Here is a 115,343-nt window from a genome sequence, read left to right on the forward strand (position 1 = left end):
TTCGACAATAACGCCTGTTGTGGCATTAGCAAATGTTCTTGGTAGCGCTGTTAAGGCAGTAAATAATGCAAATTGTGTTGCTGCAAATGCTGGGTTAGTCGCTCTGGCTATAAAGGCGACAAAAGCTGCTGTACCAAGACCAACGCCTAAATACTCAAAGCCCATAGCGAATGCTAAAGCGTAGGTGTTGTGGCCAATTTCTGCCAGTGCTGCAAAGCCCAATATACTGATGATTTGAACAAAACCAAATAACCAAAGCGCACGATTAATACTTAATTTTATCATCACTATACCACCAACAGCCAAACCTATAGTCATAGCGATTAATGACGCTGTTTTAGCCACCACTCCAATTTCAGTATTGGTGAAGCCTAAATCTATGAAAAATGGCGTTTGTAGTGCAGTCGCCATGCTATCGCCGAGTTTATATAAAAATAAAAAAGCGAGAATTTGTAATGCAGATTTTGTGCCTTTTCGGTTGATAAAGTCTTTAAAAGGCAATACAACGGCTTGTTGTAATGTTTTTGGCGCTTGGGCAGAAGTTTTAAGCTCTTTTATTGAAAGGCTCAATAGAATACCGACGAGCATAAATGCAGCGACAACAATGAATACTGCTTGCCAACTGATGTGGTCAGCAAGAATAAACCCCAATGAACCTGGTACTAAGCCAGAAAGTCGATAAGCTTGTACATGAATAGAGTTGCCCAAGCCAAGTTCATGTTCGGGCAATAATTCGCGGCGATAAGCATCCAGTACAATATCTTGGCTAGCACTGAAAAATGCGACTGCAGCCGCTAAATAAGCAACATTCCAGATATTCATTACGGGGTCAACAAAACCAAAACCTGCGATAGAAAACAATAAAAGCACTTGTGTTAGCAACATCCAACTACGACGGCGGCCAAGTACAGGTAAAGAATATCGGTCCATTAATGGCGACCAAATAAACTTCCATACGTAGGGTATACCAATAAGAGAAAATAAGCCTATTTCCGCTAAACTGACGCCTTCGGAGCGCAGCCAGCCAGGTACAAGTTGATAAAGAATAAATAAAGGCAACCCGGAGCTAAAACCGGTGAAGATACAAATTAGCATACGACGATTAAATATTGCTTGCTTAAAGGTTGGAGAATGCATTGCTCAAAGCCTAATGAATGCGAAAAGGTAATGCTGATAGGCTATCAAAATGTATTAGTAAACAGAAGTTTAATCTTTTCAAACAGCTAATTAGTTGTTAAATATTAACTGACATTTATCAGCTTTAGCTGGGTAATGTTAAGGTATCGGGCGCCAACCTATACAATCAATAGGGTAGCTGCCTGTACCAGAGAAAAAGTCTAAACAGGTTGATATTTCACTTTTAAAATATAAATCACGGTCAAGATCATTAGCGCTATGTAAACTAAGTTCATGCATTATATGCCAAAAAACACGTTCTCTAGCATTACTGGGGGTTTCATCACTAACGTGCAGTAAAGTCCATTCTGCCATGGTGTTTTCGACGAATTGATCAAGCTCAGTGTAATGCAAAGAATGATTAATAACAGCGATGATATAGGCCCGGATTTGAGTGATTTTCTCATTGATAAACTGCTCAATTATCATGTTGTTCCTTTTGTACAATTAAGCTAATAAAGGGACTTAGCTAAGGAGAATAATGATGTTAATCGCCTTGTAATCTTGTTTGATACTGTTTAGTTATCGTAGATAAAACTAAAATTGTCAAAGTTCATGGGGTGTGAAATTGTAACTTAAAGACCATTTTGACAAACTATTTAGCAATCAAGTCAGCACTTGAAAGGGGAGGGATGCTAATTTTAAGTGCTTTAAAATTAGGTTTACCCTTAATATTCGATGTATTAAAGTTACAAAGTTATATTGCCGGTAATAAACTAGCCTTGATTAACATGATAGGTTCAATTGGCACATCTTCCCAGCCCATCTCTTCATTATAATCTGTTGCTACTAAGGCCATAGCATCGACGACTTCTTGCCCTTCAACGATGCTACCAAAAACCGCGTAACCCCAACTTCTGCCGGGGTCTAAGCTACTATTGTCTGTAATGTTGAAAAAGAATTGTCTATTCGCAGTATGGGGACGGTTTTCTTTAGCCATGGCAATTGTGCCAATTTCGTTTTTTAAACCATTACCCGATTCATTTATAATGGTTTTATCCACTTTTTTAAGCTCAAAATTTTTGCTATAACCACCGCCTTGGACAATAAAATCAGGCACAATGCGATGAAAAATTGTGTTGTTGTACTCACCCGTAACCACGTAAGTCAAAAAGTTATCGACAGTGAGTGGTGCGCGAACTCTATCAAGCTCAACAATAATAATCCCCATCGAGGTTTCTAATTTAACCTGTGGGAATAAGTTATCAGGGTCAATAGCCAGGTTTTTCGCATTACAGGTGACTGAAAGTAAGAATAATATAATTGAAATAATTTTCATCATGGCGTTCTCTATCTGAATATTAGGACTTAAACTATTGAATGAATTGCTGTAATTCTTCGCTTTGCACTATTTGTGTTAACAACTTTGCCAGTTGTTGGTTAAAATCGCGCTCTAATACCGCAAGATCTGCCTTTAGTGGTCCATTACTTGTGCCGGTTATTTTAAATGCTTTCGTTAAAGTGTTTTTACCATTGTTGATCACAACACGAAAACTCATTTGATTACTGGCGCTGTATTTTAACATTTCTTGTTGAACACTCACTAAAGCGTTGTCGATAATGACATCAACTTGATTGGCTGCTAGTGGTTGAACTGCTAAACCATTTACTTTTAATGCTGAGGTAAGTGACTTTTCAACTGTCTCAACAAGTGGTTGTTGAGGTGAATATAATTGTGCAGCTTCGTCCGTACGTAAAATTTGCACAATATGTGGTGAGGAGCGTAAATCACTAAAACGCAATTGTGCTTGTTTTTGTTGGAAGACATTACTGTTGGAAATATTTAGCTCAGGGCTAACAATAACCTGTTTTATTGGCGAACTACAGGCGAGTAATAACGTTGTAGAACTTAAAAGGATAAACTTTAATATAGTTGATTTCATATAATATTCTTCAGAGTTAAGTGAGTTAATTAACGTTTTATTGCTGAAATAGTGACAAACTTATCATTGCTAGCGATCAGTGTTTCATTGCCAAAAATACGTTTTAATTTTATATGGTAACCGAGCTGACGATTGCCAATAATGCGCAACTCACCGCCTTTTTTCAATACTCGATGACTGTCTTTAAACATCTGCCACGCGATATGATCTGTGGTGGCGGTTTGTTGGTGAAACGGAGGGTTACATAAAACCACATCAACACTGCCACCTTCAACGCTGGTTAAACAATCATTTACTTGAAATTGGCATTGCTCAAGGGCTGATGGTAAGTTTTCAGTCATATTTAGCCTTGCTGATTCAATGGCCATGTATGATTCATCAATGAAATGCACCTGCGCTTCAGGCTGTTTTGATAATACATGTAAGCCAATAACTCCATTACCGCAACCGAGATCGATCACCTGAGTGTTAGCAGCAATAACGGGTAAATTTTCCATAAAATAACGCGCACCAATATCTAGTTTTTCTCTGGCATAGACATTGGCGTGATTATGCAAAGTAAAGTCGGTGTTTTCCAAAGGCCATGAAGTTAGAACGTCAGCCGTTGTAGCTTTTTCATTATTAAGTTCGCAAAATACTAGTCGTGCTTTTTTTACTGCTAATGACGTTTTTGTGGTGCCTAAGTAGTTCTCAAATAACTTTAGTGTTGAGCTGTGAATTTCTTTGGCGCGATCACTGGCAATAAAAATAACATCTTTATTAAGTTGCTGTTTTATTTTACTGAGTTGCTGACAGAGTAAGCTTTTGCCTTTTGGAATTTTATATAGCACGATATTAATATCACTCGGCAAATCATCAAGACTGCTAAGTAAAGTGATGTTTTCGTTTGATAAACCATTCTGCTCTATATTAAGTTCAATACCTTGGTGACTTAAAAAAGAGTCATTAACACAATACAATTGATGACCAGTTAAGTTACAAGCTATAGCGCCAAAGTTATCGTTGAAAATAAGGATTTTTTGTTTTGAGTCACTTAAAGACTCTTGCTCTAAATAACTAATAATATATTCATCAGCTGCATCCCATGCCTGCAAGCTTCTGTTAACTTGTCCAGTTGGAAAACGATCGAGAAAAAGATTTTTGTCGTTAATAATAAAAGGGCTGATCATGGCGATAAATACTTGGTTGGCGTAGCGGATATTGTGACAAAATTTATCTCCTCGAGCTAGTTAATTACATAATTTATCGAGATAATAGCTTTAACTAAGGCAAACTCAACTTTATAGCGCGATAAGGAGGCTATTCGTTTGAAAATAAACTGTTCAGATGCCGATATTGAATATATCGAAAACTTTTACTCTTCAGATGAAGCCCGAGTGCTTTTTAAAGAATTAGGGCAAAACTTAGCCTGGCGACATGATGATATTAAATTGTTTGGTAAGGTGATGAAAATACCAAGACTACAGGCTTGGTATGGTGACAATAACCTGAGTTATCGCTATTCAAATATGACATTGACAGCTGAGCCCTGGGCGGCAAGTTTACGGGCACTAAAAGCGAAAGTTAGCGATTATTGTCAGCATGACTTTAACGCGGTTTTAGCAAATTTATATCGTAACCAACAAGATAGTGTGGGCTGGCACAGTGATGATGAGCCTGAACTAGGTGAAATGCCGACGATTGCGTCGTTATCTTTTGGCGCAGAGCGTGAGTTTCAGCTTAAACACATAGTGACTAAAGAAAAAATAACTATCTCTCTTGCGGCTGGTAGCTTACTGATTATGAAAGGGGAAACACAAGATTGTTGGCAACACTGTTTACCAAAAAGAACAAAGGCAATATCACCACGTATAAACCTTACCTTCAGAAAAATATGCCTTTAAAGCTATTTTAGTGATTTTTAGAAAATAATAATATTAAAAATAACGCTGTCAGCCATCTAGATAGATGGCATAATTATCAGTAACGACTAAAATTAAAAGTGATCCATTAGCCGGTCAACCTTAGGGAAATTATTATGACAATCGAAGCTGTTATCGAATCAAAACTACTTTCTGCTTTCTCACCTATTCATCTCGATGTTATAAATGAAAGTCATCAACATAACGTTGCCCCGGGCAGCGAGTCGCACTTTAAAGTTATTATTGTTTCAGAAGAGTTTGAAGGTGAACGTTTGATTAAACGTCATCGTGCGATTAATTCATTATTAGCGGAAGAGCTAGCAGAAAAAATTCATGCATTAGCTTTACATACTTATACCGAAAAGGAGTGGAACAACTATTATGCTGATAACACACCTTTATCACCTAAGTGCTTAGGTGGTGGCAAAAAAACAGGATAAATTATCCATGTATCTCTAGTCAGTATTTAGTTATTATATTTTGCACCGTTAATGTAATGTTAGCGGTGTTTTTATGTACAGGATGTACGGTCAGTTTTTTTGTTCCAGACAAAAACTAAGTACCACATCCATGTCCGCAATGTTGCGTCACATGAGCACTCTTAGTTAGTAGTCCATTTAAGAAAATAGCACATAATATTAATGTGTCTTTAAATCTTAGCGTCCATGAGCGAATATTTACACTAGGTGGTATTACTTAATTTTTGGCAATTAATTTTCAAATAATAATAAAAATAGATGGAAAACTATGTTGTTAACACTCGCAAATAAATTTGTTCAAACCATAGATATGATAACCGAATTACTGGGTAAAGCGGTTGCTTGGTTGACGCTGTTAATGGTTTTGCTGACCTTTAGTATTGTTGTACTTAGATACGGTTTTAATCTTGGTTGGATCGGCATGCAAGAATCAGTGCTTTACTTTCATGGTCTTGTTTTCATGTTAGGTGCTGCTTACACCTTAAAACATGACGGCCACGTCCGCGTTGATATTTTTTATCAAAAATACTCTCATAAACAAAAAGCCTTACTGAATTTATTTGGCAGCATTATGCTGTTATTACCGGTTTGTATTTTTATATTTTTTATCAGTGTTAATTACGTAATGTCGTCATGGCAAATCATGGAAAGTTCGCCAGAAGCCGGTGGATTACCTTTAGTTTACCTAAACAAATCATTAATTCTTTTATTGGCTATAACGCTTTCTTTACAAGGGCTAGCTGAAATAACGCGAAATTTATTGATACTATTTCAAGACTTACCTAATACCAAAAATACAGCAGGGGCAAAATAATGGAATATCTAGCCTTATTGATGTTTGTTGCTGTGTGTGGCGTATTATTGCTGGGCTACCCTGTTGCCTTATCACTTGCTGGTACTGCCTTATTATTTGCCGGTATAGGGATCAGTTTTGAACTTTTCGAAAGTTCTTTTTTATATGCTCTACCGAATCGACTTTATGGTGTGCTCAACAATCAAACCCTATTAGCCGTGCCGCTGTTTGTTTTTATGGGCGCTATGCTAGAACGCTCAAAAGTAGCTGAAAATTTACTCAACGCCATGGCATTGTTGTTTGGCCGATTTAATGCGGGCTTAGCTATTTCTGTGACCTTAGTCGGTATGTTGTTAGCGGCGAGTACTGGCATTGTTGGCGCAACGGTTGTCACTATGGGCTTATTGTCTTTACCTACGATGTTAAAGCGCGGATATAGCCCTGCATTTTCCTCCGGTATTATTTGTGCAACCGGAACGCTTGGGCAAATAATACCGCCTTCAATTGCTTTGGTGTTACTCGGTGATGTTTTATCTAGTGCTTACCAAAAAGCTCAGTTAAGCATGGGTATTTTTAGCCCTAAAACCGTTTCAGTGGGCGATTTATTCGCAGGTGCGGTTATTCCTGGTTTGATGTTAGTCATATTTTACATTTTGTATTGTATTGCTGTGGCGGTATTTAAACCTGATGCCATCCCTAAACGAGCGCCTGAGGATCAAGCTGACGAGCAAAGTTCGCTTACTATTGTGTTATTTATTTCAGCTTTATTGCCGCCATTGTTATTAATGTTTGCGGTACTGGGTTCAATATTATTAGGTTTTGCTACACCAACAGAAGCTGCTGGCGTTGGCGCTATGGGGGCCTTGTTATTAGCGTTATGGAAAGGACAATTATCGAAAGATAATTTAACCTCAGTAATGCAAACTACGGTTAAAATCACCTCAATGGTGTTTCTCATTTTGATCGGAGCAAGTCTATTTTCGCTAGTTTTTAGAGGTTTTGGCGGTGAAGAGTTAGTGCATGGGTTATTTCAGCAAATGCCGGGTGGGGTGGTTGGCGCTACATTAATTGTTATGTTGGTTATTTTTCTACTTGGCTTTATATTAGACTTTATAGAAATTACTTTTGTTGTAGTGCCAATTGTTGCGCCGGTATTAATGGCTATGGGTTTAGACCCTATTTGGTTGGGGATTATGATCGCCGTTAACTTACAAACATCGTTTTTAACACCGCCATTTGGTTTTGCGCTATTTTATTTACGCGGTGTGGCAGACAAGTCAGTAACCACCGCCGACATTTATAAAGGCGTTATTCCTTTCATTATTATACAGTTAATATTACTGTGTGCTTTAGCTTACTGGCCAAGTTTAGTGACTTGGCTACCCAACGTAATATATGGATAAAATTATGACTAGAAACTTTACTCGTTCGTCGATTTTAATGCTCATGGCTTTATTTACCTTGGCAGCGTGTGGCGATAAACAAAACATGGCTAAAACTGAAAAAGTTGAACAGCCACAAGAAAAATTTACTTGGAAACTCGTGACGTCTTGGCCAAAAAACTTCCCTGGTTTAGGTATGGCACCAGAGAAATTTGCGAACTACGTTAACGCGATGAGTAATGGTCGATTAACGGTGAAAGTTTATGGTGCAGGTGAATTAGTACCGGGTTTTGAAGTTTTTGATGCCGTATCGCAAGGTACGGTTGAAATGGGGCATAGTGGCTCGTATTACTGGAAAGGAAAAATACCAGCATCACCTATTTTTAGTGCTATTCCATTTGGTATGACAGCAACAGAATTCAACGCTTGGTTACATTACGGTGGTGGTATTGAACTTTGGCAAGAACTTTATAAGCCTTTTGGTATTAAACCAATGCCGGGTGGTAACTCTGGAGCTCAATTTGGCGGTTGGTTTAAAAAAGAAATTAATTCCGTTGCCGATCTACAAGGTTTGAAAATGCGTATTCCTGGGCTTGCAGGTGAAGTGCTTAAAAATGCGGGCGCCATTCCGGTAACATTGACCGGTGGTGAAATTTTTTCGGCATTACAAAGTGGTGCTATTGACGCGACAGAGTGGGTGGGTCCATATAATGACTTAGCTTTTGGTTTTTATCAGGCAGCAGATTACTACTATTCTTCGGTATGGCATGAGCCAGGCACCGGCTTAGAATTTTTAGTGAACCAAAAAGCTTTTGATGCTTTACCTGCTGATTTGCAAAGCATTGTTGAAGTGGCGGCGAATGCGGCGAACGAGTCTACACTAGCAGAATACAATGCCCGCAATAATACGGCCTTAAAAACCTTAGTAGAAGAGCACAATGTGCAATTACGTCAATTCCCTGCTGAAGTAATGCAAGCACTTAAACATCACACCGATGCTTTGATTATAGAACAAGTTAAAGCCGATAAAGACTTTGCCCGAATATGGCAGTCGTATAGTGAGTTTTTAGCGTCTATGCGTGAGTATAATAAGTTAACATTGCAGGCTTATTACGAAAATCGCTGATTTTTTTATAAATAATGCCGAATATTGCTACTGGTCACACCTCATGAAAGGCCAAGCCAGAGTAAACTAGTCGGCAAATTGCTTTTAGATAGTATATTAAGCTTAGTTGATTTTAATTAAGCATTTTTCAAACTCAAATTGTTGCTTTGAATAATCCCGTATTACGATACCAGTTTGTGTGGTATGTCAGCGGAATTTTGAAGTTACATTAAGAAGGTATAGTTATGGTTATTAAACCAAAAATTCGTGGTTTTATTTGTACAAATGCTCACCCTGCCGGTTGTGCAGCGCATGTTAATGAGCAAATTGCTTATGTGAAAAGTCAGCCTCAAGCCGATGCTAAACCTAAAAACGTATTAGTTATTGGTGCATCAACCGGTTACGGTTTGGCTTCTCGAATTACTGCTGCTTTTGGTAACGATGCTAAAACATTAGGTATTTTCTTTGAAAAACCACCCACAGAAAGAAAAACTGCATCAGCGGGTTGGTATAACACAGCTGCCTTTCAAACAGCTGCAGACGAAGCGGGTCTATGGTCAAAAAATATTAATGGCGATGCGTTTTCACATGAAATTAAAGCAAAAGCTATTGAAACTATAAAAGCAGAATTAGGTGAAATTGACCTAATTGTTTACAGCTTAGCTTCGCCACGTCGTACTGATCCTGATAGCGGCGAAGTTTATTCATCAGCACTTAAACCTATTGGTAAAAGTGTTACCACGAAAAACTTAAACACCTCGAAACGTATTATTGATTCAGTGTCAGTTGATGCTGCATCAGAAGAAGAAATTCAAGGTACTATCGATGTGATGGGCGGAGCTGATTGGGAGCTTTGGATTAAAGCACTTGGCGATGCTGGTGTGTTGGCCAAGGGTTTTAAAACCGTTGCTTATACCTATATTGGTAAAGAATTGACTTGGCCAATATACGGACATGCCACTATTGGTCGTGCAAAAGAAGATTTAGATCGCGCGTCAACGGCAATAAAAGCAACAACCGCTAATATTAAAGGCGAAGCTTATGTTACGTCACTTAATGCTGTGGTAACACAAGCCAGTTCAGCGATTCCTATTATGCCATTATATATTTCAGCGATGTTTAAAGTGATGAAAGCTGATGGCACGTATGAAGGTTGTATCGAGCAAATTCAAGGTTTATTTAGAGAGAACATTTACGGTAAAAACCCTACTATTGATGACGCTGGCCGCTTACGTCAAAATAATAAAGAGCTTGAAGATAGTGTTCAACAACGTGTTACCGATATTTGGAATACCGTTGATAGTGATACCATTGATGAGTTAACTGATTACGTTGGTTATCATCAAGAGTTTTTGAAATTATTCGGTTTTGATGTTGCGGGTGTTGATTATGAGACAGACGTTAGTCCTGAATTAGCCATCAATAACTTACTATAAATTAGCCGCTGTTAATGAATTAGATGATCATAGCGAGTAGAAAAAGCCGACAATTAGTCGGTTTTTTTATGTCAAAATTTCTTGTGAATAACGAATTTTTATAGCTTTGTAGCTTAGTATGAGTAGTTAAAAGTTAGCTTTTATTTAACTTTTTTCGTCGAAGTTTTTCGCTAAAAAAGAATGTTTTGTTCTATATTTGCGCGAATTATAGATTTTTCGACTAAATTGTTATTTATTGTGGCGCTTAATATAGAATCAAAATGTGGTTTTGTGCTAGAATCGCGCCAGAAATTTTAACTAGAGCCAGTGAACCTTAATTTATCAAAAGTAAATTAGGATTTTGCTGAAATACACTGAAATCGGTCATTTATGTTAGTTGGTTGCTTTACTTATTGCTGTACATTGCAATAGATAAACTCAATTAAATAGCTTGATAATTGATTTTGATTACTCCCATCAAAAGTAGTGCAAGTGTTTATGATTACAATAAAAAAAGGTCTGGATGTTCCTGTAGTAGGTGCACCCCAGCAGGTAATCCATGATGGTCCGTCCATCAAAACTGTTGCAACATTAGGTGAAGAGTTTGTGGGTATGCGCCCAACCATGTTTGTTAAGGTTGGAGATAGCGTTAAAAAAGGTCAGGCACTTTTTGAAGATAAAAAGAATCCTGGCGTTAAATTCACAGCTCAAGCTTCAGGTGTTGTTAAGGAAATCAATCGTGGCGAAAAGCGCGTATTGCAATCGGTTGTCATCGAAATTGGTGGTGACGAGCAAGAAACGTTTACTAGCTATGCTGCTAACGAACTCAGCTCAATTGCGCGCGAAGATGTTGTTGCAAACTTAGTTAACTCAGGTTTGTGGACGGCATTACGTACGCGTCCATTTAGTAAAGTTCCTGCTGTAGATGCTACGCCTGTTGCGATATTTGTTAGCGCTATGGATACTAATCCGCTCGCCGCAGATCCTGCAATAATTATTGCTGAGCAAAGTGAAGCCTTTGTAAATGGCTTAACTGTTCTTGCTCGTTTAACTGACGGTGAAGTTTTTGTTAGTAAAGCACCTGGCAGCGATATTGCGGTTAATTCATCTACTAAAGTAAATGAATTTGCGGGTAAGCATCCTGCTGGCTTAGTTGGCACTCATATGCATTTTTTGAAGCCTGTTAATGCTGATAATGTTGCATGGCATGCGGGCTATCAAGATGTAATTGCGATTGGTAACTTGTTTACTTCTGGTGAGTTAGACAGCCGTCGTGTTATTTCTTTAGCTGGTCCTGCTGCAAAGAACCCGCGCTTAGTTCGTACCTTTTTAGGTGCTAGCGTGGCAGAAATTACTGCAGATGAAAAACTTGATGGAGAGTTACGTGTTGTTTCCGGCTCTTTACTATTAGGCTCAGTTGCTTCAGGTGTTAAGGGTTACTTAGGTCGTTATCACACGCAAATTTCTCTGATCTGTGAAGGCAGAGAGAAAGAGTTTATTGGCTATATGTATCCTGGTCCTAATAAGTTCTCGGTAACGCGTGCGTACATGGGGCACTTCTTCTCTAAGAAGCGGTTCAACATGACCACAACAACTAATGGTAGCGCTCGTGCTATGGTGCCAATTGGTAACTTCGAACGTGTTATGCCGTTAGATATTTTACCAACAATGTTATTGCGTGATTTATGTGCCGGTGATACCGACAGTGCTCAACAATTGGGTGCCTTAGAGCTTGATGAAGAAGATTTAGCCTTGTGTACGTTTGTTTGCCCTGGCAAAACAGATTACGGCGTGATCCTTCGTGATTGCCTAACCACAATTGAGAAGGAAGGTTAGTCATGGGCTTGAAAAAGTTTATTGAAGATATCGAACCGCAATTTGAAAAAGGCGGTAAATTTGAAACTTGGTATGCGCTTTACGAAGCAGTAGCAACGGGGTTATTTACTCCAGGCCAAGTGAACAAAGGTCATACTCACGTTCGTGACAGTATTGATCTTAAACGTATCATGATCACAGTATGGCTAGCGGTTTTCCCTGCCATGTTCTGGGGTATGTACAACATAGGTTTTCAAGCAACTGACGCAATAGCGGCTGGTTATGCTTTACCTGATACGTGGCAAGTAGGTTTGTTTGAAATGTTGGGCGGTAGCTTATCACCTGAATCTGGTTGGTTCAGCATGATGCTTTACGGCGCTATGTTCTTTTTACCTATCTATGCAACGGTATTTGTTGTCGGTGGTTTTTGGGAAGTATTGTTTGCCTCAGTGCGCAAGCATGAAGTTAACGAAGGTTTCTTTGTTAGTTCAATTCTTTTCGCGTTAATCCTGCCTGCAACTATTCCGTTATGGCAAGCTGCTATCGGTATTACCTTTGGTATTGTTATTGCCAAAGAAGTATTTGGTGGTACAGGTAAAAACTTTTTAAACCCTGCGTTAGCAGGTCGTGCGTTTTTATTCTTTGCTTATCCAACTGAAATCTCTGGTGATGCTGTTTGGGTTGCCGTAGATGGTTTTTCAGGTGCAACAGTATTAAGTGCCGCAAACCAAGGCCTTGTAGATTTTTCTATTAATGGTTTAGCTATGAGCGAAGCTTGGTGGAATGCATTCTGGGGTTATATTCCAGGTTCTGTTGGTGAAGTTTCAACGGCGATGATTCTACTTGGTGGTGCTTATATCCTTTATAAAGGTATTGCTTCATGGCGTATCGTTTTAGGTGTGTTTGCCGGTATGGTTATTACGGCCATGCTATTTAATGCTATCGGTAGTGACACTAATGCAATGTTCGCTATGCCTTGGTATTGGCACTTAGTTACCGGTGGTTTTGCCTTTGGTATGATGTTTATGGCAACAGACCCAGTGTCGGCGTCATTTACTAATACGGGTAAATATTGGTTTGGTGCGTTAGTTGGTATCATGGTGGTATTGGTTCGTGTAGTTAACCCTGCATTCCCAGAAGGTATGATGTTAGCTATTTTATTCGCTAACTTGTTTGCACCTCTTTTCGACTATTTTGTTGTTCAAGGGAATATCAAACGGAGGCTTGCTCGCAATGTCTGATACTAAAAAGAAAGAAACTTTCGGCAGAACAGTCGGGTTTGTATTTGTTATTTGTTTAGTTTGTGCTGCCTTAGTCTCTATTTCGGCAGTAGGTTTAAAGCCATTACAAACGGCGAATAAGTTGCTGGATAAGCAAACTAAAATTCTTGAAACTGCCGGTCTTTTAGAACTTGCAGGTGACGATATTGTTGCTACCTATGAAAAGTTTGTAGATGCAAAAATGATTGACTTAGCAACAGGTAAAGTTGTTGAAGGTGATGTGAAAACATTTGAAGAACGTGCTGATGCTCGTGATGTAGCTAAAAGCTCCAAACCTGAAAATGATATCGCTGGTCTAAATCGTCGCGCTGATAAAGCTGTGGTTTATTTAGTTAAAGATGAACAAGGTAAGGTAACAACAATAGTATTACCTATTGTAGGCTCTGGGCTTTGGGATCTTATGTATGGTTTTATCGGCTTAGAATCTGACCTAAATACCGTAAAAAGCGTTATATATTCTGACTTAAAAGAAACTCCAGGTTTAGGTGCTGAAGTGCTTAACCCGAAATGGAAAGCTTTGTGGCCAGGTAAGAAAATGTTTGACGAGCAAGGCAATATAGCGATTGAAATTGTTAAAGGTGGCGCTAAAGCGGGTAATGTTCATGGTGTAGATGCTTTATCTGGTGCGACATTAACCAGTAATGGTGTTGAGCGAACATTGCACTTTTGGTTAGGTGAAGAAGGCTATGGCCCATTTATTACTAACTATCGTGCTGGAGGATTAAACTAATGGCTACTGATACTAAAAAGGTTCTATTTGGACCTGTTATTGATAATAACCCGATTGCCTTGCAAGTACTTGGTGTGTGTTCTGCGCTGGCAGTTACAAGCTCACTTGCCAATGCCTTGGTTATGACCGTTGCGGTAATGCTAGTAACAGGTTTTTCGAATTTGTTTATTTCACTTATTCGTAATCAAATACCATCGAGTGTGCGTATTATTGTACAAATGGTAATTATTGCCTCATTGGTAATTTTAGTTGACCAAGTGTTAAAAGCGTTTTCTTATCAACTATCAAAAGAACTGTCAGTATTTATTGGACTGATTATTACCAACTGTATTGTTATGGGCCGTGCTGAAGCTTTCGCGATGAAAGAAAAACCCGGTGTAAGCTTTTTAGATGGTATTGGCAATGGTTTAGGCTATGGCGCTGTGTTGATGGTTGTTGCTTTTTTCCGTGAACTATTTGGTTTTGGTACATTATTTGGTTTTGAAGTTTTTACTTTGACTCAAAATGGTGGTTGGTATCAAGGTAATGGCTTACTCGTTTTACCATTTAGCTCATTCTTCATTATCGGTTTAATCATCTGGGCAATTCGCCAGTACAAACCAGAACAAGTAGAGAAGGACTAAGCTGTCATGGAACATTATTTAAGTTTATTTGTTAAGACCATATTTATTGAAAATTTGGCATTAACCTTTTTCCTTGGCATGTGTACTTTTTTAGCAGTTTCTAAAAAAGTTAGCACGGCGATAGGTCTAGGTGTTGCCGTTGTTGTGGTATTAGGTATTGCGGTGCCTGTTAACCAAATTATCTATCAAGCGATTTTAGCGCCAGGTGCGTTAGATGGTTTAATGGGTGTTACCGAAGCGAAAGACTCTATTGATTTAAGCTTCTTGTCATTCATTACCTTTATTGGTGTGATTGCAGCATTAGTACAAATTCTTGAAATGGTTTTAGATAAATACTTTCCTGCGCTATACCAAGCGCTTGGTATTTTCCTACCCTTGATCACAGTTAACTGTGCCATCTTCGGTGGCGTTTCATTTATGGTCGCGAAAAACCTTACCTTAGGCGAAAGTGTTGTTTACGGCATTGGCTCTGGTATTGGTTGGATGTTAGCAATCGTATTGATGGCGGGTATTCGTGAAAAGATGAAATACTCAGATGTACCTGATGGCTTAAAAGGCTTAGGTATAACGTTTATTACTGCAGGATTGATGGCATTTGGCTTTCTTTCTTTCGGTGGTATTTCACTTTAGGTTTATGTCGGTTTTAGCGAGTGTTACTCTCGAGTAATTTACCCAGCTAAAACCCTTAGAGAAGATTAAAGGAAAAGTCGATGGAAATTATTGTTCTCGGCGTATCGATGTTTACCGTGATAGTACTTTTATTAGTGATGGTGATATTACTCGCCAAATCTAAGTTAGTGTCTTCAGGTGACGTTACGATTAGCATAAATGGCGATCCAGAAAAAGCAGTAACAACTGCTGCTGGTGGTAAGCTTTTAGGCGCATTGGCTGACCAAGGTATTTTTATACCTTCAGCTTGTGGTGGCGGTGGTACTTGTGGCCAATGTCGTGTCGAAATACATTCAGGTGGTGGTGATATACTTCCGACTGAATCAGGTCATATTAATAAGCGTGAAGCGAAAGAAGGTTGTCGTTTAGCCTGTCAAGTGGCAGTTAAACAAGACATGGATATTGTACTTGAAGATGAAATCTTCGGAGTTCAACAATGGGAATGTGAAGTTATCTCTAACGATAACAAAGCAACCTTCATTAAAGAACTTAAGTTACAAATTCCAAATGGCGAATCTGTACCTTTCCGTGCGGGTGGTTATATTCAAATTGAAGCTCCTGCTCACCATGTTAAATACAGCGATTTTGATATCGATGATCAATACAAAGGTGACTGGAATCATTTTGGTTTCTTCGATGTAGAATCAAAAGTGGATACTGCCACATTACGTGCATATTCAATGGCGAACTACCCTGAAGAAGAAGGCATTATTATGCTGAACGTGCGTATTGCTACGCCGCCTCCAGGACGTTTACATTTACCAGCAGGTAAAATGTCATCTTATATCTTCAGCTTAAAAGCGGGTGATAAAGTGACTATTTCAGGTCCATTTGGTGAGTTCTTCGCAAAAGAATCTGACAATGAAATGGTCTTTATTGGTGGTGGTGCGGGTATGGCGCCAATGCGTTCACACATATTCGATCAACTTAAACGTCTTAATTCAAAGCGTAAAATGTCGTTTTGGTATGGTGCTCGTTCTAAACGTGAAATGTTCTATGAAGATGATTATAACGGCCTTGCGGCTGACAATGACAACTTCGAATGGCATGTTGCGTTATCAGATCCACAACCAGAAGATAACTGGGATGGCATGACAGGTTTTATTCATAATGTACTGCATGAAAACTACTTGAAAGATCATGAAGCACCAGAAGATTGTGAGTACTACATGTGTGGTCCTCCAATGATGAATGCTGCAGTTATTCATATGTTGAAAGATCTAGGTGTTGAAGATGAAAACATCATGTTAGATGATTTCGGTGGCTAATTAAGCTCGCGAACTCATGAAATGAAGAGGCGGCCCTAGGTCGCCTTTTTAATATCTGTTTTTTCAACGTTTACTACTTAAGAGTTTATTTAGCTAAATCATATTGTTTTGAATTTTATAAAACAGTTGTTTTAGTTAAATAAAATTTTATTAAGGATATTGTTATGTCAGCTAGTGTTAACTTCTTTAAGTTCAAACCAACCATTAAGTTGCTTTTACTAACCATCATAGTGGTAATAGTTAGTGGTTGTTTTCCCAGCAAGGATCTCGGTCGGCAAGAGTATTTGGTGCAAGGCAATACTATGGGAACTACTTATAACATTAAAGTGGTTGGGGAGAATATCGATACAGTTAAACTACAACAAGGTATTGATAAAAAACTGAAACAATTGAATCAAGAAATGTCGACTTACATTGGCGACTCCGAACTATCTGCATTCAATAAATCGACCTCACTTTCGGTTGTTACAACATCGCCAGGTTTAGCTAGGGTTCTCAATGAGGCTATTCGTTTAGGAAAGTTAAGTAATGGGGCACTTGATGTAACCGTAGGGCCGTTGGTTAATTTATGGGGTTTTGGCCCTGAATATCGTCCTGAAACTGTGCCAAGTGATGAATTACTAGCGGCGACTAAAGCGCGAGTGGGTTTAGACAAATTAGCTTTTAAAAATGGTATGTTGAGCAAAAGTATTCCAGATCTTTATGTTGATTTATCGACCATTGCCAAAGGTTATGGCGTTGATTTAATTGCTGAGTTTATAGAGGATAAGGGCATCAATAACTACCTAGTTGAAATTGGTGGCGAGATGCGTCTCAAAGGCTTTAAACATACCGGTGAGCTTTGGCATGTTGCGATTGAAAAACCCTTAAGTAATGAACGTGCTGTGCATCAAATTATTGTACCAAAAGATAACGCTGTCGCGACTTCGGGTGACTATCGCATTTATTTTGAGGCTAACGGCCAACGATTTTCGCATATTATAGACCCAAAAACTGGCAAGCCAATTAACCATAAACTGGTCTCTGTTACTGTCATTCATCCTTCTTCAATGACCGCTGACGGTTTATCTACCGCTATGATGGTAATGGGCGAAGAAAAAGCATTAGCGTTTGCTGAAGCTAATGATCTTGCGGTGTACATAATTGCTAAAACTGATCATGGCTTTGTTGAGCAAAGCACGGTAAAATTCATGCAGTACCTCAAGTAGGTTTGCATTCTTTACATAAGCTATTTTAAAATTGTTTTAAGTTATTGAAAGCTGATTTTTAATCAAACTTTTATAATTAAATATTGAAATATTATCAAATAGGTAGGCAGTCATTATGGCTATATTTTTAATCACCTTAGGCTTTTTTCTCGTTATTGTTATGGCAATGGCCGTAGGTTATATTTTTCAAAGAAAAACCCTTGCTGGTAGCTGTGGTGGTTTAGCTAACGTTGGTATCGACAAGTCATGCAATTGTGATAATCCATGTGAAAAACGTCAAGAACGTGACCGGGTAGCAGCGTTACAAATTGGCGATATTAGCGTAAAAAACATTTAAGCTGTTTATATAAAATAGATCTGGCGATTATAAGATTACTGTCAGCATGGTTCTAATAATGAAAAGGTGAGCTGAGCTCACCTTTTTTTATTGTGAAATTTAATGATTTAAATGCTGATTGCGGTTAAGTCAGTAATAAAACTTAATTAGTTAAGTCGTTCAATTAGCCAATACGTTGCGATAATAGTAATGGTTATATTTAGTGCTAGCACCAATTTAGTTTGATACCAGCTTTTATGCCTAAATGGTGATAAACAAATAAAAGCGAGAGCAATAACCGTTAGTTGCCCCAACTCAACGCCAATATTAAATGAAACTAGACTCAAGGCATATTGGCTTTGTGGTAATCCTACATTCCCCAATACCGAGGCAAAACCTAAGCCATGTAATAACCCAAAGGCAAATATTACCGGTATGCGTGTATGGTTTTTGGTATTTTGTTTAGCTCGGTAAATATTCTCTAATCCTATATAGACAATAGAGAGGGCAATCAATGGCTCTACCATGTTGCTAGGTAGAGCTATCATGCCATAAATACCTAAAGCAAGCGTTACGGTATGCGCTAGAGTAAATGCCGATATTTGCCATATTAAGGTCGAGCGGCGTTTAGCAAAAAGTAACAGTGCTAAAACAAAAAGAATGTGATCTAATCCTCGCGGCAGTATATGAACAAAGCCTTGATAAATGTAGTCAGCGGCAATACTTATTTTTGCCGGGATTATAATGCCTTTTTCGGAAGAGTTAGCGTTTGCAAGCTTGAGTAGATAATTATTACTGAGTGTTGCAGCACTGATGATTTCTTGTTGTGGCCGAATGACGTTCAGCACTATGTCGCCAAGTAATGGCGAAAATCTCACGGCAACATCAGTCACTCCTTTTGGAATATCACCAGTTGCGCGAAGTTGGGTTTTATATTCTGCTAAATTTGCTTGTTGGGATAATATTCGTTTTAAATGCTGTAACTGTAAGCCTTTAAGTTGCATATTTTCTGGTAGGCTGTTTTGTTTATTATTCTCATGGGTATTTTTTATCGGACTTTTTTCAGTGCTACTTTTAGTGTGTGAAAAATAGAGCTTTGTTTGCTGACTCAAAATAGCTTCAAGGTTTTCGATGAGTTTTTTTTGTTCAATAAATGACAGTTGATTGAGTACCTCTATCACTTTGGCGTCATCACCAGATATTTCTAAGTGTTTTTTTAGTAAATGAATGAAGTCGACTGTAACAACAAGCTGGAAATGTTCATTGTTCTCTAAAGATAAAGTTGCTTTATTAATATCGTCACTATGGGCAAAGCTAGATAATGAAAAAAGTGTGGTGGTAAATAAAATCACAAAAAAATATAGCGCTGAAAGTGCTCGAATACGCAAAATAAAAGCCTATGTAATAAAAACAGCGTTAACCTATCGAATCTTTTATAAAATTAATAGCACTTTTACAGCCAATAGGATTTTTCAATTAGCGCATCCAATTTTATACTAGATGAATTAAGTCATTCATCTAAGGCTTATTAAGGTATAAATGTTAGTCACTAATACACAACACTTATCATCATCATGGCGAGTGATTTTACTTTGTCGTATATCATGATTTAGTACAAAATATTTGAAAAAAATATAAGCCAAAATGCCATAGCACGGATTATAATACTGCTAATAAAATTTATTCGATGCTTAAGGTTTAGATAAATTATCTAGCGTTGAATTGAGTTTTGTTAATTATGTATTAAGTTCAATAGGAACAAATTGATACATTAAAAAGTGAGCAAATAGCAACATTAACATTGAAAATGCCAGCAACCAAATTAAAGCTAAATTTCAATCATGGTAAACGCTAATAACCATAACAATATCCAGTTCATTAGGTACTTATGTTTAAAAAAATATTACTAACCTTGTTACTTTCTAGTATTTCTGCTGCTTCTTGGGCTGCAGGTGCAGGCAGTATTGATTTAACCAATTCTATATTTGGTTTTACTGCACTTATCTTATTTTCAATTGCCTACCTATTAGTTATCGGCGAAGATTTAATACACTTAAGAAAGTCGAAACCTGTACTGGTTGCCGCGGGTGTTATTTGGCTCATTATCGGTTGGGTATACACCCAACATGGTTTTCCGCTAGAAGCTGAAGAAGCGTTTAATCATAACTTACTTGAATATGCACAATTATTATTATTTCTGCTAGTGGCAATGACCTACATTAATGCCATGGAAGAAAGAGGCATTTTTGATGGCTTGCGTTTGTGGATGGTATCTAAAGGCTTGAGTCTAAGATCGTTATTTTGGTTAACCGGTATTTTAGCCTTTGCTATTTCTTCATTCGCTAACAACTTAACTACCGCGATGTTGATGTGTGCCATTATTTTAAAAGTGGCATCCAATGATAAGAAGTTTATCAATATAGCTTGTATTAATATTGTTGTTGCTGCCAATGCAGGTGGTGTATTTAGTCCATTTGGTGACATAACCACTTTAATGATTTGGCAATCAGGCTTGGTTAAGTTTGAACAATTTATCGTTTTGTTTATACCTTCTTTAGTCAATTTTTTAGTACCAGCAATTATCATGAGCTTTTTCATTTCAAATGAAAAGTCGGCACCGGTAGTCAGTGAAAACTTCCAGATAAAAAGAGGGGCAAAAAGAATTGTCGTACTTTTTGTCCTGACCATTGCAACGGCAGTGCTATGCCATAGTGTTGTTAACATGCCTCCGGTGCTGGGTATGATGTTGGGCTTAGGCTATCTAAAATTCTTTGGTTTTTATTTACGTATGAGCCTGCCGCGCTCATTAGATAAAAAACGCAGTAAAGCTGAAGCTGAAAATGATGCAGAGGCATTAAAAAAATTGGGTAACATTGTTCCGTTTGATATTTTCGATAAAATTGCGCGCGCAGAATGGGACACCTTACTGTTCTTTTACGGTGTTGTTATGTGTGTTGGTGGCCTAGGTTTTATGGGCTACCTAAGTTTAGTGTCAGAAACCTTGTACAGTAGCTGGAGCCCAACGTATGCCAATATTGCTGTTGGTGTATTGTCTGCTATTGTTGATAACATTCCGGTAGTGTTTGCGGTCTTGAGTATGAACCCAGAGATGGATCTTCAGCAATGGTTATTAGTAACTATGACCGCAGGTGTAGGTGGTAGTTTATTATCAATTGGCTCTGCCGCAGGTGTTGCTTTAATGGGGCAAACCAAAGGTGTTTATTCATTTATGGGTCACTTGAAGTGGAGCTGGGTAATTGCGCTAGGCTACGCAGCGAGTATTGGTGTACATTTTTTGATTAATGGTTAAATGCATTCAGCCTTAGTTAACTGAATTCTTACAATGTTTAACCAGCTTAGCGATGCTATACATAAATAGTAACACTCGGCTGGTTTATATCCAAGCTACCTGAAATCAGCATTTTCAAATGCTTTAGCTAAAAATTAACATAATACAGATTAACGCCAATCACTCAGCAGCGGCTTTGCTGCAATCACGCCCTGCATCAATTTGTCAGTTCTGACAACGCATAATGATTAAGATTAGTCTCATTTAAGGTTGTTTGTTTATAAAAGGATACTGCCAATAACACTTTTCTGACAAGACGACTTTTCTATCATAATACCTGAGACTTAATCAGTAATATTTAGGATCACTTTGTGCGCATTGCGGAAGAAAAATTCTGAAATTTTTTAGGTAGGTCGAAGACTGTACACCTGTTAGTTGACTTAAGCAGGTCGACAGTTAACTTAATAACCTTCGGCTTAGCGGACGTTCCATAAATTATTTTCGAGACTAATTTCAAGTTAAAAAAGCAAAATACAGTTATAGAACGTGAGCAATATCTATGACTGTAGCAAGCTCATTGGGGGACATTAGCTTTTCCATAAAGTTCTTGTTGTACTTTTACCTGAGTTAAACGCATAAATCTGTCAATATTTAGGAAACTTGTTACAATGCTATTTTTGATTTTAGGTAGACTATGAATAAAAGTAATGATCCGCTACACGGCGTGAAACTTGAACAGATTCTAACCGAACTGGAGAAGAAAATTGGTTGGGATAAGATGGGTGAGTTACTTAATATTCGTTGTTTCACCAATAAACCGCGTCTTAAATCAAGTTTGAAATTTCTGCGTACAACCCCTTGGGCACGCAGTAGAGTTGAAATTTTATACCTAAAAACATTTTGTAGTAAACATAAAGAAACGGGAAAATTAATCAGGGGGATACTCGCCCAGAATACAGCTGTAGCAGAAATGACTTCCAGCAAGCCCGCTCCCTTTGTTTGGCCAACATCGAAAAACAAATAGACTTAGGCCACACTGAAGACATTTTTATACTGAAAATTTTTGTATGTTTTGATCCACAGCGGACATGACTTAACAATCAAATTTCTCTAGCAGTTTCCCGATAGCTGACGTTCCCAATAGATAAAAACTTTAAGCTTTTGATGGTTTTTTGCCAATAAGTCGTTCAGCCTCTATGTGAACTAAGCCACCATTACCTTCAGTCGCAAAGTTGCATTGGGATGACTTCAAAGTGCGCAACTTGTTAACCCTAAATTCCGCTTCAAGCTCAAAGCCGTCGGTGGTATTTAGTACCTGAACGCTAACATTTGCCACACTGCGGTCAAGTATAATCCTAAAAATGATATAAATTACATGTCAGCTTTGAGATTCTAAAAACTGACAACAGTATTGATTTCATATTTTGTAGCACATAGAAAGACAAGGTCATAATCATTGATAAATTTAATGCCCCTTAATACAGACCTAACACCAAACCAGTATCTAATTGATTTTACTTTTAATCAGTGGATTCTTGAGTTCAAAACTTATTCTGTCAGCTAGATGTAGGCGGCTATATAAATGACCGAAGTGTTGGTCAAACATGGCCTTTAAGCTGCCATTTTTAATGATCAGTTCTAGCCCTGTATTTAGGTGTTTCGCGAGTTCAGGGTTGTTGGGGTTAACATAAAAAACTACAGGAAAATTATAACGGAGCATTAATGTCGGCGCTATAGTTAAATCCAATTTTTCCAAATCAGCTTGTTGATATACTTGTTCAATTTCATTGGCTCCCAGAGCTAAATAGTCAAAGTCATTATTCACTAAATAATGAAAAATAGTTTCAAAATTACCGATTTCAACAGTGTTATATTGATTTGCTTTAAATAAAGTAACATCTGCCCAGCCAGTAGGAATTCCTGAACGCATTTTTTTCATCTCATCGGTCTGCTTTATTGCATCAAAACGTGCTGAATCTGTTTTGCGGATGATTAATAATCGCTGACCAAGCAAGCCCTGCATTATGGGTTTAGCGATTAAAATTTTGTTTTCTGTATTGAGTTTTGGGTTGCCTTGTACAGTGGCAAAAACATCAAATAATTGCTTGCTAAAAACGCTTGCTTCTTCACTAATTGATAGATTACGTTCATCGATATCAATACTTGTCTTCACCCCTGCAGCGCTGAGGGCAGCTTGCAGTACTTGTTGTTCGTAAAGTTGTCTTGAGGGCGTTTTATTGCCGTTCCAGAATGATACTTGATGAGCCTGCGCCGTCAGAGGTACCAGGAGTGTAAGACAAAGCAGATAATGATGAGTCAAACAAAATAAATTTTTCAAAGGCAAACCTCTTAACAATAGATGGAAAAATGAAGGGCGAGTCAAGGTTGGTTTGAACAATGCCCAGTGCAGATTAATCTCTTATATTATAATAAATTATTTTGCTTTCTAAAGACAATATATAAGCTTTAACTTTTAATATTAGGCGAACCTGACAATTTCCTCTTTTTCTTTTTCAGACAGGTAGTTTTATCAAAAATACATGTTGAAAAATGACTGTTTTCTTACTAAATTTCAAGCTTTAGTGGGCTATATTTGACAGTGAATTTTTTAGGCACATTCTATTTTTATTCTTTGTTTGCGCACTTTGAGATCATGCCGTTAAAATATTCTGAACGGCGGAAATGGTGGCCAAGCGGACTATTTATAGTGATAAATTCACGACTAAATTAGGTCAGGTTTGTGGCAAAAGTGATTATTAGAAGTCAATCTCATTTAGTGATTGGTACTCAAGCATCATGTGTAGTCATACAAGCTTTAGATACAAGCTCTTATCACATTGTTAATAGTAATTTTCGCGATTTATTCATTGTTTGAAACAACTGTATTGACGGTAGCTTTTTACGTGGTAAAGTAACTGTGTTTATATACAGCTCGGTGTGATTGCTGACATCGTAAAGTTTATTATTATATGGAATGATAAATGTTTGAAGCTAGCCATTCGCAAAAAAAAATAATTCATATTGATATGGATTGTTTCTACGCTGCTGTTGAAATGCGAGATAACCCCGAGTGGCGAAATGTACCTATTGCTGTTGGTGGCAATGGGCCGCGTAGTGTCTTGTGTACATGTAATTATAAGGCGAGAGAATTTGGTGTGCGCTCTGCGATGCCAAACGCAAGAGCTAAAGCACTTTGTCCTGAGCTGATTATTGTTAATAGCCGCATGCCTGTTTATCAGCAAGTGTCACAACAAATTAGAGCGATATTCTTACGTTATACTAATTTGATAGAACCTTTATCGCTCGATGAAGCGTACCTTGATGTAACAGACTCGCATTTGTTTTTTGGCAGTGCGACCTTAATTGCCGAACAAATTCGAAGTGATATCTATAATGAGCTCAACCTCACCGCCTCTGCCGGTATTGCGCCGAATAAGTTTTTGGCTAAAATTGCGAGCGATGAAAACAAGCCAAATGGCCAGTGTGTAGTGGCTCCTGACAATGTCAGTGCTTTTGTCGCAGATTTACCGTTGAAAAAAATTCCAGGTATTGGTCCGAAAACTAGTGAAAAGTTAAAAGCCTTTGGCTTTGAAAACTGTGCCGATGTGAGGGCGAGTTCAGTCGCTAAACTACACACTATTGTCGGCAAGTTTGCTAATTCGTTATATCAGCGTAGCTTTGGTATCGACGATCGAGCACTAGAAACAAAACGACTTAGAAAATCTTTGGCGATTGAAACCACCATGGCAGAGGACATTGACTCCTTTGAACAATGTCAGGCGATATTAATCAGTTTATTCAGCAAACTTAAACTACGTTTAGCTAAGCATGACGATCGCGAAATTAGTAAACAAACAGTAAAAATCAAGTTTGCTGACTTCCAGCAAACAACGGTTGATATACAGTCAACCGCTTGTCTTGAAAATGTATTTATCGAATTACTACAAAAAGCGATGACTCGATCTAATAATCGAAAAGTTCGTTTGATAGGGTTGTCATTAGGTTTTTCTGAGAAAAAAAATAATGATAAGCAAAGTCAGCTAGTCTTGTTTTAGCTTTTTTAAGTTAGCCTTAATCTAGTATTACTTTGCTTTGATATAAATATTGAAACGCTCTTTCAAATTGTTAAGCTAGTTATTATTGATGTTTGTGTAACTTAGTGGCATTCACTTAGATTGTAAGAGTAAGATTTTGATAACAGATAACAGATAACAGATTGCTTTTGAGTCTGATTCATCTCTATTTCTCAAACTCTTATAACAATACCAAGTGGATCGATTAACAGCTGACTTTTTCTCATGAAAAAGTAGTACACTTAATTAATCAATTTGGACTTATTTCAAAATACAGCCGGGTAATTATGTTTAAAAAATCTTTAGTGGCAATAACAATGCTTTGCAGTGTTGCATTAAGCCTTACAGCAAATGCACAAGGCATGGCTGATGCAGAGATAACGGTGCAATCGGCAGCCGGCGACGTTTATATGTTGCAAGGCCCTGGTGGTAATATTGGTGTATTAGCAACAGACAAAGGTTTATTACTGGTTGATGACAAGTTTGCCCCGCTAGCTGAAAAAATTGAAACAGCAATGAAGGGCATTGAAGATAAAGAACTTAAATATGTTATCAACACTCATTATCATGGCGACCATACCGGCGGTAATCAGTTTTTTTCCCATAAAGCACCAATATTTGCTCACGAAAATGTGCGTAGCCGCTTGAGTAGTGCTGAAGACCATCATGCTGAAAGCTTACCAGTAGTAACCTACAAAGATGGCATTACTATTTATTTAGCCAATGAAGAAATTCAATTAACGCATTTACCGAAAGGCCATACTGACGGTGACACTTATGTTTACTTTAAAAAAGCCAATGTACTACATACCGGTGATTTGTTTTTCGAAGTCGGCTTTCCTTATGTTGATTTAAAAAGTGGTGGCAGCGTAAAAGGTTATTTAGCGAGTGTTAAGCACATGCTAAAACACACACCTGATGATGTGGTGATTATTCCAGGTCACGGTAATTTGACTGATAAAAAGAGTTTATTAGCCTTTGCAGAAATGATGGAGTTTAGTATCAACAAAGTTTCTAGCGCACTTGCTGCAGGTAAATCTGAACAGCAAATACTCAGCGAAGGTATCGGTGAAAAATATCAGCACTTGTCTTGGGCATTTATTACTGAAAAAAAGTGGCTTAAAACCTTAATTACTGATTTAAAATAATCACTTTTGGTTGAATAACTCTAACAAGTTCGATTTGGTAGTTAAATTCAGCGCATTACTTTATTTGATCACTTAGTTCATTATGTTGTGCTAAGTGATTGAAAATATATCGACTATAAATGAAGTGCCATTAAGCAAAATATAATATCTTCGCATAGCTATTTCTGATCTATTCTCACTCAATACTTCTAACTACAATGGCTTAATTATTACTTTAAGTAAGGTGAATCTATGAAGTTAACTTATATGTTAAGTTTATTCGTTATTGTAACAATAATGAATTTATCAAATATCGCTTACGCAAAATCTATCGCAGATTACCCTGCACGTACTATAGAGCTAACTTTTAACGCTGACGGTAAACGTATGTCAGGCTTTATTTATCAAGCAGCAGGTATTGGGCCTCATCCTACCGTTTTGTTATTACATGGTTATCCTGGAAATGAAAAAAGCCTAGATGTTGCTCAGGCATTGCGTCGCGAAGGTTGGAATGTGATTTTTTTTCATTATCGAGGCGCATGGGGAAGTGAAGGCGAATTTTCCTTTGTAAATGCCGAGCAAGATGTACAAACGGTTTTGCAATACATTAGCCGTGAAGACAACGCCACCAAGCTGCATATTGATCGCAATTTAATTTCCCTTGTGGGTCATAGTATGGGAGGGCATATGGCTATTGCAGGGATATTAGATAATCAATCGGTAAACTGTGCGGTAGCTTATGACGGCGCTAACCTTGGTGTTAGTGATGTAGGTATAATAGCTGATCCTGAAACCACACTGCCTTGGAAGGAATACAGTGATAGTTTGTTTATGTTAAATGGTTGGTCAGGCGACAAAGCTCAACAAGAATTGAAAGAACATAGTAAAGCGCTTAATTTGGTAAGAAGAGTTAAGACCTTAAACGGGCGACCAGTGTTACTTGTTGCGGCAGATACAGACGTTATCCCGTTGAAATCTCATATCGAGCCATTATTAGCAGCCTTACGTAATACACAAGATAGTCATATTACTTATAAACTGATTGATGATGACCATAGTTTTAATTCATCTCGAACTGAATTAATTAATACTACACTTAGTTTTTTAAATACAAAGTGTAAGACTAGATAGTTAATTAATCGCTTTCGATTAAAAAGAGTAAAGAGCTATCCAAAACACTTGGATAGCTCTTTAAGTTTATAGTACATAGGTGTACTAAGAATAACCGCTATATTATTTAACGGCATGGCGTAAGTCATTGAATTACATTTGATTCACAGGTAATGTCAATACACATAACCCTTTTACTTAATGTATTGTTCAGATATTAGCCGTCTTTATGAATGTGAACATCCATTTGTGGGAAAGGAATGTTTAGTCCTTCTTTTGCAAAGGTTTTATATACTTTCTCATTCATTTGAAAGTATACGCCCCAATAGTCAGGTGCATTCACCCATGCTCTAACGGCAAAATTAACTGAACTGTCTGCCAACGCTGAAACGGCTATAAACACATCTGGATCTTTTAAAATACGCTCATCTTCGTCGCATAATCGTTTAATAACTTCTTTGGCTTTGTCCAAGTCATCACCGTAACCAACACCAATTGTCCAATCAACTCGTCTTTTCGGCTCAGTAGAATAATTAATCATTGATGATGTCGATAATCCACCATTAGGAATAATGATCGTTTTATTATCTGGGGTCTTCATAATAGTATTGAATATCTGTATTTGAGAGACGGTACCGGTATAACCCTGCGCCTCTAATACATCACCCACTTTGAACGGTTTAAAAATAAGAATCATCACACCACCAGCAAAATTCTGTAACGTCCCCGACATTGCTAAACCTACCGCTAAACCTAGTGCACCGATGATAGCGATAAATGAGGTCATTTCGATGCCTAACATACCAAGCACAGTAATAACTAACATTACCTTCAATAAGCCGTTAATAATGCCGGTTAGAAAAGGCTTTAATGATGGATCTGTACCGCTCTTATCTAAAGCACCCTTTACCAAACGACCGATGACTTTTATAACCCAGCCACCAATGATCCATACCAAGATCGCACCAATCAATTTCGGACCGTAGAGAACAGCCATACTCGTGATTTGATTACCAATTTCTTCTGTATTCATATTAAATCCCTAATTTAATTTTAGTGTTTAAAAATGGTTTTAAAGGCATGTTTGTTTTGCCTGATTTGATTTCTTTTTATGTATTATGGTGAAAACTTTACTTGAGCAGTTACACAAGTTGAAAGTTACCATATGAATATAGGATAAAAATCATGATTATTCCTAAAAGGTTTTTCTGACAGCTTGATATATGAGGTATTTTAAAAAACATTTATCAGACTGAATGAAAATTTATGATCATGTTGCTATGATTTTTCATACGGAATATAAATGCTAGCGACTTTAAATTTTCCTAAAAAACTATGTTTGGATTAAATGTAGAGCTAATGAAATTTTAAATGCTTTATTTATGGCGATTACTATTTATATGTTTCTGATTTTCAACCAACCAACCAACCAACCAACCATGTAATTTAAAGTATTGAAACTTGCTGATGCTACATATTTGTCATACTCATATGTTGAACTGGATAAAACCAAAGCCGTTTATGTCGGTATAATTAGACAATAAAAAAGTCGTATATGTAATTAATATATTAAAGGTGCTTTGAAATAAGTATTTGTTCTTATAGCGTTTACTAAGCTATGCCATAAAAAAAACCGCATTATGCGGTTTTTTTTATTTGCTCATCGGTCAGTAACAGTGACTAATAAGTTTTAGCTTGTCACTATTGATGCGAGCGTAACTTTAAGGTTGATGTCGCCGCATCATATATAATAACGCGCTGAAGATCAGGCATAAAATAGTGCTGCTTAGGACCCTCAGCTATTATCAACTCTGACCAAAGTTCAACCTGAGCTGCATTATATTTACTGTAAGTCATGCCCTGTGTTGGATCAAAGCGATAGAAGTAACTATTGTCACGGGTATCTGTGGTGGTATTGATGGCTTGAACATTGGCATTGCCTTGCAGTAGGCCGTTGTCAGTGTAAATAGTGCCGTCAAAACTTGCCCACTCGCTGGTGCTGTTAGCGCTATAAACCGTATTTCCAGAATGACTCATAGCAAAGCTAGATAAGCCAGTGAAAGCTGCATTGATGTAGGCAGGTTCGTTCATTACTGAAATCATTTCACTGGCATAAGCGTTATAACTTAGCGCATAGCGTTCCAGTGAGGTTGTTGATTGCTTGTAGGCCATAAATATATCAGCACTGTTCGCTTGGGCTGTAGTTGAAACAAAGTAGGCGTTCTCTTGATCCCAGTATTGTCGAACTAAGTTTAGGTCGGCATATTCAAGTGTTTGTGTAATAACAACCGGCGCGCCAGCGATCATTTTTATCATGATAGGACGATATTCTACAGTGATATTGTCACTAGCTATTTGGCTAAACTCATAGCTGTTTAAATCAAATCGGTAATGATTTACACGCGTCTGTTCAAGCTCATCTTCATCGATATAGGTTTCGCTATTTGATGCTAACAGCATTGAACCGTCAGGGTGAATCACTAAGTTTGTTAAATCTATATCAGCCAATGGAGATGTTGAAGTGTTAATTAACACACCAGAAATAACATGGTAGGTACTAAGTTCATCGCCTTTAGCAATATAAAAATAAGGCCGCATAGGGTCCAGCACAATGCCTGAGGTATTAAAGCTAATACTTGCAATATCTACGTCAGCACCATCACTTGCACCTTTATTAAAGGTGACATTAATGTTGCCCGATAACGCAGATCCTTCGATAGTAGGTGTTAAAGTAATTACCGCACTATGCACGCCGTCGGTGGCAATATTAGCCGGTAATCCGGTAATAGTAAGCGTGTTGTTCGTGCTATTTGATGATAACGACAACCAGTTAACATCGGTTGTTGCTTGCCAAGAAATATTAGTTTCACTGTTATTTACAATATCCACAGTATGCACGAGCGTTTGCTCAGTTTCTAAGCTGTTAAAAGCCACTGACGAATAGTTACTGCTTAATCTTATGGCGTCAATTGCGAGTTCAACTGTGATCACTTTTGTCGTGCCACTCGCTGGGTCGTAAATCGAAATACTTGCAGACATTAAACCCCAACCGGTAATTAAACTACGATCGATATCGATTAAGAGAGTATCGCCATTTTCATCACTTTGCTGCGTTAATAGCAACCAAGGTGCGCTGGCCGTTGCTTGCCAATCGGCGCCAACATTCGACAGTGTTAAAGTTTGCTGTGCTATGGCGCTGTCGCCAAAGTTAGTACTAAATGCTAATGATTCGTCTGAACTTGCAAATTGACTTAAATTAATAACATTTATGGTGTCAGTATTTGGTGATGGTAAAACAGCTCTGCTATCACCATTGGCTATTAACATTTTTGTTGGTTGACTTGAACCTAACTCAATACTATTAGCAATGACTTGTTGCTCGTTATACACATCAACTTTAAAACCAGCCTCAGGGTCAAATATAACATAGTGAGGGCGGTCATTAGCCGTATGAGCAAGCGCTAAATTAATAATAGCTTCGTCGCTATTTAATACGCCATTGTCAGTGAATGTTGTGCCGTCAAAGCTGATCCACTGACTTGTTGGACTAATGGCGTAAATATTTTGTTCATCAGCAGTTACATAGAAATCGCTAATTTGCTCATTTTCACCTAATAGCTCAGGGCGATAGCTGTGGCTTATTTCCGTGCTGAGAGGGGTGCGACCAAAATCATTTACTTTAACTTCTATGCGCTTTATCGACATTAAATCATCGCTAGAGCTTACATCTAAAGCGAATAGTGTTTGATTTTGTTCGGCAACATTAAACGCTCTAGCAAAAAAAGCGTTAGGACCATCAAAGCCAACACGCATTAGGTTTTCATCGGCAAACTCTAAAATTGCTGTCGCCACGAAGTAACGGCCATCAAGGCGAATAAATTTAACTGGCTCGTTGGTTATGTCTAGGTCCGCTAATTCAACAAAGCTCATATCACTTAAGTTGATTTTATATCTATGTGTTGTAGTTTCGCTGGTGTTTTCATCAATAACCGTAGTTTCAATAGCCTTGGCAAACATCATGCTGGCGTCAGGGTGAATAATTAGCTGTTCTAGTAAGGTGTCTACTGGCGAAATCACAGTGGTTGATAATAATTCGTTGGTATATAAATGGTAGCTGCGTAGCTCGTTGCTGGTTGCAACATAATACTGTGGTAATAAAGGGTTAGTGGCTATACCATCAGTATTCGCGATAATGTCTAGCGTGTTATTTTCAGTGTTCAAATCAGATTTATAAAAGCTTACTTGAATAGATTCTGCCATAGCGGCGGTTTGCTCATTGCCACTTAGGATTATTTCAGCCGTTGTTGTCGCGTTATTTGTTAAGGCGCTGCTATCGGCTGTAATGGTTAATTGATTGTTTTCTGCGTTAGGTGTCAGTGTTAACCACGCCGCTTCAGTGGTTGCTTGCCAGCCCCAAGGTAAAATACTATTTGAGTTGATATTAAGCACAGTTTGGCTGTTGTTGATATTACCTGTTTTCGCAAGTGCAACGTTTGCTCTATCAGCAAATAAATGTATGTTGTCTAAGCTTAATTCAACTGGATATTCTGTTGTACCTAGCGGGCTGGTAATATCTATAGTTGCTGGAAAAAAACCTGATGCGGTAAAGTCGCTTAAATTAGGTGTTGCCGTGATTGTTGTTACGCCATCCAGAAAGGTTTTTTCAACATTTAGCCAAGGTACTGAGCTTGCTATTGTTAAATTATCTGCGCTTGAACTTATGTCAATTGTTTTTGCTACTATTGAGTCAACGCCATAAGTATCATCAAAGGTAAGGGCCTGCCAAACCAATAATGAAACATTAATATCAGCATGAGCAAGATTTGTTGTCGTCGTATCGCCACTAGATAATCTTAATGTTGTACCGTAAAGGTCTGCATTTATTCTATTAGCGTTAACAACATCAATATGAATGGTGGCAGACGTTGCTGTTAGGTTTTCAATACGATAATTCAACCAGGCCACTGGTGTAGAATTGGGGGCAAAGCCAAGTAAGAGTCCTGAGCCATCAAACGTAACATCTACCGCAATAGTATGTGTTTCTTCTTGTAAAAACTCATTGGTAAATGCTACCGATGAAAGCGAAGAACTCACGTTGAATGTTGGTGCTTTTTCGTCTGAGCCGCCACATGCTTGTAAAAATAGTGAGCTAAATAAAATAACCAATATTAAACGCATGTTTTTAATTTGTCCCTTCATACAGGTCCCTGTTTTTATTAATCGCTAGAAATAGCTTTTATTGATCACTGAATGTCGCACTAAATTCGCTAATTCATTATTTCAATTGGTATAAGTTTATTTTGCGCGATTATTCTCATAATGTAAAACTTATCATGATTTATACAATGTTTTTACTTTTTGCTAGGCTCTTTCAGCACAAGTTTTATTGTTTATCAGCTTATTATCGCTAAAATATTTATCGATAATAAGCTGAATTTATATTGTATTTAAATAAAGCTACTTTACACACCACCATTACTTTGATCTTTTACAGAAGATATTCATGATAAAAGTGACATCAAAAACTGAATTTATGAAGCAATAAAAGAGAGAAATAAAATCTACTTTAGCTTATGTCTTAAAAGAGTATACCTAATAGCAGATCGTTTTGCCGATTATGTATTTAGAAACCAAGTAGATAATGACTATGATTGGCGCTATAGAAAAAATGAATTGGCTGAAAAGGGGATTAGCGAAGAATTTGTACAAAAACTACCAATAAGTTAGCAAATATATTGGTATCTTCAAGCAGAGCTTGCGTATAATAAGCGCCATGGTGCGTCCCTAATAAAAGATTAAAAAAATAAAGCAAAAAGAGTGCGCTTTATGCAATAAGGTGGTTTCTCGATAGATGAAATCATGACACTATTAAACGCTTACACAGATATAATTTTTCGAAAAGTTGGAAATTCAAATGATTGAAACTAGTGCCCAATTGCGTCAGGCATTTTTAGATTTTTATGCCTCTAAGCAGCACCAAATTGTTGCCAGTAGCTCGCTTGTACCTGGTAACGATGCGACATTATTATTCACCAATGCCGGTATGGTGCCATTTAAAGATGTGTTTCTTGGCGATGATGTTCGCAGCTATACTCGAGCCACCTCTGCACAACGTTGTGTGCGCGCTGGTGGTAAGCATAATGATTTAGAAAATGTCGGTTACACAGCTCGTCATCATACCTTTTTCGAAATGCTGGGTAACTTTAGTTTTGGTGATTATTTTAAAGAAGAAGCGATAACTTATTCTTGGGATTTTTTAACCAGCGTATTGGCATTACCAAAAGAAAAATTGCTCGTTACCGTTTATGAAAACGATGACGAAGCCTATAACTATTGGCTAAATGAAATTGGTATACCTGCTGAAAAAATTATTCGTATTGGCGATAAGTCAGCCGATAAAAAGTATGAGTCAGACAACTTTTGGTCTATGGGTGATACTGGCCCTTGTGGACCTTGTTCTGAAATTTTCTATGATCACGGTGAAGATATTTTTGGTGGTCCTCCAGGTTCACCAGATGAAGATGGCGATCGCTTTATCGAAATTTGGAATATAGTTTTCATGCAATACAACCGTCACGCTGACGGCACAATGGAAAATTTACCTAAACCGTCAGTTGATACGGGTATGGGTTTAGAGCGCATTGCCGCAATAACGCAAGGCGTGCACAGCAATTACGAAATTGATATTTTCCAAGGTTTAATTCGTGATACCGCTAAATTACTTGAATGTGACGATTTAGAGCACAAATCATTACGTGTAATTGCCGATCATATTCGTTCATGTAGCTTTTTAATCACCGACGGTGTTATGCCATCGAATGAGGGGCGTGGCTATGTACTACGTCGTATTATTCGCCGTGCTATTCGTCATGGTCATAAACTTGAAGCTAAATCATTTTTCTTCCATAAAATAGTGGCCTCACTTGCAGAGCAAATGGGTGATGCTTACCCTGAGCTTGTTCAGCAACAAGCGGTTATTGAGAAAATTTTACGTATTGAAGAAGAGCAATTCGGTCGCACGTTAGATCGAGGCATGGCGCTATTAGAAGATATTTTATCTGAACTTAAAGGCGATACTATTGCAGGCGATGACGTATTTAAGTTATATGACACTTACGGTTTTCCAGCAGATTTAACCGCTGACATTGCTCGTGAGCGTCAATTGCATATTGATATCGAAGGCTTTGATGCAGCAATGGCTCAACAACGTATTCGCGCTCAAAAAGCTAGCCAGTTTGGTACAGATTATAATGAAACACTTAAGTCAGAACACCGTACTGACTTTAAAGGTTACACTCGTAATGAAATGTCTTCTACCGTTGTTGAGCTATTTAATAATGAATCATCCGTTAAAGAGCTGAACGCAGGCGAAGCGGGTATTGTGGTGCTTGATCAAACGCCATTTTATGCTGAATCAGGTGGGCAAGTAGGTGATAGCGGTACGTTACTGCTTGAAGATGGCATATTTGAAGTAACTGATACATTTAAACTTGGTCATGCATTCGCACACAAAGGTATTGCTCGTAACACTATAAGTGTAAACAGTCGTGTTAAAGCGCAAATTAATAGTGAACGCCGCGCAGCTATCGTTAAAAACCATACGTCTACGCATATATTACACGCCAGTCTTCGTAAAGTATTAGGCGAGCATGTTACGCAAAAAGGCTCATTGTGTGATGCAGAAAAACTACGTTTTGATTTTTCTAACTTTGAACCCGTAACACGTGAAGAGTTAACTACGATTGAACGTATGGTGAATGAACAAATTCGCAGTAATTTAGGTCGTGAAACCAATTTAATGCAAATTGATGAAGCAAAAGAAAAAGGTGCAATGGCCTTATTTGGTGAAAAGTACGACGATGAAGTGCGAGTGGTCACCTTAGGTGATTTCTCAACAGAGCTTTGTGGTGGTGTACACGTTGACCGAACTGGTGATATTGGCTTATTCAAAATCATCTCTGAATCAGGTATTGCTGCTGGTGTTCGCCGAATAGAAGCCGTAACAGGTGAAGCCGCATTAAATTACTTTGCCGCACAAGAACAAACACTAAATACGATTGCAGCGATAGTTAAAACTGACCCGGTTAATGTAGCGAGTAAAGTTGAGCAAGTAATTTTACGCAATAAAGAGTTAGAAAAAGAACTCGCACAATTTAAGCAAAAACTCGCTAGTGAGGCTGGTTCTGACCTAGTTAGTCAAGCTATCGACTTTAATGGTGTTAAAGCACTTATTGCTAATTTAGAGGGCGTAGAAGCTAAATCGCTACGTGGCATGGTCGATGACCTGAAAAATAAAATGGGCTCAGGTATTATTTTATTAGCAACTGCTAGCGACGATAAGGTGAGTTTAATTGCCGGTGTAACCAAAGATCTTATCGGCAAGGTTAAATCTGGCGAATTAGTAAATGTCGCGGCTCAAGAAGTGGGTGGTAAAGGAGGAGGTCGTCCTGACATGGCACAAGCCGGTGGCAGCCAGCCAGAAAACATTGAAGCCGCTTTAAAAGCAGCACAAAGCTGGTTAAAAGATAAGTTGAGCTAATAGGTTCAAAAGTTAAAAAATTGATTTAAGGGGGCGTTTAGCCCCTTTTTTATGCCTTCTTTTAGTGCAGAGAAATAGTGCAGAGAAAAATGTAGCTAAATTTCTAGTGACTATTGCCATAATGATGAGCTTAAAAAATAATAAACAGCATTATGCTTTCGATAATATCCATTCGAGTTGTTAACGAAATGTAAAATTAAATGAGAATAAGCAAAATTTCGATAAAAAATTAACAAAATGTACAGAAATTTACTTATAAGGTGTTTATTGTTTCATTAAGGTTGTTAAAATGACCAGTAATTGCTGCAATTGCATTCTACTCTTGATTTACAAGTTTTCTGTTAAATACTAAAAACCCAATATTGATGAAGGAATCGTCAATGTTTGATAAGTATTTTAGATACTTATTGTAATCTTTAGTGCACTTTTGCAAAAATTAGACTAAATTTAATTTGTTACTAGCTTATATATATTTAGTGGATCTCGTTTTTAAACATAAAGGAAATTAAGATGTTAATATTAACTCGCCGAGTTGGTGAAACGTTGATGATCGGAGACGACGTCACAGTGACAGTGTTAGGGGTGAAAGGCAATCAGGTGCGTATTGGTGTTAACGCTCCAAAAGAAGTGTCGGTTCATCGTGAAGAAATATATATGAGAATTCAATCTGAAAAAGGTGAGGCCGAAGCCTCAGGGAATGAAAGTTAATTATTTTCTCATAATTAAAGCCGACAATTGTCGGCTTTTTTGATCCAGCAATAAAATTTATCGATGCTATTTCAAGGTCTTTTTGGTTAGTTAATGTTGGAAAAATGACCGTGTTGTTTGAATTCTCAACAAACAGTCAAAAAATAGGAATAAAAGCCGAAAAAAGTTTGACTTATTTTTATAATCCCTTATTATTCGCACCCATTGGAGAGGTGGCCGAGTGGCCGAAGGCGCTCCCCTGCTAAGGGAGTATCTGGTTTATCCCGGATCGAGGGTTCGAATCCCTCCCTCTCCGCCATTCTTTTAGATTGGCATCGTAGGAACAACGATATTGAAATAGTTCATTATGAATGTATATAATATTAACTAGGTCGTTTACCTAAGTAGATGTTGTCTAGTTCGTTATCTCTTAAACTAGAGATATAAATAACAGGTTTGAATGAGGACGCGTAGCTCAGCTGGATAGAGTACCTGGCTACGAACCAGGCGGTCGCAGGTTCGACTCCTGCCGCGTCCGCCACTTTTCTTTAAGTGGCTAAATAAAAAAGAGTAGCTAATATTAAAGCTAATCAAAAATAAATATGTGATTTATGTTAATTAGCAATTTGATATGAATTTATCTTGAATCAAGATATAAAATAACGATTGACCGCGGACGCGTAGCTCAGCTGGATAGAGTACCTGGCTACGAACCAGGCGGTCGCAGGTTCGACTCCTGCCGCGTCCGCCACATTAAGAAAACCAGTCTAACGACTGGTTTTTTTTCGCTTTGAGATTTTGTTTAAGATTGAAGCATGATGATAGAATGCTATTATCAAATTAGTTCGCTATCTCCTAAATATGAGATATTAAAAAACAGTTTATTGCGGATGTGTAGTTTAGTTGGATAGATTATCTAACGTTAATGGCTACGAATGCTCTTTATGAGTAAGTTCGTTATCTCCTAAACATGAGATATTAAAAAACAGTTTATTGCGGACGCGTAGCTCAGCTGGATAGAGTACCTGGCTACGAACCAGGCGGTCGCAGGTTCGACTCCTGCCGCGTCCGCCACATTGAGAAAACCAGCCTTATGGCTGGTTTTTTTTCGCCTAAATTACCTTGTAGATAACTTTTCTCTCTACTAATTACTAGCGCATAGTAAGTTTTCGTTCTGATATCACTTTGATTGTTATATCAGTATGACTAATATATTTTTCAACTTTAATATCAGTTGAAAATAAGAGTTCTAAAGCTTTTAATCCTTGCTAAGTGAGTCATAATTCAACCTAATGGTATAAGCAACGATTTAAGTTTTCATAATTTTCGTTCAGAATAAAATTGTAAATATTTTGTCACTAATAATTTTATTTAACTCACCTCATTTTGCCCCACCTAAACTCAACTTAATTGACCAAGTGGTCACACTGTTTGGTATTGCATATTGTATATTATGTTCGATTTTCTTTTTCTAATAACCGCTATTCATGGATTTGATATTGTATACAATCTAGTTGATATACTATTTTCGATGAAGTAAAGATTAAATAGTATTAAATTTAGCTGTTTTTTTAAGCGATTTCAGCTTGACATCGTTTTTTTTCACTAAATTGTAAAAATGTGTTTGCTTTTTATACATTGGAGTGATTATTCTAATTATATAGAAATTGCTTGAGAGTAAAAAAATGGAAAATCTTCAACAGTTATTTATTGAAGCAGGTACTTTAATGCTAACCGGAATGGTCTTTGTTTTTACCTTTTTAGGTTTGTTGATTGTTTTTATCAACGTTGTGCTGGTTAAGTTGGCAAAAAAATATCCTGATGCCATTGTCGAAAGTAGAGCTTCAAGTAAAAGAAATAATAATAAACAAGACGGTAAAAGTGTTTCACCTGCAGTTGTCGCAGCAATATCTTCAGCTGTTAAACAATATCGTCAACAACATTCTGCCCAGAAATAGGAAAAGACCATGACCAAGCCCCTAGGAATAACTGAAGTCGTATTACGTGACGGCCATCAATCATTGCTCGCCACGCGTTTACGCTTGGAAGATATGTTACCCATTGCTGCGAAAATGGATGAAATTGGTTATTGGTCAATTGAATCATGGGGCGGGGCAACTTTTGATTCTTGTATTCGTTATTTAGGAGAAGATCCTTGGGAGCGTATTCGAGCGCTGAAAAAAGCTATGCCAAAAACGAAACAGCAAATGTTATTCCGTGGTCAAAATATTTTAGGTTACCGCCATTATGCGGATGATGTGGTAGAAAAATTTGTTGAACGCGCACATATTAACGGTATTGATGTTTTTAGAATCTTTGATGCGATGAACGATGTGCGTAATTTAGAAACGTCGATTAAAGCAGCGGTTAAGGTTGGCGCACATGCACAAGGTACATTAAGTTATACCGAAAGCCCAGTGCATACTCTTGAAGGCTGGTTAACCATGGCTAAGCAGCTTGAAGACATGGGCGCACACTCTTTGTGTATAAAAGATATGGCTGGCTTATTAAAGCCTTACGATGCTGCTAAATTGATTGGCCGTTTAAAAGAAACGGTATCTTTACCTATTGCACTGCATTGCCATGCCACAACAGGTTTGAGTGTTGCTACACACATGAAAGCCATTGATGCCGATATCGACGTTATTGATACTGCTATTTCATCAATGAGTATGACTTACGGCCATTCACCAACAGAAACTATTGTTTCTATTGTTGAAGGTACACAACGTGATACCGGTTTAGATATGGTGAAGTTAGCCGAAGTTGCTACTTACTTTCGTGATGTTCGTGAAAAATATGCTCAGTTTGAAGGTAGTTTGCGCGGTATCGATGCGCGTATCTTAATAGCACAAGTACCTGGCGGCATGTTAACCAACATGGAAAGCCAATTAAAAGAGCAAGGTGCGGCAGACAAGCTTGATGAAGTACTAACAGAAATTCCAAAAGTACGTAAAGATCTGGGTTATATTCCTCTAGTGACACCTACCTCGCAAATTGTTGGCACGCAAGCGGTATTAAATGTCCTTACCGGTGAGCGTTACAAATCAATTACTAAAGAAACAGCAGGGGTGCTAAAAGGTGAGTATGGCAAAACTGCAGCACCAGTTGATGCTGAATTACAAGCACGTGTGCTCGATGGCAAAGAAGCGATAACTTGTCGCCCAGCAGACTTGCTCGATCCAGAAATGGATAAGTTATCGGTTGAGTTACAACAAATTGCCGAAGAGAAAAATATTACACTAGCTGAAGATACTATCGATGATGTATTAACCTATGCATTATTCCCGCAAATAGGTTTGAAATTTTTAGAAAATCGTAACAACCCAGATGCTTTTGAACCTGCACCGACTAAACCGTTGGCTAAAAGTGCGGCTAAACCTGCAGCAAGTTCAGCAAATACCGGCCCTGAAAGTTACGCGGTAAGTGTCGACGGTAAAGTTTATGACGTGGTTGTAGCGCCTGGTGGCTCTATTGATAATATTCAGACAGCAAGTAAAACACCTGTCGCTGAAAGCTCAACCAGTGGTGAACCTTTAAAAGCACCTTTAGCGGGTAATATTTTCAAAGTGCTTGTCAATGAAGGTGACGAAGTCGAAGCAGGCGAAGTTGTTATCATTATGGAAGCGATGAAAATGGAAACTGAAATTCGGGCAACAAAGGCCGGTGAAATTTCGGCTATTCATACCAAAGAAGGTGACTCAGTTGCCGTTGGTGATATCTTGTTAAGCTTGGTGTAGGAACAACCATGGAATCTTTAAAATTATTGTGGATGTCCACAGGCCTAGCAAACTTTGAGTTAGGCCAAGTGATCATGATGTTGGTTGGTTGTGGTTTACTTTATTTAGCCATTGCCCGTAACTTTGAACCGTTATTGTTAGTGCCAATGGGCTTTGGTGCTATTTTAACGAATATTCCTGTCGCTGGCTTTTCTGAAGCTGGAGGCTTATTACATTTCATTTACTACGCAGGAATCGATACCGGCATATTCCCATTGCTGATCTTTATGGGTGTTGGCGCCATGACCGATTTTGGCGCGCTAATCGCCAATCCTAAAACATTACTATTAGGTGCTGCCGCGCAATTTGGCATATTTGCTACTTTGTTTGGTGCTATAGCATTGAACTTTGTTGGTTTAGATTTTTCTATGAAAGATGCGTCTGCTATCGCCATTATTGGTGGGGCAGATGGTCCAACCGCGATATTCTTGGCATCAAAACTTGCTCCTGATTTACTTGGCGCAATTGCCGTTGCAGCATACTCTTATATGGCGTTAGTACCCATTATTCAGCCGCCAATAATGCGCGCACTAACTACAGAAGATGAACGTAAAATTGAGATGGCACAATTACGTCATGTCACTAAAGTTGAGAAAATTATTTTCCCGCTGGGTGTGTTAATGATGACGATATTCTTTTTACCTGCGGCAACGCCATTAGTGGGCATGTTTTGTCTTGGTAACTTAATGCGCGAATGTGGTGTGGTAGACCGACTTAGTTCAACAGCACAAAATGAGTTAATCAATATTGTTACTATATTCTTAGGTTTAGGCGTAGGTTCTAAGCTAAGTGCAGATCAATTTTTAAATGCGAAAACCCTAGGCATACTCGCCTTAGGCGCGGTAGCTTTTTCTATTGGTACTGCTGCGGGCGTATTAATGGCAAAGTTAATGAATAAAGTAGCCAAAGAAAAAGTTAATCCGCTCATTGGTGCGGCTGGTGTATCTGCGGTGCCAATGGCAGCTCGTGTCGCCAACAAGGTTGGCTTAGAGGCTAATCCGCATAATTTCTTACTTATGCATGCAATGGGTCCAAACGTTGCTGGTGTTTTAGGCTCAGCAGTTGCTGCCGGTATTTTGCTAGCGTTAGTGGGCTAATAAGCTTATCTAAGTCAATTGCAGACAATAAATAAAGAAGCAAGCTCGCTTCTTTATTTATTTTTTAAGCTGAATAAAACTTACTAATTGATTACCTGACCTGAATTTTCCATTGAAGTGTAATGAATAAATTCACTGAAAAATTGTTCATTGTCTAAGTTGAGTAATAACAAATCTAATTGTGCTTTTAGCTTTAAACCCATTGGCGTATTAGGTACAGCTAAACTAGCCGGCACAATGCCCATGTTTTTATAATATATATCTTTAATCCCTGAGGCTTTTATTGCCGTCATTGTTGAAGCTCGTTCGAATAAAATTACTTTCAAACGCCCTAGTGCTAACATTTTAACTAATTGCTCTAAGCTGCTTACCTCAACAAATTTATCCACTGAAACATCTATTATTTCTGCAAAAAATTCAGCATTACCGAGCAGTGTACCAATACTGGCTTCAGGCAACTCCTCAACGTTAAAATAACTCTTATTCAAAGAAAAAAAGTCAACACAGGTGTCTATGTGCCAATCAAGTTCTACGCCAAACTCATAGAAATTTTGTGTTTCTAATTGAAAAGGAGTTAAGCCAATAAGTTGTAGTCGTTCACTTTGTAAATCTTTTTTAGCTCTGGCATACGTCATTAACTGAAAATTAAAGTTAAGATCAGTAGTGTCCGATAATCCACTGAGAAAATTGATGACTAAACCGCTGCCATCATCATTAATTAACGGTGGAAATGGTTCAATGCCAACGGTAATTTCTTGTGAGTAACTCAAGTGATTATATGAAATAAAGAAATAAATAATTGAAATAGAAAATAAACGGATTAAATTCCTCACAAAAACTCCAAAATTGTTTATTAAATAACAATATATCACAGGGTAAACACACAAGTGCTTTATTGTATTTTTATTTGCAGGGTTAAATATTGGTGAATGTCTAAGGCTGTAGTTTGAAGTTTTTCCACTGAGTATCTTGCTTTTCAAAACAAACCCGATCATGTAAGCGGCTAGCTCTACCTTGCCAAAACTCAATGTAGTTTGGTTTTATACGCCAACCGCCCCAAAATTCAGGTAAGGGAACGTCTTTACCGGCAAATTTTTTCGTATAGTAATCAACGTTATCTGCAAGTTCAGTATCGGTTAGAATTTTAGCACTTTGTTTAGACGCCCAAGCGCCAATTTGGCTGCCACGACCACGGCTATGAAAGTATTTTGCTGACTGCTCAGCACTGACTTTTTCAACATAGCCTTCAATACGAATTTGACGTTGTAATACATTCCAGTGAAATAACAACGCTATTTTGTCATTTTCATTCAGTTCTTGGCTCTTTCGACTGTTGTAATTGGTATAGAATATAAAACCGTCTTGATTAAACTCTTTTAATAACACCATACGGCAGCTTGGCTGGCCGTCTTGACTTACGCTGCTAACTGACATTGCTTCAGGTAATAAAATGCCTGATTTATGTGCCTCGTCAAACCATAGTTTAAATAGCGCAAAAGGATCGGCGTTATTGTCAATTGCGGGCAAAGGCAAGGCAACGCCCTGACCAAAGGTGAATAAGCAGCGCAATTTTTCGAATAAAGTCATAGTGTCGGTAATTAAGTCGTGTAAATATCAGCCTTATGATAGCATTTTTGGATCATAAGCAAAGAGTTAGCGGTAAATTACTACTGATAATCGTAGTAATATTTTATAAATGAAAAGCTGTTGTTAAGCGCTATCAATGTCACTTATTCGATATCCCAATCATCAGCGTCGTCTAGTAAATATTTCAGACGTTTTTGTTCTAATAAATTTTCAATGCGCTTTCTTACTTCGTTGTTATGAGCGGCCTGCTCACTTTTAGATAAGTCTTGGTCATAACTTTCTTGCTCAACGTCAGGGATAGGGTCATCGGTTAAATCATCGTTCATTTTTTATACCTACGGCTTTTACAGTATCTGCTGCAATGACAATAAATAGTGGCCTAAGCATCTTAATTCTAGCCAAGTGTTAATTTAATAATTTGTATTCATTGCCATCATGCATAGTATTTTAGATTCGCGATATATTAAAATGACTAATTTATAATCACACTGCATATAGCGAAGTTTTATACCCGTTCTACTGAAAAATCTACGCTGTATCTTGCAGTTAAACTGTATGTAATTTGAACATAGGCAACTAATGCCGGATTTTCAACTAATTATTTTTTCATTTCAACAAAAATATTATACTAAAAGTACTTGTTGCTGATCTTCTATGCTGATTTACTGTCGCGCAGTTATTTAGCTATGGTTAGCGCTCTGATAGACTATAGAAATTGGTGTTAGCCAAGGTGTTTCTTAAGGTTGAATTGAATGTTGAAAAATAAATTTTCTCGCTGGTGTTGGCAGTTACAGCAAATAACGCAGGCTAAACGCTGGCGTAGTTTACTTGTATTAGTGGGTGATGAACTTTGGACGGGACAAAAACTTGAAGCAAGTTTATCTGCTTTTTTATCAGCCGAAAACTCTAGCGCCACATCTGAAAAACAAGGTCTTGTTTATGGTGATATTACCAATATTAGTTATGCTAAACAGCTCATTTCAGTCAATCGAAAAAACTTTGCCCAATATTTAGGTACTGAGCAAAACGTTATTGTATTTTCGGCAGAAAATAATGCAGAGAATAATACTATCAGTTCTACAAGTAATTTTGATGTAGATGCTTTTGCCGCACTTTCAGGTACCTTAGTTGCCGGTGGCGTTTTTGTACTTTTACTCAAGCCTTCGCAAGTCGACCAACTTAACCATGTTCAATCAAAAGACTACTTTCTCCAGCGCTTTATAAGGCAATTAGCCAGTGAATACTGCTATTTAATTAGACAAGAAGCGACTGAACTTCCAACGTTATTGTCTTTGAATATAATCGAAAAAACACCATCATATACTACTGATATTGCACTACTAACAAGCACTAATTATGTGAAAATTCTGCCCTATGGCTGTATTACACAAGAACAAGTTTTAGCCGTTGAGGCTATGCTTAAAGTATTATCGGGTCATAGAGATAGGCCGTTAGTGCTAACCGCTGATCGCGGTCGAGGCAAGTCTTCAGCATTAGCACTTGCGGCGTGTCAGATGCTAGCTAACGCTAAACAGCCGCAAAAAATTATAATTACAGCAGCAAGTAAACAAGCACTTAAGGTGTTTTTTCAGCAAGTAGAGCAACATTTACCTGATGCTAAGGTGCGGGCAACTCATGTTGAGCATTCTAATGGCAGCATTGTTTTCTGTCCTATTGACCTTTTATTAAAAGAGCAACCCGAAGCGAGTATTGTGATGGTTGACGAAGCCGCTGCAATTCCAGTTTATCTTCTGCAACAATTACTCAGTTATTATCATCGCTTAATATTTGCCAGCACTATTCACGGTTATGAAGGCGCAGGACGCGGTTTTAGTATTAAGTTTCAACAGGTTTTACAGCGATTGATGCCCAATTGGCGCAACATGCACATTCATGAGCCTATTCGTTGGGCCATTGATGATCCGCTTGAGCAATTTGTTTTCGATAGTTGTTTGCTAAACGCTACATTGCCAAGTTATGAACATAGCTTACTGGCTTTGAATAAAACTGTTGTCGCGGTTAATAAAACCGAAGAGCAAGGTGCTTCGCTTCCGCAAGATATTTCACACAATTTTTCTCACACTATTTCTAACAAAAATTTAGAAATCGAGCTTGTTAGTGCTGCACAATTACTGCAACACGAAGCACTTTTACAGCAAGTTTTCGCGGTGTTAGTAACAGCTCACTATCAAACATCACCCAGTGACCTGAAGTTACTGTTGAATAATAGCGCTATTTCATTGTTTGTACTTAAACATGAAAGCGATATTTTAGGTGTAGCTATGCTCATGCGAGAAGGGCAAGCAGACGATAAACTAGTTGTACAGGTTCTTGAAAATCAGCGTCGTTTACGCGATCAGTTTTTACCGCAGTCATTACTTATGCATTGTGGTATTAAAGAAAGCTTTAACTATAGTTATCAGCGAGTCATGCGTATTGCTATTCACCCTCAGTTGCAAGGACAAGGTTTAGGTACGCAGTTTTTAAACGGCATTGAACAGCAAGTTTCTGCACAAGGTGTTGATTTTATAGGCGCTAGTTTTGCGAGTAATGCGACTTTAGTTAAGTTTTGGCAGCAAGCTGGTTTTAGCGTGGCTCGAGTTGGCTTTAGTAAGGATAAAGCCAGTGGCGAACATTCTTGTTTAGTTACTAAAGCGTTATTACCAAATGCGAGGCCTTTACAGCAAGTTATTGCTCAGCAGTTTTATCAACAATTTGATTATTGGTTAACTGATGAGTTTAAGTATATGCCGGTTAAATTAGTTTGGCAGTTACTTAATGGTAACGCCGAGCTGAAAAGTTTGATGCTGTCGAATGATGTTATGCAAAGTGTTAACGACTTTACTTCTGGTCAACGTCAATTTAGCAGTTGTGTTTATGCCTTACACCTTTGGCTATTAAAACACTGTACTGAGCAGTATGACCCTGAAGTTTTACCCTTACTTGCGCGTATTTTACAAAAGCATAATATTGAACAAGTTTGTCAGCAGTATGGCTTTACCGGTAAAAAAGCATTAAACCAGCAGCTGATTAACTATATTAGCGCGCATTAAACCGCAACAGAATAAGTGGTCGCTATTTGATGAAAGTATTCGTGCTGAACAACAGCATTGATACCTAGACATGTTTTTGCCAGTAACTGTTTGTTAGCTGACGGGTGGTAGTTAGACATAAAATTTTTTAACCATTCTGCTAACCAAGCCTATAAATAATAAATATCATCGCTAAATAATTTTGTAGTCATATTATAACTCCGCTTTATTTAAAACTGGCGCTTAAATTCAACAAAGACTGCCATAATGTTTTACGGGCATTGTTGTCTAGGCATCTGCAGTTTTTGCCCGTTAACGCTCCCGAGCTAATTAATTGTGCTAACAATACGGTTGATATTTCAACTTGGGCTTTACCCTTGCTTATCCCATCTACTTGTCTAAATCCCATGATTATTCCTTATTGTTTTTTATTAGTTATGACTAAAACTCACTTGATAAAAACAATAATTGAAAATAACCATTAATGCAAATGATAATTATTATCATTTGTGAATTGAGCTATTCTGGTATTAATATTTTTAATCAGCCGCTAGAATGTGACTGAGGTTTTATTGAGGTGTGCCATGCAAGAAGTTATTCGGGTTGAGAACTTAACCAAAAGTTATAAAGATGTTGTTGCAGTAAATAATATCAACTTCACCATTCAAAAGGGTCATTGTTTTGGTCTACTTGGGCCCAATGGTGCTGGAAAAACTACCACGATTGAAATCATGGAAGGCATCATCAAAGCGACAACAGGCCAAGTGTTTTATTATGGTAAGCCTATTGATGAGTCGATGTCGCAACAAATTGGCATTCAATTTCAGCATACCGCTTTACAAGATTTTCTCACCGTTAAAGAAACCTTAAATCTATTTACCGCGTTTTATCAACATACCGTGCCACATGAAGAATTAATTGAATTATGTGATTTAAGTGAGTTTTTAAACCGAGATAATCGCCTGCTATCGGGCGGGCAGCGTCAGCGATTACTACTGGCGCTAGCATTAATTAATGACCCCGATATTGTTTTTCTGGATGAACCCACTACAGGGTTAGACCCCCAAGCGAGGCGCAACTTTTGGCAATTAATAAAAAATATCAAAGCGCGAAATAAAACTGTGGTGCTAACCACGCATTATATGGACGAAGCACAGCAATTGTGTGATGACGTGTTAATTATGGACCATGGTCAAGTGATTGCTCGCGGCACGCCAAGGCAATTACTTAATCAACATTTTGATGAAGTATTCATTTATTTGCCAGCGGAGCAAGTGCCTGATGAGCTTTGTCAGCAATTAAATTGGCAGGTGCATGAACAGCAGGTAGAAATTACCACCGCTGATGTCGAAGCCACTATTGCATTATTACTAGCTCAAAAAGTTTCGCTCGCAGGGTTACATGTTAAATCACCTAATTTGGATGATTTGTTTTTAAAACTTACTGGCCATTCATTGAGGGATTAAAATGATTAACTTTTCACGATTTTTTGCCGTGTTTAAAGCACGAAATATTGAGTTTTTTCGTGATCGTTCATCACTGGGCTGGAATTTACTTTTTCCGATATTAATGCTGGTAGGTTTGTCGTTTGTTTTCTCAGGTGATGGTCGTGCAGTTTATAAAGTCGGGGTGTTAAATTTAGCGCAAAGCCAATCAAAATTTCTAGATACCAAGTTTATTAGTTTTATTGATTACCAAGACACAGCGATAGCGAAAGTTAAACTAGAGCAACACAGCATTGACTTGTTGGTTGATTTTAATGCTCAACAGTATTGGGTTAACCAAGGCGCTCCTAATAGTTACTTGGTGGAAAAAATATTTTTAAATGATCATAAAAATTACCTGCGTATTGAAACTCAAGGTAAAAAAATTCGTTATGTTGACTGGGTATTACCCGGTATTTTAGGCATGAATATGATGTTTAGCTGCTTATTTGGTGTTGGATATGTCATCGTTCGTTATCGTAAAAATGCCGTGTTAAAGCGATTAAAAGCTACACCACTATCGGCATTGGAATTTGTTTCAGCGCAATTAGTTTCACGGTTATTTATTGTGATGTTTTTATCGACAGTGGTTTATATCGGTTGTAACCTATTTTTTGATTTCTACATGCTAGGTAGTTACTTTGATTTATTTCTTATTGCTACCTTAGGGGCATTTAGTTTGATTACTTTAGGATTATTAGTTGCTAGTCGTAGCAAAAGTGAAGAATTAATTGGCGGCTTATTAAACTTAAGTTCATGGCCGATGATGTTGTTATCAGGCGTTTGGTTTAGCTTAGAGGGCGCGCCTAATTCGGTGAAAGTATTTGCCGATTTTTTACCTTTAACGCATTTAGTTGCCGGCGCTCGGAAAATTATTACTGAAGGGGCTACTTTATCGGATATTAGCTATCACGTGACTATTTTAATGATAATGATCGCAGTGTTTTTAACGTTAGGCGCCTATTTCTTTAGCTGGAACACTGAGCGTTAAACGATTACATTATATATTAATTATGATAATTGGCAGTTATAGCTAAGCTTTTATTAAGTAATGCTCTCATCAGTCAATACCTCACCAACAACTAGTTTAATCAGTCAGTAGTTTTCATCAGTAAAAGGTTAGCATCGTGGTTTTGATATGCTTTTAAAAGTAGCGGGAATATTTTGTGTTGTCTTGGCCTTTATTGGCGCCTTTTTGCCTCTGTTGCCAACCACTCCTTTTTTATTGGTTGCGGCCGCATGCTTTGCTAAGTCGTCGCCACGAATGCATAAAATGTTAACAGAGAATAAGGTTTTTGGCCCGATGATTTATCATTGGCAGCAATCACGTAGTATTCCAAAAAGAGCAAAAGTGATGGCATTAAGCGCTATTTTTATTGCTGTAGTATGGTCGTGTTATGTTTTGCCAACAGTTTGGTTGAAAGTGTTAGTTGTTGCTTTGGTTGTTTGGCCATTCGTTTTTCTCTGGCGCTTACCCGTTACTGAAAATAATGCGGCAACGAGGACAAGGCCAGGAAAATATTAGCTCTAAAAACTCAGCTTTAAAAACCATCGAAAGTTAGGGATAAATATAGCGGCTAAATTTTAAGCTAACGCCTTGCCAACCAGTTGTGCTAAGTGTGGTGGTAGCGTTAAGCTTAAGGCAATCTCTTGACCTTGTGTTGACATTTTTCGCCAGGTCAGTTGCACAATACGTATAATTTTTTCTTCTTTATGTTTCGCGGCAAAGGCATCAAAGTAATATTGTAAAAACACTAAACAAGCCACGTCTTCTAATGTTTGGCTTTCACTGTTCGATTTTAAATTTTCTTTACGAATAATAGCAGCAGTAATTTCTGCTGCGTCTTCACTATAACCATACTCAAGCATCAAGGCTTTAGCGGTTGCTGCATGAAAAATACCTAATTCCTTGCGCCAGGTTAAATAACCTTTTTTGCCCATGGCGAAGTCAGCACGTTGTAAATGCCAACGTTTTACATGTTGCGCCCGAACTGCTATCTGTAAGTTTTCGTGCGCATCAGGCCAATACTTATCAAGGAAAGTTGACATATGTTGGCCGTATAATAACTCTTTTGGGTGGCTGATGCCGTCAACAATCGTGGTATTGATATCTGCTTCATTGATTTTGTCTATGGCACTTAAAACGCTTTGCAATTGAGTCATAGTGATTGGCTTAATATATTTTAGGAAAAAGTAAAAACTCAGTTTACTCCGTTTTTAAGATATAAACACTTGTTGATCATCAATAACGTCACAATCTATTAAATTTTGTGCAACTAGATGCAATGATCATATTGTTGTGAAGGCGGCTTTTAAGTATAATGCTTTCCCGTCCTACTAAATTCATTTGTTTGCAAAATATCAAATCAATTTAGTGCAAAATTTCTGTTTTTCCTGACTCTGGGTATCGCATGACAACTAGATATATTTTTGTTACTGGCGGCGTTGTATCGTCTCTTGGTAAAGGTATTGCTGCAGCATCATTAGCGGCAATTCTCGAAGCACGTGGTTTAAAAGTTACCATGTTAAAACTTGACCCCTATATAAATGTTGATCCGGGCACAATGAGCCCAATTCAACATGGTGAAGTTTTTGTTACTGAAGATGGTGCAGAGACAGATCTAGATTTAGGTCATTACGAGCGTTTCATTCGTACCAAAATGACCAAGCGCAATAACTTCACTACGGGGCGTATCTATCAAGATATTCTAGCACGCGAGCGTAAAGGTGAATTTTTAGGTGCCACTATTCAAGTTATTCCTCACATTACTAACGACATAAAACGTCGGGTAATTGAAGGGGCTGAAGGTTACGATATTGCGATGGTTGAAATTGGCGGCACGGTGGGTGATATTGAATCACAACCGTTCTTAGAAGCCATTCGTCAACTAGGCGTTGAGCTAGGCCGTGAACGTGCAATGTTTATGCACTTAACCTTAGTGCCTTATATTGCTGCAGCTGGCGAAATTAAAACTAAACCTACACAACATTCTGTTAAAGAGTTACGTTCTATTGGTATTTTTCCAGATATTTTAGTTTGTCGAAGTGAACGTGCCATTCCAGCCAATGAACGCGCTAAAATATCACTATTTACTAATGTAGAAGGCAAAGCTGTTATTTCACTGCGTGATGTTGACTCTATTTATAAAGTACCAGCCTTACTTAAAGCGCAAGGTGCTGACGAGTTAGTGGTTCAACGTTTTGGTCTTGATGTGCCAGAAGCAGACTTATCTGATTGGGAACAAGTACTCTACAAAGAAGCTAACCCATCAGGCGAAGTTGTTATTGGCATGGTGGGTAAATACACCGAATTACCTGATGCATATAAGTCAGTAAACGAAGCGTTAAAGCACGCAGGTATTCAAAACCAAGTAAAAGTTAAAATTCAATATATTGACTCACAAGATGTTGAGTCTAGAGGTGTTGAAATATTTAAAGACTTAGATGCTATATTAGTGCCAGGCGGTTTTGGTGAGCGTGGTGTTGAGGGTAAAATTTTAACTGCACAATATGCTCGCGAAAACAAAATACCTTATTTAGGTATTTGTTTAGGTATGCAAGTAGCATTGATTGAATATGCCCGTAATGTTGCCGGCTTAACAGACGCTCATAGCACTGAATTTAATGCTGAAACACCGCACCCTGTTGTTGGTTTAATTAATGAATGGCTAGATGAAGAAGGCAAAGTAGAATACCGAAATGCTGAATCTGACTTGGGTGGCACCATGCGCTTAGGGTCACAATTGTGTCACATTGTGAAAGGTACCAAGGCATATGACGTATATGGTAGTGAAACAATTTATGAGAGACATCGTCATCGTTTTGAGGTAAATAATAACTACCGCGAACAATTAAGCAAAGCTGGCTTAGTGTTCTCGGGACTATCTACGGATAAAACCTTAGTTGAGGTGATTGAAAATCCTAATCACCCTTGGTTTATTGCTGGGCAGTTCCATCCCGAGTTTACGTCAACTCCTCGTGATGGTCACCCGCTTTTTACTGGCTTTGTTGCTGCCGCTTTTGAACATCAAAAACAGCAATCAAGTTAAACCTAACTAATGAAAACCGTAGCTTATTGTTGCGGTTTTTTTTAAGCTGTTTTTTTAAGCTAAAATCTAAACCAATTTAATTTATCGTTTATAACCTGCCATGTGCAGCTAGTAAGGAATAGGGAATATAATGTCGAATATTAGTAAAATTATCGCTCGCGAAATCATGGACTCTCGTGGTAACCCAACTGTTGAAGCTGACGTTTATTTAGAATCTGGTGCATGGGGTCGAGCTGCAGCTCCTTCTGGCGCATCAACAGGTTCTCGTGAAGCGCTTGAATTACGTGACGGCGACAAAGCACGTTACTTAGGTAAGGGTGTTTTAAAAGCCGTTTCTGCTGTTAACAACGAAATTGCGAATGCGCTAAAAGGCAAAAATGCTTTAGAGCAAGCGAACATAGATCAAATCATGATTGATTTAGACGGTACAGAAAACAAAGAAGTTTTCGGTGCTAATGCCATTCTTGCTGTTTCATTAGCGACAGCTAAAGCCGCCGCAATGGACAAGAAAGTGCAATTATTTGAGCACATTGCTGATCTTAACGGCACGCCGGGTCAATACTCACTACCATTACCTATGATGAACATCATTAATGGTGGCGAACATGCTGACAACAACGTTGATATTCAAGAATTTATGGTGCAACCTGTTGGTGCTAAAAGCTTTAAAGAAGCACTGCGTATGGGTGCTGAAATTTTCCATGCCTTGAAAAAAGTATTGTCGGCAAAAGGTTTAAATACTGCTGTTGGTGATGAAGGTGGTTTTGCCCCAGATTTAGCATCAAATGCTGATGCTTTAGCGGTAATCAAAGAAGCTGTTGCCGCGGCGGGTTACGAATTAGGTAAAGACGTAACCTTAGCAATGGATTGTGCTGCTTCTGAGTTTTATGATGCTGATAAAGGTATTTATGACCTTAAAGGTGAAGGTAAGCAATTCACGGCTAACGAATTCTCTGATTTCTTAGCAACACTTTGTGAAGAATACCCAATTATTTCAATTGAAGACGGCTTAGACGAGTCAGATTGGGACGGTTTTGCCTACCAAACTAAATTACTAGGCGATAAAGTTCAAATCGTTGGAGATGATTTATTCGTTACCAACACTAAAATTCTAGCGCGTGGTATTGAAAACGGTATTGGTAACTCTATCTTAATCAAGTTCAACCAAATCGGAACATTAACTGAAACGTTAGCTGCTATCAAAATGGCGAAAGATGCTGGCTTTACTGCGGTAATCTCTCATCGCTCGGGTGAAACTGAAGATGCTACTATCGCTGATTTAGCGGTTGGTACAGCGGCAGGTCAAATTAAAACCGGTTCTTTATGTCGTTCTGACCGTGTTGCTAAGTACAACCAATTGTTACGTATTGAAGAATTTCTAGGCGATAAAGCTATATTTAATGGTTTGTCAGAAGTTAAAGGCCAATAATCACAAGTTTTTTGCTAAGTTAACCTCAGCATATCAAACTAAAGGGCCTAGGTTATTCTCACTGATACTTGTCAGATGCGTGAAACCTCCTTTTTTTTATCACCATGCTGCTAATTAAGCGTTATTCAAATATTATAAAAGCCACTCTATGAGTGGCTTTTTCGTGTAAAGTTAAAAAAACCTAATGCTGATAGGAAAGCTATTTTCACTCTTTATTTACAAACATAAACGTTTTTAGGTTAAAGTCTATGTAGTCGTAGATCGGCAAGCATTAACAACCCAGTATGCAAAGCTATTCATTGAACTATCAAACTAACTTGCGCGACTGGTTGCCAATATAGAACGCAGTTGTTAGCCCTAACTAGCTTAATTTTTAATAAGAAGGTTTTGACCATAAGCATAAATATCCGTTTATTTTGCAATTGGCATGAAGCTTCGTCGTTAGGTATATGTGCTAAACTCAATGTAGTCATTTAACAAATAACACATAACAAATTTTCACGTTATTAATAAATGCATTTAGCGATGGCTCTCTCAAGTCAACAGCCCTTCCTTCAAAGGTTACACAATAAGTGACAACACTGAATCTGTAAAGTGAGATTATAAATGCTCGATGTAAAAACTAATCAAGATATGTTGGAGTACTTCGAGGGTATCATTCACACGATGCGGGAACCCTCGATTATGTTGGATCAGGATTTAAGGGTGGTCACTGTAAGCAATTCCTTTTATAAACTTTTTAAGCTTAAGCCTGCAAATACTATCGGGCACTATATTTTTGAGCTAGCCAATAAGCAATTCAATATTTCCTTACTTCGAGATCTACTGGAAACCATCTTGCCACAAAAGCCCCATTGTGATGATTATTTAATTGAGCACGATTTTGCCATCATTGGTCGACGAATATTGCTGTTGAATGCTCGACAAATTGAACTAGCTGAAGCTAGAGAACATATTATTTTATTGGCCATCGAAGACATGACCGAGCACACAGACGAGTTAGATATTGTAAATGAAAAAAAAGATAAGCGGGCAGATGAATTAGTCATTGCGAACGAAGAAATAGCCTTTCAAAATGAAGAGAAAGATAAACGCGCAGATGAGTTAGATATCGCGAACGAAGAAATAGCCTTTCAAAAAAAAGAAATAGATAAGCGCGCAGACGAGTTAGTCATTGCGAAAGAAGAAAAAGGTAAGCGCGCAGACGAGTTAGTCATTGCGAAAGAAGAAAAAGGTAAGCGCGCAGACGAGTTATTCATTGCGAACGAAGAAAAAGATAAGCGAGCAGATGAATTAATCATTGCGAACAAAGAACTTGCCTTTCAAAATAAAGAGAAAGATAAGCGCGCAGATGAATTAGATATCGCGAACGAAGAAAAAGATAAGCGCGCAGATGAATTAGACCTCGCGAACGAAAAACTCGCCTTTCAAAACAAAGAGAAAGATAAGCGAGCAGATGAATTAATCATTGCGAACCATGAACTTGCCTTTCAAAATGAAGAGAAAGATAAGCGCGCAGATGAGTTAGATATTGCTAACGAAGAAAAAGATAAGCGCGCAGATGAATTAGACATCGCGAACGAAAAACTCGCCTTTCAAAACCAAGAGAAAGATAAGCGAGCAGATGAATTAATCATTGCGAACACAGAGCTTGCCTTTCAAAACCAAGAGAAAGATAAGCGAGCAGATGAGTTGGCCCTTGCGAACACAGAGCTTGCCTTTCAAAACCAAGAGAAAGACAAGCGAGCAGATGAGTTAGTCATTGCCAATAAAGAGAAAGAGCTTCTTCTACATAAGTTAAAACGCGCTGCAAGTGTTTTCAGCCATGCCGATGAGGGCATCATGATAACCGATGCCACCGCTACTATTACTGAAGTCAACAGTACTTTCAGCAGCATTACTGGCTACACTTCTGAGGAAGTGCTGGGGAGAAACCCTAAAATACTTCAATCTGGGCGCCATTCGCCGACATTTTATGCTGAAATGTGGGATACGCTACTAACACAAGACCATTGGCGTGGTGAAATATGGAACCGCCGTAAAAATGGTGAAGTATTTCCCGTTATGCTCACTATCAGCGCTGTGAAAAATTCTGCTGGTTTCGTGCAGCACTACGTTTCATTATGTACTGACATTACAGCAATGAAGGCATACCAGGGGCAACTGGAGCATATTGCTCACTACGACGTACTGACCAACTTACCTAACCGTGTATTACTAGCAGACCGCCTAAACCACGCTATGGTACAGTGCAAACGTCGTAATCAGTCATTAGCGGTTGTCTTTATGGACTTAGATGGTTTCAAGGAAATAAATGATAACCACGGGCACAGTGTGGGGGACGAGCTACTTGTTGCTGTGTCACAGCGGATGAAAAAAGCATTGCGTGAAGGTGATACTCTGGCGCGTATTGGTGGTGATGAATTTATCGCAGTCATGGTAGATTTAGCGCACTCTGAGGAAACTCAGCCGGCACTTGAACGTCTTCTAAAAGCCGCTTCTACCCCTGTTGACTTGAACTGTGGCGTGATGCAAGTATCAGCGAGCATTGGTGTGACACTTTATCCTCAAGACGACTCCGACGCTGACCAACTTATGCGTCATGCCGACCAAGCTATGTATGTTGCTAAGCAAGAAGGCAAAAACTGTTATCGCCTGTTTGATACCGTACGAGAGAATGCGAGTAAAACCCAATTAGAAAATATAGATGATATTCGTTTGGCAATGAAGCAATTTGAGTTTGTGCTTTATTATCAACCTAAGGTGAATATAAACACTGGCGAAGTAAAAGGTGTGGAAGCTTTAATCCGCTGGCAGCACCCGCTGCGTGGTTTAGTTCAACCTTTAGATTTCTTACCGATAATCGAAGGTCATGCCATTAGTCTGGAGCTAGGGGAATGGGTCATCACTAGTGCATTGATACAAATAAGTCAGTGGCAAAATATGGGAGTCAACCTACCTATCAGTGTCAACATTAGTGGTTATCAAATACAACAAGATAACTTCGCCACTCGCCTAGCAGCATTATTGGCAGCTCACCCTGAAGTGAACCCAAACAGTCTAGAATTAGAAATACTGGAAACCAGTGCATTACATGACATCAGCAAAGTCTCTGCAACTATGAATGCATGCCATGAGCTAGGTGTACGATTTGCTTTAGATGACTTTGGTACAGGGTACTCTTCACTAACCCATCTAAGACGCTTACCAGCACAATTGATTAAAATCGACCAGAGCTTCGTGCGCGACATGCTAGAAGATGCAGACGATTGCGCGATTGTTGAAAGTGTCATAGGACTCGCTAAAGCATTCCGACGCGACGTGATTGCTGAAGGTGTAGAAACCATTACTCATGGAATAGCACTATTGCAAATGGGGTGTCAGTTGGCTCAAGGTTATGGCATTGCTCGTCCCATGCCAGCGGGTGATATACCTGAATGGATCACTCACTGGAAAACTGATATTCCTTGGCAAGCATTAGGGCTTGTTGAGGCTAATAAACTTGACTGCTGAGTATTAGTGGTTCAGCAGTCAAGTATTACGTTAATTTTTCAGGCTAAAACTCCGCTTTTATTTCCAACTAAAATTATATTAAAGGCCTGAACACAATAGTGGGCAGGCCTTTTAATTTGCAGCGGCTTTTAGCGTTAAGCCTTTGTTTCTTCTTTAGGTAAAAGTAAGTTTAACCCTATAGCGACTAGCGCACATAAGCTAATGCCTTGAATGCTAAAACCGCCTAAGTTTAATGCCATACCGCCAATCCCAAAAACTAATACCACGGCAAAAATAATGAAGTTTCTTGGCTGGTCAAAATCAACTTTCGCTTTCACTAAACTACCTAAGCCAACGCTGGCGATTAAACCAAATAAAAGCATCATAATACCGCCCATTACGGCACCGGGTATGGTATGCAGTAAAGCCCCCAGCTTACCAACAAAGGCCATAATAATCGCTGTACAAGCAGCCCAAGTCATAATTCTTGGATTAAACGCTTTGGTTAGCATTACCGCCCCGGTAACTTCTGAGTAAGTGGTATTAGGTGGTCCACCTAACATTGATGCGGCAGTCGTCGCTATACCATCACCCAATAGCGTACGGTGTAAACCAGGCTTTTTAATGTAGTTTTTACCGGTTGCTGAGCCTATGGCTAAAATATCACCAATGTGTTCAATGGCTGGCGCAATGGCGATCGGCAACATGTATATAATGGCATGCCAATTAAATTCAGGTGCGGTAAATTTAGGTACAGCAAACCAAGCGGCATTTTGTACTGGCGTAAAGTCGATAATACCGTGATAAAGCGATAAAAAATAACCGACTACAATACCCGATAATATCGGCATTAATCGCATAAAGCCTTTACTGAAGGCTGATACTAACAAGGTAGTTAAAAGGGCAGGTAATGAAATAGTTAGGGCAAGTGACTGATCAATTAATTGCGCTGAACCATCACCGGTTCTACCTAAAGCCATATGAACGGCAACGGGAGCCAGTGATAAGCCAATCACCATTATAATAGGGCCAGTTACAATAGGAGGTAGGTACTTGCTAATAAAACCAACGCCACGAGCTTTAATCAAACCACTAAAACAAACATAAACAACGCCCACAACCGCTAGTGCACCCATTGTAGCCGGTATTCCCCACGTTTGAGTGCTGTACATAATAGGGGCAATAAAAACAAATGAAGAAGCTAAGAATACCGGAACTTGGCGTTTTGTTACCAGTTGGAATAACAAGGTACCTATACCTGCGGTACACAAAGCTACGTTAGGGTCTAGGCCAGTTAATAATGGCATTAATACTAAAGCGCCAAAAGCGACAAATAGCATTTGAGTACCGGTTAATACTTCTTTAATGAGTGATTGATTATTATGATCTAGGGTTTTTACTGGGTTATTTTCTGCTTTCATACTTTACTCAATAAAACTGCCAGCAAGCCGGCAGTATAGTCAGGTTAAAACATTGAATTTTTTAGCTGTGTTAAAAGTAACAAGTACCAGAATTACTTAGTGCCGAAAATTTTATCTCCAGCATCACCCAAGCCTGGCAATATATAGCCAGCGTCATCTAAGCGCTCATCGACAGAGGCGGTATAAAGCTCAACATCTGGGTGTGCTTTTTCTAATGCGGCAATACCTTCTGGCGCTGCAACTAAAACGAGTGCTTTAATATTTGTTGAGCCACGTTCTTTTAATAAGTCTATGGTTGCAACCATAGAGCCGCCAGTGGCAAGCATAGGGTCAATCACTAGTGCTAGTCGTTCTTCTATTTGACCCGCTAGTTTTTCAAAATAAAACACAGGCTCGAGTGTTTCTTCGTTACGGTACATGCCTACAACCGAGATACGAGCGCTAGGAATAAGTTCTAAAACGCCGTCCATCATGCCCAAACCCGCACGTAAAATAGGCACAACAGTAACTTTTTTACCTTTGATTTGTTCTACTTGAATTTCACCACTCCAACTATTGATAGTTTTAGTTTCTACTTCAAGGTTTTTAGTGGCTTCATAAGTTAAAAGGCAGCCAACTTCAGAGGCAAGTTCGCGAAAACGCTTAGTACTTATGTCGGCTTCTCGCATTATGCCGAGTTTGTGTTTAATTAGGGGATGCTTTACTTCAATTACGCTCATTGCTTTGCTCCAAAACTTGCTGAAAAACTATTTTTTATATTATACCCAAACCACTTTCAAATGCTCGTTTGAGTGATAAATAATGATGATTTAAGTACAGTTTTTATTCGTCAGAGAGATCATAGCTCACACGACTTTGTAAACAAGATAGTTGCGTGAGCTATCGCCACTTCCTATCAATAATATTAACCTTGTTTATATTGCTTTCAAGCATTTTTATTTAAGTAAGAGTGTTCATATTGGTTTTACCGATTAAAGGTGATTGATGGATTCAATGAGAGAACCCATGGGTATTAATAACCAAAATCCTTTTGCTTAGGATAATATCGTTTGGCTGATACAGCTTATTGATAAACAAAATATTGTTGTGCTGTTTTATCTTTACACAACAATCAAGTATGCTTAAATTATCGGCGTTAATTAAAGCAGTTGTTAAATTCATGGTCACTCAATCATTATTATGGCAATCGGAGCAGCAGTCATCAGACTTTGCTGAACTTTGTAATGCCCTTTATGAACGAGAGTTAATGACCCTAGCCCGCAATGAATATTCAGCGTTAGCAGGCTTGCAAAGCCGTATTAAAAGCTTACCTCATTATGTTAAACGCACAGCTTTTGCGTTATTAAATGCCCAAACGCCGCTTGAGTTAGATATTCAAAATGCCAGTTGGTCAGCAAAGCAAGTCAGTACTCTCCCATCAATAAGCCAATTGTCGGCTTACGATGAAAATGTTATTGCTTGGTATAAAAGCCATCCTTTAGTTCATGGCTTAGTAGTACCTATCGGGTTAAATAGTCATATTGTGCTTGATAGTATCGACCGAATTGATTTAGAAAAACAACGCTTTCGCACCAACGTTTATGGCTGGTTTTCTTTAGCAGATAATGTAACGCCAAGCGGCGCAAGTAATGCTGCTAAGAGTGAAGATAAGTGTGGAATACAGAGTGAAATAAAGAATGGAATAAAGAGTGAGGCAGAAAGCGAAGTAAATCACCGCACAGCTAATTTACTCAAGCCAACAAAACAAATAATGACAGCAGCATGTGCAGGCCATTGCTGGCAAAATAGCAGAAAATTACAACCGATACTGCCATCGTTACGCGAGTTGCTTCTATCATGTACAATTAACTGGCGTAATTTCAAACAACCAAGGGTAAATTTGCCTGACAATTGATTTTAAATCTTGTTGGGTGTTTACAGCAGGCGGTACGCATTTATAATAGCGTATCAATAACCATCTTCGATATCGACTTTAGATACTTTATGCGGCTGATCACGGCACTTTTACTACTTTTTCTTGTACTTTTGCAATACCGACTTTGGTTTGGTAAAAACAGTGTGCCTGATTATCTAGCATTAGAAGAAGAAGTTACTAGGCAATTAGCTAATAATAATAAGCTAAAGCAACGTAATAAATTACTTTATGCCGATACTGACGATTTGAAATCTGGCACTGAAGCTATTGAAGAACGTGCGCGCCATGAATTAGGTATGATCAAAGAGGGTGAAACATTTTTCCGCGTTATCCCTAATGATAAAGATGCCGAAAAGAAGGAACGATTGCGATAATGAACAACTCAACAGGGCATTTTACCGTAGTAGTGCCTGCAGCCGGTGTTGGAAAACGCATGCGTTCGTCTTGTCCAAAACAATATTTAACTATTGATAATATAACCATTTTAGAACATACGGTTCAGCGTTTACTCAGCCATGATGCAATTTCTCATGTCATTATTGCCTTAGGTGAAAATGATGAATACTTTCCCAGTACCTCGCTAGCGAATAATCCCAATATTAGCTGTGTTGTTGGCGGAAAAGAACGTGTTGATTCGGTGCTTTCAGGTTTGAAACAGTTAAATGCGCTGCAGCATCAATGGGTTTTGGTTCACGATTCAGCAAGGCCTTGTGTTCGTCACCAAGATTTAACGCGGTTAATAAACTACTGTCTTGAAAATGATCATGGCGGCCTATTAGCAACCCCCGTTCGCGATACTATGAAGCAAGCAAATACTGCTCAACTAGTAACAGTCACTTTAGAGCGCAGCCAAATGTGGCATGCACTTACACCACAAATGTATAAAACGAATGAACTAACCTCAGCTATTACATCAGCTTTAGCAAGCGGTATAAGCATTACGGATGAATCATCAGCGATGGAAGCTTTGGGTTATGCAAGTGGCTTGGTAAGTGGCAGCAGTGACAATATAAAAATTACTCAACCAGAAGATTTGTTTTTAGCTGAGTTTATTCTTAATCAACAAATAAATAATTTACCATCAGAGGCAGTATGCGAATAGGTCACGGGTTTGACGTTCATAAGTTTGGCGGCGTGGGGCCAGTATTTTTAGCTGGTGTTGCTATTCCTCACGAATTTGGTTTTATTGCTCATTCTGACGGTGATGTTGCTATTCATGCTCTATGTGACGCAATTTTAGGGGCATTATGTTTAGCCGATATTGGTAACCACTTTCCCGATACTGACGGCCAATACGAAAATATTTCTAGTCGAATTTTATTACGCCATGTGGTTGGCTTAATGCAAGACAAAGGTTACTGCTTAGGTAATGCGGATATTACTGTTTGCGCGCAAGCGCCTAAAATATCACCTCACCTGCTAGCTATGCGTGAATGTTTAGCACAAGACTTACAAGCAGATATTGAACAAGTTAATGTTAAAGCAACCACTACTGAAAAATTAGGTTATGTTGGCCGAAAAGAAGGCGTGTCGGTACATGCCGTAGTGTTATTAATGAAAGCTGAAAATAACAGCAAGTTTACAACAACTGCCGAACCGATTAATCAAAGCAAAGAAAAAGACAAAGAAATAGTCCAAGCCAAAGTTGAAGAGGCTGAGCAAAACCAATCACCATTACCTAAATTTTCTTATTTATATGGCAAACCAAAGTCGACTGGTTTGTTGCGTCGCCATCGTTCAGACTTTAAAGTTTTTGAACAAATCCCCTTTGAACCTTGTGGTGAAGGTGAACATCTTTTTATTCATATTCGAAAAACTGGCGCCAATACCGCTTTTGTTGCCAAGCAATTAGCGCAATATTTTTCCGTAAAAGAATCGTTAGTTTCCTATGCAGGTTTAAAAGATCGATTTGCTGTAACTGAACAATGGTTTGGTGTGCATGTGCCCGGCAAGCAAAGTTACGACTTAAGTGACTTAAACATCGAAGGTGTTGAAGTACTAGCGTCGAAACGCCATAACAAAAAATTGCGTATTGGTGGTTTAGACGGTAATCGTTTTGAAATTACTTTACGTGATGTGACAGATATTGACGAGCTGGTAAGACGTTGGCACGTGGTGAGTAATTTTGGCGTACCGAACTACTTTGGTGAGCAACGCTTTGGTATTAATGGCGGTAACATTGAAAAAGCCTTGGGTTTATTCTCCGGCCAAAAAGTTAAAGATAAGAAAAAGCGTGGCATGTATTTATCAGCAGCTCGCTCATTAATTTTCAACCAAATGATTAGCGAACGTATTGAGCAACAAACATTTGATAGCTTAGTGAATGGCGATGTATTGATGTTAGCGGGTACGCAGTCAGTATTTCTCGCCGATGTTATGGATGAAAGTTTAACATCTCGACTGGTAGAGCATGATCTAGATATAACTGCGCCAATGTGGGGCGCAGGTGAGTTAATGACAACCGGCGATGCGCGTGCTTTTGAGCAAAGTATTGCTGAAGGGCAACAAGCATTTTGTGAGGGCTTACCGCGTTTTGGCTTAAAACAAGAACGCCGTCGTATCCGCTTAAATATTAAAAACACTGACATTACAGTAGATAACGACGTGGTAACCTTATCATTTTTCTTACCCTCAGGCGCTTATGCCACCACTATTATGCGTGAATTAATAGATTACAAAGACATGACAGAACGTGTTGATATTGGGGCAACTAGGCACTCAGCAGATACAAATAAAACGGTTATTAACACAGTCGACAATAATACGGAGCTAAAAAGCTAAGCATGAGAATATTACTGAGTAATGATGACGGTGTTAATGCTGATGGCATTAAAGTACTTTTTGACGAGCTAGTAAAAGTGTTTGACGTAACCGTAATAGCCCCAGATAGAAATTGTAGCGGCGCAAGTAACTCGTTAACGCTATTAAATCCATTACGCGCGCACACATTAGAAAATGGTTTTATTTCTGTCAATGGCACGCCAACTGATGCGGTGCACTTAGGCGCAGCCCAGTTGATGGATCCAAAACCTGATTTAGTGGTGGCTGGTATAAATCACGGCGCTAATTTAGGTGATGATACTATATACTCTGGCACGGTAGCGGCCGCAACAGAAGGTCGCCATTTAGGTATGCCCGCCATAGCAGTGTCGTTAGTATCTTCTGACCCAAAACACTTCCAAACAGCAGCCGTGGTTACCGCCAAGTTTATTGAACGCTTGTTGTTGCACCCGTTGCCGAGTGATCAAATTATTAATATTAATGTGCCTGATGTGCCACTAGATGAATTAAAAGGTATTCAGGTAACTCGATTAGGTAATCGCCATAAAGCAGAAACGATGAAAAAGGTGAAAGATCCTTGGCAACGTGATATTTATTGGTATGGCCCATTAGGACAAGAACTTGATGCTGGCGTTGGCACTGATTTTCACGCTGTAGCTAATGGCTATGCATCAATTACCCCGTTAACAATAGACATGACCGCTTATAAAAGCATGTCTCAAATGACAGAATGGATTAATGAACTTTCAATATGAAACTAAGTAATATCAATGCCAGAGTAGGCAGTAATATCGGCGGGAAGTCGAGTCGAAGTGGAGAATTACTGGCGCAAAAATTACTGGTTGAAGGCATCAAAAATCAACAAGTATTAGGCGCTATTGCACGCTCTCCTCGCCATATATTTGTGCCTGAAATTTTAGCGCATAAAGCTTATGACAATACGGCGCTGCCGATTGGCCAAGGGCAAACTATTTCACAACCCTATATTGTGGCAAAAATGTCAGAGTTGTTACTTGCTGATGGTGTGCCTGACAGTATTCTAGAAATAGGTACGGGTTCAGGTTATCAAACCTCTATTTTGGCGCAGTTAACGCCTAAAGTGTTTTCTGTTGAGCGTATAAAATCACTGCAATGGCAAGCAAAACGAAGATTGCGCAGCATGGACTTACATAATATTTCAATGAAGCATGGCGATGGCTGGCAAGGCTGGCAGAGCAAAGCTCCGTTTCAAGCCATTATAGTAACTGCTGCACCTACTGAGGTACCTGCAGCATTATTAGAGCAGCTTGCAGACGGTGGCCGCTTGATTATTCCGGTTGGTGAGCAAAGCCAAATTTTGAAATTAATTACCCGCCATGGTGATGAATTTAAAGAACAGCAAATTGAAGCTGTTCGTTTCGTTCCACTTGTTCCAGGCGCTTTAGGATAATTTGTGAAAATATTTTCTGCATTATATGAATGGACACTTAAATGGGCTGAACATAAGTTTGCGCCTAGAATTTTAGCTATTTTAACCTTTGCTGAATCGGTTTTTTTTCCTATTCCTCCTGACGTTTTATTAGCACCTATGGTGATGGCGCAGCGCGATAAAGCATGGCGTTTTGCGACTATAACAACGATAGCTTCAGTGCTTGGCGGTATTGTCGGTTATGGCTTAGGTTATCTGATGTTCGAACCTTGGATACAGCCACTCATTACTGAGTTTGGTTATCAAGCGCGTTTCGATAAAGCCATGTTATGGTTTAGCGAATGGGGTGTTTGGGTGGTATTTATTGCTGGCTTTTCTCCCATACCTTATAAGCTATTTACCGTTAGTGCTGGTTTTCTAAGTATGGCTTTTTTACCATTTTTATTAGCGTCAGCAATTGGCCGTGGAATGCGTTTTTTCTTAGTGGCAGGTATTATTCGTTGGGGCGGAGCGCCAATGGAGAAAAAGCTTAAACAGTGGATCGATGTTTTAGGTTGGCTTGTTGTTAGCGCCATTATTATTGCTTATATTGCGACACGATAAAGGGTGTTTTGTTAGTTATGACGAAATGGATGCAAGGTCACTTATTTAGCGCTAACAATTTATTGATGTTACTGATAATAGTCGCTATTAATGGCTGCTCGAGTCGAAGCAAACCTGCCCCTGTTGTTGATGTGCAAGGTTCACTTCCTCTTAGTCAAAGACTCAAAAACAGTGTTACTGGAAGTGAATATATAGTTAAAAAAGGTGAAACTTTATATTCAATAGCTTGGCGTGCAGATGTCGATGTACGTACCTTAGCTACGATCAATAATATAAAAGCGCCTTACAATATTTTTCCACAACAAAAATTATTTTTAACCAAAAACCCGAGCAAGCCTAGTCCTAATAGCACTAAGCGTAAAAGCTATAACTCGTCAAAACAAAAAGTTATAACAAAACCTATTGCACAGAAGAAAAAGCAGGAGTATGGTGGAAATGTAGCTGAACAAAAAACAAGCAAAAAGGTTCAACAACAAGCCACTGCTTTTTCACAGAAAATTAGAAAATGGCGATGGCCTGCGAAGGGAAAAGTAATTCATAAGTTTTCCTCCGCAAAGCAAGGAAATAAAGGAATCGACATTGCCGGGCGACGCGGTGATTCGGTAAAAGCAACTGCAGACGGTAAAGTGGTTTATGCCGGTGATGCGTTACAGGGATACGGCCAGTTAGTCATAGTTAAACATAACGAAGATTACCTCAGTGCATACGCCCATAACGATCGCATTCTAGTCAAAGAACAGCAAGTTGTAAAAGCCGGTCAAGTAATTGCCAAAATGGGCGATACTGACGCTGAAAGAGTCATGCTTCATTTTGAAGTTCGCTTTCGCGGAAAATCAGTTAACCCTATGAAGTATTTGCCGAAATAATAATAAAAATTTATCAAAAATAGATTGAGGACAATGTGAATAATTAGTCAATAGATTTAGCGGATGCTAGAGCGGGAGATATAATATGGGCATAGAAAAAGAAATTACATGTTCTGATGTTGCGGAGAAGGAAAAGCCAAAAAGCGTCAAGCTCAAGATAGAAATGCCTGATGAAGTGGCACCTTCAAGTTTAGATGCAACACAAATATATTTAAGTGAAATCGGATTTTCGCCACTGTTAACCGCAGAAGAAGAAGTCTACTTTTCTCGCCTTTCTCTAAAAGGTGACGAACGTTCTCGTAAACGAATGATAGAAAGTAATCTTCGTTTAGTCGTGAAAATTGCTCGCCGTTACAATAATCGTGGTTTACCTCTGTTAGATCTCATTGAAGAAGGCAATTTAGGCCTGATACGTGCCGTTGAAAAATTTGATCCTGAACGCGGTTTTAGATTTTCTACCTATGCCACTTGGTGGATTCGACAAACAATTGAACGTGCCATCATGAATCAAACGCGCACTATTCGATTACCTATCCATGTTGTTAAAGAACTCAATATTTATCTACGCACAGCCCGTGAGTTAGTGCAAAAGTTGGATCATGAACCAACCGCAGAAGATATCGCTTTAGAACTTGATGTACCGGTAGAAAATGTCAGCAAAATGCTACGTTTAAATGAGCGTATTGCTTCAGTTGACTCGCCATTTGGTGGTGAAGGTGAAAAAGTTTTATTAGACGTTATCCCTGATGAAAAAGGCGGAGGACCAGAAACTAAATTGCAAACCACCGACATTAAGCACAGTATTGTAGATTGGCTGAATGAACTCAATTCCAAACAACGTGAAGTATTAGCAAGACGTTTTGGTTTACTAGGTTATGAAGCTGCAACATTAGAAGATGTTGGTGTCGAAATAGGCTTAACACGCGAACGCGTTCGTCAAATTCAAGTGGAAGCATTGAAGCGGTTACGCGATATTTTAAGCCAACAAAACTTGTCTATCGAGGCATTGTTTCAAGTATAGTGTTATAAGTTTATCTTTATAATTACATGAATTAAAAAAACCAGCGATTGCTGGTTTTTTTAGGTCTACTTTTTTGCTTCATGCAGTGGAACTGCTAGATTTTTACAGTAATTCTTTCAATTTATAGAGTAAATCTAAAGCCATTTTAGGGCTCAAGTCATTCACATCTACTGTGCTTAATTCTTCAATAACCGGGTGGCGCTTATCCATTAATGACAATTGCTCAAATACTTGGGGCTCATGAGTTATAACAGAAGGTGCTTGCATGTTTTCAAGCTCAGCTAAGCGTTGTTTTGCTCGCTGAATAACACTTCTTGGTACACCAGCAAGTTGAGCTACTTGTAAACCAAAACTTTTACTCGCCGCACCTTCCTGAACCGTATGCATAAAGACAATGCTGTCACCATGTTCGACCGCGTCAAGATGGACATTCGCTAAGGTATCTATTTGTTCAGCCAGTAAGGTTAATTCAAAATAATGGCTAGCAAAAAGGGTGAAGGCTTTAGTTTTTATCGCGAGCATTTCAGCACAGGCCCAAGCCAATGATAAACCGTCATAAGTACTCGTACCACGACCAATTTCATCTAATAGTACTAAACTTTTATTGGTAGCATTATGCAAAATATTGGCGGTTTCTGTCATTTCTACCATAAAGGTTGAACGACCACTGGCTAAATCATCTGAAGCACCAATACGGGTGAATATTCTATCTACCATACCTATTTTTGCTGCACTTGCTGGCACATAGCAACCAATATGCGCCAGTAATACAATTAACGCAGTTTGACGCATATAAGTCGATTTACCGCCCATATTAGGGCCCGTAATAATCAACATTTCTCGAGAGTCGTTCAGTACAACCGGATTGGCAATAAAAGGTTCAGTTGTCATTTGTTCAACCACTGCATGTCGACCGGCTTCTATATTAATACCGCTGTCTTCTTGTAGTACTGGTTTAACATAATTTAACGTTTCGGCGCGTTCAGCAAAGGTAGTTAAGACATCAATTTCAGATAACGATTGTGCGAGTAATTGCAGTTTTTCTAACTCAGGTAATATTTGGTCAAATAAGGCTTCATATAAGCGTTTTTCAAGGGCAAGAAACTTACTTTGAGCTGAGAGCACTTTTTCTTCATGTTGCTTTAATTCGTTAGTAATAAAACGTTCGTTATTCTTTAAGGTTTGTCGGCGAATATAATCATCGGGTACATCTATAGCTGAGCTGCGGCTCATTTCAATATAGAAACCATGCACTCGGTTGTAGCCAACTTTTAGTGATTGAATACCCGTACGTTCTTTTTCGCGCGCTTCTAGTTGTGCTAAAAACTCTGTTGCACCGTCGCTTAAATCGCGCAGTACATCTAATTCGTCATTATACCCTGGCGCGATAACGCCACCGTCACGAATTAACACTGGCGGGTTTTCAACAATCGCACTTTCTAATAGTGCTTGTGTTGCCGGTATTGGCTGACATTGCTTAATCAATGCGGCTAAGTGTATTTGTGAACAGCTAGCGGTTAGTGCTTGTAAGTCAGGTAAGTGCATTAAAGCATTACGTAACCGTGCAAAATCACGAGGACGGGCAGAGCGCAAAGCAATACGCGCTACAATGCGTTCAATGTCACCAAATTGTTTTAAGTTAGCATTAAGTTCAAAAGACAAATCTTGCTGTAGTATTTCTTCAATAGCGTTTTGACGGTTATTTAAGACCGTAAGATCGCGCAGTGGAAAATGTATCCAACGTTTGAGTAATCTTGAACCCATAGGTGTGGCTGCTTTATCAATAATTGCCGCTAGGGTATTTTCATTGCCACCTTGTAGGTTTTGCGTTAATTCTAAATTACGACGAGTGGCCGCATCGAGAATAACTGCACTCGATGCGCTTTCACCAATAAGGGCCCTAATGTGCGGCATTGCGGTACGCTGACTATCTTTTACATATTGAAATAAACAGCCTGCCGCCGCGATACCTAATGGTTTGTCTTCAACACCGAAACCTGACAATGACTGAGTACCAAACTGCTTATTGAGTAAGCTTTTACTGGTTTCTAAATCAAACTCCCAATCGGGACGTCGGCGCAAACCTTTACGGCCGGCAATAATATTACTAGCGATTAATGATTCAGGATATAACAATTCAGCTGGAGATAAACGTTGTAGTTCAGCTTGAACTTGCTCTTCAGTTCTAGGTTCCACTAAAACAAAACGGCCACTGGTCATATCTAAATACGCTAGACCAAAACCTTCTGATGTTTGATGAACCGCAACAATTAAATTATCTTGTCGATCGCTCAATAGGGCTTCATCACTGATGGTACCAGGTGTAACAACACGAACTACTTTACGCTCAACCGGACCTTTACTTGTCGCGGGATCGCCAATTTGTTCGCAAATAGCGACTGACTCTCCTAATTTTACTAACTTAGCTAAATAACCGTCGACGGCATGATAAGGCACGCCAGCCATAGGAATGGCATTACCACCCGTTTTGCCACGTGCAGTTAATGAAATGTCGAGTAAATCAGATGCTTTTTTTGCATCATCAAAAAACAGCTCATAAAAATCACCCATACGATAAAAAATTAAAATATTAGGAAATTCTGCTTTAATGGTTAGGTACTGACGCATCATAGGGGTATGTGAGGATAAATCTTGCATGTTTTTATTACACTTTTTAGTTCTGTATAGCCTACTACGTGGCTGTTTGTGTGTTTGTTGTAATCTAGTGAAATAAGCTGAAATTTCAATTTATTCCATGTAATCCCACCAATAAGTGTAGGTTTTGGTGTAGGTTTTTTTAGTGTATAATCGAACCATTAAAAAACCTACACCAGATCGGCTAGTTTACTAACATTCTAAGTTATAAATGCAATCATACTGATATTAAAAAGTTAGTGCTATACCTGCCATGAATAAGGACGCAATTAAATGCTAAAAGAACGAAAATCTTTAAACGCAGCGACAATTAAAGCAATGAAGCACAAAGATAAAGATCTGTCGGATATAGAGGAAAATGAAGGTTTGCGCGTATCTTGTGCTAAAGCGGGCACTAAAACATTTTGTTATCGATATAAAAGTCCTATCACTAATAAATTATGCCAAATTAAAATTGGCCGATTTCCTTCTATATCACTAGCTGATGCTAGGGTGAAATTGCAAGAATTAAAAGTAATTCGTAATGATGGTCGTTGTCCCGCTAGTGAACAAAAAATAGCTAAAAAAGATAAAGCTATAATTGAAAAAAAACTATCATCAAGAATGACTGTCGCGGATGTTATAGAACTTTATTTATCTCAGTACATCGAAGATCGTACAGTTGATGGCAAGGTCATCGCTGGAGCAAGGAAGCAAAAAGGCCAAGATGAAACTAGAAGAACACTTTACTGTGATGCAGTAAAAGAGTTGGGTGACCGATATGCAGAGGACGTTACGCGAAAAAATATCGTTAATATGATCATGGGAATAGTTGAACGAGGCTCAAATGTCCAAGCTGGTAACGTGCTGAGAGAATTTAATGCCGCATACGAATACTCTATAGGACTTGAAAAGTTTCCTGATGAATTTGCCAATCCTGCCTTGTTAGCAAAAAACAGCCTCCGTCAGGCAAAAGTTCGTCTGACTTCAAAGAGAGCAACTCGAGTTTTTTCTGACAGGGAGTTATCCAAATTTTTGAATTGGCTACCTAGCTCTGCCTTTACTCAAACGCAAAAAAGAATTCTAAGGTTTACACTTTGGACAGGTTGCCGTACAGGGGAGGTCTGTGAAGCAGAGTGGAATGACATTGATTTAAATAAGGCAACATGGCACCTCAAAGCGACAAAAACGGATGTTGAAAGATATGTTCAATTATCAAAACAGGCGATTGACTTTTTGAGACAACTTCGTTTAGAAACAGGTAAGTATCTTTTCCCCTCGTTTAAAACCAAATTGCCTATTCAGCAAAAAGCTATCACTGAGCAAGCATGGCTAATGCGTAGGGATGAAAAAATGCTTGATATAGAGCATTGGGTCCCTCACGATCTTCGCCGTACAGTTAGAACAGGTTTATCTCGATTAAAGTGTAGAAATGAGGTTGCTGAAGCTGTACTGGGGCACGCTCGTTCAGGTATCGAAGGCACTTATGACTTACATAAATATGAAGAAGATTGTAAAGAATGGCTTCAAAAATGGGCTGATCACATGGATGAATTAATAACTTACTAAGATTTATGATGTGGGTACAAATATGAGAGTCGAAAGTACAGGTTAAATTGCATTTTTAATCGTAAAGCTGGGTTAAGTTATCTCATTATGGAGCATAAATCTATTTATGGAGTACACTCTCTTAGGTTATGATTTAACTGAACTATTCAGGAGACTATACAAGAAATCAACAAGGACACGGATCTGCTCTCTATAAACTGACACCAAAATCGGGCTAAAGATGAGGTGTCTGTCAAAGTATAATAATCCTAGAAGAACTTGGAAGTATTCAAACGACTTGAAAACAACCACAATTCAATTAAGTTATGTTGCTGGTATCATAATCATAATCATATTTATATTGGAACTTGTGTTTTTTATATTAATAAATCGTAAATATATACGATTACCTACTTGTATTCCCAAATAAATAAGATTATTGTTATTCAGGTAACTATATTCGTACAAATCTAGGGATCTATAATGAAGCGTGAACTAAATGAAGCCTTGAGAGCAGTCAAGGAAGCAGAGCTTGCTCTTATGAAAGCATCAAAAGAAGCCGCTGCATCTAAAGACTTATTCAAATTGACTGAATTAAATGACTGTGTTGATGACTTTTGTAAGAAAACTCCTTCAACTAAAGGCGAGATTTGCCTCCTTGCTGATATTTCATCGTCAACACTCACAGCAGCACTGAAAAACCCAGAAAAAGCCACTATGACTACCATTTCTTCTATTGCATCGGTGATTGGCTTAGAAATCTTAATAGGGCGCCACAATGGATCAGTTTAGACCCCCTATGCCTAATCGTATTGGTTATGTCTATTGCAACAATCATTTTGCTGGTGTACTTACCGAATTTAGCGACTTAAAACAACAAAGCTATACGTTTGAATATGATGCTGATTACTTAGATTTTGGTGCTCCGATTGGGTACCGTTTTGCATTAACTCCTAACAAGTTTGAGTTTGATACTTTTCCTACCTTTTTTGCTAATCTCATTTCTGAAGGTTGGTTACGTACCCACCAAGCAAACAAAGCACGGCTTGATAAAGCAGACTCTTTTGGTTTGCTGTTAGAGAACGGAAAAGAGTTAATTGGTGCGATTAGTGTTTTAAAAAACAAAATTAAGGAATAACCATGTTTTGTAAAGGCGATTTACGCAATACGAAAGAAAAAGAACTACATCATGGCTTTTCTACGTCTCACCTCAAAGCAATGTACCAACAATCAGAGCCCGTTTCAGTCAAGGGAACTTCGGATTCGTTTGATGAAATGGTGGTGGATCATACAACTGGTACCTCTATTTCAGGCGTTCAACGTAAAATGTTTATGACCCTAGAAAATAATGTTTTAGTGCCCAGTAACCAAGGCGAATACATCGTAAAACCCACACCAAAACATTTTCCTCAGTTAGCAGAAAATGAACACGCCATCATGAAGATAGCGGAGCGGTTAAAAATAAAGGTCGCAAAGTGCTCAGTGGCGCCTTTTGAAGATGGTGAGTTGGCGTATGTGACAAAACGATTTGATTTAACATCAACAGCAGGTATTAATTTCTTCATTGAAGATGGCGCTAGTATTTGTGATGTTCACCCCTTGAATAAGGGTAGCGATGCGCTGTCTTATGAAACGTGTATAAAAACCATGGTAAAGGCGTGTGGTGGTGCTACTGCCATTGCAGCTCAAGCCGTAAAACTTGTGTTGTTTTCTTATATTGTGGGAAACAATGATTTACATTTAAAAAACTTTTCACTGCAACGCAAGCCCTCAAGCAAAACGCATATCATGGACGGATTCACCCCCCTATACGATGTACTTAGCGTAGCGCCATATCCTGAGTATGATACGGTGTATTTATCATTATCTTTATTGGAAATTGAAACGGAAGGTGACTTTAGCTCAAGCCATGACGTTTATGGGTATTACACGCAATATGACTTTATTTTGTTGTTAGGGGCGTTAGGGATTAAACAGCGAGTAGCTGAAAAAGTGATCATGAACTTTACTGATGATCTTCAAAAAGCAGCAACTGAAGTCATCGCTTATTCATCCCTTGATGATAAGCTTAAAACGATCATCATGAAGCGTATTAATGATCGCTGTATATCTATCAAACAACCGATCTTATATTGATAGAGGCATCACATGATTATTACTCGACCAACAAGCACCACAGAGGTTGTCTGACAGCGCGGTAATGAAAGCCTCTTTATTGTTACTTACTTTAGCTTGGTATGCCTTGTTAGGTGGACTCGAACAGTGGATAGTTAGCCCTGAGTTTAAACCTTACAATGTGTTTTTTATTAAGTGTAAACCTCGTTTACAATCCTCAGGTTTTTGCCGAACCACCCCACCAAATCATCTAAGGATTGCTGTTAAGAGTGTCCTAATGGGGAGGAATTTAGTTAGATCTTTTTAAAACTAAAATGGCAATATTGTAAAGGCTTCCAGAGCACAAGTAGTATGTTCTAAGCCGCGATGATACTTAATATTTTCTTTGCTATAAACGTATCAATCTAGGTCACTAATTATATAGCATACTAAATAGGGTCGTCCACCTTAATAAAGTTCCCCTAAGTGGAATCGCTGTTTTGAAGAATAGGGTAGTTCAACTTGGCAAAAGTTTCCTAAGTGGAATCGGTGTTTTTGAAGAATAGGGTCGTCCACCTTAGTAAAGTTCCCCTAAGTGGAATCGCTGTTTTTGAAGAATAGGGTAGTTCAATTTGGCAAAAGTCTCCTAAGTGGAATCGGTGCTTTTGAAGAATAGGGTCGTCCACCTTAGTAAAGTTCCCCTAAGTGGAATCGCTGTTTTTGAATAATAGGGTAGTTCAATTTGGCAAAAGTCTCCTAAGTGGAATCGCTGTTTTTGAAGAATAGGGTAGTTCAATTTGGCAAAAGTCTCCTAAGTGGAATCGCTGTTTTTGAAGAATAGGGTAGTTCAATTTGGCAAAAGTCTCCTAAGTGGAATCGGTGTTTTTGAAGAATAGGGTAGTTCAACTTGGCAAAAGTCTCCTAAGTGGAATCGGTATTTTTGAAGAATAGGGTAGTTCAACTTGGCAAAAGTTTCCTAAGTGGAATCGCTGTTTTTGAAGAATAGGGTAGTTCAACTTGGCAAAAGTCTCCTTAGTCGACTTTTGAGGTATTTGTGATCTCAAAAAAAGTGATTACTTCAATTCAATCACTCTGTTTTGAAAATAGGGCTGAATAGCTAGCGGTTGTTTATTTTATCTTAGTTAGTAGTCTTTTTATATCAGCCTTATTTTTTAGTACATCTAGTTGTCGGTGACAATTAGGGCAGAGTGCCGCAAAGTTACACGCTTGATACTTATCAGCACTGGCGCCTTGTTCAATATATGCCAATTCCGTATACGGAGATCCATCAGGCAAGCAAAAAGGCATAAAATTTTCACATAGCTCACAAATACCTCCTGAACGCTCAAGTAAAGCAGCTCTGAGCTCTTTAATTTGTGGTTCAAGTCTTTCTTTGCTCTTTTCATTTCTAATAGGCATAAACATCTTATGAACATAATCATTGATATCTAAACCCAGTAGTGTAAATAGCTTTTCAGCGGTTTCAATTGACAGATTTTTATCTCCGACTCGTACTGCTGATATATGGCTTCTTGTTTTACCAAGCAATTTGGCAAGAGCAGCATCACTTTTAATATTATGAACAGCTTTTGTTTGATCTAATAGCTCATTCCATGGACTATTTTTGGTATTCATTTTGTGTGCCTAAGAATTGATGATTTAACGGGATAAAGAACTATTGTACACCTTTTGGTAATCACTTATAAGGGGCAATACAATAGAGTGTACACCAAATGGTTGACATTTGATGCGCTATGTAATAAATTAAGTGTACATCAATTGGTGTACGTTTGTTTTAAATATCATGGAGTATTATTTATGTTGTCATTGTCACGAAAAAGTTCACAGTCAATTCTTATTGGAGCTGATTTATTAAAAGTCATACACATTATGAAATCTGGAGTACATGTTGATATCCACCTAGAAGAAGGCGTAACGAAAACAGTAAGGTTAATAGAGGGAGACTCATTTAGCCTAAGGGAGGGAGAGGTATATATTCATGCCATTGGTAAAAACTTGGTTCGTTTTGGGTTTGATTATCCAGAGCATATATCAATTATGCGCACTGAAATATTACGTAAAACACCTGAACAAAAATTAGTTCAACCTCAAAATATTGTTGAGCTTCCACTGTTAATAAAAACCGAGGATACCAATACAGTTTTTAATAAAAAAAGGAAGATTGAAGTTCTTGAACTGTTGTCAAAGTTCTCCCCTAAAAAGCTATCATATACCATAGATAGTATTGCTGATGACATTAGAAATATAGCGTAGAAATCACGTTTATAAATTTTTTCATGGTAAGTCTGAGGTGATTATGCGAATAGATAAAAAGCAAGATATTGAAAGTTTAATTAGACAAAACAAAGGGACATTGGCTAAAAAATGTCAATATGATGTGCTAGTTTGTGTTGAGGATATACCACGCAGAACTGGCTCTCTATACCTCAATATTAACCCTACTGGTGCCATGAGTTTTAGACTACTTCAGCGCTATAAAGGGAAGCGAGAATTTACTGTGTTAGGCCAATATTCACCTGATAACTCAATAGGGCTAACCTTAGCTAAGGCACGTGAAAAAATGCGTGAGTTGGCTAAGATTATTCATAGTTTGAATGGTGAAAAGAGCCTTAAACAGCATCAAAAAGAACAAAGATTATTAAAAGAAATAGAACAGCAGAGCATGCAGAGAAAAGGCACTGTTGAAGAACTCATTGATGATTATACAAATCATATGAAACTCGAAGGTAAGCGTTCATTCAATCAAGTAAAGCATGAATTATTAGCTAATATGAAATCATTTTTATCAGTAGAAGCTGCAAAAATCACTTCTAATGATGTCTGTAAAGTATTAGGTTGGTTGATTCAAAGGGGAGCAGAAGTTCAGTCTAATCGAGTACGATCATATATCATGAGTGCCATGAATTTTGGTATAAAATATGATCATGACCCTCGCTATTTACATCGAGGTAAAAAGTATAATATAGACCGTAATCCAGTAGCTTCAATACCACGTCAATCGTCAGCTGAACAGGCTCGTGATAGAGTGCTTTCAACGGAAGAAGTCGCGACTCTCCTGCATAACCTAAGTGACAATCACTTCTCTAATCAAGTCGAACATTTTATTAAAATACTATTACTCACTGGAGGTCAGCGACCATATGAGTTATCAGTAGCTAAGTGGTCAGACATTGACTTCGATAATAGAGTTTGGACGATACAAAGCAGTGTGTCAAAGAACAAAAAAATTCACCTTGTTCCACTTGTTGAATCAGCAATCATACAGCTAAAAGAGCTGTTAGTACTAAATGGTGAAGGTAAGCTTTTGTTTCCTCAAAGGTATAATTTAGACGAACCAATGCCAACATCAACACTGGCGCAAGCTATTAGGAATTACTGTAAACAAAAAAGTGTAAATCAATTCCAGCCTAAAGATTTCCGTCGAACTATTAAGACAAAAATGGGAGAGTTAGGAGTTGAAAAATCTGTGAGAGATAGACTTCAGAACCATGCTTTACAGGATGTCTCCTCTCGTCATTATGACCGGTATGATTACCAAAAAGAGAAGTTAAGTGCACTTATTACGTGGGAAAAATGGTTATTAAATCTTAATAAAATTGATTAAAAAACTTACCATTAAGGAGTATGGAAATTCATTTTATTAAGCTAAAAAGGCTAACTCCCAGTAATAAAATCACTACAAAAGAGTGTAATATTAATGCAGATGTTTAATTGATTTTAAGCCTATTCAGTAATTGATTGGCCTGATATCTTAGTTAATAGCTATCCTAAATCCAATTGATTGAGTAGGAGTTTTCTTGGTCTAACATGCAATGCCCTGATGTTGCATTAGAAGGCTATTTAATATCAAACTGCTGTTCTTCATCACAGTGAAGTTTTGTCCTGGCTCATCGATAAATTGAGTTGAAAAAAAACGTATTTTTACACATCTAAAGTTACTCAACTTCGAGTTTAAGTTTTTTTGTCTTTTTTGTGTCACTCCCCCCGTTACTTAGACAAATATTCTGTCCGAGTAACGCTTCATTAATTGGTCCGAGTAACGCCCATTAATTCTGTCCTAGTAACGGTTTAGAAATTCGTGAAGTAACGGATCTTGATTTTGTCCGAGTAACGGTTTTCGTCTTGTTAACTTTTAAGGCGTTCTGTTGTAATATTTGATTAGTTATGCAGGTAACTTAGTTAATAAAATTAAGAAGCATGAAACTTTTTATTAGCACTGAAAAGTCACTTAAAAAGACACTTAAAATATTTTTTATTTGCCTAGTTCAATATTACCTTAGCTACAGCGTAGTAAAATCGGTCGTAGAATAAAATATTACCTGCTACATCCACCGACTATGAATCGATGGATATAGAAGGGTAATTTAACGCTCTATGATTGTTTCTTCACCTTCAAAGTTAATTGGTAACAAGCCAAGTAATTTAATCGCTTTTTTATTTAATAAATAACTTCTAGTAAAACCATTAAAGTTTGTAATTTTCATTTCACTTTTATCAATGATAATTTTTTGTGGGTAGGATAAAGCCTCTTTGTCTCTTACAAGAAAAAATAGTACTGTTTCTCTACCGTATAATGCCGAACCATATCTTGCGATAGCTAATACATCCTCAATGGTTACTTGTCCAAAATTTTTATAAGGATCGAATCTTGTTGTTGAAACAAGAGATGAGGTTATCTCAATGATTTGTTCTGCAAAATTTTCAGCTAGAATTCTTCCGTTTTCAATGTCAGAAAAACTATGTTCTCGCCATTTAGTATTAGTTCTAGCTGCCCTAATTCTTATCAGTAATTTTCTGCTATTAAAATCGAGTGCACTCACATCGAAATAATCACAGATTTTTAGTCTTTTCTTCACGGAATAAACGCTATGGTCTTGCTCAAAATAACCGACAGATAAAATAACTTTTATTTGCCTATAGGGCTCAATCAAAATCACTTCGCCCCAATGGCTAATGTTGATATCGAATTCATTTAATTTAAACTGCTTGAAGAGTAACATAATTGTTTTCAAAACCTGAGGAAGTTCTTTATCACTGACATTAACTCCGCTAATTTCTTGTTGATGATAGGGAAGGGCTCTGCGAATTTTCTTTGCTCGATTTATTGATTGAATTAACTTATTTATATTCATCTTCAGAGCCTTTACATAGATTAATTCGAATAGACTCTTCTCGTTTACCAATTTCCCCTTTCTGAGTGATAATAAGACCTGATAAAGTTAAAGTACTTGAATAGTAATCTACTCGGTCGATCTTTAACTGAACTTTCCTGCCTTCATGCCAAGATGAGTCGGTACAAATCCAGTCACCAATTGTTAGGCCAAAAGTTCGGTAGAGTAATTTTTTACTTAGCTCTTCCATCGTTAACTCAATGGCTTCATTTTTATTATTGAGATGAGACATTTCCTGTGCAAGCTCAGTTAAACATTCAGATGAACTTGAGTTCAATTGCTCTACTGTATCTTCGTTTAAATTTGCCAGTGCATTTCTTACTTCATCTAGTGCGAAATAACGATCATTTATTTTTTCAAATTCAGTTTGTTGAGCCTCAAGCTCTGAAGCTATTGCTTTAGCAAAAGGCAGCTGCAGATTTGCTAAGTTTATCGCTTTAAATTCACGGCCATTTTCAAGTATTTCATCAAGAGGAACTTCAGATGTTCTGAAGTACTTTTGCTTATAGGGCGGTAAGTAACCTGTGAAGTAAGCTGTTGATTCCGTCACATGAATATAGGTAGGTATGTCGATATGATATCGATTGGTAAGCTCGAAAAACCAAGTGATGCCGGTAATCTTTTTACTCACTTCAGTTAATTGATGCTGATTTAAAACATCTATCAATGAGTTAATACAGCTTATTAATGAAGCGTTAAAATCGCTTAAGCAATACAAAGGCATTGGGTATAACGGTGCCTGAATAGCTTTATTCTCAACCAATATTGGCTTTATGCTTAAACAGTACAGCTTACTTTTTGCCATTTGCTAACTCTCAATTAACTTGCAATTGAAAGCGTAGTTGAAAAGTTGGCTAGGTGCTAAGTAGGGGGCTTTAGAAATCTGATAGGTTTGCACATACCATAATGCTGGTTATCTTGATGTTTAATATAAAAGAGTGTGTCTAGTCCTTACGTAATATGTAAAACAACAGCTGATTTATAAGTTCAAAACAGTAAAATAGTCGAATGTTATAACTGTTTGTATTAATGTACTCATTTGTTTCATCAACTCTTCTATCTGCAGTCCATACTACTCAGATTTACTTTCATCAAAAGGAACTTTATGACGGTACAACTATCAGAGACAATCATGTATGAAGGAAAAAGTAGATCTCTTTTATCATGCCCTCTAAGTGACTATTTTTCACTGACCAATACACCATCCCCTTTTCAAATGAACTGTACGGCTCTCTGGCGAGGGTATCTAGGGAGATGGGAAATAAAAAAAGAACGGTTGTATTTAATGCAACTTGACGCAGAATTTGATGATGATAACGAAATAACTCTTCAAGATATATTTCCAGGGTTTTCAGAACGAGTTTTTGCTCATTGGTATACTGGTGAGCTAAGAATTCCAGATGGTGAGCAGATGAAATATGAGCATATCGGCTTTGGTAGTCAATATGAGAGGGATATATTGATTCAAGTTAAGCAAGGTGTTGTAGAAAAGGTTTTAGTTAAAAATAACGTTTAGGAGAGCTCAGAATGATTTACCTTATTAGCTATTTATCAATAGGCTTTATCTATAGCCTAGGTGCATCACTGTATAATAATTTTTTTAAAAAAAAAGTTACTTCGGTTGATCAAATATCTACAGGCTATTTAATTCTAGGTTTTATCGTTGGTTCATTCATTTGGCCATTTATGGCTTATTTCCATGTAAACTCATATTTAAATCCATCATTCCAACCTGAAGTCTTTAGTATAAAGCAAAAGGACTTAATTGAAGCAATGTCAGTTTTAGACGTAGAAGTAAAAGAAATTGTATATGACCCATTAAACGCTGTTCAGCAAGTGCCATTTGGCCACCTAAATAGTACATGGGAAGAGTTTAAAGCCAATTATAGTCCATCAACACTATGGTCTTTTAAGTCTGAGTATAAAGACTACTCAGGAGTGGTGATTAAAGAAGGGTATGCGAAGTTAGAAGATGATGGGACTATAAATACATATTTTATACATCAAAACTATTCCAAGCCAATAAAGTAACGTGTACTACCTTTTAATAAATTTTAAGAACTAAATTAGCGATATTTCACCAACCAGAAGAACTTATGAATATAGAAACCACTTATAAAATAAACGAAATTTTTGAAACTCTCCAAGGGGAAGGTTCTTTTACCGGTCAACCATCGATCTTTATAAGGTTACAAGGTTGCCCTGTGGGGTGTTCTTGGTGTGATACTAAACACACATGGGAAGTATCTCTAGAGCAAGAAGTAGAGCGAAATAATATTATTTCCAAACAATCAGAAAATGATAATTGGGGAAATTTTACGATTGAGCAATTAAAGGAACTATTTATCTCTGAAGGTTATCAAGCTAAACACATAGTGATAACCGGTGGTGAACCGTGTATGTACGATTTGAAACCACTTTGTAATGATTTTGAAGCTATAGGTTATAGTTGCCAGGTTGAAACCTCAGGTACTTTTGAAGTCCAAGTTTCAGATCTATGTTGGGTAACTGTGTCTCCTAAAGTTAATATGAAAGGGGGCTATAAAGTACTATATTCAGCTCTTTCAAGAGCAAATGAAATAAAACATCCTGTTGCAACGGAGCAACATATAGATGACTTAAAAGCTTTGCTAATTGAGCATGCAATTGTGAATAAGCAGATTTATATCCAACCAATAAGCCAGAAGAAGAGAGCGACAGAACTAGCTATACAATCATGTATTGAAAACAACTGGAGATTGTCAGTACAAGTACATAAATATATTGGAATTGAATAGTTGCAATTGATTGATATAAAACAATTTCTTGATTAAATATATATAATATAGTCTAATTGTACAAATAAAGTGTAGCCGTTTCGTTATGGAATATTTTACTAAGAGCATGGATGTGTCGACAGTACATTAATTTACATTATCCTTACTTAGTTTTAATTAAAATAATTTCATATAGGGCATTAAAGCCCAGTTTATTTTTAATTATCACATTAACAAAAAGGTATGTGGAAGTGGAAGTTAGTCAGTTCGTCCGGGCATCTAATGGCTTGGGTTTAGGCAAAGTTATCGAAGTTAATACTGAATCAGTAACTGTGAGTTATTTTGATTCTCCTATGCGTATGGCTGTGCAAGATAAAGTTATCCCTATCGATAAGGTTAAAGTAGAAAACTTGCTAATCGAAACTGTCGTTTATTATTATGATCTTGAGGTGCAGAAGTGGTCTGTCGGTCGTGTTGTTGGTCCTACACCACCACCGGCTGATTATCGAGTTCAGTTTCCTAACGATAAATATCGTGATTTAGCTCAAGCCGACATTTATGTTCGTTGGGACCAACCTTTATCTTCACCAGTAGAATGGCTTGCGAGTCAACAAACCTATACCCCACTATTTCAAGAAGCACGTGTCGACTTTCAAAATTGCATGTTAGACCAGCGTGAGGCTTGTGCGGGTATTACTGCTGCATTGTCATCATCGATAGCCCTTGAGTCGCATCAACTAGCTGTGGTGCGCCGAGTACTTTCTGATCCTATCCAGCGATACCTTCTTGCCGATGAAGTAGGATTAGGAAAGACAATCGAAGCCGGTTTGATTCTCAGGCAGCATATACTTGATAATCCACTAGACCATAAAGTATTGGTGCTTGTACCTGAGTCTCTTCAGACGCAGTGGAATACTGAGCTTTCTGAAAGTTTTCATCTTTATGATTTGCTCGGAGACAGCGTTATTGTGCAGAGCTACGAGCAGTACTATGCTGGTGGTGAAATTCTCGATGTTAATCTTGTTGTTATTGATGAAGCACACCATATTGCGGAAAAGGCATGGTCACCAGAACATCAAGGGGCATACCAGGCTATCGCAAAAATTGCGCATCTTAGCGAAAAACTATTGCTTCTTTCTGCAACGCCATTGGTTGGAAATGAACGCAACTTTTTAGCCATGCTACATTTACTTGATGCAAAAAATTACCATCTTACCGAACAAGGTGTCGTAGAGTTCCGTGACCGGATTGTGATCCGTGAACAGTTGGGGGGGCTAATCCAGTCATTCACGACCACCAACACCAACTTGGCACTGCGTAATAGTCTACAAACGCTGTTGCAATTGCTAAATACCGAGTCTGAATTACAGACATTGAGTGAAGAGTTACTACCATCACTACAAAGTGCCTTATTTAGTCGTGAGCGTAGCGGCGAAGCAAATCTGTTAGTGCGCAAAATTCGAAGCCATATTGCAAATCGCCATGGTGTTCACCATCGCCTATTGCGTAACCGTCGTTCATCTGCGGAGATTGGTCAATTGTTGCCAGGCTTAGATAACAATGGATTAGAGCGGTTAACCTATGATAACGCAGAGATGAATGAAGCATTGGAAGCGTGGCACCAACATATGCTGGTAGATAATTCTCAAAGTACCTGCTTTGCTTCAATCTATCAGTTGTTCGTAGAAGCAAGTTTGGGTTCTCCACAAGTATTGACTGAGTTTGCAAGTGTACGTTTGGCGCAGCACTTCCTGTCTGCCCAAGATTTCTTCCTAAGTACTGAGCAGCAGAGAGACCTCTGTTCTGATTTGACACCAGGTGAATCAGAACTGTTGGAGCAATTAATTGCCCAAGGTGAAATTGCGCAAGGTAACTACCTACAAGTGCTGGAACAACAACTTAAGCCGTTAATTAATAATACAACAGCAGGAGTTGTTATCTTTTGTGATCACCCCTGGTCTGCTAATCAACTGTACATAGAGATCGGTTTTAATTTTCCTGGTCAGATCCAACGCCATAATCCAAAACAACCATTGCGATTTGGAAAAGATTCTAATTGCCGTTTATTGATTTGTGATCGTCGTGCAGAAGAGGGTATAAATCTCCATGGTGGACGACGTGTTGCTATTCATTATGATATTCCTCTTTCTCCCAACCGTATTGAACAGCGAAATGGACGCATGAATCGTTATGCTGCCAACCAATTTGCAACCCCTGTTCGCAGTGTTGTAATTGAACCAAGTGATAAACAATCATTTGCAACTCACTGGTTAAATATTATTGATTGCACGTTCGAGATGTTCAAGCAGTCTATCGCTGGTTTGCAGTTCATTATTGAAGAGCAAATGAACCAGGTGACAGACACATTGTTCCTTGAAGGGATAGAAGCTTTTCTAAATCTTGATGATCGCCTTGTTGGCGCCGGGAAAATTCTTGAAACAGAATGGACGAAAATCCGTAACCTTGAGGCCTTGATGTCGGTTAATTCGGAAGTGATCGAAGCGCGAGAATTTGCTGATAAACTTCAAATGGTAGACGATCGAGAAGAAGAGTTTAAACGAGCATCTAAAGCCTGGATCAATAGAGTATTAGGTTTTCAAGCTAAAGAGGATAGATATGTTTATCTTACCCCTGAAAATGGGGGGAGAGCAACAATGGTAAATGTTCGTACTTTGAAAGAGCACTGCTTGTTAGGCTTTGATTCTAATAGTATGCAGCGGCAGGGACCGGTGAGTTACGAGATGGAATATTTTCGAGATGTTGCTCAGAAAACAGGTAAACGAGTTGCTCGTTTAGGTGAACCCTTCCACGACGCCATGCTATCGATTCTACCTTATGAAGAACGTGGGCTAGCGAGTGCGATGATTAGGATAAATAGTAGATTACCTAAAGACTATAAGAAAGCTTTCTTTTGTTTTGAGTACATAGCAACGACTAAGTTTGAACTAAGCAATAAGAACGCCTCCACGCTAGAGAGAATCAGTGACCAACTGATGCCCCCGAAGCGATACACTCTGTGGTTAGATAATGAGGGACTACTAGTTGATCCTGCTGTTATTCCATTCTTAGAGAAAAAATATAGCAAATATGACAAAGGTGGTAGTGACATCAATCTAGCAAAACATTGGTCACAGATTGATGATTTGTATTCGAAAGAGTTATGGCAAGATCTTTGTTTCTCTATTGAGAAGAGTGCTTTGCAATCTATCACTGCTCAATATCAGGAAGTCCACGGCCGCGGGAAAGAAAACCTAGAGAACTATCTTACCTCTGATCCTAACTTACCTGAAAATTATGTGTTGCAATTGCGTCAAGCATTTGAAAGACCAAGTTATAAGTGCTTAGCAGCACGAACTGTGTTCTTGATTTCAGATAAGCAGTCTTAAAGATTTAATAAGGTAAAAGAAAACGATGCTACAAATCTTGATCGAAGCGCTAGCGCAAGGCAGTAATCTAGGTCTAAAAAAACCAGATAACATGACAACGGTTGAACAACGCGTATGGCAGTGTTTGGCTGAAAACAGTAAGCCATTGGATCGCCGTGGTGCAATTGTTCATTGGTTGCAGCATCAAGCGTTACACGACCCAAACCTTGAGGTTCGTGTACCTCAAGATACCACGTGGCCGACGAGAACACATTGGAAGCAAAGTAGTATAGATTGCAAATCATTAGGTCAAAGTTACCTGCTGAAAGTCGATGTTCCATGGCAACCGAACTGGTTGGAAAATGGTCAACATCCGGTATTTAAAGACACATGGGCAGAGGTAAATCGACGTAAAGATACCGCAGTGCCGATTGATCCGGGTGTCGGTGCAATTATGGGGGATGCATATACTCATTATCAAGCCCCTGGACAGCGTGAAGCTGTGAGAGCAGCTGTAATGAGTGAGCCGGGTAGTACACTACTGGTTAATTTACCTACCGGCACAGGTAAAACGCTAGTTGGCCAAGTAGTGACGATGCTGGCTCCTAGAGAGAATGCGCTTAGTATTGTTATTGTACCAACCGTTGCGCTTGCTTTGGAACAAGCAGATCGCTATCGACAGGAAATCCTGTGTAAAGGTGGTCGCTCAGAAGATGTATTAGCCTGGCATTCTGGGTTAGGCCCAGATGAGCGGAGTGAGGCAAGAAAGCGTATTCGAAAAGGACAACAACGCTTGATCGTGACGTCTCCAGAGGCTGCATGTAGCTCACTGACTCCTGTGCTCTTTTACGCAGCCGAAAATGGTGGCCTACGCAATATCATCATTGATGAAGCACACCTAGTTATTCAATGGGGGACGGGGTTCCGGCCTGAGTTCCAACAACTCGGAGGCTTAGTACGAGGCTTACGTACAGCAAGTAGGACAAATGGGGTGATGCCTTGTTCAACTATCTTAATGACTGCAACGGTAACGGAAGACACTCGTCAGGGACTACGTGATATTTTTGATTCTAACATGACAGAGGTTCACGCTTGTCACCTACGACCTGAACCATCCTATTGGAGCGCTAAAGCATCTGATAGCAGTACCAAAGTGCAGTGGGTGATGGATGCATTAGCGAATGCACCTCGACCACTTATTCTCTATTTCACTGAGCCATGCCATGCTAGACAATGGCATAGGTACTTGACAAAAGAAGGGTATGGTCGACTGGGTGAGTTTACTGGTAAAACTGGTAAGGAAAAACGTGAACAACTTCTTAAGCAATGGGCAAATAATGAGTTGGATATCATGGTCGCAACCTCTGCATTTGGTGTAGGGATGGATAAAAAAAATGTGCGGTGTGTTATCCATGCTACGTATCCAGAAAACATGGACCGTTATTACCAAGAAGTTGGTCGTTCTGGACGAGATGGTAAAGCCTCAACTTCGATAATGATTTATACCGAAAAAGATGCGAAATCAGCTAAAAAGATTGGTACTGAAAGCGTAATCAGTGTCGAGCTTGGTCATGAACGCTGGACTGGTATGTGGGGGCGTGCTGAAGCTCTACACGGCGGAGAGTTATATCGTGTCGACCTAACACACTTAGTAACACGCTTGATAAACCACTCTAAACGCAATAGAAGTTGGAACCTGCGCACAATTATTCTGATGGTGCGTGCTGGTGTAATTCAGCTGGATGCCCTTCCTCAACAGATGCCGGAGCAGTTGGAAGCTCAGTCAGATGAAGCGTACGAAAAAGCTTTAGAAAAAGCTATGGAGCGTTATCGCAACTCCTTGGTAGTACGACCGTTGATGGCAAAGCATACCGACTTAGGCTTTTGGCAAGAACACGTAGAGCCGTTTCGCAAACAGATTGCCGATGCTGCTTATTCAAATTTCAGTGCACTTCAAACATGGCTTTGTAACCCTTCAGAACAGTCTTTGTGTCAGAAGCTAAGCCGCTTATATACTTTGCCTGACGCTTTTGCTTTGAAGGCATGCGGTGGTTGTCCTGTCTGCCGACAGCAGTTTGAACAACCATTAGGGTATAACTTACCGAACAGCCGAATCAATCGAGATTTTTATCAAAACTCAGCCCTGCATTGGTCTGACTTAACTGATATCAAAACCAGTCGAGCATTTATTATGTACAAGCGCCCTGATGGTTCGAGAAAAGAGATACGCAATTGGGAAATACATATTGTCGATTTGATTAAGGTTTTGTTTCAGTCGGGCATAATAGCTAGTATCCGTTTAGATAAAGATGAGTTTGCAGCGATAAACAAGGCGTCTGCTCGTCGAGGCGGTATGCCCGATAAATTGATGGTTCGGTTTACAGATGAGCGTAGTGAACCTCCAGCATCACAGTGGCCTGAACTGTGGATTCCATCATGGCGAGATGGGCAGACTCACTTTATAGTACCGGGACAGCTTCGAGTTACTAATGCACCATTGCAACTCACACTTGTTCCAGATGACATGGTAGATCCGAACCATCCAGCGGGTGAATTGTACGTTATGTTAGATAATAATAATTGGATACGAAGTAACAACTTATTGCAGGCTATAAAAGAGAAAAGCTAGTTTATTACCGTCCGCCTTGTTGCTTTGACAAGTTAAGGTAATTTATTTTTAAGTCTGTTTTGCCTTAGAGTATTCTGGGCTGGACTTATTGTTTTTATAAAGGAGATTTAAAAGGTGCCAATCATCAATAATGCCCACGGAGGTAGCCAATTTGAGGTGTTTACCGTGATACGTAATGTGCTGGAAAGTAATCAAAGAAAACCGATGACGGAAGAAACTATAGTTTCTTGGTGTCGCCCAGAGGCATTAGCATCAGGTGATAGTGCTCGCTCCAAAGTTGGTCAAGAGATTAATGCATGGAAAGATTTAGGCCTTTTACGCGAAATAGATGGAGGCCTAACTTTATGTGAGGATTACTTTCCAAATTCCTCTGTATTGACTTCTACAGCCGCTCGTCGTTGTTTATTTTCGGCAGAAAACAATCAAGACCTTGATACTCGTGACCAACGTGCAGCAGATTTGACCAAGTTAGTGTGCATGGTGCTTAGCCTTGACGTGTATCGCTATCCAGAAATTCGTTCAAATAATTTAGTAGAAATAGTCGATACGTTTTTGAGTGACTTCAGAATCAACGGAAATGAAACTCCTATAGTGCCAAGTTATATGCACTGGTTAGGCTTTGCATCACGCATAGGTAACGGCACTTACACTATCGACCCTACAGTTGCAATTAAAGAAGAGCTTTTGGCGACTGACTGCTTAATCAAACAGAATACCCAACTTCCAATTGAAAGCTTTCTACAGCAGTTAGCAAATCTAATACCTGTACTCGATGGTGGGGACTATCGTATGCATACTGAGCAACGAATGAATGATCAGAATTGGTTAAAACCAAAGGATAATGAACTATCTACATCCCTTTCGCGTGCACTGTTACGCTTGCATTACTCAAAAATTATCAAACTACAAAAATTATCTGATGCTGGCTTGCTTAATCTAAAAGGGTCAAACAACAAAGTACTTATGCCAGTGACGCACGTGACTGTATTGGGGGGTAAATAATGTCGGTATTGGAAAACTATTGGCCGCAGAAAAGCCGAGTTGAAGAATGTATTATGACGGAGGCAGAATCGCTTTCAGATAGTTTGCTGATGGCAGTTCACGAGCCAATGCGTTTGTTAAAGCGTCATCATCAGACGGGGGAGGAGATGCGTGCTGATGAACAGGCGTTGTTCGATTTTTTCTTAGAACATAATCGCCCAATCCCGATTACAGGCTCTGCTGGTGTCGGTAAGTCACATATCATCCGCTGGTTAGGAGCACAACTTGAGCGTCAGCCTGATGCTGATAAGTACCATACGATTTATATTCCAAAAAGCTCTTCAATTGCGGATGTGGTTCGCTTGCTAACCGAAGGGCTTAAAGGTGAAGTATATGATGAGATTCGTCGTTCAGTTGATGGAATTAGTCAAGAAATTAAGGTTAGTCATATTGCTGAGCACTTAGCTCTTAAGCTCCGTTTATGCTTAGATGAAGAATTACAGAAACTACAATCTAAACTGGATGTGAATTATCAGCCTAAACCTGAAGAAACTCAGTTCTTTGAGTGCTTATTCACACATGCCTCAGGGTTACAGGCGCTATTGCAAGACAGTCATCTAACCAAGCATTTTACTCGTGAAGGGGCATGTCTGTATAACATTGCTGAACGCCTTTACTTAGGTGTAAAAGATACTGAAGGCTTTGAGCAAGACTATCAAATGTATGCCGAGGACTTTGAAATTCAATCTGAAGTTGCAGCTGCTGCCATTGATGCACAGATGTATATCCAGAATAGCCAGCTATTGACCGACCCTAACTCGCGTAATAATGCTGCTTGGACATTGAACCAAGTACTTTATACCGCGTGTGGTAAGACTGCTGAAGAACTACTCAAGATTAATCCGATGACTATTCAGAAGGTGGTACGCAGTATTCGACAGCAGTTATTTGCTGACAATAAAGCCAATGAACTGGTTATTCTAATTGAAGACTTTACAACTACAACAGCGATTCAGAAAGAGTTCATTGAATGTCTAATGGAAGAAGAGCAACACCACGGTACGCAGACGCTTTGTCGATTAAAGTCAGTGATCGCGGTGACCGAAGGTTTTGCTGGTTATCTTCATGTCCGTGATGGCATTTTAGGTCGTACAGGTTACGAGTGGCTGATTGAATCGGTAAACCAAAATGAATCTGAAACATTAGATCGTATCATTGATTTCTGTGGTCGCTACCTAAATGCTGCGCGTTACGGTAACCGAAAGTTAGCAGATATGTTTAAAAAAGCTGGTAATGAACATAAATGGATAACGGTTTGGCATGATACTGAGGTGACTGAGAGTGAATATCGACCTCGTTTAGATGCGTTTGGCTACACGCATCAGGAGTATCCGTTATTCCCATATAACCGCTTAGCACTAGAGCAACTGGCGCGCAAGCATTGTATATCTCATGGGCAACTGCAGTTTCATCCTCGTTCTATCTTGCACTATTTGTTGCGACAACCATTAAAGTTGGGCCGTGAATCTTATCTTGCAAATACCTTCCCGCCGGCAAAATGGCAGAACTTTATTTGTAACACTGCCGTGGGATCTCAGTTCAGTATTTTGTCTGAACCTGAACGTGCGAAAACATTAGCAGCGGTCTGGGGGGGCAACCCAACTAGCATTCAAAGATTGAGTAACGTACTGCCACTTGAGGTGTGTGACGAGTTTAATCTGTCGGATATGGATCAAGTGTTAGATATATCTGCTGTGAAGCCACACCCTGTGGCTCCAAGGGGGAACAACCTAGAAACGAGCAACGTACATAATGTCGCAGTTACGACTACCCAAATTAATAATCCAGGAAACAAGCCAACATCACCTTCGGTAGTTAATGATCCTGACATTCCAACCGAGCCGAAAGAGATACTTGAATGGCGAGAAAAATTGGATGCTTGGCATCAAGGTTCCTCAACTTTAAAACAACCCGATGCAGCGAAATTGCGGAGATGGATTGCTGAGGGTTTAGATACTTCCATTGACTGGGGGCACTACCTGTGTCGATCACAAAAAATAAATTTTAGTAAAATTCATCTACCAGTCAAGGTCGGTAACGTTGCATCACCAGTACTTGACTTAAGTAATGCAGATGCCTTTAAGCAAAATGGTGATCAGTGGATTCCCGCATTTAATGCGATGGCAGCGTATCATCACTATAACAAAACTTGGGTATTCGAAGGTGGTGATGTCGCTTACCTTCACTACCAAAACTTCTTCGAGGAAGTCATCCCAAAGGTGACAGAGCACTTGGTTAGCCAAGAGCGTAAACTTTTAAGTAGTATTGCACATAAGTTGCTTCAAGGGGCTAGTTTTATCGGTGCAGAGGGCGCCAATGCAAGAAGTGGCCGTAAACGATTAGATGCAATACTGTTTACTACTCAAGAAAAACGCCAATACAAACTGCTTGGTGACTTGGATGCTCAATGGGATCTGGTATCCAGTCGTCGCAAAGAACTGCGTGATGAATTGGTTCGACTAGTGGCAGTGAGAAAGCCAGGCGCAGAGCCTTATGCCATTGATGGTCCATTAGTGATTGATGCCTTGAAGCAGCCTCCGGTCAAAGAACCAGACGTGCTGGATAAGGTTCTACGTGATGCTCCTAAACTGCGTAGTCAAATATTTCCAACTATTGAACTGTTACGGGAACTATTCGAAGGTGATAAGGACGCGGTAGAAGCCGCAAGTGAGCAGATCCAGGAGACCTTATCACTAGCAATTCATACTGACGTGGTGCATCCAACAGAGATAGCTTCAAAGCTTCGAACGAGTCTTAAAGCTTGGTCTAAAGAGAGCCGTACAAAACTAGTTAAAGACCTGAGCAATCTACAATTATCTGACGATAAAGAGAATGAAGCTCGTCTATTGCAAGACATTGTATCGGTGGATGCAGAACAATATGAGGTCGCTTATCAACTTTTTAATGATTTTGAGCTGTTCGAAAAAAGGACGTCGGCCTTATTGATCACAAAGATTAGGACCCAAGGTGGTGAGGAGATTGAACAAGCTCAGCAGGACGTATTTAATCAATTAGATATGATTGAGCAACAATTAGAGGAGTTGAATTAATGAGTGGTCAAATGAGCAATGAAACTAATAACGAATCTAGTGCACGCAGTCTGCTAGATCGCTGTGTGGGCTTAAGTCAACTCCTAGTTAATTACGATCAACTGCAGCGAAAAACTCAAATTCGTAATGCTTATATGGATTTAGCAAGTACGCTTGCAAAAGAAGTGGCCAAGTTGCAACTCCAAACTGGCGCGTATCTTTTGTTACTACGCAATGCCCATTTTGATAGTGAGGATACGATTGTCACTGTAATGGACAACGATCCAGTAAGTAGAGTGCGTTATGCGTTACAAAACTTCCGTCAGGCGTTTACTGAACTAAAATACGAGGTTCGTCAATCGCAAGAGCAAGAGTGGACCAAGTTGCTTGAAGAGATGCGGTCATTGACACAAAACTTTAAGCTGTACGTTGAACCTGCATGGGAAATCTACGTTAAAGAGTTACGTGATTGTTGGTTTGTCGATGAGAGTTTGCTTGAAGGTCAAATGTACATTGATGAACGTAGAAAACTTTTTGAAAAGTATCAGATAGAGAAAAAATACTTCGAGCAATCTACATCTCGTACCCCTAACTCACAGGAGGAGTTAGAACTTGTTCATCTAGCTCATGAGCGGTTATTGGCTCTACGTAAACAAATGGATTTAAAAATCCCTGCAGCAGTGAATGATTTCCTGATGGCTTCTGGACGCGGGAGAGGCGCCGAGTTGGTTTTACTGACTCCACAGGTGCTAACTTGGCTACAAAACAATGATGATGTTAGCCGTTATCGCATCAAAAGAGGTTAATAATAAACATGGAAGCGTATTTTGTTCCAATTCTGGATGAATTAGAAACCCGGGAGGCAGCACTGCTGACATGGGGTAATACACAGGGTTACTTTAGTGAAGATGAGTTAATTGAACTTATTGAGTCCATCGTTGGCGAAGCTGAAGACCCTTATGATGTGATTGATGAAATGCTTGCGAAAGGTTTAATAGTGTCATGGGCAGATGTTGAGTCAGGTGAAGAACGCTATCGTTCACGCATGGCGGAGGGTGTTCGTTTATTCAGCACGCTCCGTCAGATGTTTCCTAAGCATGCCAAGGGTGATGCATGGAAACAAGCGGCAACGTTAGTCTCGGACTATCGCTTCATGCGCCGTAAGCGTAAGTATCCTCAGCGAAATTTATCGATAGATGATGTGATCAACTCACTGGGGAATAGCATTGGATTGTCATCATCCGAGGGTGATTTATTAAAAGAATTACTGCGCAATAAATCTAGTTACTATGACCTAGCGGCGTTTCAGTTGCGTGCTTGTAAGAGTGTACTACTTGGAGTTCGTAGTAAGCGACCTTCTGGCTCAATTGTTTGTGCGGGGACGGGCAGTGGTAAAACACTGGCTTTTTATTTACCAGCACTGACCCACATTGCCAACGAGAAAATTACACGACGTGGAGGGCATGTGCAGGCCCTAGCTATCTACCCACGTAATGAACTGCTTAAAGATCAGTTTATTGAGACTTGGCGTCAGGTACGCAAACTGGATGCTAGTTTGATAGATAAAGGTGTGCCGAAAATTCGCATTGGTGCTTATTTTGGCATGGCGCCTACATCAGCATTTTCCGTTGATAAAATGGAAAAAGGGTGGAGGAATATTCCCGGTGGCGTCGTTTGTGAATATATCCCGTGTCCTGATGATAGCTGTACAGGACGTATGGTTTGGCATGACTCTGATCGTGATAATGGGGACGAACGTTTAAGTTGTGAGTTTTGTAGTCAAACCATAGAATCAGATGAGATCAGTTTGACTCGTAATAGCATGCATAAGTGTCCGCCTGACTTACTGTTTACATCAACAGAGATGCTCAATAGGCATATGGGGAACCCGAATACTCGGCATATTTTTGGTATTGGAGATCGAATAAAAGCGCCTTCCTTAATTCTGCTCGATGAAGTTCATACTTACAGTGGAGTTGGAGGTGCACAGGTGGCCATGCTTTTAAGACGTTGGTGCCATCTGTCCAAAGGCAAGCCACATTTTGTGGGCTTGTCTGCAACACTAGAGCAAGCACCACGCTTCTTTGCTTCTCTTACTGGCTTAAAAGAACATTTCGTTGCTGAGGTGAGTCCGGCAGAGGGTGAGATGGAGCAAGAAGGCGCAGAATACATGCTTGCGTTGCGTGGTGATCCTGCGTCCAGCTCTAGTCTACTATCAACTACGATTCAAACTTCTATGTTAGTAAAACGTATTATGGATAACGGGCAGGATCCTAAGAGTAGCGGACTGTTCGGCACTCGTAGTTTTGTGTTTACGGATGATATTGATGTTATTAATCGCCTGTATTTTCAATTATTAGATGCCGAAGGACGTAAATCCAATGGCAGTGTTAATGCAGGTAAACAACCATTGGCATCTCTGCGCTCACCAGTGACAGCGGATGATGAACAGTTTGAATTTGGTCAAAACTGGATGTTATCGAACCAAATCGGCCATAGTCTAGATACCGACGATCGAGCGAACGTAAAGCGAACCTCTTCACAAGATGCGGGTGTTGACCAAGAGGCGGATGTGATTGTTGCAACAGCATCGCTAGAGGTTGGTTTTAACGATCCAACAGTTGGCGCAGTCATTCAGCATAAGGCACCACGTGATAATGCACAGTTTTTGCAACGTAAAGGTCGTGCTGGGCGTCAAAGAAAGATGCGTCCTTGGACGGTAGTAGTACTCTCAGATTATGGTCGTGATCGCATGGCGTTTCAATCTTATGAAGATCTATTTAATCCTGAATTGAAGGCCAGAAGATTACCAGTACATAATTCATATGTTATGAGAATTCAGGCTGCATTTGCAACTATGGATTGGTTATCACAACGCTCTAGTGTTGTATCAACCTCATCTAGAGGCGGTCTATGGAACGACTTGTCATGTCCCCAAAGAGGATCGAAGCGCCAAGGTGCAGTTAAGAAGGAAGTTGAAGAAGTGCTATCTAATCCAAGTCGTTCAAGCGAGTTGGTGGAGTTCGTAAGTAAAGCACTGGGTTTAAATTCTTCTAATCTGGAGCATAATCGTTTATTGGACTCTATTTTCTGGCAACCTCCTCGGGCCATAATGACCGCATTCCTACCGACCATTTTGCGCAGGTTGACTACGAACTGGGAGAAAAATGGTGAACAGGAGGCGGATAATTGTCGAAAAAATGCTCCTATGCCTGAGTTTTTGCCATCGGCGTTGTTTAACGACTTGTGTCTTCCTGAGTTGGAAATCAACCTAGCAGGAGGAAATCAGAGCGGATATGACGGTTCGCCACTGATGCCAATTCTACAAGGGATGCGTGACTTTGCCCCTGGGCGTGTTAGTAAGCGTTTCGCTATGGATCATATCATGCAGAAACACTGGGTGATTCCACAGAATTTTACTGTGCCTGTTGCGGGAGACTATCAGTTTCCTATTACGGACTATTGCCCTGAAGAACGATTAGACCTGATGGGGGAGTGCAAGATTGAGACAGGAGCAGGGGTTGAAACTATCCCATGCTATCGCCCTTATGAGGTTAAGGCTTCAACGCCACCCACAGAGTGGCGCTTACTTGATACTACCCAAGCATTTTTGAATTGGCATACAGAGATTCGTCCGCCCGTTGATCGTGATACTGCAGAGTTACCAGAGCGCAATGCATGGCGTAATATTTTCAGTGGCATTGAGTTTTTTACGCACCATAAGCATCGTCCAGTTGAAGTCATTCGACTCACCACAGGTTCGAAAGCTGAGTTGAAGTTTGAAGGCGATACGCCAAGTGCTTCAGTTAACTTTGCTTTTATGCATCAAGACAAACCAGCAAGTCTTGCATTCTCACTTTGGGTGGATGCGGTTGCTTTTCGCTGCCAACTTCCAAAGCTTGATATGGATATATTGCAGCAAGACCCCGAATTGTTAGCTGGGATACGCACCGCGCGTTTTATTGATGAAGTTCGTAACGATAGTACACTCACTGAGAATGTATTCTTGGGGGGCTGGTTGGCTGAATCTATGCTTGCTGGCCTTTGCTGTGAAGCGGTATTGAGCCAGAGTACATTAGAGCAAGCATGTAATGCTCTAGTTGATGGCAGTGCACAAGTACCGTTACAAGATATTCCTACTCGCATTTTTCAAACGCTTCCTGGTGTTGTGGGTGAAGAGGGAGAACAGGATCTACAGCAGAATCTAAGTGAGCTATTAAGCCGATCGGGTGTTCTCGCTAAATTAGTGAAATGGGCAGAACTTCTCTGGGATCAACCTGATCACTCATGGCTTAAGTGGGTTAACCAATGTTTCCAAAATACATTAGGTGGGGCTTTGAAGCAAACTGCGATGCAACTGTGTCAAGATGCTGATGAGCAAGATATTGTATTGGATCTTGATCCGGGTCCGGCACGCCGTGAGCAATTGAAAGAAAACTCTATGGAGATTTGGCTATCCGAAACCACAGTGGGTGGTGGTGGCATCATTGAGCGAATTCAGCAAGTTTATGGTGAAAACCCAAAACGTTTCTTTGAGCTATTAGACTTCAATCTTCGCGCTGGTGATTACGAGGTGATGGATAACCATATCTTTCTGTTACTTGAAAAATTGAAAGATGAATCGACGCTGATGCATAGAATGCAGACGATGCGTAATGCTAGTGATCATCAAAGCCAACTTAGTGCTCAGAATGAGTTGTTTGGTGCTCTGCAAAAGAGTGGCTTTATGACCAGTCATAGCTTCATGTCTGCAGTGAATACTCGCCTATTGCGTCCCAAAAGCGACCAATTGCAAGATGAATTGCTGCATGAGTTGCAACATAACTGGCGCGCACAAGAATCACGCTTAGGGATTGAAGTACCACAGCGTGTTTATGCCTTTTGCTGTTCTTTGAATACAGTGTTAGATAATAAACTGCCAGGTGCTACGCAAGTACAAGGCGATGCTCAGACTTGGCGATTTAACGTTATTAATGGCTTAATTTGGCCTCGAGGTTACGTTGTACGTGATGCTCATCTTACGTATTACAACCCCTACGCCTTTGCCGGACCTACAGAACGTTTATTGGTAAAGGCGTTTACTGGAGAAATCTGTGCAACCGTCGCGTACTCAGAACCTGATTGGCTAGAAAAATGTCACCACTTACTGGAAATGAAGGGGCGGTGTGAACTTGTCGCAACACCTGATCAAAAAATCAGTAGTGCACTTGCTGAACTTCTAGTTAAGCCAGTTGATATGTATGGGTTGTTCTTCTACCCGCGCGTTTCTGCTGTGCGTCGAGATCAGCAAGACTTACATATCCAATTAGAAATTGTGGAGGCGATACAGTGACCGTAAGACGTATTTTTAAATCGAGAATATCTCGGCAGAATGAGATCCTAGATGTACTCAGTTCTTTATTTGTGACAGAGGTGATCCAGCCAAGTTCGACGTTCTGGTTGGTTTCTCCTTGGGTGACAGACTTAGAATTGTTAGACAACCGAACAGGAAACTTTGATTACGTTGAGCCTGCATGGGGTCAACGTATGGTGCAGATTACCGAATTGATTAGTCGAATGCTTGCTAACGGAGGACGTTTAAACTTAGTGACAAATTATGACTCTCATAATGATCGCTTTTTGCGCCAACTTAAAGAGCGAGTTCATAACTATGGGGTAAGTGATCGCCTCATGATAGTACGTAAACACCAATTGCATACCAAGGGCATCCTAGGTAGCAACTTTTACCTAAATGGCTCAATGAATTTGACCCGTGGTGGAGTTGAATTTAACGATGAGCAAATCAACTTAGATATTGGTAAAGAGGCCATTGCTGATGCTGAATTACACTTCATTAAATACTATGGTTCTGACGTGATGGCAGAAGGAGGGGTATCATGAGCATTCCACAAAAACACAACTTTCTTCAGCGTTTTTATCCGGAAAACTCCCCTATTTCGTGGTCAAAAATTTATAACAGAACCTTAGAACAGGAGGTACTTGCTAAACTCGAACCTTGGATAGACAACGTTGTCCAAGGGCGGTTTCCAGTTATTTTGCCTAGAGAAATGGTTAATGGAGAGATGTGCTGGTATGCACTTACCGACACTGAACCTGCCCTGGTTGAACTGGGAGAGTTGTTGATCGCTCATGTGGGGGATTCTTATACTGACTTTGTAAATCAACCTTATCACCTTGATCCTAACGATTCGGTTGAATTGGCTATGATCGAGGCGTATTCAGGCCTGCGGTCATTCAAAGTATTCCGTTTCACAGTCACGGCCCAAGATAAGCAAAAAGAGGAACGTATTCGGCAAGTCTTTAATGCACTTGAGATATTGCGTAAGCAATTGGCAAGTCGACCAGCGCGAAGGTTAAATTTGGTTCGACACCGTGGGCGTATCTTACGAGATATAAATATCGCGCTCTATCGTCAGGATGGTAAACGTGCACATCAATATTTAACTGAGTTGCGTCGTGCGGGTGGTATTGGTGAGCAAAACGAGTTGTTCCTAGAATTACGCTGCTATGCGATTGATGGTAATTGGGAAAAAATCATCGACCACCCCAAGTTACGCATTGTAATGGATCTACCGAGACCCCGCGTGCTAAGCGAAGCTTTGATTGAAGCGGTCTACGGCTATCAATTGTTTGGCATGGAAGTACAGCAAGATCTTGATGGGCAGCGCCAGTTGTTTGAGTCGAATCTTGCTAAGTCATATCGAGGGCTGTTTTTAACTACACAGAAGTTAACCTCACCAAATGCGGTAAAAGCGTACCTTCTTTGGTTACTGTCAGATAAAAATATCGATCCTAAGCTAGCACGTCGTAAAGCGGATAAATTAGCTAAAAGTGTACAGTGTCATTCTGACGGAGACCGATTGTGGATCGATAGGTTGTTGGCTGAGTTTGCCCATCCACAAGAGCAAGTACCTGAGCATACGGTTGCCTCTCAATATTCACAGGCCACAACGTTAGATGATTTTCAGCATCTGAGTTTGAAGGCGGATGAAGATCCTCAATTGGTGATTGATGAATTAGTGGAAGGCCAATGGATCGATGTTCCTAGAGAAAAAGTTGTAGCTCTTGCCCTAAAATGTGCTTCGTATCTAGCTTCACCCGAGGCGGCTCAGCAAGCAAATAGCTTGTTAAATGAACTGAGTGAAGAGTTACAGAAGCAGTTATTAGGGAAACCTGTTTACGCGAAATTTGCCTCTGAAGTACGCATACAGTTGCAGGGACAAGGTAATGAAATCACCACTTGGCATGATTGGCTTGCTCAACTAATTGAAGATCCAAATTGGCGGGGGGCAAAAGCAATTGCCGAGGAAGGCTCACAGCATTGGTCAGAAGAGGCAATGAATTGTGCTCGATTTGTGGAATTAATAGAGTGTTGTGCGGGCAGTGACGACCAACGTGCTGCTCAGGCTTTACGAGATCATCTTACATCATTGGCGACATGGTTGTTCAACCGCGAGTCAAGCAATCGATGGCAATCGGTGTGGATGATTTTGATCGAGTTATTGGCTCTGGATGAAAACACTTCTCAAGAGGATATGATTTTTGTGACTGATCTTGCTCGTGGATGTTTACAGGGAACAGTAACCACTAAAGAATACAGTGTTCTGATTGAGTATATGACACTAATGCAAGGTGCATGCGGTGCTGGTTCGTCAGTTGCAGATATTTGGCTAGATATGCTTGAATTACTTGTTTTGTATCCCTGCCTCAAAGCATCGGATCGTGAAGAGCTATTTCTTTCGGTATTCAACTCATTCTCGGTAAGTCCTTTGCGTTATTCGTACACTCAATGGCAGGCGTTAATTCAGCTTTGTTGTGAGATTGGTGTACCCCTCGCTATACCTGAGGTGGCGGTTCCAAATGAACGAAGTGAAGAACAGCAGATATCGACCGTAGATCTTAATGGTAAGAGAATAGCAATCTATACCTTGACCGAGTCGGTAGCGCATCGAGTAAGGGATAAGCTACTTGAACTATTTCCTGATGCAGATGTACGAATTAACAGTGATAAGGTAGCAACTGAAAAATTGAAAGTTTTGGCGAGAGAATCAGATTATTTCATTTTTTCTTGGCTAAGTTCCGCTCATCAAGCATTCTACGCGATTAAAGCAGAGAGAAAAAATAGGCCTTTACTACAGCCTAGAGGTAAAGGAAGTTCTAGTATGCTGAGCTGTATTCTAGATTGCTCGAATTGAATAAATCAATAACCAATAAAGCGTAGGTCTATTGCTATTGTAAGGGGGAAGATACTCATAATACTTGCATACTAATAATCCAAGTATTTGGAATCTATTACTTAAATTTAGCATCGTCTATTAATAAATGTGTGATGGAAAGGCGAGTCCGTCAATTGTGAGGTCTATAAATAAGAATATAGACGGTGAAGGGTAATCCAGCCGTCTATAAATATATTTGGATGTTCTAGACTATTTTTTATACTAGTCCTGCTTAACTGTATTTTATTGGGTCGATTGACTTGTTGACTTCAAAAGCCTCAAGTCGTTCAACACAGGAACCACAAGTCCCACAGGCTTTTTCTAACCCCTTATAACAAGTCCATGTTTTTGAGTAGTCTAAGTCCATTTTGATGCCATCTTTTAAAATACCAATTTTATCAGTTTTTAGATAAGGCGCATGAACATATACAGGTTCAAAGTTAGCTACTTTTGATGCCTGGTCCATAACTTTGACGAATTCAGGTCTACAATCGGGGTAAATTAAATGATCACCAGAGTGCGCACCATACCAAACACCTTCTGCTTCGATGTCTACAGCGTAACCAATGGCTAAAGAGATGAGAATCATGTTTCGGTTGGGTACCACAGTCGATTTCATATTATCGGCTTCATAATGGCCATCAGGGACATTAATATCGTCAGAAACTAGTGACGAACTGGTAAATAATGTTGAGATAGATTTTATATCTAAAATTTTGTGTGGGATATTCAGTTCAGCACAAACATCTTTCGCATATATCAGTTCTTTATTGTGCTTTTGACCATAGTCAAACGACAAAGCATATACGTCAAAACCTTCTTTTACTGCTTTGTTTAAAGCAGTAAAAGAGTCCATGCCTCCAGAATATATAACAACAAGCTTTTTCATTTCTTAAATTCCCTTCCTAATTAGCTAAAGTAAACATCGTAATCTGTCTTAAACCCTTTAGCCACTTCATAAATTTTTAATAAGTTTCCTGCAAATAACTGCTTCTCTGAGGTCGTATTTTGAAAATCATGCCACCTTCGAGAAAACTTTATATCATCACCACCTTCTTCATCACTTCTTATAAGTCCCAAATTCCATGATGTTTTACTGAAATGGCATTTATTAGATATAAGCTTTAATTCTTGAGTAAAAAATTCAATAGTGGGGATGTTTACTGTGTTCAAAGGTTTGTCTTCGAGAAATACTCTTATCATGTGGCGACATAGAAATGAGAAACCAAATATGCTTGTTCCATGAATGATATAAGTATCTTTCATGCTTTTAGAGGTGTTTTTCCATTCATTTTCGAACACTATTGTAACCGCTATCCAAAAGTTATTAATTATTTGAGCAAACAACTGCTTTGATTCTTTTGTTAAGTCTTGATGAACTCTTACGTTAATAGACTTCAAGATCATTCTTTCGACGTTAGAAACAAACTCAGTAATTGATGATTCAGCAATTTTTCCTAAAGGGTTGCCATTTGATTTAATAAGCCCTTTTAAAGGAGGCGTTCCATTTTTATTATCTCCAAAACCAAGTTCCTCTGAAATAGATAGAGGAAAGGCCTTTATAGCTAATGCTGGAGGCTTATAAATGTCATCATTGAGTGCTAAAGCATTTAACTGAACTGATGTTAATGGCTTGCCTAAATTCAGAATTAAAAATTGCTGAATATAGTCATTTTCATCCTCAGAGATGAAAATAGAAACCGGGAGAGGGTAGCTATCATGAAAGCTATTCTTTACTCCTCCGGAGCGTTGTTGGCCATCTACAATCGAACCAGGTAACTCTTGTGATGGAGATTCAGGGAAGTATGGAACTTCCAAATGCCCGAACTCAGTTTGTCCATCTAACGGAGTAAAAGTTACAGACTTATTAAACCCAATAACGAGATTTGCCAAAATAGTAGATTTAGGAGATTCAACGTAATCTTTTATAGACTCAATATGTTTTGGTAGTTCGCTTCTTTGATATCCATGGATATATTTACCTTCCCTTGTTATATGGACGATTTTAGCGATATCTCTTACTTTTTTGCCTTCTACCCAACCAGAAAATACAGTGACGTTATTAACAACTTTTTTAATTACTTGGATTTTTAAAATGACTGGTTTCATTATTTATTAGCCTTAATCATCGTACTTTTCATGTCATTAATAACTTTATCTTTATGTTTTGTCACCATCGCTAAGTTATGTATACCTCTGCGACGGTTTGTTTGGTTAGAGCGAAAAATGATGTTCATTATTCCACTTTCACAAACTCCGCATGTACAAGTTTTCCATGGCCTTTCTAACAAAAACTTTTTAACTCTTAACTTGTCCTTGTTTAGGATAGCTTGTTTAACTGGCGTTATTTCTGCTAAATGATCTGCCGTAGTTACTTTTTCATAAGCCATTAGCGCCTTAAATGTAGCGTCAAAGTGTTCGCCGGTTACGTCATATTGTTTTAATTTTTTAATACAATCAGTTTCAAGCCTTTTTACACATTCATTTGTAGATAGTGCATTGTTGGAAAGGTCTATATCAATTTCATTATTGTTTAGCATTTTAACTACTAGGCTTCGAATTTCATGGCGATGTTTATCAATTAATTTTTGAACATTATCATGATCACATTGACGGATTCTTATTGATAAGGATTGAATAAGCTCATGAGCATCATTATTGAATTCAAAGTATTTGCCAGCTTTAATGCCTTGCATTAGTGGGGACGTACTATCTGCACTAGTTACACCATATTTTGCGTATGCAGGGATATTCTCAAATCTACAGATTCCCAGTAAGTGAAATTGCGTCTCTTTCTTTTTAATAGAAGAGAGGGTTTCTAATAAATCTAATAAGTCAGGCGTTTTTGATTTGATCATACCGCCAATTGTAATATGAGTGTATCCGATCTCTTCTAGTTTTTTCACTGAGCTAATAAAAGACTCTTTGCTAAAACCATGAGCTACGCCATAAGGAATGAAAGACTTACCTTTAGAAGTATTAAGAACCTTAGAGCGCTCTAAAAATAGCTCGGCATTATCTAGAGTTATCTTTATTCTACGCTCTGCTTCTCTTATATCTGCGTAGTCCATACCTTTTAATGCTTCATCATCCTTGGCATAAGGGAATACGATGTGATCGAGTGATATTCCGCAATCGAATCCTCCACGGTCATAGAATTCAATTAACTCATCAATTGTGAAAGGTGGCTCAGGCTCATTTACATAATCAAATGCGCCACAATCACCCATAAGCAAGACATTCTCAAATTTATCTTGGTTTAACCTTAGAAATTTCTTAGCACCATAATAATAGAAGTCTTCAGTGAGCTCTTGAGTGTAGTACTTACCTTTCTTTTGCATAGTGCCAACACCAGCTAATGAAACAAGCATACCGTTGTAAGGTAATTCTTTTAATATTTCATGTGGGTAGGCATCATCATCATATTTACGATGATGCTTGGTTTTTTCGTTGGTAATACCATTAAATTTAGGGTCGACAAAATCTAAGTTGTCTGGAAAATAATAATTAAAAGTTGTCACGTTAAACCTATGTATTATGGATAGTTATAAAAAATTATTGGAGTTTTATTTTATTCAATAGCTTAGTAAATCGCTTTTGTTCACACGCTAAGTTCTTACTTCTTAGTCTTTTCAGTAACATTGTTGCTGATGTTTTAAATCCTTGATTAACTTCTAACTCTTTTATAATAAAGTTGTTAATCTCATCATCAGAAAGCTTTTGACGATTATTAACGGGTAGTTTCACCGATGTTTTTTGAAGGTGATTGTATTTATCAATAATATGGTTAGGGCTAAATTCTTTAACACTACCTTGCTCTAATAAATACTTTGCTAACCTTATATTTAAAGACACTCGCCCGCCTTTTAGGGTGCTACAAAAATCAGCGCTGGATTCTAAGAAATAGGGCATGAGTATTTTATCTATATTATGCTTACTTGAAATAATAAAAAGGTTGTTATTTGTAAGCTTTTTATCTAAAACTAACTCTTTTAGTTCATCCTGTATTACTCTTAAATAATCAGGAGAGGTAGCTATAAAAAACACGTCATCAACGTTCGTTGAAACCAATGAATGAAGCGATTGGCACTTAAAATTATCGCTATTCCTTACTTGATGTAAATTCTTCCACCATTCACTATTCGATAATCCTGTTCTATTTATTGAATTTTCACTTCCACTTGAAAACGTCGCATCATAAGAGCCAATATGTGATGAACTATGAATTAATCCATAACCTGCGGATAGTACCCACAAGTCTAGATTTGGAACTACAATGCTTGTAGCAACCTTCCAATGGTCACCAGCATAAACTTCATTTGCTGGAACCTTTTGAACAGCATTTTCAAGCTGTTCAAGCCAAGCACTAACTATACTTTGAGAGTTATTCTCTCTTATTAAGTTCTCTAATGTCACTTTACCCTGAATACTAGATTTTTTAAGGTTTGTGCAGTTAGTGATTAAGTGGATTTTCAAAGTTACTTACCTTTATAAATAACACCGCAAGTACAAGTTTCCATCAATTCAATGGCTGAAAGTTCTGGTAGGTCAGGCTTTAATTTATCCCAGATCCATTTCGAGATAACTTCAGCTGTCGGATTCTCTAGGCCTTTAATATCGTTTAAATAATAATGATCTAATTGGTTATAAATTGGTTTGAAAATTGTTTTTACGTCTGAAAAATCTATAAACCAACCTGAATCTTTGTCTACAGTGCCTTCAAGGTGGATTCTTACTTTATATGAATGCCCATGAAGCCTTGCACATTTATGTCCTTCGGGAACATTGGGTAATTTGTGTGCTGCTTCGAACGTAAAGTCTTTATATATAGCTGTATGCATAGTTTTTCTAGGTTAGTTCACTGTCAATAAAAACAGCATTGTACACTAGAATTATACCTCCAGCCACTACTATCGATTGTTAAATTTAGAAGGATTGTTATAGTGTCCATAGCATTAAGGTTGAAATTTATTTAGTGGTGAAATAATGAATAGTGAACAAAAGAAAGTGCTTGTAAAAGTTATTTTGACTTTGCAAAGTGATCATCACGGTTGTAAAGAAGAAGCTATAAATATGGCAAAAGAAGCATTAGGTATTGAAGTTGAGCATAATTCAATTCGCGAAATGATTAATGTAGTTTCTGAAGAAAAAATAGAGCAGTTTATGGCGTTAATTTAAAGGAATAGTGAAGCATGGATCTGCTAGATATAGATATACCGTTCGATTGTCGTTTCAAGTGTTGGTTCTGTGGAGAAGATTCTCATCAAACAATTGAAACCAAACTATCAAAACCTCCAAGTAATTATTTAGTCAATATGCCAATTTGTGATGAATGTAAAGCATACCAGTGTCATAAAGAAGTTAATTCATTAGTAAAGCTTAGAGAACTAATCAAAGACAAAATAGTAATACGTAGCGCTAAAGAGTTATCGATAGGGGCAAATTGGACAGAACTGGAACTGCAAGAATCCGATTTAAATGGTAGTGCATTTAACGGGTTTAAAAAAAGTGGTTGGCCAATGTATTTAATTGCTAAGGATAGGGTTAATTTTAGCGGTGGGGACTTATGTGTTGATGGAATTGCTATTGAAAATATATCAAACGATGAAAAGTTTGAGTTTGACGGCCTTACATTTTCCAGTTTCATAAGTATGCTTGACTACTTGAGTAAATCTTTTTCATTAAATAAAGGCTTTTTAAGAAAAGTACTATTTGTTTATGGGAACAATCGAACAATCGAGCGATAGAAGCAGTGAAGTTTTGTCGATTAGTTCCTAGTTATTCTGAATCTGAACGGGAAAAAGCATTTGATGACTTGGTTGAGTCTTTTAGAGAAAAAGAAACATTGGTATTAAAAAATAAAAAACTGGCTGCATTAGACTTAAACATAAGTATGGATTCAATAATGCCTGTTAGTATTAGAAAAAATACTATCCCCGTAATAACTATCCATTGGGCAATGAACAATGGAGTTATTGATTTTGAAACTCTAGATATGTTGGAAGATAGTTTTTTTGAAACTTTCTCTGCTGAAAGTGATGAAAAAGCTTTTCAGTTGTTCAATGCTTTAGAAATCTATTTAGATAAACGATTATCTTCTCCAACATGGAGAGAAAACAAAGATCCAAATGTTACTCTTTGGGAGTATGTTGAGTCTCAATGTCATAATTAATTAGAACTAGGAATAAATAAGTGACTATAGAAAATAACTATCGAGAGATTATTGCTAAAATTGGCGAGAATATTAGTAGAGATGGTCTATTAGATACCCCTAAGCGTGCAGCAAAGGCTATGGAGTTTTTAACTCAAGGGTATAATCAAAATATTGATGAAGTCGTAAACGGCGCATTATTTGAGTCTGAAGCAGATGAAATGGTTGTTGTAAAAAATATTGAGTTATATTCGATGTGTGAGCACCATATGCTCCCATTCATTGGCAAATGCCATATTGCTTATATCCCGAACGGTAAAGTTTTAGGGTTATCAAAGTTTGCACGGATCGTTGATATGTACGCAAGGCGTTTGCAAATTCAAGAAAATTTGGCTAGAGAAATCGCTTTATCAATACAAGAAATAACTGGTTCTACTGGTGTAGGTGTAATTATTGAAGCACAGCATTTATGCATGATGATGCGTGGCGTTGAAAAGCAAAATTCATCAATGACAACCTCTGTAATGTTAGGTCAGATGAGAGATAATCCTTCAGCGAGACAAGAAATGTTAGTACTCGTTAAGTCATAACCATGACTTTTTGTTAATAAATCAACCAACGTTTTCGAGGCTATAAATGTACTCTAAAGGTAATTATTATATTTATGATGACCGAAATAAAGTTCAAATTGATGAAGTTAAATCACTACTAAAACAATCTTATTGGGCTAATGATAGGGATGTTGAAACTATTCAAATATCTATTAATAACAGCATTTGTTTCTCATTATTTCATAATAATAAACAAGTCGGCTTTGGTCGGGTTGTTACTGACTTTGCCTCAGTAGCATATATTTCAGATGTAATTATTGATTCGAAACATCGCACTGAAGGACTTGGGAAGTGGTTAGTAGATACGATAGTTAATGACCCAAGATGGAAAAGTAAATTTCAGTTGCTTGTAACTGATGATGCGCATTCTTTATATGAGAAGTTTGGTTTTTCAAGTAGCAATAAATTGATGAGTACAAAAGTATAAAATACTTATTTAAGCTGAACCACGGTTTTTTTATGAAGATACTGCTGATGCTTAACAACTTTAGTTGTTAAGAAAAAAACTATTTTAAATAAAATGAAAATAAAACGAGATCGGGTAAATAATAAGTTATTATATTACTGACTGGTACGAAACTAGTCACCAGTTGACACGATGTCGACTGTTAATTTCTACTGAAACGGAGTTCATTATGAACGAGAACACATCGAAAAATATCAATGCGATTGAAGTTATGCACCGTCTTGATATCTCAGAATCTACACTTCGCCGCCGCATAGGCCAAGCTATAATCCCAAAGCCTTGCTATGTAGGTAATAAACGCTATTGGAATGAGGATGAAATCTTTATTCATATGGGTTGGTAGTATCGTGTAATACAGTGGGGTATTTTATATGCCCCACAAACCTTAAAAGGATGATTCTGTCACAAAGTCTGTGTAACTGCCTATCATTAATACCCAACTAGTTAGTGAATAAACTAACATGAGTATCTAGTCTTTAGGAAGGATAGTTATAAGATAACTTAATTTTTAATTATTTTGAAAACCAGCACTAACAAATGCTGATTACTTAGTATTTGGCATACATGTTTAAAAAAATATGCTTCATTAGCTAATAAAAGATTAAAATAAAGATAGCTCTTCCGGGTCTTGAGAATTCGTTGTGTTTGAGTTGTTATCCATAATAAATTTGAACGATTTTTCTACGGTCGTTTTACCTATACCTTTAACGCTAAGTAAGCCATTCAATGAATTGATATTAGGCTCTTTAAGGGCGGTTCTTATTTTATTTATTGCTCCTAAGTTTAACCCTGATTGATGTATTAATTCTTCATCGGTTAAAGTAATAAATTTGTGATAAAAGTGAGGGTATAAATCATCTTCGGCAGTTGGATCAAAATGCCAAATTTCAATATCAATTTCTACGTCAGCCAAAGACTCTTTCATTAAAGATACAACGTCGTTTTCACTTAGGCCCCCTAAACTTGCACCAAGTAAAGGAAAAGCAATAGAAGTGATACCTTTCTCCTTAAAAGTAGCGATAAACTTGCTTAAACCCAATTTTATATCATCAAGAGAAGATGGATCTTTCCAATGGTTTTTAGTCGGAAAGTTTAAAATCCTAGAGCAAGCACCATTTTTTTGTTTGTCATTATAAATCCATATACGGCCAAGGGTTAATTGCCCGTTAGCACAATGCCCTTGATACAAACTAAACATTTTTGGATACCTAAGTTTAAATTCAAGAGCAATACCAGCCCCCATAACCCCAACACAATTTACCGTATTAACAATAGTTTGGCATTGAGTTGAAAAAATATTTCCCGTTTTTATATGTATCATTACAACTCCTAAAAAAATAACTGAGGGCAAACTTCGACAGAAACATTAGCAATGTTCATATTTTTTTCAATATATTGCTTAGACTCATTAGTAGCACAAAAAATGACTTCTAAATCATCAATGCTAACACCACCATGTATTAATAGCTCAGACATCATAGCTGTTTTAATACTTTCGTCATGTTGGCCATAATTCACCCATCGCGGACTAAAAACTTTATCCCAGTTTAATGTCTCCAAAAAGGTCTTTTCACTAGAGAAACAAGTGTCACTTCGAGCAGCATTACCATTAGTAAAAACAGCACCAGGTGTGGAAATTATTTTTGTATTAAAGCCTAACACTATGATTAAACCATTAGAAAAACATTGCTGGTTACGGTATAACATGGCATTTCTAGGGTTAAAATAAAAAGGAACATAATCATGTAAGCTTTTATTATATATAGGCTCACGTGAACTTCTTCGACGATTTACCGCTTCATTACTAATATCAACTTTTTGATAAGGGTTATTATGTGATAAAAGTCCATTTGCCAAAATACCTTCCAAATTAGAAATATGGGTCATGTGATCAACCGTTGCTAAATGCGAAAAATTATAAGTCATTTACTTACCTCTACATTATTAAAAAATAAAGGTGTGTTTGCTAAACAGCGCCTTTCAATAAGCAGAAGTTTATAGACTTAGTTATTTAATTTAGAGTTTGCAAGCTTGTGAAGTCAATTACCTTACTTTATTTTTTCTGGCTTTTCGTTGGTTTATCAAACATTGAATAGGGCCGTAAGATAAGGGTATTAATCAGAGAGGCAACAGCTTAAGGTTTCTTCTATTCATTATCCTTACCCCATACAAGTATTAAAATGCAGTTACACTGTGGAAATTTTTATCTATCACCCCCTAAAGACTAATGGTGGTCAATTAACTTTTAAATTTGAATTAATTTACACCATACAAATGTTGGATAATGTTTTGGTTTGTTATTAAGTTTGTTATTAAGTTTGTTATTAAGTTTGTTGTTGTGGTGATATTTGTAACTGCAAGTAAAGATAGGTAAATATTGATTTAAAACAATAGTAATTAATGTTTTTTTAGGGGATAGTGAACGTGTAAATAGGATGCATTAACTAATATGGATATCAGAAGAATATAACTCATCATATGTTTCACTTCAGTTAAATTGATTCTTACTTCTTTGCATGTAAATGACTCACACTTCTTAAGCTTGTGAAGTCTTCATACTGAGAATAATAGTTCATCATGCAGTTAATCCAAATCATACCAAATAACGGAATAACGGAATAATTATGACCCTAAAAAAATTTGTAGCAAATAAACCCCGCGCACTTCCTGTAATAATTTTAGCTGACACCAGCGGTAGCATGTCTATCGATGGAAAAATAAATTCTCTTAATCAATCTTTAAAAGATATGATCAAAAGCTTCGCCCAAGAAGGTAGAAGCAGGGCTGAGATTAATGTTGCTGTTATTACTTTTGGTGGCCAAGCTGAAGTTCATTTAGATTTAACTCCCGCCTATCAAATTGAGCAACTTGAAGAGTTACAAGCCACTGGGGGAACCCCGCTTGGTCAAGCGTGTTTATTAGCAAAAGAATTAATTGAAAATAAAGAGATACTTCCATCAAGATCATATCGCCCTGTGATTATTTTATTGTCGGATGGACATCCAACCGATAATTATAGTTCAGCATTCAATGAACTAATAAATAGTGATAGAGCAAAAAAAGCAACCCGTTTAGCCTTATCTATTGGCGCTGATGCTGATGATAGTGTGTTAGGTGATTTTAATAATGACATAGAAGCTCCTCTCTTTTATGCCAAAAATGCTAGTGATATCCATCGTTTTTTTCGTGCAGTGACTATGAGTGTATCTAATCACTCAAAAAGTCAGGCGCCTAACGAGCCAATGAAACTCGATTTTGCTGAAGTTGCAGAAGGCGAACTTGTTGAAGATGATTTCGAATTAGACTTCTAAGCAATGTTGAAGCTTATTAAGACTTCTGTTATTGGTCCCGGACATATTAGTGATAATTTACCTAACCAAGATGCGATTGGTCATTTCATTAGTAATGAATATTGGGCAATCGTTGTTTGTGACGGCATGGGTTCGAGAATTCATGCAGATATTGGCTCCATTATCGCAATCCAATCGATTAAAGCCGTACTTAAAAAGTCTGATTTTGATGCTCCTTCTAAAACAGTGATCGCTGAATTTTATCAGCATTGGCTTAATACACTGAAACAGCATGCAATAAAACCAAATGATGCTGTTACCACTGTACTCATTGCTTGGGGAGATCATCAAGGACGTTTCAGGTTTTTTCAATTGGGTGATGGGGTGATTTGTACTACAAAAAAAAACTATACCAAAACATCAATTGATGAATTTTCTAATTTAACTACAGGGTTGGGCTTATCGAAGCAATATGGCGATTGGACTGTTGGTCATGGAGCCTTATCGGCGCAAGATAAGGCGATATTGCTGATGACAGATGGTATTAGTGAAGACATTACTGAGCACTGCGAATTTACTGAAGCACTGGCAACCTATTCCTCTAATAAGTCACCTAGGCGAGTAAAGAAGCATTTAAAAGATATGTTTGTAAGCTGGCCAACCCCTTTTCACACGGATGATAAAAGTTTAGCGATGGTAATTTTAAATGACAAAAAGTAGAAAGAAAATTGTTTATGACAGTCAGGGAAATGAATATGTACTGACAGGTAAAGTTGGTGAAGGCGGACAGGGAATGGTGTGCAGTACAGATCGCCCTGGCACTTTAGTTAAAATTATTAACACTAAAGACAAAGCTAAAATTGATAAAGCTATAAAACAAATACAATGGATTAGTCAGCAAAATATTAGTGGTTTAAATTTGGCATTGCCAAAAATTGCCATTACAAAGCCAAAGCATGGTTATGTAATGGAATTAATGGATGGACTCATTTCATTGCAAGATGTATTAGAGCAAAGCTTTAATGATCTTCAAGATAATGAAAGTACTGAGCAGTATTTAAATACAGGTAGTGTTGGTAGGCGTATTCGTCTGTTATTAGAGATCGCATCAACTTTATCTGAGCTTCATTCAAGAGGTTATGCTTATGGAGATTTATCTCCTGAGAATATTTTTGTGTCAAAGAGCGTAGCACATTCACAAGTGTGGTTTATTGATTGTGACAATATTTGTTTTAATGAAAGTGAAGGTTCTACTCACCTTTTTACACCTGGTTATGGTGCACCTGAAGTGGTTAGAAATGAACAAAACACTAATTCTTTAACAGATGCATGGTCGTTTGCGGTCATCGCATTTGAATTATTGACGCATCAACATCCTTTTAAAGGTTTGTATGTTGAAGATGGAGAGCCTGAAATTGTTGAGCAACAAGCTTTTGAAGGACAATTACCTTGGATATACGATTCTAGTGATGACTCTAATGAGTCGGTTGGTGGCATTCCATTAAGTATGGTTGCGAATGATCAGATAGTTGAACTTTTTAAACGTTGTTTTGAAGATGGCAAACAAAACCCATTATTGCGACCATCTTTGACTGAATGGCGAAGTGTACTGCAACGCTCAACTGACCAAACTTTGGATTGCCAACATTGCCGTCATCAATTTTTCTATGAGACGAGTAATAAATCTCAAAGCTGTCCATTTTGCGATCAAGAAGCTGAACCTGGTAGTTTTATTATTTTTGAGCAGGTTATTGTGGAAGAAGCAGATGGCAACACCCAATTCCACTCACTAAACAATCGTCGCATCCTTAACAGAGATGGGACTCTGAGTTTTAGTTCAGCCCCATATGGTACTGAGCTATGGGACCAAGCCGATTCTTTGCTCAACATTAACTGGAAAGAGGATAAGCTTCATTTACAACCCATTAATCATTCGACAGTTCTGATTCATAAAGGTGACTCAGATTTAGAGTTCACCCGAGAAAAAAGAATTGCTTTAAGTAACAGTACGACAAAGAACCCTTATTATTTTTCAGCATGGCAACCTAGTGCAATAGAAGATGATGAACATCTTCTATTGATACAAAGTTATCGCTGGCGTTTTGTGTGAGGTAAATGATGAGATTATTAGAATCAAAATTACTAGAGTCGGATGTTGTAGAATTAATATTAGAAAATCCATCAGCAACTTCATTTAATTGGCTTGTCGGTGAGAGCGTCGAGTTATTTGAAGATCATGGTTTGTTCTACCTTAAGCAAGGTGATTATTTTGAAGAAGTGACATTTTCTAACTTGTCATTAGCTAGGGCTGTGAATAACAATGATCCCCAAGTTGTGCTTGCTGTTATTTGTTATAAAAATGCTTCTGCAGTTGCCGTAAAGTTCATGTACTTACGTAACCTAAGCCCTGAAAAGGTGACAATAAATCTTGACCCCTCTTCAATTAGCGCCATAGCAAAAGAGTCTGGAGTCGAACTTACCTTCGCGGCAACACAACAGTGGTTTGAGCAGACGTTCTATTTTAATTATCAACAACAAAATGCCATGTTATGTGAGTTTAATGCAACGGCGCTAGGAGATAGTTTTAAAATTATTGGTGAAAAATATGCTGCTAACATTATTAAGAATGATAAATCGTGGTACATCAACACCGTAATACCATTAAATAGGCCCCCCGAAAAATTAACTATGTTTTGTGGTGAACATCAGTTAGTCGAATATAGCTCAAATCATGGAATTAATGAGCCAACGCAGCAATTGATGCTTGATCAGCACACCAAAGAACATGGTAGCTATTTTCAATTATGGCTTAAGTATTCAGAAACTCACTGGCAACAAGCGTCTCGTATAGCCAAATCTGCTGGATTTTTATCTTATACTGAGTGTAAATCTATTTCCGATGAAAAAATTAGATTTCGTTTTATTTTAGGCGAAGTCTCAATTAAGAATTTTCTCAATAAATATATAGCTGAATTAGAAAATATCGGTGAACGATTTAACATCGATAACTTAGAATTACAGGTAGCGGACGTTGCACCAGACTATTTAACTGAGGTTGATCAGGCGTTAGATTTACCTGCGAAACATGGTGGAAAGCCTAATTGGTTAAAGGAATTGAAATTTACTAATGGCGTGTTAGAAGGAACTCTCAAAGAAAGGGCACCGAGTAAGGGGGCTATCTTCATATCTCTTAATGGTATTAAAACAGCACAAGAACGTAAAATGTCAGCGTTTAATTCACTCCGCCAAGGCAATAATCCATTGCCACAAATTAAACATATTTTTGAAGGGTTACAGCCTCCACAGCAAAGACCTAAACGTATTAAGGCATTATCAAAAAAAGCTAAAGCGCGCTTTAAGAGTGATCCTACTAGGCAGCAAGAGAAAGCACTAAAGATAGCGTTAAACACACCGGATATTGCTTTAATTATCGGTCCACCAGGAACGGGTAAAACACAAGTTATCTCTGCATTACAACAACGTATCGCCGAAGAAGGAGATAAATTTGGTTCGCCGATTCAACATCAAGTACTACTCAGCAGCTATCAGCATGATGCTGTCACTAACGTTGTCGATAGGTCGGGTGTCTTTGGGTTGCCAGCATTAAAAGTTGGCGGACGAGAGAAAAATAGAAACTCGGGTTCGGGAATATCACAGTGGGCCCAGCAGCGTATTGATAGCTTAAGTCCTGATATTAGCGATGAATTACAAAAATTTTCAGAATATAAATTATTTGAGTCAATCAATGAACTCGTATTATCAATTCGTCTTGCCACTACTCCTAGCGACCTTAAATTCTTGTTATTATCGTTAAGAAAAAAACTTAATGAGTGGCAAATTGATTATGGCTTTAATATCAAAGCATCAATTCTAGATGGTATTGACGCTTTAACAGAAAGGTTTTCAAGCTTGCCTTGTCTCAATCTATCTAAAGAACAAAGAACATTATTATATCGTAAGGTTAGAGGGCTAAGAACAACCGATATCGCATTTAATGATGATGGCTTGTTACGAGCGAATAGCTTGTTACAAATCTTAGAGTCATTAGAAGAAACCCAAAAGTACGCCCAAAAAGTAAAAACGCTAATAAATGATGGTGCTAGTTTCTCACAATACGAATCAGTTAAACAAGGTTTACTAGAAGGTTTGAAATTACCTTATGTGATACCAGGTGCACGTCATGTGACAGAAAAAGAGATTGATAATTTAGAACTGTTACAAGAAGATCTAGAGCTGACATTCACTACCAACCCTACGTTAGGGAAACTATATTTTCGACAGCAATATATAGATACATTACGCAATCAACCAGCCGTAGTTGAACGATCAATTGCAGAATACGTTACGGTACTCGGTGCTACTTGTCAGCAAGCTGCTGGCGACAAAATGGTATCACTCAAATCAGTTGAACAAAGTGAAAACATCAAGTTTGATTCCGTGATCGTTGACGAGGCAGCTCGTGCTAATCCACTTGATCTAATGATACCCATGGCCATGGCAAGAACGCGCATAGTGCTGGTGGGCGACCATAAACAATTACCACATATGCTTGAACCTCAAGTTGAGAAAGAACTACAAGACAAAAATGAAATAGAAATCACTAGTCATGAATTACTCAAGCAAAGTTTATTTGAGCGGCTATATCATGATTTAACAAAATTTGAGAACGAGGGTGGGCCAAAGCGAGTTGTGATGCTAGATACTCAGTTTCGAATGCACCCGGTGCTTGGTGAATTCCACAGTAAAGAATTTTATGAATCGGCAGGTTTACCGGCTGTTAAGCCTGGTTTAAAAGATAAGGACTTTCCGTTAGATGTGCCTAATTATGAAGGGAAATTAGCTGCTTGGATAGATGTTGGAGCAGCAGAGGGGAAAATGGGTAAATCAAATGGATCAAAATACCGGCAATGCGAAGCAGTTATTGTCGCCCAAGAAGCTGCTAATATTCTAAACGAACGTCCTGATTTGTCAGTTGGGATTATTACATTTTATGCGGCGCAGCGTGATCGGATACAATACCTTATGGTCGATAAAGGAATAATGAAAAAGACCTTTGACGAATATGAGCCTGCTACAGGTTATGACCAGCTATCTAATGGTGATGAACGCTTTCGTGTTGGTTCAGTCGACGCGTTTCAGGGGAAAGAATTTGATGTTGTTTTACTGTCCACAGTGAGATCTTGGCGCCCAGGTACTTCATTTAATAGTGACGATATTAATAACCAGCTTGGTTTTTTAAGAATTATTAATCGCATCAATGTCGCTATGAGTAGGCAAAAGCGGTTATTAATTGTTGTCGGCGACCAATCACTAGCCAATCCTGAGTTAGCGAAAATAATCGAGTTTGAAGATGGAACAAAGCAACAAGTGTTGCCAGGTTTCAATGCATTTTATCAATTATGTCAAGGAGAGCATGGCTGTGTTCGCTGATACTTATCTTTTACAAACAAAGCAGCCAGACTATGATGCCAAGTCGATGTTATGGCCAG

97 protein-coding genes, 4 tRNA genes and 1 pseudogene (2 of these 102 cut by a window edge) are annotated in these 115,343 nt (G+C 38.6%); 73 read left to right on the forward strand and 29 right to left on the reverse strand.

Annotation, left to right across the window (positions count from 1 at the left end; translation table 11 throughout):
- The 5 genes from H4J38_RS06295 to H4J38_RS06315 form a co-directional block, all read right to left on the reverse strand.
- Positions 1–1,137 carry the 5' portion of an AmpG family muropeptide MFS transporter gene (locus H4J38_RS06295; protein ID WP_182130616.1) on the reverse strand. It extends 123 nt beyond the left edge of the window, so 1,137 of the gene's 1,260 nt are visible here — the first part of the coding sequence; it begins with the start codon at positions 1,135–1,137; its stop codon lies off the left edge, out of view.
- A 138-nt stretch (positions 1,138–1,275) separates the two neighbouring features.
- Entirely contained in the window at positions 1,276–1,605 is a 330-nt protein-coding gene (locus tag H4J38_RS06300; protein WP_182130618.1) for a hypothetical protein, read from the reverse strand.
- Between the two features lie 268 nt (positions 1,606–1,873).
- On the reverse strand, positions 1,874–2,458 hold the full coding sequence (locus tag H4J38_RS06305) for a peptidylprolyl isomerase (RefSeq protein ID WP_182130620.1): 585 nt from the start codon (positions 2,456–2,458) through the stop codon (positions 1,874–1,876).
- Between the two features lie 31 nt (positions 2,459–2,489).
- Positions 2,490–3,059: a YajG family lipoprotein gene (locus H4J38_RS06310; protein ID WP_182130622.1), complete on the reverse strand. Its 570-nt coding sequence runs from the start codon at positions 3,057–3,059 to the stop codon at positions 2,490–2,492.
- A 29-nt stretch (positions 3,060–3,088) separates the two neighbouring features.
- Positions 3,089–4,228, reverse strand: coding sequence for a methyltransferase (locus tag H4J38_RS06315; RefSeq protein ID WP_182130624.1), 1,140 nt, complete (start codon positions 4,226–4,228; stop codon positions 3,089–3,091).
- 138 nt (positions 4,229–4,366) lie between these two features.
- Here H4J38_RS06315 and H4J38_RS06320 point away from each other — a divergent pair, with 138 nt between their 5' ends.
- The 14 genes from H4J38_RS06320 to nqrM all read left to right on the forward strand — a co-directional run bounded on the left by H4J38_RS06320 (position 4,367) and on the right by nqrM (position 18,064).
- Positions 4,367–4,942, forward strand: coding sequence for an alpha-ketoglutarate-dependent dioxygenase AlkB (locus H4J38_RS06320; RefSeq protein ID WP_220465456.1), 576 nt, complete (start codon positions 4,367–4,369; stop codon positions 4,940–4,942).
- Positions 4,943–5,076: 134 nt separating this feature from the next.
- On the forward strand, positions 5,077–5,400 hold the full coding sequence (gene bolA / locus H4J38_RS06325; protein ID WP_182130626.1) for a transcriptional regulator BolA: 324 nt from the start codon (positions 5,077–5,079) through the stop codon (positions 5,398–5,400).
- Between the two features lie 307 nt (positions 5,401–5,707).
- Positions 5,708–6,253 (forward strand): TRAP transporter small permease subunit, encoded by a 546-nt coding sequence (locus H4J38_RS06330; RefSeq protein ID WP_182130628.1) that lies wholly within the window; start codon positions 5,708–5,710, stop codon positions 6,251–6,253.
- A complete protein-coding gene (locus tag H4J38_RS06335) occupies positions 6,253–7,635 on the forward strand; it encodes a TRAP transporter large permease subunit (RefSeq protein WP_182130630.1) in 1,383 nt (460 codons plus the stop codon). The genes H4J38_RS06330 and H4J38_RS06335 overlap by 1 nt, the downstream gene beginning before the upstream one ends.
- A 4-nt stretch (positions 7,636–7,639) precedes the next feature.
- Positions 7,640–8,740 (forward strand): TRAP transporter substrate-binding protein, encoded by a 1,101-nt coding sequence (locus H4J38_RS06340; protein ID WP_259365414.1) that lies wholly within the window; start codon positions 7,640–7,642, stop codon positions 8,738–8,740.
- Positions 8,741–8,964: 224 nt separating this feature from the next.
- Positions 8,965–10,155, forward strand: coding sequence for an enoyl-ACP reductase FabV (gene fabV / locus H4J38_RS06345; RefSeq protein WP_182130634.1), 1,191 nt, complete (start codon positions 8,965–8,967; stop codon positions 10,153–10,155).
- A gap of 477 nt (positions 10,156–10,632) precedes the next feature.
- Entirely contained in the window at positions 10,633–11,970 is a 1,338-nt protein-coding gene (locus H4J38_RS06350; protein WP_182130636.1) for a Na(+)-translocating NADH-quinone reductase subunit A, read from the forward strand.
- A gap of 2 nt (positions 11,971–11,972) precedes the next feature.
- Positions 11,973–13,190, forward strand: coding sequence for an NADH:ubiquinone reductase (Na(+)-transporting) subunit B (locus tag H4J38_RS06355; protein ID WP_182130638.1), 1,218 nt, complete (start codon positions 11,973–11,975; stop codon positions 13,188–13,190).
- Positions 13,183–13,959 carry a Na(+)-translocating NADH-quinone reductase subunit C gene (locus tag H4J38_RS06360; protein ID WP_182130640.1) on the forward strand — a complete coding sequence of 259 codons (777 nt, stop codon included), beginning with the start codon at positions 13,183–13,185 and terminating at the stop codon, positions 13,957–13,959. Before H4J38_RS06355 ends, H4J38_RS06360 begins: the two co-directional genes overlap by 8 nt.
- Positions 13,959–14,582 (forward strand): NADH:ubiquinone reductase (Na(+)-transporting) subunit D, encoded by a 624-nt coding sequence (locus tag H4J38_RS06365; protein ID WP_182130642.1) that lies wholly within the window; start codon positions 13,959–13,961, stop codon positions 14,580–14,582. The genes H4J38_RS06360 and H4J38_RS06365 overlap by 1 nt, the downstream gene beginning before the upstream one ends.
- 6 nt (positions 14,583–14,588) lie before the next feature.
- Positions 14,589–15,212, forward strand: coding sequence for an NADH:ubiquinone reductase (Na(+)-transporting) subunit E (gene nqrE / locus H4J38_RS06370; protein WP_182130644.1), 624 nt, complete (start codon positions 14,589–14,591; stop codon positions 15,210–15,212).
- 80 nt (positions 15,213–15,292) lie between these two features.
- Positions 15,293–16,519, forward strand: coding sequence for an NADH:ubiquinone reductase (Na(+)-transporting) subunit F (gene nqrF / locus H4J38_RS06375; protein ID WP_182130646.1), 1,227 nt, complete (start codon positions 15,293–15,295; stop codon positions 16,517–16,519).
- 164 nt (positions 16,520–16,683) lie between these two features.
- Entirely contained in the window at positions 16,684–17,727 is a 1,044-nt protein-coding gene (locus tag H4J38_RS06380) for an FAD:protein FMN transferase (protein WP_182130648.1), read from the forward strand.
- 115 nt (positions 17,728–17,842) lie between these two features.
- The gene (nqrM, locus tag H4J38_RS06385; protein ID WP_182130650.1) at positions 17,843–18,064 is read left to right on the forward strand and encodes a (Na+)-NQR maturation NqrM; all 222 of its coding nucleotides are present in this window, start codon (positions 17,843–17,845) and stop codon (positions 18,062–18,064) included.
- A 146-nt stretch (positions 18,065–18,210) separates the two neighbouring features.
- Here nqrM and H4J38_RS06390 read toward each other — a convergent pair whose 3' ends face one another.
- Positions 18,211–19,431, reverse strand: a complete 1,221-nt coding sequence (locus H4J38_RS06390; protein WP_220465457.1) for a HupE/UreJ family protein — start codon at positions 19,429–19,431, stop codon at positions 18,211–18,213.
- Positions 19,432–19,931: 500 nt separating this feature from the next.
- On the opposite strand from H4J38_RS06390, the gene nhaD reads away from it, so the two are divergent.
- Entirely contained in the window at positions 19,932–21,353 is a 1,422-nt protein-coding gene (gene nhaD / locus H4J38_RS06395) for a sodium:proton antiporter NhaD (protein ID WP_182130652.1), read from the forward strand.
- A gap of 673 nt (positions 21,354–22,026) precedes the next feature.
- The gene (locus tag H4J38_RS06400) at positions 22,027–22,356 is read left to right on the forward strand and encodes a VF530 family DNA-binding protein (RefSeq protein WP_182130654.1); all 330 of its coding nucleotides are present in this window, start codon (positions 22,027–22,029) and stop codon (positions 22,354–22,356) included.
- A 129-nt stretch (positions 22,357–22,485) separates the two neighbouring features.
- Here H4J38_RS06400 and H4J38_RS06405 read toward each other — a convergent pair whose 3' ends face one another.
- Positions 22,486–22,668 carry a hypothetical protein gene (locus H4J38_RS06405; protein WP_182130656.1) on the reverse strand — a complete coding sequence of 61 codons (183 nt, stop codon included), beginning with the start codon at positions 22,666–22,668 and terminating at the stop codon, positions 22,486–22,488.
- Between the two features lie 168 nt (positions 22,669–22,836).
- Positions 22,837–23,670 carry a transporter substrate-binding domain-containing protein gene (locus H4J38_RS06410; RefSeq protein WP_182130658.1) on the reverse strand — a complete coding sequence of 278 codons (834 nt, stop codon included), beginning with the start codon at positions 23,668–23,670 and terminating at the stop codon, positions 22,837–22,839.
- 643 nt (positions 23,671–24,313) lie between these two features.
- On the opposite strand from H4J38_RS06410, the gene dinB reads away from it, so the two are divergent.
- The 3 genes from dinB (at position 24,314) to H4J38_RS06425 (ending at position 27,663) form a co-directional block, all read left to right on the forward strand.
- Positions 24,314–25,387, forward strand: a complete 1,074-nt coding sequence (gene dinB / locus H4J38_RS06415) for a DNA polymerase IV (RefSeq protein WP_182130660.1) — start codon at positions 24,314–24,316, stop codon at positions 25,385–25,387.
- A 305-nt stretch (positions 25,388–25,692) separates the two neighbouring features.
- The gene (locus H4J38_RS06420) at positions 25,693–26,553 is read left to right on the forward strand and encodes an MBL fold metallo-hydrolase (RefSeq protein WP_182130662.1); all 861 of its coding nucleotides are present in this window, start codon (positions 25,693–25,695) and stop codon (positions 26,551–26,553) included.
- A 231-nt stretch (positions 26,554–26,784) separates the two neighbouring features.
- The gene (locus H4J38_RS06425; protein ID WP_182130664.1) at positions 26,785–27,663 is read left to right on the forward strand and encodes a S9 family peptidase; all 879 of its coding nucleotides are present in this window, start codon (positions 26,785–26,787) and stop codon (positions 27,661–27,663) included.
- Between the two features lie 196 nt (positions 27,664–27,859).
- Here H4J38_RS06425 and H4J38_RS06430 read toward each other — a convergent pair whose 3' ends face one another.
- Together H4J38_RS06430 and H4J38_RS06435 are read right to left on the reverse strand one after the other, a co-directional pair.
- Positions 27,860–28,675, reverse strand: a complete 816-nt coding sequence (locus tag H4J38_RS06430; RefSeq protein WP_182130666.1) for a mechanosensitive ion channel family protein — start codon at positions 28,673–28,675, stop codon at positions 27,860–27,862.
- Positions 28,676–29,343: 668 nt separating this feature from the next.
- Positions 29,344–32,841: a hypothetical protein gene (locus H4J38_RS06435; protein ID WP_182130668.1), complete on the reverse strand. Its 3,498-nt coding sequence runs from the start codon at positions 32,839–32,841 to the stop codon at positions 29,344–29,346.
- 715 nt (positions 32,842–33,556) lie between these two features.
- Between H4J38_RS06435 and alaS the strand changes: the two genes are divergently transcribed.
- From alaS to H4J38_RS06480, 9 genes are all read left to right on the forward strand, one after another.
- The gene (gene alaS, locus H4J38_RS06440) at positions 33,557–36,181 is read left to right on the forward strand and encodes an alanine--tRNA ligase (RefSeq protein WP_182130670.1); all 2,625 of its coding nucleotides are present in this window, start codon (positions 33,557–33,559) and stop codon (positions 36,179–36,181) included.
- A 510-nt stretch (positions 36,182–36,691) separates the two neighbouring features.
- Positions 36,692–36,889 (forward strand): carbon storage regulator CsrA, encoded by a 198-nt coding sequence (csrA, locus tag H4J38_RS06445; protein WP_182130671.1) that lies wholly within the window; start codon positions 36,692–36,694, stop codon positions 36,887–36,889.
- Between the two features lie 206 nt (positions 36,890–37,095).
- Positions 37,096–37,187: transfer RNA gene (locus H4J38_RS06450), tRNA-Ser, on the forward strand.
- A gap of 145 nt (positions 37,188–37,332) precedes the next feature.
- Positions 37,333–37,409 (forward strand) — tRNA-Arg (locus H4J38_RS06455).
- Between the two features lie 133 nt (positions 37,410–37,542).
- Positions 37,543–37,619 (forward strand) — tRNA-Arg (locus H4J38_RS06460).
- A gap of 246 nt (positions 37,620–37,865) precedes the next feature.
- Positions 37,866–37,942: transfer RNA gene (locus H4J38_RS06465), tRNA-Arg, on the forward strand.
- 611 nt (positions 37,943–38,553) lie between these two features.
- Entirely contained in the window at positions 38,554–38,826 is a 273-nt protein-coding gene (locus H4J38_RS06470) for an OadG family transporter subunit (protein WP_182130672.1), read from the forward strand.
- 9 nt (positions 38,827–38,835) lie between these two features.
- Positions 38,836–40,608 carry a sodium-extruding oxaloacetate decarboxylase subunit alpha gene (gene oadA, locus H4J38_RS06475; protein ID WP_182130673.1) on the forward strand — a complete coding sequence of 591 codons (1,773 nt, stop codon included), beginning with the start codon at positions 38,836–38,838 and terminating at the stop codon, positions 40,606–40,608.
- Positions 40,609–40,616: 8 nt separating this feature from the next.
- The gene (locus tag H4J38_RS06480; RefSeq protein ID WP_182130674.1) at positions 40,617–41,744 is read left to right on the forward strand and encodes a sodium ion-translocating decarboxylase subunit beta; all 1,128 of its coding nucleotides are present in this window, start codon (positions 40,617–40,619) and stop codon (positions 41,742–41,744) included.
- Positions 41,745–41,827: 83 nt separating this feature from the next.
- Here the strand turns inward: H4J38_RS06480 and H4J38_RS06485 are convergent, their stop codons facing one another.
- The 3 genes from H4J38_RS06485 to H4J38_RS06495 all read right to left on the reverse strand — a co-directional run bounded on the left by H4J38_RS06485 (position 41,828) and on the right by H4J38_RS06495 (position 43,657).
- A complete protein-coding gene (locus H4J38_RS06485) occupies positions 41,828–42,577 on the reverse strand; it encodes a hypothetical protein (RefSeq protein ID WP_182130675.1) in 750 nt (249 codons plus the stop codon).
- A 100-nt stretch (positions 42,578–42,677) separates the two neighbouring features.
- Complete coding sequence (gene pdxH / locus H4J38_RS06490) at positions 42,678–43,331, reverse strand: pyridoxamine 5'-phosphate oxidase (protein ID WP_182130676.1); 654 nt, start codon at positions 43,329–43,331, stop codon at positions 42,678–42,680.
- 143 nt (positions 43,332–43,474) lie between these two features.
- Positions 43,475–43,657, reverse strand: coding sequence for a PA3496 family putative envelope integrity protein (locus H4J38_RS06495; RefSeq protein WP_182130677.1), 183 nt, complete (start codon positions 43,655–43,657; stop codon positions 43,475–43,477).
- Between the two features lie 426 nt (positions 43,658–44,083).
- Between H4J38_RS06495 and H4J38_RS06500 the strand changes: the two genes are divergently transcribed.
- Positions 44,084–46,384, forward strand: coding sequence for a tRNA(Met) cytidine acetyltransferase TmcA (locus tag H4J38_RS06500; RefSeq protein WP_182130678.1), 2,301 nt, complete (start codon positions 44,084–44,086; stop codon positions 46,382–46,384).
- On the opposite strand, the gene H4J38_RS17150 is transcribed toward H4J38_RS06500, so the two are convergent.
- Together H4J38_RS17150 and H4J38_RS06505 are read right to left on the reverse strand one after the other, a co-directional pair.
- Positions 46,381–46,503: a hypothetical protein gene (locus tag H4J38_RS17150; protein ID WP_259365415.1), complete on the reverse strand. Its 123-nt coding sequence runs from the start codon at positions 46,501–46,503 to the stop codon at positions 46,381–46,383. The genes H4J38_RS06500 and H4J38_RS17150 overlap by 4 nt on opposite strands.
- An 86-nt stretch (positions 46,504–46,589) precedes the next feature.
- Complete coding sequence (locus H4J38_RS06505; protein WP_182130679.1) at positions 46,590–46,772, reverse strand: hypothetical protein; 183 nt, start codon at positions 46,770–46,772, stop codon at positions 46,590–46,592.
- Between the two features lie 175 nt (positions 46,773–46,947).
- On the opposite strand from H4J38_RS06505, the gene H4J38_RS06510 reads away from it, so the two are divergent.
- The 3 genes from H4J38_RS06510 to H4J38_RS06520 all read left to right on the forward strand — a co-directional run bounded on the left by H4J38_RS06510 (position 46,948) and on the right by H4J38_RS06520 (position 49,372).
- Positions 46,948–47,829, forward strand: a complete 882-nt coding sequence (locus tag H4J38_RS06510) for an ABC transporter ATP-binding protein (RefSeq protein WP_182130680.1) — start codon at positions 46,948–46,950, stop codon at positions 47,827–47,829.
- A gap of 1 nt (position 47,830) precedes the next feature.
- Positions 47,831–48,838 carry an ABC transporter permease gene (locus H4J38_RS06515; protein ID WP_182130681.1) on the forward strand — a complete coding sequence of 336 codons (1,008 nt, stop codon included), beginning with the start codon at positions 47,831–47,833 and terminating at the stop codon, positions 48,836–48,838.
- Positions 48,839–48,985: 147 nt separating this feature from the next.
- Entirely contained in the window at positions 48,986–49,372 is a 387-nt protein-coding gene (locus H4J38_RS06520; RefSeq protein ID WP_182130682.1) for a YbaN family protein, read from the forward strand.
- 59 nt (positions 49,373–49,431) lie between these two features.
- Here the strand turns inward: H4J38_RS06520 and H4J38_RS06525 are convergent, their stop codons facing one another.
- Entirely contained in the window at positions 49,432–50,010 is a 579-nt protein-coding gene (locus tag H4J38_RS06525) for a DUF4202 domain-containing protein (protein WP_182130683.1), read from the reverse strand.
- 248 nt (positions 50,011–50,258) lie between these two features.
- Here H4J38_RS06525 and H4J38_RS06530 point away from each other — a divergent pair, with 248 nt between their 5' ends.
- The 3 genes from H4J38_RS06530 to H4J38_RS17155 all read left to right on the forward strand — a co-directional run bounded on the left by H4J38_RS06530 (position 50,259) and on the right by H4J38_RS17155 (position 56,838).
- The gene (locus H4J38_RS06530; protein ID WP_182130685.1) at positions 50,259–51,896 is read left to right on the forward strand and encodes a CTP synthase; all 1,638 of its coding nucleotides are present in this window, start codon (positions 50,259–50,261) and stop codon (positions 51,894–51,896) included.
- A 130-nt stretch (positions 51,897–52,026) separates the two neighbouring features.
- Entirely contained in the window at positions 52,027–53,325 is a 1,299-nt protein-coding gene (eno, locus tag H4J38_RS06535) for a phosphopyruvate hydratase (RefSeq protein WP_182130686.1), read from the forward strand.
- 666 nt (positions 53,326–53,991) lie between these two features.
- Positions 53,992–56,838 carry an EAL domain-containing protein gene (locus tag H4J38_RS17155; protein ID WP_404842595.1) on the forward strand — a complete coding sequence of 949 codons (2,847 nt, stop codon included), beginning with the start codon at positions 53,992–53,994 and terminating at the stop codon, positions 56,836–56,838.
- Between the two features lie 134 nt (positions 56,839–56,972).
- On the opposite strand, the gene H4J38_RS06545 is transcribed toward H4J38_RS17155, so the two are convergent.
- Together H4J38_RS06545 and upp are read right to left on the reverse strand one after the other, a co-directional pair.
- Positions 56,973–58,238: a uracil-xanthine permease family protein gene (locus H4J38_RS06545; protein ID WP_182130688.1), complete on the reverse strand. Its 1,266-nt coding sequence runs from the start codon at positions 58,236–58,238 to the stop codon at positions 56,973–56,975.
- A 92-nt stretch (positions 58,239–58,330) separates the two neighbouring features.
- Positions 58,331–58,957, reverse strand: a complete 627-nt coding sequence (gene upp, locus H4J38_RS06550; RefSeq protein ID WP_182130690.1) for a uracil phosphoribosyltransferase — start codon at positions 58,955–58,957, stop codon at positions 58,331–58,333.
- A gap of 398 nt (positions 58,958–59,355) precedes the next feature.
- Here upp and H4J38_RS06555 point away from each other — a divergent pair, with 398 nt between their 5' ends.
- From H4J38_RS06555 to rpoS, 10 genes and pseudogenes are all read left to right on the forward strand, one after another.
- Positions 59,356–60,132: a hypothetical protein gene (locus H4J38_RS06555; protein ID WP_259365417.1), complete on the forward strand. Its 777-nt coding sequence runs from the start codon at positions 59,356–59,358 to the stop codon at positions 60,130–60,132.
- Between the two features lie 89 nt (positions 60,133–60,221).
- A complete protein-coding gene (gene ftsB / locus H4J38_RS06560; RefSeq protein ID WP_182130833.1) occupies positions 60,222–60,527 on the forward strand; it encodes a cell division protein FtsB in 306 nt (101 codons plus the stop codon).
- Positions 60,527–61,255 carry a 2-C-methyl-D-erythritol 4-phosphate cytidylyltransferase gene (gene ispD / locus H4J38_RS06565; RefSeq protein ID WP_182130692.1) on the forward strand — a complete coding sequence of 243 codons (729 nt, stop codon included), beginning with the start codon at positions 60,527–60,529 and terminating at the stop codon, positions 61,253–61,255. The genes ftsB and ispD overlap by 1 nt, the downstream gene beginning before the upstream one ends.
- Positions 61,246–61,722 (forward strand): annotated as a pseudogene (gene ispF, locus H4J38_RS06570) (2-C-methyl-D-erythritol 2,4-cyclodiphosphate synthase); the annotation flags it as partial. The gene ispD and the pseudogene ispF, both read left to right, overlap by 10 nt.
- A complete protein-coding gene (gene truD / locus H4J38_RS06575) occupies positions 61,708–62,934 on the forward strand; it encodes a tRNA pseudouridine(13) synthase TruD (RefSeq protein WP_182130835.1) in 1,227 nt (408 codons plus the stop codon). The pseudogene ispF and the gene truD, both read left to right, overlap by 15 nt.
- A gap of 2 nt (positions 62,935–62,936) precedes the next feature.
- Entirely contained in the window at positions 62,937–63,689 is a 753-nt protein-coding gene (gene surE / locus H4J38_RS06580; protein WP_182130694.1) for a 5'/3'-nucleotidase SurE, read from the forward strand.
- Positions 63,686–64,363 carry a protein-L-isoaspartate(D-aspartate) O-methyltransferase gene (locus H4J38_RS06585; protein ID WP_182130696.1) on the forward strand — a complete coding sequence of 226 codons (678 nt, stop codon included), beginning with the start codon at positions 63,686–63,688 and terminating at the stop codon, positions 64,361–64,363. Before surE ends, H4J38_RS06585 begins: the two co-directional genes overlap by 4 nt.
- Before the next feature lie 3 nt (positions 64,364–64,366).
- Positions 64,367–64,945 (forward strand): YqaA family protein, encoded by a 579-nt coding sequence (locus tag H4J38_RS06590; protein WP_182130698.1) that lies wholly within the window; start codon positions 64,367–64,369, stop codon positions 64,943–64,945.
- 17 nt (positions 64,946–64,962) lie between these two features.
- The gene (locus H4J38_RS06595) at positions 64,963–65,811 is read left to right on the forward strand and encodes a peptidoglycan DD-metalloendopeptidase family protein (RefSeq protein WP_259365418.1); all 849 of its coding nucleotides are present in this window, start codon (positions 64,963–64,965) and stop codon (positions 65,809–65,811) included.
- Between the two features lie 85 nt (positions 65,812–65,896).
- Positions 65,897–66,832, forward strand: coding sequence for an RNA polymerase sigma factor RpoS (rpoS, locus tag H4J38_RS06600; protein WP_182130700.1), 936 nt, complete (start codon positions 65,897–65,899; stop codon positions 66,830–66,832).
- A gap of 102 nt (positions 66,833–66,934) precedes the next feature.
- On the opposite strand, the gene mutS is transcribed toward rpoS, so the two are convergent.
- Positions 66,935–69,490 carry a DNA mismatch repair protein MutS gene (gene mutS / locus H4J38_RS06605; RefSeq protein WP_182130701.1) on the reverse strand — a complete coding sequence of 852 codons (2,556 nt, stop codon included), beginning with the start codon at positions 69,488–69,490 and terminating at the stop codon, positions 66,935–66,937.
- A gap of 270 nt (positions 69,491–69,760) precedes the next feature.
- Here mutS and H4J38_RS06610 point away from each other — a divergent pair, with 270 nt between their 5' ends.
- From H4J38_RS06610 to H4J38_RS06625, 4 genes are all read left to right on the forward strand, one after another.
- Positions 69,761–71,035 carry a site-specific integrase gene (locus tag H4J38_RS06610; protein WP_182130703.1) on the forward strand — a complete coding sequence of 425 codons (1,275 nt, stop codon included), beginning with the start codon at positions 69,761–69,763 and terminating at the stop codon, positions 71,033–71,035.
- Positions 71,036–71,497: 462 nt separating this feature from the next.
- Positions 71,498–71,806, forward strand: a complete 309-nt coding sequence (locus H4J38_RS06615; RefSeq protein ID WP_182130705.1) for a hypothetical protein — start codon at positions 71,498–71,500, stop codon at positions 71,804–71,806.
- Positions 71,793–72,152 (forward strand): HipA N-terminal domain-containing protein, encoded by a 360-nt coding sequence (locus H4J38_RS06620; protein ID WP_259365419.1) that lies wholly within the window; start codon positions 71,793–71,795, stop codon positions 72,150–72,152. Before H4J38_RS06615 ends, H4J38_RS06620 begins: the two co-directional genes overlap by 14 nt.
- Positions 72,153–72,154: 2 nt before the next feature.
- On the forward strand, positions 72,155–73,150 hold the full coding sequence (locus H4J38_RS06625) for a type II toxin-antitoxin system HipA family toxin (protein WP_182130707.1): 996 nt from the start codon (positions 72,155–72,157) through the stop codon (positions 73,148–73,150).
- Positions 73,151–74,236: 1,086 nt separating this feature from the next.
- Here the strand turns inward: H4J38_RS06625 and H4J38_RS06630 are convergent.
- A complete protein-coding gene (locus tag H4J38_RS06630) occupies positions 74,237–74,743 on the reverse strand; it encodes a helix-turn-helix domain-containing protein (RefSeq protein ID WP_182130709.1) in 507 nt (168 codons plus the stop codon).
- Between the two features lie 183 nt (positions 74,744–74,926).
- On the opposite strand from H4J38_RS06630, the gene H4J38_RS06635 reads away from it, so the two are divergent.
- Together H4J38_RS06635 and H4J38_RS06640 are read left to right on the forward strand one after the other, a co-directional pair.
- A complete protein-coding gene (locus H4J38_RS06635) occupies positions 74,927–75,382 on the forward strand; it encodes a hypothetical protein (protein WP_182130711.1) in 456 nt (151 codons plus the stop codon).
- A gap of 43 nt (positions 75,383–75,425) precedes the next feature.
- The gene (locus H4J38_RS06640) at positions 75,426–76,733 is read left to right on the forward strand and encodes a site-specific integrase (protein ID WP_182130713.1); all 1,308 of its coding nucleotides are present in this window, start codon (positions 75,426–75,428) and stop codon (positions 76,731–76,733) included.
- Positions 76,734–77,493: 760 nt separating this feature from the next.
- Here H4J38_RS06640 and H4J38_RS06645 read toward each other — a convergent pair.
- Entirely contained in the window at positions 77,494–78,261 is a 768-nt protein-coding gene (locus H4J38_RS06645) for a hypothetical protein (protein ID WP_182130715.1), read from the reverse strand.
- Positions 78,248–79,105, reverse strand: coding sequence for a hypothetical protein (locus H4J38_RS06650; RefSeq protein ID WP_182130717.1), 858 nt, complete (start codon positions 79,103–79,105; stop codon positions 78,248–78,250). The genes H4J38_RS06645 and H4J38_RS06650 overlap by 14 nt, the downstream gene beginning before the upstream one ends.
- A 300-nt stretch (positions 79,106–79,405) precedes the next feature.
- On the opposite strand from H4J38_RS06650, the gene H4J38_RS06655 reads away from it, so the two are divergent.
- The 11 genes from H4J38_RS06655 (at position 79,406) to dpdD (ending at position 99,315) form a co-directional block, all read left to right on the forward strand.
- On the forward strand, positions 79,406–79,816 hold the full coding sequence (locus H4J38_RS06655) for a hypothetical protein (protein WP_182130719.1): 411 nt from the start codon (positions 79,406–79,408) through the stop codon (positions 79,814–79,816).
- Between the two features lie 11 nt (positions 79,817–79,827).
- On the forward strand, positions 79,828–80,331 hold the full coding sequence (locus tag H4J38_RS06660) for a hypothetical protein (protein ID WP_182130721.1): 504 nt from the start codon (positions 79,828–79,830) through the stop codon (positions 80,329–80,331).
- A 65-nt stretch (positions 80,332–80,396) separates the two neighbouring features.
- Positions 80,397–81,077, forward strand: coding sequence for a 7-carboxy-7-deazaguanine synthase QueE (gene queE / locus H4J38_RS06665; protein ID WP_182130723.1), 681 nt, complete (start codon positions 80,397–80,399; stop codon positions 81,075–81,077).
- Between the two features lie 230 nt (positions 81,078–81,307).
- Positions 81,308–84,442, forward strand: a complete 3,135-nt coding sequence (gene dpdE, locus H4J38_RS06670) for a protein DpdE (RefSeq protein ID WP_182130724.1) — start codon at positions 81,308–81,310, stop codon at positions 84,440–84,442.
- A gap of 25 nt (positions 84,443–84,467) precedes the next feature.
- Positions 84,468–87,050 (forward strand): protein DpdF, encoded by a 2,583-nt coding sequence (dpdF, locus tag H4J38_RS06675; RefSeq protein ID WP_182130725.1) that lies wholly within the window; start codon positions 84,468–84,470, stop codon positions 87,048–87,050.
- Positions 87,051–87,164: 114 nt separating this feature from the next.
- Positions 87,165–88,052, forward strand: coding sequence for a protein DpdG (dpdG, locus tag H4J38_RS06680; protein ID WP_310733453.1), 888 nt, complete (start codon positions 87,165–87,167; stop codon positions 88,050–88,052).
- A complete protein-coding gene (dpdH, locus tag H4J38_RS06685) occupies positions 88,052–91,141 on the forward strand; it encodes a protein DpdH (protein WP_182130729.1) in 3,090 nt (1,029 codons plus the stop codon). The genes dpdG and dpdH overlap by 1 nt, the downstream gene beginning before the upstream one ends.
- Positions 91,141–91,926, forward strand: a complete 786-nt coding sequence (locus H4J38_RS06690) for a hypothetical protein (RefSeq protein WP_182130731.1) — start codon at positions 91,141–91,143, stop codon at positions 91,924–91,926. Before dpdH ends, H4J38_RS06690 begins: the two co-directional genes overlap by 1 nt.
- Positions 91,927–91,934: 8 nt before the next feature.
- Positions 91,935–96,452, forward strand: coding sequence for a protein DpdJ (gene dpdJ / locus H4J38_RS06695; RefSeq protein WP_182130733.1), 4,518 nt, complete (start codon positions 91,935–91,937; stop codon positions 96,450–96,452).
- Entirely contained in the window at positions 96,449–97,000 is a 552-nt protein-coding gene (gene dpdK, locus H4J38_RS06700; RefSeq protein ID WP_182130735.1) for a phospholipase D-like domain-containing protein DpdK, read from the forward strand. Before dpdJ ends, dpdK begins: the two co-directional genes overlap by 4 nt.
- Positions 96,997–99,315 (forward strand): protein DpdD, encoded by a 2,319-nt coding sequence (dpdD, locus tag H4J38_RS06705; protein WP_259365421.1) that lies wholly within the window; start codon positions 96,997–96,999, stop codon positions 99,313–99,315. The genes dpdK and dpdD overlap by 4 nt, the downstream gene beginning before the upstream one ends.
- 253 nt (positions 99,316–99,568) lie before the next feature.
- Here dpdD and queC read toward each other — a convergent pair whose 3' ends face one another.
- From queC to queD, 5 genes are read right to left on the reverse strand one after another with little or no spacing between them, the layout of a single operon-like run.
- Positions 99,569–100,225, reverse strand: coding sequence for a 7-cyano-7-deazaguanine synthase QueC (queC, locus tag H4J38_RS06710; RefSeq protein ID WP_182130739.1), 657 nt, complete (start codon positions 100,223–100,225; stop codon positions 99,569–99,571).
- A gap of 20 nt (positions 100,226–100,245) precedes the next feature.
- Entirely contained in the window at positions 100,246–101,445 is a 1,200-nt protein-coding gene (locus H4J38_RS06715; RefSeq protein WP_182130741.1) for a DGQHR domain-containing protein, read from the reverse strand.
- Positions 101,445–102,857 carry a tRNA-guanine transglycosylase DpdA gene (gene dpdA, locus H4J38_RS06720; RefSeq protein ID WP_182130743.1) on the reverse strand — a complete coding sequence of 471 codons (1,413 nt, stop codon included), beginning with the start codon at positions 102,855–102,857 and terminating at the stop codon, positions 101,445–101,447. Before dpdA ends, H4J38_RS06715 begins: the two co-directional genes overlap by 1 nt.
- Positions 102,858–102,891: 34 nt before the next feature.
- Positions 102,892–103,812 carry a hypothetical protein gene (locus tag H4J38_RS06725; RefSeq protein ID WP_182130745.1) on the reverse strand — a complete coding sequence of 307 codons (921 nt, stop codon included), beginning with the start codon at positions 103,810–103,812 and terminating at the stop codon, positions 102,892–102,894.
- Positions 103,813–103,814: 2 nt separating this feature from the next.
- Positions 103,815–104,177 carry a 6-carboxytetrahydropterin synthase QueD gene (queD, locus tag H4J38_RS06730; RefSeq protein WP_182130747.1) on the reverse strand — a complete coding sequence of 121 codons (363 nt, stop codon included), beginning with the start codon at positions 104,175–104,177 and terminating at the stop codon, positions 103,815–103,817.
- Between the two features lie 145 nt (positions 104,178–104,322).
- Between queD and H4J38_RS06735 the strand changes: the two genes are divergently transcribed.
- The 6 genes from H4J38_RS06735 to H4J38_RS06760 all read left to right on the forward strand — a co-directional run bounded on the left by H4J38_RS06735 (position 104,323) and on the right by H4J38_RS06760 (position 106,907).
- Positions 104,323–104,514, forward strand: a complete 192-nt coding sequence (locus H4J38_RS06735) for a hypothetical protein (protein ID WP_182130749.1) — start codon at positions 104,323–104,325, stop codon at positions 104,512–104,514.
- 14 nt (positions 104,515–104,528) lie between these two features.
- On the forward strand, positions 104,529–105,083 hold the full coding sequence (locus tag H4J38_RS06740; RefSeq protein ID WP_182130751.1) for a hypothetical protein: 555 nt from the start codon (positions 104,529–104,531) through the stop codon (positions 105,081–105,083).
- A gap of 5 nt (positions 105,084–105,088) precedes the next feature.
- Positions 105,089–105,508 carry a hypothetical protein gene (locus tag H4J38_RS06745; protein ID WP_182130752.1) on the forward strand — a complete coding sequence of 140 codons (420 nt, stop codon included), beginning with the start codon at positions 105,089–105,091 and terminating at the stop codon, positions 105,506–105,508.
- A 20-nt stretch (positions 105,509–105,528) separates the two neighbouring features.
- Positions 105,529–106,077, forward strand: a complete 549-nt coding sequence (gene folE / locus H4J38_RS06750; RefSeq protein ID WP_182130753.1) for a GTP cyclohydrolase I FolE — start codon at positions 105,529–105,531, stop codon at positions 106,075–106,077.
- Between the two features lie 46 nt (positions 106,078–106,123).
- Complete coding sequence (locus H4J38_RS06755) at positions 106,124–106,525, forward strand: GNAT family N-acetyltransferase (protein ID WP_182130754.1); 402 nt, start codon at positions 106,124–106,126, stop codon at positions 106,523–106,525.
- Between the two features lie 208 nt (positions 106,526–106,733).
- Positions 106,734–106,907, forward strand: a complete 174-nt coding sequence (locus H4J38_RS06760; protein WP_182130755.1) for an AlpA family transcriptional regulator — start codon at positions 106,734–106,736, stop codon at positions 106,905–106,907.
- A gap of 258 nt (positions 106,908–107,165) precedes the next feature.
- Here H4J38_RS06760 and H4J38_RS06765 read toward each other — a convergent pair whose 3' ends face one another.
- Entirely contained in the window at positions 107,166–107,885 is a 720-nt protein-coding gene (locus H4J38_RS06765; protein WP_182130756.1) for a macro domain-containing protein, read from the reverse strand.
- A gap of 8 nt (positions 107,886–107,893) precedes the next feature.
- Positions 107,894–108,490 (reverse strand): DUF4433 domain-containing protein, encoded by a 597-nt coding sequence (locus H4J38_RS06770; protein WP_182130757.1) that lies wholly within the window; start codon positions 108,488–108,490, stop codon positions 107,894–107,896.
- 698 nt (positions 108,491–109,188) lie between these two features.
- Here H4J38_RS06770 and H4J38_RS06775 point away from each other — a divergent pair.
- The 5 genes in view from H4J38_RS06775 to H4J38_RS06795 are tightly spaced (at most 8 nt apart) and all read left to right on the forward strand, a layout consistent with a single transcriptional unit that may run on beyond the window.
- Entirely contained in the window at positions 109,189–109,875 is a 687-nt protein-coding gene (locus H4J38_RS06775; RefSeq protein WP_182130759.1) for a VWA domain-containing protein, read from the forward strand.
- Between the two features lie 3 nt (positions 109,876–109,878).
- Positions 109,879–110,574: a PP2C family serine/threonine-protein phosphatase gene (locus H4J38_RS06780; protein WP_182130761.1), complete on the forward strand. Its 696-nt coding sequence runs from the start codon at positions 109,879–109,881 to the stop codon at positions 110,572–110,574.
- Positions 110,561–111,964 (forward strand): protein kinase domain-containing protein, encoded by a 1,404-nt coding sequence (locus H4J38_RS06785; RefSeq protein ID WP_182130763.1) that lies wholly within the window; start codon positions 110,561–110,563, stop codon positions 111,962–111,964. The genes H4J38_RS06780 and H4J38_RS06785 overlap by 14 nt, the downstream gene beginning before the upstream one ends.
- Before the next feature lie 8 nt (positions 111,965–111,972).
- Positions 111,973–115,284, forward strand: a complete 3,312-nt coding sequence (locus tag H4J38_RS06790; protein WP_182130764.1) for a DEAD/DEAH box helicase — start codon at positions 111,973–111,975, stop codon at positions 115,282–115,284.
- Positions 115,268–115,343, forward strand: partial view of a hypothetical protein gene (locus H4J38_RS06795; RefSeq protein ID WP_182130766.1) — the start only. 1,403 nt of this gene lie beyond the right edge of the window; 76 of the gene's 1,479 nt are visible here — the first part of the coding sequence; it begins with the start codon at positions 115,268–115,270; the stop codon falls past the right edge of the window. The genes H4J38_RS06790 and H4J38_RS06795 overlap by 17 nt, the downstream gene beginning before the upstream one ends.

Source organism: Colwellia sp. BRX10-3 (genome assembly GCF_014077505.1).
In the GTDB taxonomy this organism is placed as follows: domain Bacteria; phylum Pseudomonadota; class Gammaproteobacteria; order Enterobacterales; family Alteromonadaceae; genus Cognaticolwellia.

Excerpts from the sequence above, each read along its gene's own strand:
- H4J38_RS06530 (WP_182130685.1), top strand. The coding sequence starts at position 50,259 with ATGACAACTAGATATATTTTTGTTACTGGCGGCGTTGTATCGTCTCTT.
- dinB (WP_182130660.1), top strand. The coding sequence starts at position 24,314 with ATGTTTGAAGCTAGCCATTCGCAAAAAAAAATAATTCATATTGATATG.
- queD (WP_182130747.1), bottom strand. The coding sequence starts at position 104,177 with ATGCATACAGCTATATATAAAGACTTTACGTTCGAAGCAGCACACAAA.
- H4J38_RS06510 (WP_182130680.1), top strand. The coding sequence starts at position 46,948 with ATGCAAGAAGTTATTCGGGTTGAGAACTTAACCAAAAGTTATAAAGAT.
- fabV (WP_182130634.1), top strand. The coding sequence starts at position 8,965 with ATGGTTATTAAACCAAAAATTCGTGGTTTTATTTGTACAAATGCTCAC.
- H4J38_RS06555 (WP_259365417.1), top strand. The coding sequence starts at position 59,356 with ATGCTTAAATTATCGGCGTTAATTAAAGCAGTTGTTAAATTCATGGTC.
- H4J38_RS06625 (WP_182130707.1), top strand. The coding sequence starts at position 72,155 with ATGTTTTGTAAAGGCGATTTACGCAATACGAAAGAAAAAGAACTACAT.
- H4J38_RS06495 (WP_182130677.1), bottom strand. The coding sequence starts at position 43,657 with ATGAACGATGATTTAACCGATGACCCTATCCCTGACGTTGAGCAAGAA.
- H4J38_RS06305 (WP_182130620.1), bottom strand. The coding sequence starts at position 2,458 with ATGATGAAAATTATTTCAATTATATTATTCTTACTTTCAGTCACCTGT.
- queE (WP_182130723.1), top strand. The coding sequence starts at position 80,397 with ATGAATATAGAAACCACTTATAAAATAAACGAAATTTTTGAAACTCTC.
- H4J38_RS06715 (WP_182130741.1), bottom strand. The coding sequence starts at position 101,445 with ATGAAACCAGTCATTTTAAAAATCCAAGTAATTAAAAAAGTTGTTAAT.
- H4J38_RS06595 (WP_259365418.1), top strand. The coding sequence starts at position 64,963 with ATGACGAAATGGATGCAAGGTCACTTATTTAGCGCTAACAATTTATTG.
- nqrF (WP_182130646.1), top strand. The coding sequence starts at position 15,293 with ATGGAAATTATTGTTCTCGGCGTATCGATGTTTACCGTGATAGTACTT.
- queC (WP_182130739.1), bottom strand. The coding sequence starts at position 100,225 with ATGAAAAAGCTTGTTGTTATATATTCTGGAGGCATGGACTCTTTTACT.
- nqrE (WP_182130644.1), top strand. The coding sequence starts at position 14,589 with ATGGAACATTATTTAAGTTTATTTGTTAAGACCATATTTATTGAAAAT.
- dpdH (WP_182130729.1), top strand. The coding sequence starts at position 88,052 with ATGTCGGTATTGGAAAACTATTGGCCGCAGAAAAGCCGAGTTGAAGAA.
- H4J38_RS06735 (WP_182130749.1), top strand. The coding sequence starts at position 104,323 with ATGAATAGTGAACAAAAGAAAGTGCTTGTAAAAGTTATTTTGACTTTG.
- ispD (WP_182130692.1), top strand. The coding sequence starts at position 60,527 with ATGAACAACTCAACAGGGCATTTTACCGTAGTAGTGCCTGCAGCCGGT.
- H4J38_RS06610 (WP_182130703.1), top strand. The coding sequence starts at position 69,761 with ATGCTAAAAGAACGAAAATCTTTAAACGCAGCGACAATTAAAGCAATG.
- mutS (WP_182130701.1), bottom strand. The coding sequence starts at position 69,490 with ATGCAAGATTTATCCTCACATACCCCTATGATGCGTCAGTACCTAACC.
- surE (WP_182130694.1), top strand. The coding sequence starts at position 62,937 with ATGAGAATATTACTGAGTAATGATGACGGTGTTAATGCTGATGGCATT.
- H4J38_RS06740 (WP_182130751.1), top strand. The coding sequence starts at position 104,529 with ATGGATCTGCTAGATATAGATATACCGTTCGATTGTCGTTTCAAGTGT.
- H4J38_RS06340 (WP_259365414.1), top strand. The coding sequence starts at position 7,640 with ATGACTAGAAACTTTACTCGTTCGTCGATTTTAATGCTCATGGCTTTA.
- H4J38_RS06435 (WP_182130668.1), bottom strand. The coding sequence starts at position 32,841 with ATGAAGGGACAAATTAAAAACATGCGTTTAATATTGGTTATTTTATTT.
- H4J38_RS06380 (WP_182130648.1), top strand. The coding sequence starts at position 16,684 with ATGTCAGCTAGTGTTAACTTCTTTAAGTTCAAACCAACCATTAAGTTG.
- H4J38_RS06335 (WP_182130630.1), top strand. The coding sequence starts at position 6,253 with ATGGAATATCTAGCCTTATTGATGTTTGTTGCTGTGTGTGGCGTATTA.
- H4J38_RS06300 (WP_182130618.1), bottom strand. The coding sequence starts at position 1,605 with ATGATAATTGAGCAGTTTATCAATGAGAAAATCACTCAAATCCGGGCC.
- H4J38_RS06400 (WP_182130654.1), top strand. The coding sequence starts at position 22,027 with ATGAATAAAAGTAATGATCCGCTACACGGCGTGAAACTTGAACAGATT.
- upp (WP_182130690.1), bottom strand. The coding sequence starts at position 58,957 with ATGAGCGTAATTGAAGTAAAGCATCCCCTAATTAAACACAAACTCGGC.
- H4J38_RS06480 (WP_182130674.1), top strand. The coding sequence starts at position 40,617 with ATGGAATCTTTAAAATTATTGTGGATGTCCACAGGCCTAGCAAACTTT.
- H4J38_RS06430 (WP_182130666.1), bottom strand. The coding sequence starts at position 28,675 with ATGAATACAGAAGAAATTGGTAATCAAATCACGAGTATGGCTGTTCTC.
- H4J38_RS06585 (WP_182130696.1), top strand. The coding sequence starts at position 63,686 with ATGAAACTAAGTAATATCAATGCCAGAGTAGGCAGTAATATCGGCGGG.
- dpdD (WP_259365421.1), top strand. The coding sequence starts at position 96,997 with ATGAGCATTCCACAAAAACACAACTTTCTTCAGCGTTTTTATCCGGAA.
- H4J38_RS06755 (WP_182130754.1), top strand. The coding sequence starts at position 106,124 with ATGTACTCTAAAGGTAATTATTATATTTATGATGACCGAAATAAAGTT.
- H4J38_RS17150 (WP_259365415.1), bottom strand. The coding sequence starts at position 46,503 with ATGTCTAACTACCACCCGTCAGCTAACAAACAGTTACTGGCAAAAACA.
- H4J38_RS06520 (WP_182130682.1), top strand. The coding sequence starts at position 48,986 with ATGCTTTTAAAAGTAGCGGGAATATTTTGTGTTGTCTTGGCCTTTATT.
- dpdJ (WP_182130733.1), top strand. The coding sequence starts at position 91,935 with ATGGAAGCGTATTTTGTTCCAATTCTGGATGAATTAGAAACCCGGGAG.
- H4J38_RS06515 (WP_182130681.1), top strand. The coding sequence starts at position 47,831 with ATGATTAACTTTTCACGATTTTTTGCCGTGTTTAAAGCACGAAATATT.
- H4J38_RS06470 (WP_182130672.1), top strand. The coding sequence starts at position 38,554 with ATGGAAAATCTTCAACAGTTATTTATTGAAGCAGGTACTTTAATGCTA.
- H4J38_RS06500 (WP_182130678.1), top strand. The coding sequence starts at position 44,084 with ATGTTGAAAAATAAATTTTCTCGCTGGTGTTGGCAGTTACAGCAAATA.
- H4J38_RS06635 (WP_182130711.1), top strand. The coding sequence starts at position 74,927 with ATGTTGTCATTGTCACGAAAAAGTTCACAGTCAATTCTTATTGGAGCT.
- H4J38_RS06790 (WP_182130764.1), top strand. The coding sequence starts at position 111,973 with ATGAGATTATTAGAATCAAAATTACTAGAGTCGGATGTTGTAGAATTA.
- ftsB (WP_182130833.1), top strand. The coding sequence starts at position 60,222 with ATGCGGCTGATCACGGCACTTTTACTACTTTTTCTTGTACTTTTGCAA.
- nhaD (WP_182130652.1), top strand. The coding sequence starts at position 19,932 with ATGTTTAAAAAAATATTACTAACCTTGTTACTTTCTAGTATTTCTGCT.
- H4J38_RS06525 (WP_182130683.1), bottom strand. The coding sequence starts at position 50,010 with ATGACTCAATTGCAAAGCGTTTTAAGTGCCATAGACAAAATCAATGAA.
- H4J38_RS06505 (WP_182130679.1), bottom strand. The coding sequence starts at position 46,772 with ATGGGATTTAGACAAGTAGATGGGATAAGCAAGGGTAAAGCCCAAGTT.
- alaS (WP_182130670.1), top strand. The coding sequence starts at position 33,557 with ATGATTGAAACTAGTGCCCAATTGCGTCAGGCATTTTTAGATTTTTAT.
- H4J38_RS06775 (WP_182130759.1), top strand. The coding sequence starts at position 109,189 with ATGACCCTAAAAAAATTTGTAGCAAATAAACCCCGCGCACTTCCTGTA.
- truD (WP_182130835.1), top strand. The coding sequence starts at position 61,708 with ATGAAAGCTGAAAATAACAGCAAGTTTACAACAACTGCCGAACCGATT.
- H4J38_RS06620 (WP_259365419.1), top strand. The coding sequence starts at position 71,793 with ATGGATCAGTTTAGACCCCCTATGCCTAATCGTATTGGTTATGTCTAT.
- H4J38_RS06360 (WP_182130640.1), top strand. The coding sequence starts at position 13,183 with ATGTCTGATACTAAAAAGAAAGAAACTTTCGGCAGAACAGTCGGGTTT.
- dpdF (WP_182130725.1), top strand. The coding sequence starts at position 84,468 with ATGCTACAAATCTTGATCGAAGCGCTAGCGCAAGGCAGTAATCTAGGT.
- H4J38_RS17155 (WP_404842595.1), top strand. The coding sequence starts at position 53,992 with ATGCGGGAACCCTCGATTATGTTGGATCAGGATTTAAGGGTGGTCACT.
- rpoS (WP_182130700.1), top strand. The coding sequence starts at position 65,897 with ATGGGCATAGAAAAAGAAATTACATGTTCTGATGTTGCGGAGAAGGAA.
- H4J38_RS06615 (WP_182130705.1), top strand. The coding sequence starts at position 71,498 with ATGAAGCGTGAACTAAATGAAGCCTTGAGAGCAGTCAAGGAAGCAGAG.
- H4J38_RS06330 (WP_182130628.1), top strand. The coding sequence starts at position 5,708 with ATGTTGTTAACACTCGCAAATAAATTTGTTCAAACCATAGATATGATA.
- H4J38_RS06425 (WP_182130664.1), top strand. The coding sequence starts at position 26,785 with ATGAAGTTAACTTATATGTTAAGTTTATTCGTTATTGTAACAATAATG.
- H4J38_RS06310 (WP_182130622.1), bottom strand. The coding sequence starts at position 3,059 with ATGAAATCAACTATATTAAAGTTTATCCTTTTAAGTTCTACAACGTTA.
- H4J38_RS06785 (WP_182130763.1), top strand. The coding sequence starts at position 110,561 with ATGACAAAAAGTAGAAAGAAAATTGTTTATGACAGTCAGGGAAATGAA.
- oadA (WP_182130673.1), top strand. The coding sequence starts at position 38,836 with ATGACCAAGCCCCTAGGAATAACTGAAGTCGTATTACGTGACGGCCAT.
- H4J38_RS06630 (WP_182130709.1), bottom strand. The coding sequence starts at position 74,743 with ATGAATACCAAAAATAGTCCATGGAATGAGCTATTAGATCAAACAAAA.
- nqrM (WP_182130650.1), top strand. The coding sequence starts at position 17,843 with ATGGCTATATTTTTAATCACCTTAGGCTTTTTTCTCGTTATTGTTATG.
- eno (WP_182130686.1), top strand. The coding sequence starts at position 52,027 with ATGTCGAATATTAGTAAAATTATCGCTCGCGAAATCATGGACTCTCGT.
- H4J38_RS06645 (WP_182130715.1), bottom strand. The coding sequence starts at position 78,261 with ATGAATATAAATAAGTTAATTCAATCAATAAATCGAGCAAAGAAAATT.
- H4J38_RS06660 (WP_182130721.1), top strand. The coding sequence starts at position 79,828 with ATGATTTACCTTATTAGCTATTTATCAATAGGCTTTATCTATAGCCTA.
- H4J38_RS06640 (WP_182130713.1), top strand. The coding sequence starts at position 75,426 with ATGCGAATAGATAAAAAGCAAGATATTGAAAGTTTAATTAGACAAAAC.
- H4J38_RS06350 (WP_182130636.1), top strand. The coding sequence starts at position 10,633 with ATGATTACAATAAAAAAAGGTCTGGATGTTCCTGTAGTAGGTGCACCC.
- H4J38_RS06365 (WP_182130642.1), top strand. The coding sequence starts at position 13,959 with ATGGCTACTGATACTAAAAAGGTTCTATTTGGACCTGTTATTGATAAT.
- H4J38_RS06765 (WP_182130756.1), bottom strand. The coding sequence starts at position 107,885 with ATGATACATATAAAAACGGGAAATATTTTTTCAACTCAATGCCAAACT.
- H4J38_RS06355 (WP_182130638.1), top strand. The coding sequence starts at position 11,973 with ATGGGCTTGAAAAAGTTTATTGAAGATATCGAACCGCAATTTGAAAAA.
- bolA (WP_182130626.1), top strand. The coding sequence starts at position 5,077 with ATGACAATCGAAGCTGTTATCGAATCAAAACTACTTTCTGCTTTCTCA.
- csrA (WP_182130671.1), top strand. The coding sequence starts at position 36,692 with ATGTTAATATTAACTCGCCGAGTTGGTGAAACGTTGATGATCGGAGAC.
- H4J38_RS06315 (WP_182130624.1), bottom strand. The coding sequence starts at position 4,228 with ATGATCAGCCCTTTTATTATTAACGACAAAAATCTTTTTCTCGATCGT.
- pdxH (WP_182130676.1), bottom strand. The coding sequence starts at position 43,331 with ATGACTTTATTCGAAAAATTGCGCTGCTTATTCACCTTTGGTCAGGGC.
- H4J38_RS06770 (WP_182130757.1), bottom strand. The coding sequence starts at position 108,490 with ATGACTTATAATTTTTCGCATTTAGCAACGGTTGATCACATGACCCAT.
- H4J38_RS06655 (WP_182130719.1), top strand. The coding sequence starts at position 79,406 with ATGACGGTACAACTATCAGAGACAATCATGTATGAAGGAAAAAGTAGA.
- H4J38_RS06420 (WP_182130662.1), top strand. The coding sequence starts at position 25,693 with ATGTTTAAAAAATCTTTAGTGGCAATAACAATGCTTTGCAGTGTTGCA.
- H4J38_RS06545 (WP_182130688.1), bottom strand. The coding sequence starts at position 58,238 with ATGAAAGCAGAAAATAACCCAGTAAAAACCCTAGATCATAATAATCAA.
- H4J38_RS06760 (WP_182130755.1), top strand. The coding sequence starts at position 106,734 with ATGAACGAGAACACATCGAAAAATATCAATGCGATTGAAGTTATGCAC.
- H4J38_RS06780 (WP_182130761.1), top strand. The coding sequence starts at position 109,879 with ATGTTGAAGCTTATTAAGACTTCTGTTATTGGTCCCGGACATATTAGT.
- H4J38_RS06650 (WP_182130717.1), bottom strand. The coding sequence starts at position 79,105 with ATGGCAAAAAGTAAGCTGTACTGTTTAAGCATAAAGCCAATATTGGTT.
- H4J38_RS06690 (WP_182130731.1), top strand. The coding sequence starts at position 91,141 with ATGAGTGGTCAAATGAGCAATGAAACTAATAACGAATCTAGTGCACGC.